Here is a 114,081-nt window from a genome sequence, read left to right as displayed (position 1 = left end):
GGGGCAGGCCAGGTTCTCGGAGAACGGCCGGCGCAGCTCCAGCGGGTGGGCGATCTCCTCGTCGGAGCGGGGCACGAGCTCGACGACGACGCGGCCCTCGGCGAGGCCCAGCGCCGTCTCGACGGAGTCGGTCAGGCGCTGGCGGATGCCCTCCTTGACCACGAGGCGGTCGACGACGACCTCGATGGTGTGCTTGTACTGCTTCTTGAGCTTGGGCGGGTCCGAGAGCTGGACGGTCTCCCCGTCCACGGTGGCGCGCGAGAAGCCCTTGGTGGAGAGCTCCTGGAACAGGTCGGCGAACTCGCCCTTGCGCTCCCGCACCACCGGGGCGAGGACCTGGAAGCGGGTCTTCTCCGGCATCTCCAGCAGCTGGTCCACGATCTGCTGCGGGGTCTGCTTCTCGATCCGCTCCCCGCACACGGGGCAGTGCGGCCGGCCGATGCGGGCCCACAGCAGGCGCATGTAGTCGTAGATCTCGGTGATCGTCCCGACCGTGGAGCGCGGGTTGCGGGAGGTGGACTTCTGGTCGATGGACACCGCCGGGGACAGCCCCTCGATGAAGTCGACGTCCGGCTTGTCCACCCGGCCCAGGAACATCCGGGCGTAGGAGGACAGGGACTCCACGTACCGGCGCTGGCCCTCGGCGAAGATCGTGTCGAACGCCAGGGAGGACTTCCCCGACCCGGACAGCCCGGTGAACACGACCATCGCGTCCCGCGGCACGGTCAGGGAGACGTTGTCGAGGTTGTGCTCGCGCGCCCCCTGGACCACGATCTCGGTGAGATCGGACTTGTGGGTGGCCCGGGTCACGGCCGCGGAGGCGGCGCCCGCGCCGGGCTCGGAGGGCTCGTCGGCGGGGTTCAGGACCAGGGTGGACGTGGGGATCGGCTCAGACACGCCCTCCACTCTAGTACCGGCCCCGGACATGACCACGGGGTCCGTGGGGCGCTTCACACCCGGTCCACGGGGCCGGTGGGGGTGTCCTCGCGCAGGCGCTCGGGGGCGGCGCTCCCCCCGGCGTCCGGAGCCGCGGGGCGCCCGTCCCCGGCGGAGCGGGCCTCGCGCTGCCGGCGCCGGACCTCCCGGGCGTCGAGGGTGCGGGTGACGACCTTGAGCTGGCCGGTCGCCGGGTCCACCTCGACGATGTCCACGGTGCGGCGCAGCGGGACCTCCTTGATCAGGAGCACCGCCAGCAGCGTCACGAGGGAGGCCAGGGCGGCGACCAGGAAGACCAGCCCGGTGCCCGTGCCGTAGGCCTCCCGCACGATGCCCTCCACGGCGGCGGGCAGCGCCTCCAGGTCCATCGTGGAGGAGTCCACGGCGGCGGGGTCCCCGCCCTGGGCCCGGGTGCGGGCGGCGAGCTCCGCGGCCAGGTGCGAGCTCATCAGCGCGCCGAAGACCGCGACCGCCACGGCCCCGCCCATGGTGCGGAAGAACGCGACCGAGGAGGAGGCCGCTCCCATGTCCTTGAGCCCCACCGTGTTCTGCACGGCCAGCACGAGGTTCTGGTTCAGCGCGCCGATGCCCAGGCCCACGAGCAGGATGAACGCGCTCACGGCCCACAGCGGGGTGTCGTGCGTGAGGGTCGAGGCCAGGAACAGGCCCGTGGACATCAGCACCGCGGCGACCACCAGGATGATCTTCCACCGCCCGTAGCGGGTGATCAGCTGCCCGGCGACCGTGGCCCCCACGAGCGAGCCGAAGACCTGCGGGAGCATGAGCACCCCGGCCATGGTGGGGCTGTAGCCCTGGCCGAGCTGGAAGTACTGGCCCAGGTAGGTGGTCGAGGCGAACATCGCCCCGCCGGTGGCGATCGCCGCGAGGATCGCGAGCGCCGTGGTGCGCTCCGTGACCACCCGGATGGGCACGACCGGCTCCGCGGCGCGCCGCTCGACGAGCACGAACAGCACGGTGCCCACGAGCGCGGTCGCCGCGAGGGCCGCGGAGGTCCCGGACACCCACGCGAACATGCCCGGCTGCCCGGCCAGGGAGACCCACAGCAGCAGCGCGGAGGCCGAGACGATCAGCAGGGCGATGCCCAGCCAGTCGATGCTCACCCGCCGCGGGGCCTGCGGCGGGATCCGCAGCGTGCGGTGGACCAGCACCGCGGCGAGAACCGCGAGCGGGGCCGGGATCAGGAACACCCAGCGCCAGCCGAAGAGGTCGACGATCAGGCCGCCCAGCAGCGGGCCGGCGGAGGTGGCCACGGCCATGACGGCGCCCATGTACCCGGCGTAGCGGCCGCGCTCGCGGGGCGGGATGATCGTGCCCATGATGGTCATGGCCAGGGCCATGATGCCGCCCATGGCGATGCCCTGGACCACGCGGGCCAGGATGAGGAACTCGATGGTCGGGGACAGCCCGGCCATGGCGGAGCCGAGGACGAAGATCACGATGGACAGCTGCAGCAGCTTCTTCTTGTCGAAGAGGTCGGCGAGCTTGCCCCACACGGGGGTGGTCGCGGCGTTGGCCAGGAGGGTACCCGTGACCGTCCAGGAGAGGGAGGTCTGGTCCCCGCCGAGGTCGGCCATGATCACCGGCAGGGCCGTGCCGATGATGGTGAGGGTGACCATCGCCATGAAGAAGACGGACAGGATGCCGGTGAGGGCCCGGAGCACGTCCTGGTGGGACGCGCCGGTTCCTCCGCCCGGTGCGGCGGCTGGCTGGGGTGCGGTCATCTCGCGGTCTCCTCCTCGTGGTGTCGGTGCTGCGGGGGCCGTGGGCTCCCCGGGTGCTCTGCGTGCTCCCCGTCGGGGTCCCGGCCGTGCTCCGGGTCGGCGGTGGCCGGCGCGGCGCGCGGGGGTCTGCGGGCCTCCCGGCAGGAGGTGGTGCGCTCCGCGCCGAGGGAGTCGAGGAAGACGGTGGTGATCTCGTTGATGGCGCCGCGGCTGGTGCGGGCCTGGTCCTCGTCCCAGCCCACGAGCCGGGCCGCCAGGCGCTGGGCGTCCTGCTCCACGGCGGCGCGGACCTGCTCCCGCCCCCGCGCGGTGATGGCGACCAGGGCCGCCCGCCCGTCCTCGGGGTCCGGGGTGCGCTCGACCAGCCCCGCCTCCTCCAGGCCGGCCAGCTGGCGGCTCAGCCCCGACGGGCCGAGCCCGGTGTCCGAGGCCATGACGGTGGCCCGGCGCGGGCCGGTGCTGTCGAGGTAGTAGAGCAGGGCGATCGCCGTGGGGTTGAGCTGGCGCTGACCGGCGTCGGTCTTGGTCACGCGCTTCATGACGCGCTGCAGCTCCAGCAGGTCGCGCACCAGTTCCACGGCGGTGTCGTGGGAGACGGGCAACGGGGGCTCCTCCGCGATCTCGGTGAAGGGTGGGGGCAACGACGACGGCGGGCGGCGCGCCGGCCCCGCCGCTCGCGGGGTCCGTGCCGGCGGCGCGGACGCGGAGCGCCCACCGCCCGGAATGATTTGTTGCCGCACGCAACTATACGCGGGATGCTCGGCCGCCCACAAGGCCCGGCGGGGTGGCTCCGGTCACGCCCCGCCCCCGCCCGGGCCCGGCACGGGCCCGACTGGCGAGTCGCTGGACTCCGGCGTACCTTCGTCCTCATGATCGCAACGAAGACGGAGGTCACCGACCTCGCCGAGGTCACGATTCGCCGGATCTCCGTGAGCGAGATGGACAACAACGTCTACCTCCTCACCTCGAAGGACGAGGGCACCCAGGTGCTCATCGACGCCGCCGACGACCCCCGCGCCATCGCCGGCCTCGTGGGCGCCGGCAACAGCGACTGCTCGCAGGCCTTCGGCAACCTCCAGCTCATCATCACCACGCACTCGCACTGGGACCACGTGCGCGCCCTGGACGAGGTCCGCTCCCGCTCCGAGGCGATGACCGCCTGCGGCGCCGACGACGAGGCCGACATCGCGGTCCCGATGGACCTCACCTTCGAGGACGGGGACACCGCGGAGTTCGACGGCTTCGACCTGGAGGTCATCGGCCTGCGCGGGCACACGCCCGGCTCGATCGCCCTGGTGTACCGGGACCCGCAGGGACCGGCGCACATCTTCTCCGGCGACTCCCTCTTCCCCGGCGGCGTCGGCAAGACGAACAGCCCGGAGGACTTCCGGCAGCTCCTCGACGACGTGAGCGAGCGGATCTTCGACCGCTTCGACGACGACACGGTCGTCCACCCGGGCCACGGCCGGCCGACCACGCTGGGGGCCGAGCGGCCGCAGTTGGACGAGTGGCGCGCCCGGGGATGGTGACGGCAGGGCCCGCCGTCGACGCGCACACCCCCTCGACGGACCGCGGCGCGTACGCCGCGGTCCTGCTGTTCCCCCTGCTGGTCCTGGCCGGCGGGCTGGTCGGCTCCCTGGCCCCCGGCGCGGTGGGCGGGCTGTCCGGGTGGGTCAACCCCCTGCTCGGGCTGGTCATGTTCGGCATGGGCCTGACCCTGCGGCCGGTCGACTTCGCCCTCGTGGCCCGGCGCCCGCTGCCGGTGCTGCTGGGCGTGGCCGCCCAGTACGTGCTGATGCCGCTCCTCGCGCTGCTCGTCGTGCTCCTGCTGCGCCTGCCCCCGGAGCTGGCGGCCGGCGTGATCCTCGTCGGCTGCGCCCCGGGCGGCACCGCGTCGAACGTGGTGTCCTACCTCGCCCGGGGGGACGTGGCCCTGTCGGTGGCGATGACCTCGATCTCCACCCTGCTGGCTCCCCTGCTCACGCCCCTGCTGACCCTCTGGCTGGCCGGCCAGTACCTCCCGGTGGACGGCGGGTCCATGGCGTGGTCGATCACCCGGATCGTGCTCCTGCCCGTGGTCCTGGGCCTGGCCGTGCGGCTGCTGCTGCCCGGGGTGGTCCGGCGCGCGCTGCCCGTCCTGCCCTGGGTCTCCGTCGCGGCCGTCGCGCTCATCGTGGCGATCGTCGTCTCGGCCAGCGCGGACCGGATCGTGGAGGCGGGACTGCTCGTGCTCGCGGCCGTCGCCCTGCACAACGTGCTCGGCCTGCTCCTGGGCCACCTGGTGGGCGCGTTGACGGGCCTGCCGCCCGCGGCGCGGCGCACCATCGCGGTGGAGGTGGGCATGCAGAACTCCGGCCTGGCCGCCGGCCTCGCCGCCCAGTACCTGAACCCGCTGGCGGCCCTGCCCGGGGCGGTCTTCTCCGTCTGGCACAACCTCTCCGGGGCCGTGTTCGCCCTGGCCTGCCGCCGGGCCGACGCCCGGGCCGCCCGCCGGCTCCCAGAATCCTGAGAATCGCCGCCCCGGCTCGGGCCGCCCGCCGCCGTCGGCTAGCGTGAGTCCATGACCTTCGTCGCGCCCTGCGCACCGGACACCACCGCGGGGCGCACGAGCGGGCGCCGGCATGCCGCCCCGGCCGCCGTGCGGTCCGTCCCCACGATCCTCGAGGGCGTCCGCCGCGCCGACGCCCTCGTCGCCGTATGCGCGCGGGCGGGCGGAGCCCTGAGCCCGGTCACCCCGCCGACCGGTGCAGGCCACGTCCTCGGCGCCGTGCCGTTCCGGAGCGCCCCGGTGCGCGTGGCCGAGCGGCCCGGTTCCCGGCCCCGGGGCCGCCGGCTGCTCGAGGAGCTGTGGCGGGCGCCCGTCCACTGTCCCGGCCCCCCACGAGCGGGCGCTGCCCGTGCCGGGTGATCAGGCCGTGCCGGCCGCCCGGACGGAGGTGGCCCCGGAGGGACGTGCACCGGGGACCGGGCTGCGGCTGACCGTCCTGCCGCCCGACCGCCGGGTGGCCGAGGCCGCCGGGGGACAGCCGCCCGCCTTCGGGCGCACCCTCCGGATCGCCCTGGCCATGCGCGGCGGCGTGAGCCTGGCGGTGTGGATCGGCGGGGCGGTCGCGGAGCTGGACCTGCTGCGCCGGATCCGGCTCCACCGGGACCCGGCGGGCGGGCTGCACGCCCTGCTGCTGCAGCCGTCCGCGGCGCCCGACCCGCACACGGCCGAGCGCGCCCGGGTGTACGCCGGGCTGCTCGCGGACGCGGGCTACGACCGGGTGGAGTTCGACCTCCTCGCCGGGGCCAGTGCCGGCGGACTGAACGCCGTGGTGCACGCCGTGGCCCAGCGCGCCGGCACCGGGCTGGGCGCCCTGGGCCTGCTGTGGCAGGAGCACGCGGCGCTGGGCCGGCTCCTGCGCCCCCTGGGGCGGGCGCCGGTCGACTCGCTGCTCCAGGGCGACGCCTACCTGTGGCCGCGCGTGCAGGAGCTGCTCGCCACCGTGCACGGGGACCCGCGGCACCACCCGGACCTGGTGGCCGAGCACGTGTCCGTGGACCTGTCCGCCACCGTGCTGGACGGCGGCCCCTCCGTCCACGGGGGCACGGCGGAGGGCCGCGGCGGGTTCCACTTCTCCTCCCCGGAGCCGGGCCGCCCCGCTCCCCCGCCGGGCAACGACGTCCCCGCCCGCCCCGGGGCCCCCGGGGACGGCCCCCCGGAGACGTCCGAGCAGGCCGGCCACCGCGCCGCCTCCCTGGCCCGTCTGGCCTACGCGGCCCGGGCGACGTCGTCCTTCCCCGGCGCGTTCGAGCCCGCCGCCGTGTGGTCGGCACCGACCGCGGGCCGGCTCGGCGGGTTTCCCCGCCCGGACCTCAGCCACGCCTTCTCGGCCCACCGCGACCCGGAGGAGCTGCCCTTCCGGGTGGTCGACGGCGGGGTCTTCGACAACATCCCCATCGACCGGGCCGTCGCCGCCGCCGGCACCCGGACCTCGCTGCGGCACGCCGACCGCTGCCTGCTCTACCTCGACCCGGACCCGCCCGCCCCGCCGGAGGTCCGCGCCGGCGACCCGGACCTGCCGCGCCTGGCCCGCACGCTCGGGGCCACGCTCGCCCGGCTGCGCCGGCGGGAGACCGGCGAGGACGAGGTCCTGGCCCTCGCCGACCTCCGGGACGTCCGGCTGGTCGCGGACGGGCGGCTGCACCCCCTCGCCGCCCTGCCCGTCGCCTGGGACGCCGCCGCGCGGGAGGACCGGCGCCGGGCGTACGTGCGCTACCGGGCCCGGGCGGACGCCGCGCTGCTGGCCCGGCTGCTGACCCGGCCCGCGCAGTGGCAGCTGGCCTCCACACTCCCGCGGCGCCGTCAGGTGCACGCCCGCGGCGCCGCCGAGCTCGAGCCGCTGCGGCAGCAGCTCGCCGGGCGCTACGACGCCCTGTCCCGCGGCCCGCTGACGGCCCCGGGGGCCACGGCCGTGCTGCGCGGCCCGCAGGCGCTGGCCGACGCCGCGTCCTGCGTGCTCGCGTGGGTGCGCTTCCTCGAGTCCCTGCTGCTCGGCCCGGGAGTCGGCCCCGTCCCGCCGGGCGGTGTCGACCCGGCGCTCGCCCGGGCGGTCGCGTACCGGGTGCTGGCCGCGGCCGGACACGCCCGGGACGGCGTGCTCGCGGCGGTCCTGGAGGCCTGCGCGGACCCGGGCACCGCGGTCACGGCCGCGGTGCCCGTCTGGCTGGACGGCTCCTCCCCGGCGCCCGGCGCCGGGGAGGAGGCCTGGCGGGAGCTCGACGCCGCGGTGGCCGCCCTGCGCGGCGCCCACGCCGCCGTCCGGGCGCAGCTGGAGGCCAGCCCCGGCGCACCGCCCGGGGACACGCCGGACCCGGCCACCCTGTGGCGCGAGTCCCCCTGGTCCGCCGTCCCCGTCTCCGGGCCGGTGCCGGCCGCCGCGGACCTGCCCCCGCTGCTGGCGGCGGCCGGGATCCCCACGCCGGTCTCCGGGATCCGCTACGGGGAGATCCGCGGGGACGGCGCGCCCGCCCGTCCCCGGACGCTCGGCCCGCTGCCGCACGCGTGGGCGCGGCAGCGGCTGCAGCGTGCCCTCGACGCCTCGGGGCGCCCCGGCGCCACCGACGACGATCTGCGCCGGCTCCTGGCTCCCGACGCCCGGCGGCTGCCCGCCCGGGACAAGCTCGCCGGCGCCGGGCTGTTCAACTTCCGCGGCTTCCTCGCCGCCGACTGGCGCGCCAACGACTGGTGGTGGGGCCGCCTCGACGCCGCGGCCGGTGCAGCGGACTTCCTCCGCACGCTGCCCGCACGCCCCGGGCCCACCACGGGCCCCCGCGCCACCACGGACCCCCGCGCCGGCACCGCGGTCCCGGCCGCGCCGGAACCGGCACCGCACCGGCCGGCGCGGGAGGCCGCCGCCGCGCTGCAGGAGAGCCTGCTGGACGAGCTCGGCGGCGGGGACCGGCAGCACGCCCTCACCACCGTGGGCGCCGGGGCGGACGGGTCGGCCCGGCTCGCCCCGGGCTACCGGATCGGTCTGGCCTCCCGCGGGCTGCGGGTGCTCGGCCGGGCCCTGGCCGGGACCCCGGGTCTGCCCCGCGGGGTGTGGGAGCTGCTGCTGTTCCTGGGGCAGCCCGTCCTCGTCCTGCTCCCCCTGCTGCTCGCCCCGGTCCGCGCCGCGCTCGCGTTCGTGGCCGCCGCCGGGGCCTTCGGACTGCTCGGGACCCCGGATCCGGCCGGCCGCGCCGGGGAGTTCGTCCTCGCCGGCGCCGGGGCCGTGCTGCTGGCCGCGTCCCTGCTGCGCACGGCGCACCGGGCGCACCGGGGGTGGTCCCGCGTCCTCGCGGCCGCCGGTGGGGCGCCGCCGACCGTCGCCGTCCGGGACGCCGCCCTGCGCCGGGCGGGGTGCTGCGGCGTCGCCGCGGCCGCGCTGCTCCTCCCGGCGGGGGCCGCCGCGACCGCCGGCCGGACCGCGCTGGTGCTGCTGCTGCTGGCGGGGGTGCTGGCGCTCGAGCGCTGCGCCGCCGCCGTGGCGCGGCGGGTGCCGGGGCGGGAGCCCGGGGACGAGGTGGTGCGCGCGGCCGGCGTCGTGCTGGTCGCCGTGGCCGGGTGGGCGCTCGCCGGCGCGGTCGGGGCGGGGCCGGTGGCCCTCCGCCCCGCCGGCGGGGCGGCGCCGCTCGTGGCGGCCGCCGCGGGCGCCGTGCTCGGGGCCCTGCTCCTCGCCGGGTTCCTGCGCCCGGGGTGGGCCGCGCTGGTGGCCGCCGCCGCCGCGGGCACCGCGGCCGCGGCGCTGGGGGCCGTCGGGGCGCTGAGCGACCGGCCCGGGGCGGGGTGCGCCGCGGCCCTGGTCGGCTGGGCCGCGGTGCTGTGGTGGGCCCCGCGGGAGCCGATGCTGCGCCCGTGGGCGCGCTCGGAGGAGCTGCGCCCGCCCAGCGGCCGGGGGGAGCGCGGATAAGCTGGGGGCGATGAAACTCCTCGAAGCCCTCTCCCCCGAGCTCGGCACCCCGGGCCACCCTTACTACCGCGGCGACTTCGCCTCCAACCCGCTGTCCGGGGACGAGGTGTACGAGGGGTTCCTCGGCTGGATCGCCTCCCGGGGCATGGAGCTCTACCCCGCCCAGGACGAGGCCGTCCTGGAGGTCGCGAGCGGGTCCAACGTGATCCTCGCGACCCCGACCGGGTCCGGGAAGTCGACCGTGGCGGTCGCGGCGCACTTCGCCGGGCTCGCCGCCGGGCAGCGCTCCTACTACACCGCCCCGATCAAGGCCCTGGTCTCCGAGAAGTTCTTCTCCCTGGTGGAGATCTTCGGCGCCGAGAACGTCGGGATGGTCACCGGGGACTCCGCCGTCAACGCGGACGCGCCCATCGTGTGCTGCACCGCCGAGATCCTCGCCAACGTGGCCCTGCGCGAGGGCCGGGACGCGGACGTGGGACCCGTGGTGATGGACGAGTTCCACTTCTACTCGGACCCGCAGCGCGGCTGGGCGTGGCAGGTGCCGCTGCTGGAGCTGCCGCAGGCGCAGTTCCTGCTCATGAGCGCCACCCTGGGGGACGTGTCCCGCTTCGAGGAGGGGATCACGGAGCTCACCGGGCGGCCGACGACGACGGTCTCCTCCGCCGAGCGGCCGATCCCGCTGCACCACTACTGGTCCGAGGACCCCATCCACGAGGCCCTCGAGGAGCTGCTGGGCACCAACCAGGCGCCCGTCTACGTGGTGCACTTCTCCCAGCTGCAGGCCATGGACCAGGCCCAGAACCTGATGTCCGTGAACGTGCTGTCCAAGGAGGAGAAGGAGCGGATCGGGGAGCTCATCGGCGGGTTCCGCTTCTCGGCCGGCTTCGGGAAGACGCTCAACCGCCTGGTGCGCCACGGCATCGGCGTCCACCACGCCGGGATGCTGCCCAAGTACCGCCGGCTCGTGGAGCAGCTCGCCCAGACCGGTCTGCTCAAGGTCATCTGCGGCACGGACACCCTGGGCGTGGGCATCAACGTGCCCATCCGCACCGTGGTCATCACGGCCCTGTCCAAGTTCGACGGCGAGCGCACCCGGCGGCTCAACGCCCGCGAGTTCCACCAGATCGCCGGGCGGGCCGGGCGGGCCGGCTACGACACCGCGGGCACCGTGGTGGTCCAGGCGCCCGAGCACGTCATCGAGAACAACAGGGCCATGAAGAAGGCCCACGCCAAGTTCGGCGACGACCAGAAGAAGCTGCGGCAGGTCGTGCGGAAGAAGCCGCCCCAGGGCTTCGTCTCGTGGGGGAAGCCGACGTTCGAGACCCTCGTGGCCTCGGAGCCCGAGCCCCTGGGCTCCTCCTTCACCGTGACCCACTCGATGCTGCTCAACCTGCTGCAGCGGCCCGGGAACCCGGTGCTGGCCGCGTGGCACCTGCTCACGCACAACCACGAGACGCGCCAGCGCCAGCGCGCCCTCCTCAGGCAGGCGATCGGGATCCTCAAGGAGCTGCGGGCCGCCGGCGTCGTCGAGAAGCTGGACACCCCGGACGAGGAGGGCCGCACCTGGCGGCTGACCGTGGAGCTGCAGGAGAACTTCGCCCTGAACCAGCCGCTGTCCCCCTTCGCCCTGGCCGCCCTGACCCTGCTCGACCGGGACGCCCCCGGTTACGCGCTCGACGTCGTCTCCGTCGTGGAGGCCACCCTGGAGAAGCCGCGCCAGGTGCTCAACATGCAGGAGAAGAAGGCCCGCGGGGAGGCCGTGGCCGCGATGAAGGCCGAGGGCCTGGACTACGAGGAGCGGATGAAGGAGCTCGAGGAGGTCAGCTACGCCAAGCCCCTCGAGGAGCTGCTGACGCAGGCCTTCGAGACCTACCGCACCGGGGCCCCGTGGGTGGCCCAGTTCGAGCTCACCCCGAAGTCGGTGGTCCGGGACATGTACGAGCGGGCGATGACCTTCGGCGACTACGTGCAGTTCTACGGCCTGGCCCGCTCCGAGGGCATCCTGCTGCGCTACCTCTCCGACGCCTACAAGGCGCTGCGCCAGACGGTGCCGCTGGACATGCTGCGCGAGGACCTCGAGGACCTGGTCGAGTGGCTGGGCGAGCTCATCCGGCAGACCGACAACTCGCTGCTGGACGAGTGGGAGAAGCTCGCCGCCGGCGAGGAGTCCCCCATGGGCACCTCCGCGGACTCCCTCGAGGAGCTCATCGACGAGCAGCCCCCGGTGCTCACGGCCAACCCGCGGGCGTTCCGGGTCATGGTCCGCAACGCCCTGTTCCAGCGGGTGGAGCTGTTCGCCGACGAGAAGGACAAGGTGCTCGGGGCGCTGGACGGCGCGCACGGCTGGGACCGGGACCGGTGGGCGGACGCCATGGACGCCTACTTCGACGAGCACGACGACCTCTACACGGACCCCCAGTCCCGCGGGCCCGGCCTGGTGCGCATCGACGAGCGGCCCGAGGGCCTGGACGGGTACTGGACCGTGGTGCAGGTCTTCGACGACCCCGACGGCCACCACGACTGGGGCATCAACGCCCGCATCGACCTGCGCGCCTCCGACGAGGACGGCTTCCCCGCCGTGATCGTGGACAACGTGGGGCCGGTGACCGAGACGGGGCGCTGAGCGTCCGACCCGGGGACCGGCCCCGGGACCGCAGGAGGCCCCCGTCCGCGCGAGCGGGCGGGGGCCTCCGTCGTCGGGCGCCGGGTCAGGCGGAGCGGCCGGTGCTGCCGCCCCGCGGGGCGTCGGGGGTGGTGGTGCCGGCGGCGTCCTGCGTCGGCGCGTGGGCGCCGTGGACGGCCTCGGCCTCCGGGGTCGGGACCACGTCGGGCTCCGGGGCCACCCCGGTGCGCTCGAACTCGCGGTGCTTGCCGCGGGCCCGGTCCAGCAGGTCGTGGAAGTACTTCTCGGACTCGACCAGCTCCTCGCGGTGCTTCTCGGAGATCTTCGGCATCTGCTGCTGGAACCTGGCGGCCTTGTCGGCGAGCTTGCGCCGCTCCTCCGGGGAGGCGTCCTGGGGCAGGGTGACGTACTGCTCGGCCGTGGTCTGCAGGCCGCCGATGATGCGCAGGGCCCGCCCCTTGGGGCTGAACAGCGAGGCCAGGACGGTGACGACCAGCACGCCGATGATCACGGACAGGGACAGCCCGATGCTGATCTCCACGACCTCCACGTGCTCGCCGTTGTTGATGAAGGGCAGGTTGTTCTCGTGCAGGGCGTGGATGATGAGCTTGACGCCGATGAAGCCCAGGATGATGGCCAGGCCCCAGGAGAGGTAGATGAGCCGGTCCAGCAGGCCGTCGATGAGGAAGTACAGCTGGCGCAGGCCCATGAGCGAGAACGCCACGGCGGTGAACACCAGGTAGGTCTCCTGGGTGAGGCCGAAGATCGCCGGGATCGAGTCGAGGGCGAAGAGCACGTCCGTGCCGCCGATGGCGACCATGACCAGCAGCATCGGCGTCATGGCGCGCTTGCCGTTGTGGATGGTGAAGAGCTTGTCGCCGTCGTAGTGGTCGGTGGTGTGGATGAACCGCTTGGCCAGGCGCACCACGAAGTTGTCGGCCTCGTCGTGGCCCGACTCCGAGAGCTCACCCTTGATGAGCGAGCCCGCGGTGAGCAGCAGGATGAGCCCGAAGGCGTAGAACACCCACGCGAACTGGTTGATCAGCCCGGCGCCCACGAAGATCAGGGCGGTGCGGGCCACCAGGGCGAACGTGATGCCGAACAGCAGCACCTTCTGCTGGTCCGCGCGCGGGACCTTGAAGGAGGCCATGATGATGAGGAACACGAAGAGGTTGTCCACGGACAGCGCCTTCTCCGTGATGTACCCGGCGTAGTACTCCCCGGCGTAGCGACCACCCCACTCCACCAGGACGAACAGGCCGAACAGGAGGGCGAGGCCCACGTAGATCGCCGACCAGATCGCGGCTTCCTTCAGCTGGGGCTCGTGCGCCTTGCGCACGTGGAACACGTAGTCGAAGAGGAGCAGGCCGAGGATGGCCGCGATCGTGATGATCCAGACGGTGGATGAGACTTCCATGATTCTGCTTTCGGGGTCGAGTACGGGACAGCCGTAAGTCTCTCCGCCGCGCGTGCCGCACCGTTCCGGTGCGCCGTGCTGGTCCGGCCACTGTGTCCGGTCGGGTCCGGGGACCCGACGTGCTGACGTCCACAGCGCTGAGGGATACTCCCCTAGGCTCGGCCCAGTCTATACGGAGGTCGCGGCGGACACGGCGAAGGCCCGGTCCGACGTGTGCCGGACCGGGCCTGCGGCCGTGCGGGCCGTCGACGACGGCCCCGGGCGCTCAGCCCGCGGGGGCGCTCAGCGACCGCCCTCCCGGTGCTCCGTGCCCTGCACGTCCCGGCTGTCGTCGTGGTGCTCCTCGACGGTCTTGCCCGTGTGCTCGTGGACGTCGGGCAGCTCCACGCGGGACCGCTCGGCGGCGCCGCGGGCCGCGTGGTGCTTCTTCACGAGCTCGGCCTGCACGATGCGGATCTCCTGGGTGGGCGTGCCCTCCGGGATGCCCCGGTAGACCTCGATGGCCCGGTGCAGCTCGGCCACGGCGTGGGCGGAGCGGCCCTTCGGGCTGAGCACGGACGCGATCGTGGCGACCGCGATGATGGACACGATCACGCCCAGGGACACGAAGGTGGGGATCTCCGGGGCCCAGGCGATGTGCTCGCCGCCGTTGATGAAGGGCACCTCGTTCTCGTGCATGGCGTGCAGGATGAGCTTGACCCCGATGAACGCCAGGATCAGCGACAGGCCGTGCTTGAGGTAGATGAGCCGCTCCATCAGCCCGCCGAGCAGGAAGTAGAGCTGGCGGAGGCCCATGAGGGCGAAGATGTTGGCGGTGAAGACGATGAACGGGCTCTGGGTGAGCCCGAAGATCGCCGGGATGGAGTCGAAGGCGAACATCAGGTCGGTCACGCCGATGGTCACGAACACCACGAGCATCGGCGTGAAGAGCTTCTTGCCGTTCACCGTGGTGCGCAGCTTGTTGCCGTCGTACTGGTCCGTCATGGGGACCACGGTGCGCAGCTTGCGGATGAGGGCGTTCTCCTCCGACTCGTCCTCGCCGTCGTCCTTGGCCTGGTGGTAGGCGGTCCAGAGCAGGAAGACGCCGAAGATGTAGAAGACCCAGGAGAAGTTGGCGATGATCGTGGCGCCCAGCAGGATGAAGATCCCGCGCAGGACGAGGGCGATGATGATGCCCACCATCAGCACCTCCTGCTGGTACTTCCGCGGCACCGCGAACCGGGTCATGATCACGATGAACACGAACAGGTTGTCGATGCTGAGGCTGTACTCGGTGATCCAGCCCGCCACGAACTGGGTGCCCTGCTCGGCGCCGGCGAACGCGAACATCAGGCCGCCGAACACGAGCGCGAGGGCCACGTAGATGCCCACCCAGATGCCGGCCTCCTTCATGGAGGGCTCGTGGGGGCGCTTGGCGACCATGATCAGGTCGAAGAGGAGGATGGCGCCGAGAACGACGAAGGAGCCGATCTCGAACCACGCGGGTAGCTGTGTGTGCACGCGAGTTCTTTCGCTTGGAGATGGGTGAGTCCCCGGCCGGCGTCGTCCGTGGAGCGGGGCGGGCCGGGGCATCACGATGAGCCGCAAGTCTCTCCGCCGTTCCCGGCGGGCCCGGGCGCGGCCGCTGCGACCGGCCGGGCTCCGTTGCCCGGCGTGCTGACGACCGCAGCGCTGAGGGATACTCCCCTACGCGGGGTGCACTCTACCCCAACCTGGGAGAACGCCGGGAACCGGTGTCGCCGCGGGTCACGGTCGCGGGCGGGGACGGGTGCGGCCCGGGGCTCAGGCGTGCCCGGCCTGCTGCATCTGCCGCAGCTCCTTCTTCAGGTCCGCGAGCTCGTCGCGGATCCGCCCGGCGAGCTCGAACTGCAGCTCGGCGGCGGCGGCCTGCATCTGCTCGGTCATCTGCGCGATGAGGTCCACCAGGTCCTCCGCCGGGGCGGCGGCGACCCCGTCCCGGCGCAGCTTCTGCTCCGCGGCCGCCGCCGCGTCCCGCCCGCCCGCGCCCGCGGTCGGGGCCGTCTTCTTCCCGGCGGCCGCGCGCCGGGCGAGCAGCTCGCGGGTGTCCTCCTCCTCGCGCTGGAGCTGGTCGGTGATGTCGGCGATCCGCTTCCGCAGCGGCTGCGGGTCGATCCCGTGCTCGGTGTTGTAGGCGACCTGGATCTCCCGACGGCGGTTGGTCTCCTCGATGGCCGTGGCCATGGAGTCGGTGATCCGGTCGGCGTACATGTGCACCTGGCCGGAGACGTTGCGCGCGGCGCGGCCGATGGTCTGGATCAGGGAGGTCGTCGAGCGCAGGAACCCCTCCTTGTCCGCGTCGAGGATGGCGACCAGGGAGACCTCGGGCAGGTCCAGGCCCTCGCGTAGCAGGTTGATGCCCACGAGGACGTCGAAGGTGCCCATCCGCAGCTCCCGCAGCAGCTCCACGCGGCGGAGGGTGTCGACGTCGGAGTGCAGGTACTGGACCTTCACGCCGTGCTCCATGAGGTACTCGGTGAGGTCCTCGGCCATCCGCTTGGTCAGCGTGGTGACGAGCACCCGCTCGTCGCGCTCCACCCGCACGGTGATCTCGTCGAGCAGGTCGTCGATCTGGCCCTTGGTGGGCTTGACGATGACCTCGGGGTCGACGAGGCCGGTGGGCCGGATGATCTGCTCCACGTAGCCGTCCGCCTGGGACAGCTCGTACTTGCCCGGGGTGGCGGAGAGGTAGACGGTCTGGCCGATCCGCTCCAGGAACTCGTCCCACTTCAGCGGCCGGTTGTCCATCGCGGAGGGCAGCCGGAAGCCGTGCTCCACGAGGGTGCGCTTGCGGGACATGTCGCCCTCGTACATGCCGCCGATCTGGGGGATCGTCACGTGGGACTCGTCGACCACCAGCAGGAAGTCGTCCGGGAAGTAGTCGATCAGGCAGTGCGGCGCCGAGCCGCGCGGGCGGCCGTCGATGTGCAGCGAGTAGTTCTCGATGCCGTTGCAGTAGCCCATCTGCTCCATCATCTCGAGGTCGTACGTGGTGCGCATGCGCAGCCGCTGGGCCTCGACGAGCTTGTTCTGGGACTCCAGCTCCTTCAGCCGGGCGGCGAGCTCCTCCTCCACGGACTTCACGGCCCGCGCCATCCGGTCCGCCCCGGCCACGTAGTGGGAGGCGGGGAAGACGTACATCTCGGTCTCCTCCCGGATGATCTCCCCGGTCAGCGGGTGGAGGGTGTAGATGGACTCGATCTCGTCGCCGAAGAACTCCACGCGGATGGCGTGCTCCTCGTACATCGGGATGATCTCCACGGTGTCCCCGCGGACGCGGAAGGTGCCGCGGTGGAAGTCGACGTCGTTGCGCGCGTACTGCATGTTCACGAACCGGCGCAGCAGCTCGTCCCGGTCCATCTCCTCGCCCCGGCGCATGGTGACCATCTGCGCCACGTACTCCTCCGGGGTGCCCAGGCCGTAGATGCAGGAGACGGTGGCGACCACCACGACGTCCCGGCGGGTCAGCAGCGCGTTCGTCGCGGAGTGCCGCAGCCGCTCGACCTCCTCGTTGATGGAGGAGTCCTTCTCGATGAAGGTGTCCGTCTGCGGGACGTAGGCCTCCGGCTGGTAGTAGTCGTAGTAGGAGACGAAGTACTCGACCGCGTTGTTCGGCAGCAGCTCGCGCAGCTCGTTGGCCAGCTGCGCGGCGAGCGTCTTGTTCTGCACCATGACCAGCGTGGGCCGCTGGACCCGTTCGATCAGCCACGCGGCGGTCGCCGACTTGCCGGTGCCCGTGGCGCCGAGCAGGACCACGTCCTTCTCCCCCGCCTCGACGCGCGTGGCGAGCTCCTCGATGGCCCGGGGCTGGTCGCCGGCGGGGACGTAGTCGGAGATGACCTCGAAGGGGGCGACCACACGGTTGATCTTCTGCGCCAGGCTCATGGATCCAGGCTACGCCCCGCCCCGGACACGCGGACCGGGTTCCTCCGGAGGCGATCAGCGGCCGCCGGGCCACCCGCCCGGGGCCCGGGCGGACCGGTGCGGGGGCGCCGTCACATGCGCTGGTACCGGGCGCGGACCACCAGGAACAGCCCGTAGCAGATCAGTCCCACGGCCACAGCCCCGAGCAGCCACGTGCCGAAGGGCTGCTCCTGCAGGGACTTCAGGGCGCCGTCCAGGCCGGTCGCCTCCTCGGGGTCGTGCTGCACGGTGGCCACCACGAAGAGCACGCCCAGCACCGCCAGGGCGATCCCCTTCGCGACGTAGCCGGCCACCCCGAGGGCGACCACCGCCGAGCCGGCCCGGCCGGGGGGCAGGCCCTCGAGGGTCCGGGTGAAGCTGCGGGTCACGCCCCGGTGGACGAAGTAGCCGCCGGCGACGACCAGCCCCAGGCCCACGGCCACGAGCAGCACGGTGCCGGCCGGGTGGGCCATCAGCCGGGCGCTGATCGACTGCGTGGACCGGCTGCTGTCGCTCGAGCCGCCCAGGGCGTAGGTGCCGAAGACCGCGCCGATCGCCCCGTAGGCCACGGCCTGACCGCCGGACTTGAGCCGGCGCGTGAGCTGCTCCCGGCCGGAGCGCCGCGCCGCGCCGACGACGGTCTCGCTGAGCAGGAACAGGGCCAGGGCCGCGCAGCCGAGGAAGCACGCCCACAGCAGCACGGTGCCGCCCGGGGTGCCGGCGAGCGCGGCCACGGCACCGGACTGGTCCGCCGAGCCGGACCCGCCGCGGGCCACCCGCAGGGCGATCACCCCGATCATGGCGTGCAGCAGGCCCGCGGCCACGAAGCCGGCCCGGGCCGCGAGGACGAATCCGCGCGAGTCCGTGGCCTCGTCGGCGGCGTCGGCCGCCCTGGTCGCCCGGCGTCCGAGCTCGCCCATGGGTCCTCCTGGGGATAGGGCTCCATGGTGCGCGCCGCGGCGGCTGCTGTCCACGCCGCCGTTCGACGGACACCGGGCGGGGTGAGGCGCCGGGCCCGGGCGCGGGCTACTGCTGGAAGGCGGCGTCGAAGGCGGCGCCAGCGGGGCCGAAGTCGAAGCGCTTCAGGAAGGCGAGCGCCTCGGGCGCGCCCTGCAGGCGGTCCATCCCGGCGTCCTCCCACTCCACGGAGACGGGGCCGTCGTAGCCGATCGCGGTCAGGGCCCGGAAGCTGTCCTCCCAGGGCACGTCACCGCGGCCGGTCGAGACGAAGTCCCAGCCCCGGCGGGGATCGCCCCAGGGCAGGTGCGAGGACAGGATGCCGTTGCGCCCGCCGCCCATCCGCATCTTGGTGTCCTTGCAGTCCACGTGGTAGATCCGCTCGGCGAAGTCGGAGATGAACGCGACCGGGTCGATCTGCTGCCACAGGAAGTGGCTGGGGTCCCAGTTCAGCCCGAAGGCCTCGCGGTGCCCGATGGCCTCCAGCGCCCGGTGGGTGGACCAGTAGTCGTAGGCGATCTCGGACGGGTGCACCTCGTGGGCGAAGCGCACCCCGCACTCGTCGAAGACGTCCAGGACGGGGTTCCAGCGGTCGGCGAAGTCCCGGTAGCCGGCGTCGATCACCTCCGCGGGGACCGGGGGGAACATCGCGACGTACTGCCAGATCGCGGAGCCGGTGAAGCCGACCACGGTGTCCACGCCGAGCCGCTGCGCCAGGCGCGCCGTGTGCTTCATCTCCTCCGCGGCCCGGGTGCGCACGCCCTCGGGGTCGCCGTCGCCCCAGACCCGGGGTCCCACGATGGCCCGGTGCCGGAAGTCGATCGGGTCGTCGCAGACGGCCTGGCCCTTGAGGTGGTTGGAGATGGCCCAGACCCCCAGCCCGTGGCGCTCCAGGATCTCGAGCCGCTCCTGGACGTAGGCGTCGTCGTCCCACCGCCAGGCGTCGAGGTGCTCCCCGGACACGGCGATCTCCAGGCCGTCGTAGCCCCAGCCGGCGGCGAGCTCGGCGACCTGCTCGAGCGGGAGGTCGGCCCACTGGCCGGTGAACAGGGTGTAGCGGTGTCCCATGGTGGTCCTCGGTGTTCGTGGAGAGGCGCTCTCCGGTCGGTCGGGCGTCGGCGGTGCGGTCGGTGGTGCGGTCGGGGGTCACAGCCGGACGGTGGCGCCGTCCCGCGCCGCGCTGTCCGTCACGGCCTCCAGCACCCGCTGGACGGCCAGCCCGTCCGCGAAGTCGGGCGCGGCCGGCACCCCGGTGTCGATGGCGTGCAGGAAGTCGGCGGCCTGGCTGGTGAAGGTGTGGTCCCAGCCGAGGATGTGCCCGGGCGGCCACCACGCCCCGGCGTAGGGGTGGGAGTCCTCGGTGACGAGGATCCGGGCGTAGCCCCGGGCGTCCCCCGGGGCGGCGGTGTCGAAGACCTGCAGCTCGTTGAGCCGTTCCAGGTCGAAGCGCAGGCCGCCGCGCGAGCCGTAGACCTCGATCTCGAGGGCGTTCTTGCGCCCGGTGGCGCAGCGGGAGACCTCCAGGCTGACCACCGCCCCGGAGGCGGTGCGCAGGGTCGCCCAGGCGGCGTCGTCGACCGTGACGCGCTCGGTCCCGTCGGGGCCCTCGCGGGTCCGGACGAAGGTCTCGGTGGTCCCGGCGACGGACACGACCGGTGAGCCGAGCAGGAAGCGCACCTGGTCGACGGCGTGCGAGGCGAGGTCCCCGAGCGCCCCTGACCCCGCGGTCTCCCGGCGGAGGCGCCACGTCATGGGCGCGTGCTCGTCGGCGAGCCAGTCCTGGAGGTAGCTGGCCCGCACCTGCCGGACCTCGCCCACCCGGCCCTCGGCGATCATCGTGCGCGCCAGCGCCAGCGCCGGGACCCGGCGGTAGTTGAAGCCGACCATGGCGTGCACCCCGTGCGCCCGGGCGGCGGCCGCGGCGGCCGCCATGCGCTCGGCCTCGGCCACCGTGTTGGCCAGCGGCTTCTCCACGAGCACGTGCTTGCCGGCCTCGAGGGCCGCGATCGCCATGTCGGCGTGCAGGTGGCCGGGGGTGCAGATGTCGACGACGTCGACGTCGGGCCGCTCCAGCACCGAGCGCCAGTCCGTGCCGCTCTCCGCCCACCCGTACCGCTGCGCGGCCGCGTCCACGGGGCCGGCCTCCCGGCCGACCAGCACCCGCTGGGCGACGCGCGGCGCGGGGTAGAACGCGTTGACGTTGCGCCAGGCGTTGGAGTGGGCCTTGCCCATGAAGGAGTAGCCGAGCACGGCCACGCCCAGGACGCCCGGCGCGGGCCCCCGGTCGGTGCGCGCGGCCGGCTCGGGTGCGGGGCTGGTCATGGCTCTCCTCCTCGGCTCCGGTCACGGGCGGCGCGCAGGAACGCCAGACCGTGCTCCGCGAGCTGGTCCTGGGTCGGGGCCAGGGCCCGCCAGACCGCGGCGGCGGTGGCGATGCTGGCGTTGTGGGCGGTGAAGCTCTCGATGTTCAGGGCGCCGGTGTAGCCGACGTCGTCCAGGGCCTCGAAGATGCCCGTCCAGTCCGTCTGGTCCCCGCCCGGGGCCCCGCGGTCGTTGCCGCAGACCTGCAGGTGCACCAGGTGCTCCCCGGCCGCGCGGACCGCCCCGGCGGAGGACCGCTCCTCGAGGTGCAGGTGGTAGGTGTCCAGGGCCAGGCCCACGCCGTGCCCCAGCAGCGGGCCCAGGGCCTCGAGGGCCTGGGCGGTGGTGTTGATCAGCGAGGTCTCGTAGCGGTTGAGCGGTTCAACGCCCAGCACCACACCGGCGGCCTCGGCCTCGGCCGCGAGGGGGGCCAGGTTCCGGCGCAGCTGCGCGTACGCCTGCTCCCGCTCCGCGGCGTCCATCCGCCACAGCCGCCCCGTGTGCGCGTAGAAGGGGCCGCACACCGCGGGGGCGCCGACGTCGTGGGCCAGCTCGATGCAGGCGCTGAGGTAGCGCTGGGTCCGCAGCACCACGTCGTCGTCGGCCAGCACCAGCTCCCGGCCGGGGGCCATGGCGCCCACGATCCACGGCCGCAGCCCGGCGAGCGCCTCCCGCACCGTCGCGGCGGAGAAGTCGCCCTCCTGCTCCAGGGGCAGCTCGACGGCCTCGAAGCCCAGCTCCGCGATCCTCGCCAGCAGCGGGGGCAGGTTCGCGTCCGTGAGCGGGGACTCCCAGACCCAGGTGTTGACGCCGATCGGGCGGTGCATGGGCGGCTCTCCTTCCGGTGCGGTGGACGGGGTGGGCGCCCCGCCCGCCGCCGGGGACCGGTCCGGTGGCGGGCGGGACGGGTGCCGCGGGCATCAGGGGATGGTCCGCTCCCGCCACACGTCGGGGTAGCCCGGCAGGTCCTCGCCGCCGAACTTCGCGTAGTGGCCGTCCGGCATCCCCTCGTTGTCGGCCAGGAACCCGGCCCGCTGCTCCTCCGTGATGGGCTCCTGCGGCAGGACCCACTCGGTGGGCACCTCCTCGCCGGCGAAGATCTGCTCCAGGGCCAGCAGCGGGGTGCGCCACTGGAAGTTGGAGTACACCGGGGCGATGCCGGTCAGGCCGGTCTCCTCCCACTTGCGCAGGAAGCTCATCTCGTCCTCCCCGGTCATCACGGGGTAGTCCGCGCCGGCGTCCTCGAACGCCTCGATGGCGGCGACGGCGCCGTCCCCGGCGTCCATCCACACGCCCTGCACCTCGCCGGTGGCGAGCTCGTCGGAGATGATCTTCTTGATCTCGGTGGGGTCGGCCCCGGTGAAGTAGTCCGTGGCCTCGATCCCGTTCTCCTCGAAGATCCTCTCGGCGGCCGCCCAGCGCTGCTCCAGCACGTCGACGCCGGGCAGGATGCGCAGCGCCACCACCTTGTCGCCCTCCTGGAGGTTGTCCACCAGGAAGTTCGCCGAGTCGATGCCCCAGGCGAAGCCGCCGATCGGGTGGATGAACGTCGTGGCGCAGTCGGTCTCCACCCCGCGGTCGAAGACCACCACCGGTTTGCCGGTCTCGCAGGCGCGCTCGACCGCCGGGGTGAGGGCGGCGGTCGAGTTGGGCGAGATGATGAACGCGTCGCACCCGCCCTCGGCGATGAAGTAGTCGATGTCCGCGATCTGCGTGTTGTCGTCGTCCTGCGCGTCGCGGGTCTCCATCTCGGAGATCACCCCGGACTCCTGGAGCACCTTCAGCTGCTCGTTCATGGTGATCCAGCCGGTCTGCCGCCACGGGTTGGAGATGGAGGCGTTGGAGAAGCAGACCTTCTGCGGCCCGTCGGCGGCGAACTGCGCGGTCGCGGTCGTCTCCCCCTCGATGAACTGCCGCCACGGCTGCTCGGGGTCGCCCTGGAAGGAGGCCGAGCGCTGCTCGAACTGCTCGTCGTACTCCGCCTGGTCGAACCACTCGTCCCCGCCCTCGGGGGCCGGGGTGGCGGCCGCCTCCCCGGCGCTCTCCGTGGCCGGCGGGTTCTCGATCGATGAATCGGTGGTGCAGGCGGTCAGTCCCAGCAGCGCTGCCGCTGCCACCACCGTGGCCTGTGACTGGATGCTTCGGCGCATCATGTTCCTTCCTCGTCGGAGCCCGGGGCGGGCTGTGCTGCGATGGCACGCTGCGGGTCGTGGGCCGCGGCGGCGCGGCCGCGGCGGCGCCGCTGCCACGTCCGGGTGCCGGCGGCGACCGCGACGATGATGATCACGCCCTGCACGGTGTCCCGCCAGGTCGACTGGACGCCCAGGAAGTTCAGGAGCGCGAAGAGGGTCTCGAGGGCGAACGCCCCGGCGGCCGCGGACAGCACCCAGCCGCGCCCGCCGCCCAGGACGACCCCGCCGAGGACCACGGCGGTGATGGCCGTGAACTCGTAGCCCCGGCCCACGGAGGGGTGCACGCCGGCGTAGCCCACCAGGATGATCCCGGCCACGGTCGCGGCCAGGGAGGAGAGCATGAACGCCCGGGTGCGCACCCACCAGACCCGGGCCCCGGTCAGCGCCGCGGCCCGCGGGTTGTCGCCCACGGCGACGAGGGTCCGGCCGTAGGGCCGGCGCATGAGCCAGACGGCGGCGGCGGCGAGCACCGTCAGCAGCACGACCGGGTAGGGCAGGACCTCCAGGACCGGGACGTCCTCGACGCCTCCGCGGCCGATCTGCCGGAAGCTGTCCGCCGGGTTGCCCGTGGCGGCACCGCCCGTCCAGTAGAGCACCAGCCCCAGCAGGGCGAGCATGGTGCCGAGGGTCACGATGAAGCTCGGGACCTTCAGGAGCGTGGTGACCAGGCCGTTGACCAGCCCCACGAGGGCGCCCAGGAGGAGCATGAGCAGCAGGACCGGCACCACGCGGCTGTCGTCCTGGCCGATGAGGTTGCCGGCCACGAAGACCTGGGCGGTGACCACCGAGCCCATGGACAGGTCGAACTCCCCGGAGACGATCACGAAGTACTGGCCGATGGCGGCGATGGCGATCGGTGCCGTGCGCCCGACGAACCGGATCAGCGAGCCCGGCTCCCCGAAGGACGGGTTGACGGCGACCGCCGCGGCCAGCAGGAGCAGCAGGAGCACGAAGACCGCTCCCCCGGGCGTCCGCAGGGCGCGCAGCACGCGCTCGTGCCGCGGCGCACGGTGCTGCTGCAGGACGGCGGTCCGGTCGGTGACGGTGGCGCTCATGCCGGGACCTCCTGCTCCCCGCGCGCGGGCTGGTGCTGGTCGAAGCGGGCGGTCCGGCGGACCACCCGGCGCCGGGCGTACACGGCCACGGCCACCACGATGACGATCCCGCGGACGACGTCCTTGAGGAACGGGTTGATCTGCATGACGCTCATGATGTTGTCGATCATCGCGAAGATCAGCACGCCGCCCAGCGTCCCGACCAGCGAGCCCTTGCCGCCGGACAGGAGCGTCCCGCCGAGGACGACGGCGGCGATCGAGAGCAGGTCGTAGCCGCCCTGGGACCCGATGGTGGGGCTGCCCACCCCGAGCCGCGCCGCCAGGAGCAGGCCCGCGAGCCCGGCCATCGTGGAGCAGATGACGTGGGCGGCGACGATCGGGGTGCCGGTCTGGATCCCGGACATCCGGGCGACCCGGATGTCCCCGCCGACGGCGTACATGTGGTGGCCCAGGCGGGTGCGCGTGAGCATCAGCAGCACCGCCGCGGCGCAGGCCAGCATGATCAGCGTGGAGACGGGGACGGGGCCGATGCCCGTGGCCCCCACCAGCCGGAAGGCCACGGGGGCCTGCCCGGAGCTGCCCTTGTAGTTGGTGGCGAGGTAGCCGCTGACGATCAGCCCGGTGCCCAGCGTGGCGACGAACCCGTGGACCTTCAGCCCGGACACGACCAGCCCGTTGACCAGGCCGATGCCCGCCGAGACGACCAGCGCCACGGCCACGCCGGGCAGGACGTTGCCGGGCTGTCCGGCCATGATCCCGGCCGAGAGCAGGCTGGCGAGGCTGATGACGTAGGGCACGGACAGGTCTAGGCTGCCCACGAGGATCACGAGCGTCTGGCCGATCGCGATGAACCCCAGGACGCTGGTCCCGGTGAGGATGGCCGAGACGTTGCCCGCGCTCACGAAGCTGCGCCCGGCGGCGCCGACCAGCACCGTGCCGGCGAGGAAGGTCAGCAGCACCACCAGGTAGACGATGTGGGTGGACGTGAGGCGGGAGAACGCGCTCATGCGCGCACCCCCTCGGTGCGGGCGCCGGTCGCCAGCTGCAGCACCTGTTCCTCCGTGGCGTCGGGCGGGAGCTCGCCGGCGATCCGGCCGTCCCGCATGACGAGGATGCGCCCGGACATGCCCAGCACCTCCGGCAGCTCGCTGGAGACCATGAGGATGGCCCGGCCCTCGGCGGCGAGCCGGCGCATGAGCCGGTAGACGGCGATCTTGGCGCCCACGTCGATCCCGCGCGTGGGCTCGTCGAGGAGCACGACGCGGGGGTCCACGGCCAGCCACTTGGCCAGCACCACCTTCTGCTGGTTGCCGCCCGAGAGGTACTGGACCTCCTGGTCCAGGTCCCGGGCCACGACCTCCAGGGAGGACAGCACCCCGGGGGCGGCCCTCCTGGCCTCGGGGGTCCGGCGCGGGAAGACGGAGCGGATGACGCCCAGCACGTTGTCCAGGACGGACTGGTCGAGGCTCAGCCCCTGGGACTTGCGGTCCTCCGTGATCAGCGCGACGCGCTGCCGGACGGCCTGGCGGGGCGAGGAGGCTGCGTAGGGCCGCCCGTCCAGCTCCATCCGCCCCCGGGTGAACGGGTGGACGCCGAAGACCGCCTCCACCAGCTCCGTGCGCCCGGACCCCTGCAGCCCGGCGACCCCCACGATCTCCCCCGCCCGCAGCGTCAGGTCGACGGCGTCGAGCTGGTCGTTGCCGGCGTCCTCGACCCTGAGGAGCACCCGCCCCAGCTCTGTGCCCGGCTCCTCGGCCGGGAAGTAGGAGGAGATCGGCCGGCCCACCATCATGCGGACCAGGGAGGCGTCGTCCATGGCGGAGGCCGGCTCGGTGCCGACCACGCGGCCGTCCTTGAGGACCGTGATGGTGTCGCAGAGGTCGAAGATCTCCCGCAGCCGGTGGGACACGTAGAGGATGGCGGTGCCGCGCTCCCGCAGCCGGCGGATGATCGCGTACAGGAGCTCCACCTCCGGGCCCGCGAGCGCCGCGGTTGGCTCGTCCATCGAGATGATGCGGGCGTCGTAGCTGATGGCCTTGGCGATCTCCACGATCTGCTGCTGCGCCACGGACAGCGAGCTCACCGTGGTGGTGGGCCGGATGCTGGTGACGCCGAGGTCCTCGAGCAGCTCGCCGGTCCGCGCGTTCATGGCCCGCCGGTCGACGAGCGGGCCGCGGCGCGGCTCCCGGCCGAGGAAGACGTTCTCCGCGACCGTGCGGTCGGGCAGCAGGTTGAACTCCTGGAACACCGTCGACAGCCCGGCCGCGTGGGCCTGGGTGGGGTGGTGGAACTCCACGGGGGTGCCGTCGATCTCCACCGTGCCCGCGTCGCGCTCGTGCACCCCGGCGAGCACCTTCATCAGGGTCGACTTCCCCGCGCCGTTCTCGCCGACGAGCCCGTGCACCTCGCCGGCGTGCAGCTGCAGCGCCGCGTCCTGGAGCACCGGCACCCCGAAGAAGGACTTCGACAGGCCGGTGACCCGCAGGACCGGGGAGCTCGCACGCTCATTCATGCGGTCACTGTGACACGCGCCACTTACTTCTGTCGATGGTCAGGCAAAAGTAAACCAGTGGATATGCAATTGTGACGTGCTTGACTCCCCCAAGGGGGCGTGCTCCACTGACAAAGTGCTGAAGAGTCAACAGCAGGCGTCGTCGTCGCGGCTCCCGGCCTCGCCCGCTCCCGGAGCGAGCGAGGTCTTCCAGCTGCTGCGCGACGGCCGCCCGAGGACACGGGCGGAGCTGGCCCGGCTGACCGGGCTGGCCCGCTCGACCGTGGCCTCGCGCGTGGACACCCTCATGGCCCTGGGCCTCGTGGCCCCCGACGGCGGGGCCGCCTCGACCGGCGGCCGCCCGCCCTCGCTGTTCGCCCTCAACCCCGGCGCCCGGGTGGTGGTCGGCGCGGACATCGGCGCCACGCACGCCCGGGTGATCCTGGCCGACCTCTCCGGCCGGGAGCTCGCCGAGCAGCGCCAGGCGCTGGCGATCGGCGAGGGACCCGACGCGGTCCTGGGGTGGCTCGTGCGCACGGTCGCCCAGCTGCTCGAACGCGCGAACCGCTCCGTCGCGGAGCTCGCCGCCATCGGCATCGGGCTGCCCGGACCCGTGGAGCACCGCACGGGACGGCCGATCAATCCCCCGATCATGCCCGGCTGGGATCGCGTCGACGTCCCCGCCCTCGTGCAGACCCGCTTCGACGTGCCCGTGCTGGTGGACAACGACGTCAACATCATGGCCCTGGGTGAGCGGAGCTTCTTCTGGCCGGAGACCGCCGAGCTGATGTTCGTCAAGGTGGCCACGGGCATCGGCGCGGGGATTATCTCCGGCGGCGCGCTCCAGCGCGGCGCCCAGGGCACCGCCGGGGACCTGGGGCACGTCCGGGTGCCGCGCGGCGGCGAGGTCCCCTGCCGGTGCGGCAACACCGGCTGCCTCGAGGCGCTGGCCGGGGCGCCTGCGCTCGTGGCCGCGCTCAACGCGCAGTCGGCCGGCGAGCTCGCCACCAGCCAGGACGTGGTCGACCTCGTCCGCTCCGGCGACGCCCGGGCCGTCCAGGCGGTCCGCCAGGCCGGCCGGGACATCGGGGACGTCCTGGCGACCTGCGTCAACCTCATCAACCCGTCCGTGATCGTGATCGGCGGCAGCCTCGCCCAGGCCGGCGAGCACCTGCTGGCCGGGATCCGCGAGGTCGTCTACCGGCGCTCCCTGCCGCTGGCCACGGAGCACCTGCGGGTCGCGCCCTCGGTCGCCGGGGACCGGGCCGGGGTGATGGGGGCGACCGTGATGGCCGTCGACCACGTCCTGTCCCCGGAGTCCATCGAGGCCGCCTGCGCCGCCCTCACCGCGGGCTGAGGACCACCGCGGCGCACCGTCACGGAGCCCGGACCCCGGCCGCCGACGCCGCCCCGGTCCGGCCGGCACCCCCTCGACCGCCTGGCGGGACGGGTGCCCGCACTGGTTTCCCGTCGTGTGTGCAAAAGCCCCTGAACGCGCTCGGACACGCGAACGGGCGGAGCCCCTGCGACAGGTGCCCCGCCCGTGTCCCGGTGCGTGCGGGAGTCAGTTGCGCGCGCTGCCGGTGCTCGTGCCCTCACCCGAGTCGTCGCGGTGGTAGAGGTACTCGTTGCCGTGCTGGTCCTTCTCCACGTAGAAGTGCTCCTGCACCTCCTGATACCACCGCTCGGCGGCCTCGCTCATGTGCTGGCCCTCCTGCGTCTGGGCGAGGCGGTCCCCCGGCCCGTAGACCCGCATCGCGATGGCGTTGAGCCGGTCGAGGATGCGGTGCGGCTGCTCCCTGTCCCGCGTGGCGGTCTGCTTCTTCTTCACCATGGCGTCCCCCGATGCCGATGTGATGGTGCTCACCATTCTATCGCCAGGACCCGCCGGGAGGGACGGCCCCGGTGGACCGGCCGGTCCCGCCGCTCCGCGTGACGCACCCGGTGATGGTGCGGGGCGCCCGGTGGCCCGGGGCGGAAGCGTGGGCCGGGCCCGGCGGTGCTGCCGGGAGGAATGCCGATCTACTGGCGACGGGGGTCTGCCGGGGCCTGCAGGCGGGGCGCGACGTGCGACTCCCACCAGGCGTCCACCCGGTCGAGCAGCTGCTGCACGGGGCCGTCGTTGACCAGCACGGTGTCCGAGACCGCGGACCGTTCCTCGTCCGTGGCCTGCGCCGCGATCCTCGCCCGGGCGTCCGTCTCCGTCATGCCGCGGTCCTCGACCATCCGCCGCACCCGCTCGTCCACGGGGGCCTGCACGGTGAGCACGTGGTTGAAGCGCCCGTGCTGGCCGGTCTCCACCAGCAGGGGGATGTCCTCCACGAGCACCGCGTCCTCGCCGGCGGCGGCCGCGAGCCGTTCGGCCTCGGCCCGCACCAGCGGGTGGACGATCGCGTTGAGCCGCTGCCGGGCCTGCGGGTCGCCGAACACCAGCGTCCCCAGCGCGGCGCGGTCCAGCCGCCCGTCGGGCGTCAGGACCGCGGGCCCGAACTCCTCGGCGATCCCCGCCAGGCCGGGCTGCCCGGGCTCCTGCAGGGCGCGGGCGATGGCGTCGGCGTCGATCACCGTGGCACCGAGCCCCGCCAGCCGCCGGGAGACCGTCGACTTGCCCGAGGCGATCCCGCCCGTGAGTCCGATGGTCAGCATGCGGCCATGGTAGCCGCCGGGCGCGGACGGGGGCTCACGCCTCCCCGTCGAGGGAATGTCCGGCCGCCCTAGAGTGGGGAGCATGGACCCGGACCCCCTGCTCAGCCGCGCCACCGCCTACACCACGCTCGCCGCGGGCACGGAGGCGGTGGCCGAGCTGGAGATCAAGCGGTCCCGGTTCCTGGCCGTGCTCCGCCGGGCCGGCACCGAGGCGGAGGCGCGGGCGCTGGTGGAGGAGCTGCGCCGGGGCTTCCACGACGCCCGCCACCACTGCTCCGCGTTCGTGCTGGGCCCGGACCGGGACGTCCAGCGCTCCTCGGACGACGGGGAGCCGGCCGGCACCGCGGGTCTGCCCATGCTCGAGGCGCTGGTGCTGCGCCGCACGGGCTCGACCCCGGACGGGGCCGACGTCACCGACCTCTCCGACGTCAGCGCCGTGGTGGTGCGCTGGTTCGGCGGCACCCTGCTCGGGGCCGGCGGGCTGGTGCGCGCCTACTCCGACGCGGTGTCCCAGGCCCTCGACGGCGCCCGGCTGGTCCGCCGCCGCCGGCTGCGCCTCTACCGCCTCCCGGCCTCGCACGCGCAGGCCGGCCGGATCGAGAACGAGCTGCGGGCCGCCGGCCCCACCGTGCTGGGCGCCTCCTACGGGGCCGCCGGGGCCGAGCTCGGCCTCGCCCTGCCCGACGACGACGCCGCCCTCGCCGCCGCGCACTCCCGGGTGGCCGCCCTCACCGGCGGCGCCGGGGTCCTGCACCCGGACGGGGTGGACTGGGTCGACTCCGCCGCCGCTCCCCCGGCCTGAGCGCACCGCGCCCCGCCGCCCGGGGCGGGCGGCCGCGTCCGGCGCCGGACGGGTCCCCGCGGCGGTCACCGCCGGGACCGGGCCGGACCGAGACCACCGCACGGCAACGGTCGCGTCCGGGGCCGGACACGGGGACGGCCCCCGCCCTGGGAAGGGCGGGGGCCGTCGGAGTGCAGTGCAGGACTGCCTGCCGGTGCCGTTCGGCTCAGGCGCCGGTGAGCTTCTCGCGCAGCGCGGCCAGGGCCTCGTCGGAGGCCAGGGTGCCGGAGTCGGCGGGAGCCTCGGAGGAGTAGCTGGTCGGAGCCGGTGCGGACGAGGAGGACGAGGACGAGGAGCTGCTCGTCGTGCCGCCGGCGGCCGCCTCGGCGTCCTCGGCGATCGACTTGCGGACCTGCTCCTTGTGGGCCTCCCAGCGGGCCTGGGCGTCGGCGTACTGCTGCTCCCAGGCGGTGCGCTGCTCCTCGTAGCCCTCGATCCACTCGTTGGTCTCGGGATCGAAGCCCTCGGGGTACTTGTAGTTGCCCTGCTCGTCGTACTCGGCGGCCATGCCGTACTGGGCCGGGTCGAACTCGGTGGAGTCCGGGTCCACGCCCTCGTTGGCCTGCTTGAGCGACAGCGAGATGCGGCGGCGGTCCAGGTCGATGTCGATGACCTTGACGAACAGCTCGTCGCCCACGGAGACGACCTGCTCGGCCATGTCCACGTGGCGCTGGGCCAGCTCGGAGATGTGCACCAGGCCCTCGATGCCGTCCTCGACACGCACGAACGCACCGAAGGGAACGAGCTTGGTGACCTTGCCCGGCACGACCTGCCCGAGGGCGTGGGTGCGGGCGAACAGCTGCCACGGATCCTCCTGGGTCGCCTTCAGCGACAGGGAGACGCGCTCGCGGTCCATGTCCACGTCGAGGACCTCGACGGTGACCTCCTGGCCGACCTCGACGACCTCGGACGGGTGGTCGATGTGCTTCCAGGACAGCTCGGAGACGTGCACCAGGCCGTCGACGCCGCCCAGGTCCACGAAGGCGCCGAAGTTGACGATCGAGGAGACCGTGCCCGTGCGGACCTGGCCCTTCTCGAGCTTGTGCAGGAAGTTGGAGCGGACCTCGGACTGGGTCTGCTCGAGCCAGGCACGGCGGGACAGGACCACGTTGTTGCGGTTCTTGTCCAGCTCGATGATCTTCGCCTCGATCTGCTGGCCGATGTACGGCGCGAGGTCGCGCACGCGGCGCATCTCGACGAGGGAGGCGGGCAGGAAGCCGCGCAGGCCGATGTCCAGGATGAGGCCGCCCTTGACGACCTCGATGACGGTGCCGGTGACGACGCCGTCCTCCTCCTTGACCTTCTCGATGTCGCCCCAGGCGCGCTCGTACTGAGCCCGCTTCTTGGACAGGATCAGGCGGCCTTCCTTGTCCTCCTTGGTGAGGACCAGAGCCTCGACCTCATCCCCCACGGTCACGACCTCGTCCGGGTCGACATCGTGCTTGATGGACAGCTCGCGGGACGGGATGACGCCCTCGGTCTTGTAGCCGATGTCGAGGAGGACCTCGTCGCGGTCGACCTTGACGACGGTGCCCTCGACGAGGTCGCCGTCGTTGAAGTACTTGATGGTCGCGTCGACAGCGGCGAGGAAGTCCTCCGCGGACCCGATGTCGTTGACGGCAACCTGCGGGGTGGTGGTGGTCATGTAGTAGGGGCTCCGATGTGGATAGGTTCTGATCAGTCGGAACGGCACCTGCCGGCCGGCCGCGGCCGCTCCGAAGGACTGTTGGACAGGGTGCGTGCACAGCACGCACCGGCTCAGTCTACGGATGCGCCGAAAAGGAAGCAACACGCGCCCGCGCGGGCGGCGCCGCTCAGAACTGCGTGATCCCGTAGGGGGCGGTCGGCGTCTCCATGAAGTCCTGCAGGTCCCGCAGCGCGTCCTCGTCGCGGGCGACGATCAGCCCGGCCTGGGCCAGGGTGCTGGCCTTGACCGCCCCGAGGTACAGGGAGCCCAGCACGTCCACCCGCATCGCCACGTCGGCCCCGTCCGGCAGCTCCACCGCGGGCACGGACCGGCCGGCGTCGTCGTCGGCGGTGCGGGGCCGGTCGGCGACGCGCTCGACCACGGGGCGCCCGCTCGTGGTGTCCAGCGCCCACAGGCCGTCGGCGTAGCCCATCGCGTCCACCAGGGAGATCACGATCCGCCCGCGCACCGTGTACGGGCGGGCCTCCAGGGCGGCGGCCGGGTCCAGGACCCGGACCCAGACCTTGTCCGACTCCGAGGTGACCCGGTACTTCGCGCGGTCGGTCATGGCCCACACCAGCGGGTCCTCCACGGGGGCCCGGCCGAAGCGGACCTGGTCCACGAGGTCCAGGGAGGTCACGAACTCCCACAGGGCGATCGACACGTCCGGGGAGGCGCCCACGAGGTCGAGCACGGTCAGGGTCAGCGGGTAGGAGGTGTTGGGCTCGAACCGGTAGGTGACGTAGCCGTCCGGGCGCATCGCGTCGTCGTAGTGGACGGCGCAGCGCACCTCGGGGTCGGCCCGCTGCGGATTGATCGCGTACTCGCCCGTGTACTCCGGCCAGTGGTAGGCCACCCGGCTCACCGACCCGTGCGAGCTCTCGTGGAAGCGCTGGAAGAGCACGGGGGCGAGCCGGCGCACGTCCTCGCCGTCGGCCATCTCCACGGTGCCCACCGTGGGCGCCTTCAGCTGCAGCCGGGTGGTGGCGTCGACGCCGACCTCGCGGTTGAACGTGGCGGCGCCGAAGCCGAACCGCCCGTAGATGGTCGCCTCCGTGGCGGTGAGCAGCGCCACCGGGTAGCCGTCCCGCTGCGCGCGGTCGAGGGCGCCGGTCATCAGCCGGCGCAGCAGGCCCCGGCGGCTGTGGGTGGGGCGCACCGTGACCTCGGAGATCAGCCGGGCGCGCAGCAGCCGGCCGCGGCCCACGTTGAGGGAGCCCTCCCAGGAGGCGAACGTGGCCACGGGCCGCCGGGTGGGCAGCGCCGCCTCCGGCACCGCGTGCGGATACGCCGCCCGCAGCCGGACCCGCTCGGCGCGCATCCAGGACAGGGTGCGCTCGAGGGTCTCGTCGGTGGGCTCGGCCTGGTGGAAGCCCTGGCGGATCGCCCGCACCCACTCCGCGGCGGCGGGGTTGTCCGCCGCGCCGCCGGGGCCCACCCCGAACTCCGCGAAGGTGTAGTCGTGCCCGGCGGCCGAGTAGGACTCGGTCACGGTGCCCGGGGTGGTCGGCGGCGTCGGAGCGCCGTGGGTCAGGTCCATGTCGTGTCCCTCGTTCGCGGTGCGGGCGGTCGGGTGCGGGCCGGGCGGAGCGGTCAGTGGGCCGCCTCGTGCCAGGACCGCCCGGCGCCCACGTTGACCTCCAGCGGCACCGCCAGCTCGGCGGCCCCGCCCATCTCCTCGCGCAGCACCCGTTCCACGGTGTCCCCCTCCCCGCGCACGACCTCCACCACGAGCTCGTCGTGCACCTGCAGCAGCACCCGGGAGGACAGGCCCTCGGCGGTGAAGCGGCGGTCCACGCCGAGCATCGCCTTCTTGATGATGTCCGCCGCCGAGCCCTGGATCGGGGCGTTGAGGGCGGCGCGCTCGGCCACGGCGCGCAGCTGCCGGTTGTCGCTGGAGAGGTCCGGGAGGTAGCGGCGGCGGCCGTCGATCGTGGCGGTGTACCCGTCGGCGCGGGCCTGCTCCACGACCCCGCGCAGGTAGTCCCGCACGGCCCCGAACCGGGTGAAGTAGTCGCTCATCAGCGTGCGGGCCTCGTCCACCGGGATGCGCAGCTGCTTGGAGAGCCCGAAGGAGCTCAGCCCGTAGACCAGCCCGTAGCTCATGGCCTTGACCTTGGAGCGCATCGCCGCGGTGACCTCCTCCGGGGCCACGCCGAAGATCTTCGACCCGACGAAGCGGTGCAGGTCCTCCCCGCTGCGGAACGCCTCGATGAGCGCCTCGTCCCCGGACAGGTGCGCCATGATGCGCATCTCGATCTGGGAGTAGTCGGCGGTGAGCAGCTGCTCGTACTCCCGGCCCGCGTCGGGGCGCCCGACCACGAACAGGGCGCGGATGCGCCGGCCCTCCTCGGTGCGCACCGGGATGTTCTGCAGGTTCGGGTTGGTGGAGGACAGCCGGCCGGTGGCGGCGACGTTCTGCGTGTAGGTGGTGTGCACCCGCCCGTCCTCGGCGATGGCCTTCTGCAGGCCCTCGACGGTCTGGCGCAGCTTGTTGGCGTCCCGGTAGGCCAGCAGGCTCGCCAGGAAGCGGTGGCCCTGGGAGTCGGGGTCGGTGCGGGTGAGCAGCTCCGCCACGGCGTCGGCGTCGGTGGTGAAGCCGGACTTGATCTTCTTGGTCCTCGGCAGGCCCAGCTCCTCGAACATCACCTGCTGCAGCTGCTTGGTGGAGCCCAGGTTGACGGGCTCGGCGATCTGGGCGTGGGCCTCCTGCTTGGCCTGCTCGATCACCCGGGCGAAGTCGTCGAGCAGGACCTGCACGCCGTCGGGGTCCACCGCGATCCCGGCCAGCTCCATCCGCCCGAGCACGACTGCCAGCGGCAGCTCCAGGTCGGTGAGCAGGCCGGTCTGGTGGGTCTGCGCGAGCTGGTCCAGCAGGTGCGCGGAGAGCTGGGCGGTGGCCACGGCCAGCTCCGCCTCCCGGCGCAGCCCGGCCGGGTCGGGCCAGGGCTGCTCGTCCAGGGCGAGCTCCTGCTGGCCCTGGGCCGCGGCGCCGGCGTCCTCCGCGGCGGCCACCGTCAGGCCCAGTCGCTCCTCCAGCAGGGCCGTCAGCTCGTAGCTGCGCCGCGCCGGCTGCAGGAGGTAGGCGGAGAGCTGCGGGTCGTCCACGACGCCCTCCAGCACCAGCCCGCGCACGGACAGGGACTTCCAGACGTCCTTGACCCCGTCCACGACCTTCGCCCGGCCCGCGTCGGCGAGCCACCCGGCCAGGGCGGACTCCACTCCCGCGTCCGCGGCGGAGAGGTCCAGGAACACGGCGGCGGGCGCGTCCCCGCCCCGGGCCAGGACCACCCCGGACAGCTCGCGGGCCCCGGGCAGCTCGGGGTCGTCCTCGCGGTGCAGGGCGCGCAGCACCACGGGCCCGTCCTGCGCGGCCAGCCAGTCCTGCAGCTCCTGCGCGGTGCCGGGCCGGGCCACCTCCCCGAGGCCGAGGTCGGCGGGAGGCGCGGTCTCCTCCTGCGGGCGGCCGAACGCGTCGAAGAGGCGGTTGCGCAGCCCCTCGCCGAACTCGAGGTCGTCGAAGACCTCCCCCACGGCCCCGGCGTCGGGCACCGGCAGCGCGGCGTCGGCCAGGTCCACGTCGAGGCCGAGGTCGGTGACGAGCCGGTTGAGCCGGCGGTTGCGCTCCACGGCGGCCCGGTGCTCGCGCAGCGCCTCCCCCTTCTTGCCCTTGATCCGGTCCGCGTGCTCGAGCAGGGAGGCCACGTCCCCGTAGGCGAGGATCCACTTGGCCGCGAAGCCGGCCCCCACCCCGGGCACGCCGGGGAGGTTGTCGGCCTGCTCGCCGGTGAGCGCGGCGAGGTCGGGGTAGTGCTGCGGCGGGACCTTGTACTTCTCCACCACCGCGGCGGCGTCCATGTGCTTGAGGTCGGAGGGGGTGCGCCTGGGATAGACCACCGTGACGTGCTCGTCGATCATCTGGAAGGCGTCCCGGTCCCCCGAGAAGACCAGCACCTCGTAGTCCTGCTCCGCGCCGCGGCGGGCCAGGGTCGCCAGGACGTCGTCGGCCTCGTGGCCCTCCGCGGTGACCACGGGCACCCCGAGGGCGTCGAGGATCCGGCGGATCTGCGGGACCTGGCCGTGGAACTCCTGGGGCGTCTCGTCCCGCCCGCCCTTGTACTCCTCGTACTCCTGGGAGCGCAGCGTGGGGCCCTCGAGGTCGAAGGAGACCACCAGGTGCGTGGGCTGCTGCTCCCGGACCAGCTTCACCAGCGTGTTCACGAAGCCGTACACGGCCTCGGTGTGACGCCCGTCGGAGGTCACGAACGCGGGCCCGCCCCCGTACTCGGCGGCGCGGGAGAGCGCGAAGAACGCCCGGAAGGCCAGGGAGTGGCCGTCCACCAGCAGCAGCTTCCGGTCCGGCCGGGACACCGGCCGGGGGATCTCGACCTCGACCGGGTGGTCGGTCTCCGCCCCCACGGTCACCGTGGGCACACCGGCCTCGGAGCTGCTGTCGGTCAGGATCTGCTGCGTCGTTTCACTCACGGACCCATCCTAGGGCCCGCGCCCGACGCGGGTCCGTGCGCCGCCGCCGGGCGGGTCAGGCCACCTGGTTGATGATCGCCTCGGCGACCTCGCGCATGGACAGCCGGCGGTCCATGGAGGTCTTCTGGATCCAGCGGAAGGCCTCGGGCTCGCTCAGCCCCATCTTGGTGGTCAGCAGGGACTTCGCGCGCTCCACGAGCTTGCGGGTGGCGAACTGCTCCTTCATGTCGGAGACCTCGCGCTCCAGCGCCGCGATCTCCTCGAAGCGCGAGATCGCGATCTCGATCGCGGGCACCACGTCGTCGACGGTGAACGGCTTGACCACATAGGCCATCGCGCCGGCCTCGCGGGCCCGCTCGACGAGCTCGCGCTGGCTGAAGGCCGTGAGCAGCACCACCGGGGCGATCCGCTCCGAGGCGATCTGCTCGGCGGCCGTGATCCCGTCCAGCACCGGCATCTTCACGTCCATCAGCACCAGGTCCGGGCGGTGCTCGCGCGCCAGCTCCACGGCGCGCTGGCCGTTGTCGGCCTCGGCCACCACGTCGTAGCCGGCCTCCCCGAGCATCTCCACGATGTCGAGGCGGATGAGGGTCTCGTCCTCGGCGACCACCACCCGGCGGCGCGGGCGCAGGGACGTCCCGGCGTCCTCGCCGGGAAGGGCGCGGTCCCGGTCTTCGGGCTCCTCCGCCGGGGCGGGTTTCGGCTGCTCCGTCACGCTGACTCCTTGCCTGCTGGTGGGGCGGTCCCGCGGCGGGCGGAACCGTGGACTCCGGGTGCCCGGGCGGTCCGGGCCCGCCCGGCACGGCACGTGCCGTCCGATCGGTCCCAGCCTATAACTGTTGTACGCTGGTCGAGCGCAGGAGCCGCCCCCCGCCGGGGCCGCGCGGACTGCGATCACGGGCCCAAGTGGCGGAATTGGCAGACGCGCCGCACTCAAAATGCGGTTCCACGGAGTGTGGGTTCGAGTCCCACCTTGGGCACGAGCACCCCGGACCGGCGGTCCGGGGTTTTTTCGCGCCCCGGGCCGCCGGCCGGCCGGCCCCGCGTCCGCTCCCCGCTCAGTTCCCGGCGGGACGCTCGCGCAGCAGGTTGGTGACCCGGGCCGTGGACAGCCGCCGCCCCTGCTCGTCGGTCATCACGACCTCGTGCACGGTCATCGTGGCGCCCAGGTGCAGCGCCGTGCAGATCCCGGTGACCGTCCCGGCGGCGATCCCGCGCTGGTGCGTCGCGTTGATGTCGACCCCCACCGCGAACCGCTGCGGGCCGGCGTGCACGCTCGCGGCCGAGGAGGCCAGGGTCTCGGCCAGGACGCAGTGCGCCCCGCCGTGCAGGATCCCGCCGGGCTGGGTGTTCGGCTCCACCGGCATGGTGGCGACCGCGCGCCCGGGCGTGAGCTCCGTGAACCGGATGCCCATCGCCCGGGCGAGACCGCCGATACCGTGCCCGGGGAAGCCCGCGTGCAGCTCCTCCGGCACGCCGTGCTCGCGGAGGTCTCGGGCGTGCTCCTCCGGGTCGAGGCGCCCGATCAGCCCTCCCGCCACGGTCCCACGCGCTCCCGCTTGCGCTGCCCGCCCAGCAGCTCCCCGGCGTCGGCGACGTCGCCCACCCGGTGGACCTTGACGAGGTTGGTGGTGCCGGCGACCCCGGGGGGCGAGCCGGCGCAGATCACCACGAGGTCGTCCTCCCCGGCCAGGCCCTGCTCCTGCAGGTGCAGGTCCACCTGGCGGGTCATGTCGTCGGTGTGGTCGACCTTCGCCACCTGGATCGGCTGCACCCCCCACAGCAGGGACATCAGGGCGGTGACCAGCGGCTCGGGGGTGAAGGCCAGGATCGGGTGGGCCGGGCGCAGCCGGGAGAGCCGGCGGGCGGAGTCCCCGGACTGGGTGAAGGTGCAGATGTAGCTCACGTCGAGCTGGCGGGCGATGGTCACGGCCGCCCGGGTCACCGCGCCCCCGCGGGTGCGCGGCTCGGTGCCCAGCGCCGGGACGCGCTCCAGGGCCTGGGACTCGGTGGCCTCGATGATCCTCGCCATGGTCTCGATGGTCTCGATCGGGTACTTGCCCACCGAGGTCTCCCCGGAGAGCATCACGGCGTCGGCGCCGTCGAGCACGGCGTTGGCGCAGTCGGAGGCCTCCGCACGGGTGGGGCGCGGGCTGTCGATCATCGACTCCAGCACCTGGGTGGCCACGATCACCGGCTTGGCCCAGCGCCGCGCCAGCTCGATGGCGCGCTTCTGCACGATCGGCACCTGCTCCAGCGGCAGCTCCACGCCGAGGTCGCCGCGGGCGACCATGATGCCGTCGAAGGCGTCGATGATCTCGTGCAGGGAGTCCACCGCCTGGGGCTTCTCGATCTTGGCGATCACGGGCAGCCGGCGGCCCTCCTCGTCCATGATCTCGTGCACCCGCACGATGTCCTTGGCGTCGCGCACGAAGGACAGCGCGATCAGGTCCACGCCGCGGCGCAGCGCCCAGCGCAGGTCCTCCTCGTCCTTGTCCGACAGCGCCGGGACGTTCACGGCCACCCCGGGCAGGTTGATGCCCTTGTTGTTGGACACCGGCCCGCCCACGACCACCTCGGTGGTCACGGTGGTGTCCGTGACGGCGGTGGCGCGCAGGGCGACCCGGCCGTCGTCGATGAGCAGCGGGTCCCCGACGTTCACGTCACCGGGCAGGCCCTTGTGGGTGGTGGAGCACAGGTCCGCGGTGCCCTCGACATCCTCGACGGTGATGGAGAACACGTCGCCGGGCAGCAGCTCGTGGGGCCCGTCCGCGAAGCGGCCGAGCCGGATCTTGGGTCCCTGCAGGTCGGCGAGGATCGCGACGGTCTGCCCGGCATCCGTCGAGGCCCGGCGGAGGTTCTCGTAGGACGCGTCGTGGACCGAGTGGTCGCCGTGGCTCATGTTCAGCCGGGCCACGTTCATCCCCGACCGGATCGCCTGGGAGAGGTTCTCGTAGGAGGAGATGGCCGGACCGATCGTGGCCACGATCTTTGCTCGTCGCATGTGTGCCGCCTTGGGTTGTGGGGTGCCACCGCGGGTGGACGCACAGAAAAGAACGACCGGGACGCCGCGCGGGCGCGGCGCAGCTCCCGGCCGCTCTGCCTGCTTGTCCTGCCCCGGAGCGGGGAGGTCGTTCCCAGCCTACCAACGCGGCCCGTGGTGTCGAGGCCGAGACTCCCCGGGGCCCCTCCCCCGACGACGGCGCGGCCCGCCCCCCGGATGCAGGGGTGCGGGCCGCGCCGTGGGCGGTGCCGTGGATGGTGCCGTGGACCGCGCTGCGGTCCGCGGCCCTACAGGCTGAGGTCGATGGCCCGGTCCGTGGGGGCCACCGGGGCCGGCAGGCGGGTGGAGCCCAGGAGGAACCGCTCGACGGCGGACGCGCAGGCCCTCCCCTCCGCGATCGCCCACACGACCAGGGACTGGCCCCGGCCCGCGTCGCCGCAGGAGAACACCCCGTCCACGTTGGTCATGTACCGGTCGTCGCGGGCCACGTTGGTCCGCCCGTCCAGCTCGGCGCCGATCTGCTCGGTGATGTCCTCGGACTCGTTGCCGGTGAAGCCCAGCGCCAGGAACACCAGGTCGGCGGGGAGGACCTTCTCCGTGCCCTGCTTCGGGGCGCGGCGGCCGTCGGGCAGGTACTCGGTCTCGGCGACCTTCAGCCCCGTCAGCTTCCCGTTCTCGCCCACGAACTCCACGGTCGAGGCCATGTAGGTGCGGTCGCCGCCCTCCTCGTGGGAGGTGGAGACCTCGAAGACCCTCGGCATCATCGGCCACGGGTCGGCGTCGGAGCGGTCCGCGGCGGGCTTGCGCCCGATCGCCAGGGACGTGATCGACGCGGCGCCCTGGCGGTTGGCGGTGCCGATGCAGTCTGAGCCGGTGTCGCCGCCGCCGAGCACGATGACGTGCTTGCCCTCGGCCGAGATCTGCCCCTCGACCTCGTCGCCGGCCACCAGGCGGTTGGCCTGCACCAGGTAGTCCATCGCGAAGTGGACGCCCTCGAGGTCGCGGCCCGGGATCGTCAGGTCGCGCGGGCGCGTGGCCCCGGTGGCGACCACGACGGCGTCGTAGCGGCGCTTGAGCTGGTCCCAGGTGATGTCCTTGCCGATCTCCACGCCGGGGCGGAAGCGGGTGCCCTCGGCGCGCATGACGTCCAGGCGGCGGTCGAGCACCTCCTTCTCCATCTTGAAGTCGGGGATGCCGTAGCGCAGCAGCCCGCCGATCCGGTCGTCGCGCTCGTAGACCGCGACCGTGAAGCCCGCCTGGGTGAGCTGCTGGGCCGCGGCGAGGCCGCCGGGCCCGGAGCCCACGACCGCCACGGTCTTGCCGACCAGCCGCTGCGGGACGAAGGGCTTGATGATGCCCTCGTCGAAGCCCATCTCCCCGATCGAGTACTCGATCTGCTTGATGGTCACCGCCGGCTGGTTGATCCCGAGCACGCACGAGGACTCGCACGGGGCCGGGCAGACCCGCCCGGTGAACTCCGGGAAGTTGTTGGTGGCGTGCATGCGCTCGACCGCCTCGGCGTCGAGGCCGCGCCACACGAGGTCGTTCCACTCCGGGATCAGGTTGCCCAGGGGGCAGCCCTCGTGGCAGAAGGGGATGCCGCAGTCCATGCACCGGCCGGCCTGCTTCTGCAGCACCCCCCGGTCCTGGGCCTCCTGGACCTCCTTCCAGTCCATGATCCGGACCGGCACGGGCCGCTTGGGGCGGTCGACGCGCTCGGTCACCTTCAGAAAACCGCGCGGATCAGCCACGGGTCGTCACCTCCAGGATCTTGTGCCAGGCCTCGTCGCCGTCGGGGTCCTGCCCCCGGGTCGCGGCCTCTTCGCGGATGCCCTGCACCGCGGCGTACTCCCGCGGCAGGACCTTGGTGAACCGGCCCAGCGTGGCCACCGGATCGGCCAGCAGCCGGTCCGAGAGCTCGGAGCCGGTCTCCTCGCCGTGCTTCGTGATGAGCGCGAGCACCGCCTCGGCGTCGGCCTCGTCCAGCGGCAGCAGCTGGAGCTCCCCGCTGTCCCGGGCCTGCTTGTTGACGGAGGTCTCGGCCAGGTCGATGACGTAGGCGACGCCGCCGGACATCCCGGCGCCGAAGTTGCGCCCCGTCCGGCCCAGCACCAGGGCGGTGCCGCCGGTCATGTACTCGCAGCCGTGGTCCCCGATGCCCTCGACCACCGCGGTGGCCCCGGAGTTGCGCACCAGGAAGCGCTCGCCCACGGTGCCGCGCAGGAAGATCTCCCCGCTCGTGGCGCCGTAGCCGATCACGTTGCCGGCGATCACGTTCTCGGAGGCCTCGAACACGGCGTCCCGCTCGGGGCGCACGATGATCCGCCCGCCGGAGAGGCCCTTGCCGGTGTAGTCGTTGGCGTCGCCCTCCAGGCGCAGGGTGACGCCCTGCGGCAGGAACGCGCCCAGCGACTGACCGGCCTGGCCGGTGAGGGTCACGTCGATGGTGTCGTGGGCGAGCAGGTCGGTGCTGAACGTGCGGGTCACCATGTGGCCGAGCATCGTGCCGACCGCCCGGTCGGTGTTGATGACGTGCTGCTGGATCCGCACGGGCTCGCGCTTCTCCAGGGCGGGCCGGGAGAGGCGGATGAGCTCGTTGTCGAAGTGCTTCTCCAGCTCGTGGTCCTGACCGCGCATGTTGCGCACGGCGGCGCCGCGGTGCTCGAGCACCGTGGAGTGCAGCACCGGGGAGAGGTCCAGCCCGTGGGCCTTCCAGTGGTCGATGGCGGCCTTGGTCTCCAGGACCTCGGCGTGCCCGACGGCCTCCTCGATCGAGCGGAACCCGAGCTGGGCCAGGTACTCCCGGACCTCCTCGGCGATGAACTCGAAGAAGTTCACCACGTGCTCGGCCTTGCCGGTGAAGCGCTTGCGCAGCTCGGGGTTCTGCGTGGCCACGCCCACGGGGCAGGTGTCCAGGTGGCACTTGCGCATCATGATGCAGCCCTCGACGATCAGCGGCGCCGTGGCGAAGCCGAACTCCTCCGCCCCCAGCAGCGCCGCGATGATCACGTCGCGGCCGGTCTTCATCTGCCCGTCGGCCTGGACGACCACCCGGTCCCGCAGCCCGTTGAGCATCAGCGTCTGCTGGGTCTCGGCGAGGCCGAGCTCCCAGGGGGCGCCGGCGTGCTTGAGCGAGTTCAGCGGGGCCGCGCCGGTGCCGCCGTCGTGCCCGGAGACGAGCACCACGTCGGCCTTGGCCTTGGTGACGCCGGAGGCCACCGTGCCGATGCCGATCTCCGAGACCAGCTTCACGTGCACGCGGGCCCGCGGGTTGGAGCGCTTGAGGTCGTAGATCAGCTGCGCCAGGTCCTCGATCGAGTAGATGTCGTGGTGCGGCGGCGGGGAGATCAGCGACACCCCCGGGGTGGAGTGGCGGGTCCGGGCGATCCAGGGGTAGAGCTTCTGGGCCATCAGCTGGCCGCCCTCGCCGGGCTTGGCGCCCTGGGCCATCTTGATCTGGATGTCGTCGGCGTTCGTGAGGTACAGGCTCGTGACGCCGAAGCGCCCGGAGGCCACCTGCTTGATCGCCGAGCGGCGCTGCGGGTCGAGCAGCCGCTCGACGTCCTCGCCGCCCTCGCCGGTGTTGGACTTGGCGCCGAGCCGGTTCATGGCGATGGCCAGCGTCTCGTGCGCCTCCTGGGAGATGGAGCCGTAGCTCATCGCACCGGTCTGGAAGCGCTTGACGATCGAGCTGACGGGCTCGACCTCCTCCAGCGGCACCGGCCGGCGGTCGGCGGAGAAGCCGAGCAGCCCGCGCAGGGTCAGCAGCTTCTTCGTCTGGTCGTCCACGAGCTTGGTGTAGGACTTGAAGATGTCGTAGCGGCCGCTGCGGGTGGCGTGCTGCAGCCGGAAGACGGTCTGCGGGTTGAACAGGTGCGGCGGGCCGTCGCGGCGCCAGTCGTACTCCCCGCCGGTCTCGAGGTCGCGGTAGGGCTCGGTCACGCCGTCCGCGGGGTAGGCCCGGCGGTGGCGGGAGGCGGTCTCCTCGGCGATGACGGCCAGGCCGATGCCGCCGATCTGGGTGTGGGTGCCGGTGAAGTAGTCGTCCACCAGCTCCCGGGACAGGCCCAGGGCCTCGAAGACCTGGGCGCCGCAGTAGGACGACACCGTGGAGATGCCCATCTTGGACATGATCTTCTGCACGCCCTTGCCCAGGGCCTTGATCAGGTTCTGCACGGCGTGCTCGGTGGTGATCCCGGTCAGGTCGCCCGCGCGCACGAGCTCCTCGGCGGACTCCATCGCCAGGTACGGGTTCACCGCGGAGGCGCCGTAGCCGATGAGCAGCGCCACGTGGTGGACCTCGCGGACGTCGCCGGCCTCCACGATCAGCGCCGCCTTGGTGCGGGTGGCCGAGCGCAGCAGGTGGTGGTGCACCGCGGAGGTGAGCAGCAGCGAGGGGATGGGCGCCCACGCCCCGTTGGAGTCGCGGTCCGAGACGATCACGTACTCCACGCCGCGGGACACGGCCGCGGAGACCTTCTCGCAGATCTCGGCGATCCGGGCGCGCAGGGACTCGGCCCCGCCGTCGGGCCGGTACAGCCCGCGCACCCGGAGCGCGGCGGGCATCCCGTCCTCGCCCTCGATGTGCAGGAACTGGTCCAGCTGGTCGTTGTCGATGACCGGGAAGTCCAGGGCGATCTGGCGGGTGCGCACCCGCTCGGTGGTCAGCAGGTTCCCGGTCGGCCCCACGGTGCCGCGCAGGCTGGTGACCAGCTCCTCCCGGATCGCGTCCAGCGGCGGGTTGGTGACCTGCGCGAAGGACTGCACGAAGTAGTCGAACAGCGTGCGGGACCGCTCCGAGAGCACGGCGATCGGGGTGTCGGTGCCCATGGCGTAGATGGGCTCGGCGCCCTTGGCCGCCATCGGCCCCACGATCATCTTGAGCTCCTCCTGCGTGTACCCGAAGGTCTTCTGGCGCAGGGTGATGGAGGAGCGCGGGTGGACCATGTGCTCGCGCTCGGGCAGGTCGGCGATGTCGACGATGTTGGCGTCGGCCCACTCCTCCCAGGGCGCGGCGGAGGCGATCTCGGCCTTGATCTCGGCGTCCTCCACGATGCGCCCGCGGGCGGTGTCGACGAGGAACATCGTGCCCGGGGACACCCGGCCCTTGCGCACGACCTTGCGGTCGCCGATGTCGACGACGCCGACCTCGGAGGCCAGCACGACGAGCCCGTCCTCGGTCACCCAGAACCGGCCCGGGCGCAGGCCGTTGCGGTCCAGCAGCGAACCGACCTGCACGCCGTCGGTGAAGGCGACCGCGGCGGGGCCGTCCCACGGCTCCATGAAGGAGGCGTGGTAGCGGTAGAACGCCTTGCGGGCCGGGTCCATGGTCTCGTGGTTCTCCCAGGCCTCCGGGATCATCATCATCATGGCCTGGGTGACGGGCCGGCCGGAGAGCACGAGCAGCTCGGCCACCTCGTCGAGGGACTGCGAGTCGGAGGCGCCCGGGGAGCAGATGGGGAAGAGCTCCTCGGGATTGCGGCCCAGCAGCGGGGACTTCAGCTGCGACTGGCGGGCGCGCATCCAGTTGCGGTTGCCCTTCACGGTGTTGATCTCGCCGTTGTGCGCCAGGGTGCGCATGGGCTGGGCCAGCGGCCAGGAGGGGAACGTGTTGGTGGAGAAGCGCGAGTGCACGATCGCCAGCTCGGTGGCGAACCGCTCGTCGGCCAGGTCCGGGTAGAAGGGCTCCAGCTGCTGGGTGGTGAGCATGCCCTTGTAGACGATGGTCCGCGAGGACAGGGAGGGGAAGTACACGCCGGCCTTGTTCTGGGCGCGCTTGCGCAGCCGGAAGGCCTTCTGGTCCAGGCGGCGGCGGGCGGCCTCGTCCTCGGGGGCGGGGGCCGGCTCGGCCACGAAGAGCTGCACGAACCAGGGCATGACCTCGCGCGCGGAGCGGCCCACCACGGACTCGGCGACCGGGACCGGGCGCCAGCCCAGGACCCGCAGCTCCTCCGAGGCGGCGATCTCCTCGAGCGCCGCCTGGATCTGCTCCGCGTTCACCCCGCCGTGCGGCAGGAACGCGGTGCCCACGGCGTAGCCACCCAGGGGCGGCAGCTCGAAGTCCACGACCGCCCGGAAGAACGCGTCGGGCAGCTGGGTGAGCAGCCCGGCGCCGTCCCCGGTGCCCTCGTCCCCGCCCACGGCCCCGCGGTGCTCCAGGTTGCGCAGGGCGGTCAGCGCGGCATCGACGATCTCGTGGGTGGGGGCGCCGTTGAGGGTCGCGACCACGGCGAGCCCGCACGCGTCCTTCTCCTCGTCCGGGTGGTAGAGGCCCTGCTCCTCGGGCGCGTTCGAGAACTGCTCGAACGGCGACGGCGCCTGGTCCTCGGCGATCTCGGCCGGGTCGGCCGGACGCGGGTCCGTGCCGTGCTGGTCGGAAGTGTCACCGGGGGTGCCGGCGGGGGTAGAAGTCATGACAGACGTCTCCTCACCATGAGATGTGGTCAGCAGGAGCGGCCCCCGCGGCAGAGCTCCGGTCGGGAGGTGCCGCCGGTTCGTGAGCTGCCGCCGGCGTCCTCGCACGGTGGTCGAGGGGGTGCCGGACGGCGGAAGGGCCCCGTTCCAGGAAGGTCCGACGTTGGACGCTCTGGCGTGCGCAGGAGCGGGGAACGTGGTTCGCCCGTCCCCGGTCGTGCGCCAGTGAAATCTAGCACCCCGATGTTACAAGTCTGAAAACTCCCGGACCCGCCGCGGTATCACGGGGCCGTGGCGCGGTATCAGGTCCGCGCGGGCTGCGCGGCGCCGTCCCGGACCCGCCGGCGGCGCACGGTGAGCGCCGCGAACAGCGCCAGGCCCAGCAGCACCACGCCCAGCGAGGTCCACACGTGCACCCGCAGCCCCAGCACCATCAGGGAGGGGTCGATCCGCAGGAACAGCTCGATCAGCAGCCGCCCCAGCCCGTAGTGCACCAGGTACAGGGCGAACAGCCGGCCGCCGTCCGGGCGGAACCGCCGGTCCAGGGCCAGCAGCAGCACCACGCCGGCCAGGTTCCACAGCGACTCGTAGAGGAACGTGGGGTGGAAGAGGGTGTCGGCGGGCAGCCCGGCGGGGAAGTTCGCGCTCGCCGGGTCGATCTCCAGCCCCCACGGCAGGGTCGTGGGGCGGCCGAAGAGCTCCTGGTTGAACCAGTTGCCCCAGCGCCCGATCGCCTGCGCCAGGAGCAGTCCCGGGGCGGCGGCGTCGGCGAACACGGCCAGGGACACCCCGTGCCGACGGCACACCCACCAGGCGGCCGCCGCGCCGAAGGCCACCGCACCCATGATGCCGAGCCCGCCCTCCCAGATCCGCAGCGCGTCCACGGGATCCGCGCCCGGGCCGAAGTAGCCGGCCGGGTCGGTGATCAGCACGTGGTAGGCCCGGGCGCCGACGATCCCGGCGGGCACCGCCCACATCACGACGTCCCAGACGATCTCCGGGTCCAGGCCCAGCGCCTTCCAGCGCCGCAGGGTCAGCCACAGCGCCGCGGCGATCCCGGCGAGGATGCACAGGGCGTAGGCGTGCACGGTCAGCGGCCCCACCGACAGGCCCGACCAGTCCGGGGAGGGGATGCCGGCCCGGACGGGGACGCTCAGCAGGACGGGGGAAGCGGCGCTCAGCAGCATGGGGTGGGGCCTCGGCTCGTCGGGACGTGGGGTGGGGCGGGGGCCCGGTCCGGGCCGCTCCGCCCCGCTGTCAGGCCAGGCCGGCCAGTTCGCGGGCCAGGGCGCCCACGGCCTCGGGGCCGCCGTCGGCCAGGGCCTTCACGAGGGCGGTGCCCACGATCACCCCGTCCGCGTAGGCGCCGATCTCCTCGACGTGGGCCCGGCGGGAGACGCCCAGCCCCACGCACACGTGCTGCGCGCCGGCCGCGCGGGTGTCGGCCACCAGCTGCTCGGCCACGTCGGAGACGGCGTCCCGGGCCCCGGTCACGCCCATCACGGAGACGGCGTAGACGAAGCCGGTGGCGGCCTTGGCCACCAGGTCCAGGCGCTCGCGCGAGGAGGAGGGGGCGGCCAGGAAGATCCGGTCCAGGTGGTGGGCCTGGGAGGCGGCGAACCACTCGGCGGCCTCGTCGGGGATGAGGTCCGGGGTGATGATCCCCGCTCCCCCGGCCTCGGCCAGCCGCTCGGCGAAGGTGTCCACGCCCATCTGCAGGACGGGGTTCCAGTAGGTCATCACCACGGGCACGGCGTCGGTGCGCTCGGCGACCGCCCGGACCACGCGGAAGACGTCGGCCACCCGGAAGCCGTTGGCCAGGGCCGTCGTCGTCGCGTGCTGGATGACGGGACCGTCCATGACCGGGTCCGAGTAGGGGATGCCGATCTCGATGACGTCCGCGCCGTTGCGGCCCAGGGCCACCGCCGCCTCCACGGACTCCTCGACCGTGGGGAAGCCCGCGGGGAGGTAGCCCACGAGCGCGGGCCGGCCCTGCTCCCGGCAGGCGGCGATGCGGGCGGCGAGCCGCGAGTCGGGGTTGCCGCCCAGCTCGGCGGGCAGGACGCGGGAGGCCAGGTCGGTGCCGGCGTCGGGGTGGGTGGTGCTCACAGTCGCTCGCCCTTCTCGCCGAGCTCCGCCTCGGCGCTGTCGTCCGGGAGCATCCCGAACCACTCCGCGGCCGTGGCCACGTCCTTGTCGCCGCGCCCGGAGAGGGAGACGACGATGATCTTCTCGGCGGCGGTCTCCGCCCCGAGCTCCTCGACCCAGCGCCGGCCGACCTTCAGCGCCCCGGCCAGGGCGTGGGACGTCTCGATCGCGGGGATGATGCCCTCGGTGCGGCACAGCAGCCGGAACGCCTCCATCGCCTCGGTGTCGGTGATCGCCTCGTAGCGGGCCCGTCCGATGTCGTGCAGGTAGGAGTGCTCCGGGCCGACGGCCGGGTAGTCGAGGCCAGCGGAGATGGAGTGGGACTCCAGGGTCTGGCCGTCCTCGTCCTGCATCAGGTAGGTCCGGGCGCCGTGCAGCACCCCGGGCCGGCCCAGGGAGATGGTGGCGGCGTGCCGGCCGGTCTCCACGCCGTCCCCGCCGGCCTCGAGGCCGTAGAGCTCCACCGAGGGGTCGTCCAGGAAGCCGTGGAAGATGCCGATGGCGTTGGAGCCGCCGCCCACGCAGGCCGCCACCGCGTCCGGCAGGCGCCCGGCCTGGTCCAGGACCTGGGCGCGGGCCTCCTCCCCGATCTGCTCGTGGAAGTAGCGCACCATCGCGGGGAAGGGGTAGGGGCCGGCCGCGGTGCCGAGCAGGTAGTGGGTGTGCTCCACGGAGGCGACCCAGTCCCGCAGGGCCTCGTTGATGGCGTCCTTGAGCGTGCGGGAGCCGTTGGTCACGGGGACCACGGTGGCGCCCAGCAGCTCCATGCGGGCCACGTTGAGGGCCTGCCGGCGGGTGTCCTCCTCCCCCATGTAGACCACGCACTCCATGCCGAACAGCGCGGCCGCGGTCGCGGAGGCGACCCCGTGCTGGCCGGCACCGGTCTCGGCGATCAGCCGGGTCTTGCCCATCCGGCGGGCGAGCAGGGCCTGGCCGAGCACGTTGTTGATCTTGTGCGAGCCCGTGTGGTTGAGGTCCTCGCGCTTGAGGAAGACCCGGCACCCGGCCTCGGCGCCGAAGCGGTGGGCCTCGGTGAGCAGGGAGGGGCGCCCGGAGTAGTCGCGGGAGAGCCGCTGGAACTCCGCGGTGAACTCGGGGTCCGCCTTGGCCTTGTCGAAGGTGTCCGTCAGCTCGTCCAGGGCGGCGACCAGGGACTCGGGCATCCAGCGCCCGCCGAAGTCCCCGAAGTAGGGGCCCGGGGCCTCGCGCAGCGACGCGGCCCGCGCGGCGACGGACTCCGCCTCGCCGTCCGGGACGTGCCGGCGGGCCCGGGCCGCGGCACCGGAGGTGCGGAAGCCCGCGATGGTGGCCGCGGCGTCGGCGCTGCGCACGAGCGCCTCGCCGACCAGCACGGCCTTCGCCCCGTGGGAGGCGTACAGCTCGATCTGCTCCTCGCCCACCACGCCGGACTCGGCCACGAGCACCGCGTCCTGCGGCAGCAGGCCGGCCAGCCGGCCGAAGGTCTCCACGTCGGTGTCGAGGGTCTTGAGGTCGCGCACGTTGACGCCCACGATGCGGGCGCCCACCGCCACGGCGCGCTCGATCTCCTCGGGGGTGTGCGTCTCCACGAGGGCGTGCATGCCCAGCTCGTGGGTGAGGTCGAGGAAGCGGCGCAGCTGCTCGTCGGTGAGGGCGGCCACGATCAGCAGCACCAGGTCGGCGCCGTGCGCCCGCGCCTCCCAGATCTGGTACTCGTCGACCGTGAAGTCCTTGCGCAGCACCGGCACCCCCACGGCCGCGCGCACGGCGTCGAGGTCGGCCAGGGAGCCGTTGAAGCGGCGCTGCTCGGTGAGCACGGAGATCACGGAGGCCCCGCCGCGCTCGTAGCCGGCGGCGAGCAGGGCGGGGTCGGCGATCGGGGCCAGGGCGCCCTTGGACGGGCTGGCGCGCTTGACCTCGGCGATGATCTGCACGGCGTCCGGGCCGGGTCCGCGCAGCGCGGACTCGGCGTCCAACGCCGGCGGGCGCTGGGCGGCGGCGGCGCGGAGCTCGTCGAGCCCGACCCGCTCCCGGCGCTCGGCCAGGTCGGCGCGGACGCCCTCGATGATGGCGTCCAGGACCGTCCCGGTGCTCTGTTGCGACATGGATTCCTGTCCTCTCGGCGGCGGCGGCCGCCTCTCTGCGTGCTGCGGGGACCGGGCCGGGGACCCGGCCGTGCCGGGACGACCGGGCGCGGGCCCCGGGGGTCCGCCCGGCCGTGACCGGTGCTGCGCGGTGCCGGGCCGTGCCGGCGCGCGCTCAGCCGTGGTGGTTGCGGGCCTCGTGCTTGCGCTGCTCGGAGCCGGCCCCGTGGCCCATGGAGCGGAGCACGGCACCGGCGATCAGGCCGACGACGACGAGGCCGATGCCGACGATCAGCACGGGGGTGTTGCCCACGGTGAAGCCCGTGACGCCGACGATGACGCCCACGGACATGATGCCGATGGTCACCCAGGCGGCCAGCGTGTTGCCGTGCCCCACGAAGCCCGTGTGGTCGAGGACGATCTGGTTCTCGTTTGCCATGTTGCTGCACTCCCGATTTCCCTGCCGGGGCCGTCCGGCCCCGCTCGCCGGGCCCCGGCGGGGCGCGGCGGTTGCTGACAGTCTGTCTCGCTCCATTGTGCCACCCCGGGGCCGGGGACGCGCACCGGCCGCGGGGCCGGGCGCGGTGCCCGCCCCCGGCCGCGGACAGGAGCTCAGGCGGTGGGGTCGCGCCCCTCCGTGAGGGCGTCCCAGGAGTCGATCTCGTCCCCGCGGCCGGCGCTCGCGCCCGGGGCCGTTCCCGTGCCGGTGCGCTCGTAGCGCCGGGCCGGGGTCCAGGAGCGCCCCGCCACGAGGGACCACGCGCCGCACAGGGTGACCAGCACGGCCGCGACCGCGGCGAGCCACGGCCAGAGGGTCAGGGCGAACTCGCCGCCGGCGTTGACCATGCCCGTGGACTCCCCCACGGCGGTCTGCGCGGCGCCGGCCGGGTCGGCCAGCACGGCCACGGACGCGGCCAGGGCGCCCAGACCGGCCAGGACCACCACCGCGGACACCACGGAGCGCAGCACGCGCCCGGAGATGGCCGTGGTGAGGGCACCGGCGGCGGCGACCAGCCCCAGGGCGGTGACCGCCGGGGCGGCGTCGGAGCCGGCGACGTCCACGGTGACGGGTTCCAGCGTGGTCCGCACCGTCGCGGCGACCCAGGTGGCCGCCGAGCAGGCGAAGACCGCGAGCGCGGCGACCAGCGTGGCCAGCACCACCGTGGAGCGGCGGGAGAGCCGCGCCCGCCGGGACGCCGTGGCCTCAGGCACGTCCGGCACCGGCGCCCGGCACGGCCGTGCGCTCGAGGTCGAGCTCGTGCAGCCGCTCGGCGAGCAGGACCGCCCGCAGCGGGGCGGTGGCCTTGTTGAGGGACTCGAGGGCCTCGGTCTCGGGGTCGGAGTCCGCCACGATGCCGCCGCCGGCCTGGACGTAGGCCTTGCCGTCGACGAGCAGGGCGGTGCGGATGGCGATGGCCATGTCCATGTCGCCGGCGAAGTCCAGGTAGCCGACCACCCCGCCGTAGACGGCCCGGCGCAGCGGCTCGTACTCGTCGAGCAGGCGCAGGGCGCGCGGCTTGGGGGCGCCGGAGAGGGTCCCGGCGGGGAAGGTCGCGGCGAGGACGTCGTAGGCGGTGGCGTCCGGGCGCATCCGCCCGACGACGTTGGAGCACAGGTGCATGATGTGGCTGAAGCGCTCGACCTCCATGAACTCGGTGACCTCCACGGAGCCCGGGACGGCGATCTTGGAGATGTCGTTGCGGGCGAGGTCCACGAGCATGAGGTGCTCGGAGCGCTCCTTCTCGTCCTGGAGGAGGTCCCGCTCGAGGGCGAGGTCCTCGTCCACGGTGCGCCCGCGGGGGCGGGACCCGGCGATGGGGTGGGTGACGGCCTGGTCCCCGGTCACGGTCACGAGCGCCTCCGGCGAGGAGCCCACGATGGAGAAGGGGCGCCCGTCCGCGTCCTCGAAGCTGTACAGGTACATGTAGGGGCTGGGGTTGATGGCCCGCAGCATGCGGTAGACGTCGAGGGAGTCGGCCGTGCACTCCGTCTCGAAGCGGCGGGAGACCACGACCTGGAAGATGTCCCCGTCCACGATCGCCTTCTTGCCCTCCACGATGGAGTTCATGAACAGCGTGCGGTCCCAGCTCTGGGCGACCTTGGCCTCGAGGTCGCCGCGGATCTCGTCGGTGCCGGTGAGCGTCGAGGCGGTGACGTGGTCCAGGGGCCGGGCGAGCTTCTCGAGCATCGCGTGCACCCGGTCCACGGCGTCCGCCCAGGCCTCGTCGACGCGCTCGTCGGTGCCGTCGAAGTTCACGGCGTTGGCCACGAGCAGGACGGTGCCGTCGGTGTTGTCGTGGACGGCGATGTCGGAGACGAGGTTCATGGCCAGCTCGGGCAGGTGCAGGTCGTCCTCGGGCGGGTGCGGCAGCTTCTCCCAGCGGCGCACGGCCTCCCAGCCCACGAAGCCGACGAGACCGGAGGTCAGCGGGGGGACGTCCTCGAAGCGCTCTGTGTGCAGCAGCGCCATGGTGTCCCGCAGCGCCTCGACCGGGCTGCCCCCGGTGGGGGCGCCGGCGGGTGCCCGGCCGATCCAGTGGGCCTGCCCGTCCTTGGCGGTCAGGGTGGCCCGGGAGTTGGCGCCGACGAACGAGTAGCGGGACCAGACCCCGCCCTCGGCCGCGGACTCCATGAGGAACGTGCCGGGACGGGCGGCGCCGTCCTCGAGCGCGAGGGCGCGGTAGAGACCGATCGGGGTCATGGCGTCCGCGAGGATCTTGACGCGCACGGGGATCACGCGCCGCTGCGCGGCGAGGGCGCGGAACTCGTCGAGGGTGGGGCTGATGGTGCCCAGGTCCTGCATGGGTGTCGACCTGACTTCCTGGTGGCGGACGGGGAGAGCGGGGGGGGGTGGCTCAGACGGCGGCGGCGGCGCCGAGGTCGCGGCCGTCGAAGCAGCTGCGGGTGCCGGTGTGGCAGGCGGCGCCGGTCTGGTCGACCTGCACGAGCAGGGCGTCGCCGTCGCAGTCCAGGCTCACGCGGTGCACGCGCTGGACGTGCCCGGAGGTGTCGCCCTTGCGCCAGTACTCCTGGCGGGACCGGGACCAGAACGTCACGCGGCCCTCCGTGAGGGTGCGGCGCAGGGCCTCGTCGTCCATCCAGCCCAGCATGAGCACCTCCTTGGTGTCGTGCTGCTGGACCACGGCGGCCACGAGACCGGCCGGGTCCCTCTTGAGGCGCGCCGCCACGGCGGGGTCGAGGACGTCGGTTCCGGGTGCGGGGCTCTGCTCGTTCATCGCCCCCATCCTATCGACCCGTGCCGGGGGGCGGCTCCCCGGCACCGGCGCGGGGTGGGGCCGGCCCGCCGGGACCGGTCGGGGCGTGCGCGGAGCCGGGCACCCCTGCGGGTGCCCGGCTCGGTCGGCGCGGCGGTCGGCGGTGACCGGGCCGCGCCCCACTGCGGTCGGCGGCGGTCAGCGGCGGTTGAGCAGCCCCCGCAGCCGGCCCCCGAGGCTGCGCCCGGTGTTCCGGCCGGCGCCGGCCTGCCCCGCGGCGTTGACGCCGCGGGTGGCCCGGCGGCCTCCGGTGCCCCGGCCGGCGGTGCCCCCGGCGCCCCGTCCGGTGAAGCTCCTGATGATGCTGTTCAGTCCCACGGTGGACTCCTTCGCGGTCGGCCTGTCGAGCGACTGTCGTCAGCTCACTGCCGACTGTACGCCCGGCACCGGCCCACGGCTACGGTCTCCCCCACCCCTCCGCACGGTGGCGGACGACGGCGTCGGACGACGGTCGCCGACGACGGCGGCGGCCGCCCCGGCGCGGGAGGAGCCGGGCCGCGGCCCCCGGGTCAGCGGACCTCGTGGCCCGCGGCGCGCAGGGCGTCCTTGACCTCGGCGATGGCGTGCACCGGCCCGAAGTGGAAGACGGAGGCCGCCAGCACGGCGTCGGCCCCGGCCTCCACGGCGGGCGGGAAGTGCTCGGGCGCCCCGGCCCCGCCCGAGGCGATGAGCGGCACGTGCACCCGGGCGCGCACGGCCCGGATCATCTCCAGGTCGAAGCCCTCCCGGGTGCCGTCCGCGTCCATGGAGTTGAGCAGGATCTCCCCCACCCCGCGGTCCTCGGCCTCCCGCGCCCACTCCAGGGCGTCGAGGCCCGTGAGGGTGCGTCCGCCGTGGGTGGTGACCTCGAAGCCGGAGGGGGTGTTGCCCGTGCGGCGGGCGTCGAGGGAGAGGACCAGCACCTGGCTGCCGAAGTGCCCGGTGATCTCGTCGATCACCCCGGGCCGGGCGACCGCCGCGGTGTTGATCGAGGCCTTGTCCGCCCCGCAGCGCAGCAGCCGGTCGACGTCGGCGACCGCGCGCACGCCGCCGCCCACCGTGAGCGGGATGAAGACCTCCTCGGCGGTGCGGGAGACCACGTCGAAGGTCGTGGCGCGGGCGGCCGAGGAGGCGGTGACGTCGAGGAACGTCAGCTCGTCGGCGCCGGCCTGGTTGTAGCGCTTGGCCAGCTCCACCGGGTCCCCGGCGTCGCGCAGGTTCTCGAAGTTCACGCCCTTGACGACGCGCCCGGCGTCGACGTCCAGGCACGGGATGACACGTACGGCAACGCCCACGGGCGGGACCTCCTCGGCTGCGGTGGGAGAGGGTGGGAAGGGGTGGGGAGCGCGCTCAGATGCGGGCGGCCTGGATCGGGGAGACCAGGATGGCGCGCGCGCCGACGTCGTAGAGGGCGTCCATCACCTTGTTGGTCTCCGTCTTCGGGACCATGGCGCGCACGGCCCACGCGTTGCCGCGCCCGAGCCGGGAGATGGTGGGGCCCTCCATGCCGGGGGTGATCCGGGTGGCGGCCTCGACGAGGTCCTCGGCGACGTCGTAGTCCATCATCACGTACTGCCGGGCCACGAGCACGCCCTGCAGGCGGCGGCGCAGCACGGAGAGCCCCTCGGGCTCCTCCGCCCGGCGGCTGCGGATCAGGAGGGCCTCGGAGGTCATGATGGGCTCGCCGAACACCTGCAGGCCCGCGGCGCGCAGCGTGTTGCCGGTCTCCACCACGTCGGCGATCGCGTCGGCCACGCCCAGCCGGATGGAGGACTCCACCGCCCCGTCCAGGCGCACCACCGAGGCGTCCACGCCGCGCGCGGCCAGGTAGTCCCGCAGCAGCCCGTCGTAGCTGGTGGCGATGCGCCGGCCGGCCAGCTCGGCGATCGAGGAGTAGCGGCCGGCGGGGCCGGCGAAGCGGAAGGTGGAGCGGGCGAAGTCCAGGGCCAGGTCCTCGTCGGCGTGCGCGCCGGAGTCCAGCAGCAGGTCGCGGCCGGTGATCCCGACGTCGAGGGTGCCCCCGCCCACGTACACCGCGATGTCGCGGGGGCGCAGGTAGAAGAACTCGATGTTGGCCTCGGGGTCCACGAGCACCAGCTCGCGGGAGTCCCGGCGCTGCCGGTACCCGGCCTCCTTGAGCATGGTGACGGCGGCTTCGGACAGGGCGCCCTTGTTGGGCACTGCGACACGCAGCATGGGGGATCCTTCTCGGCTTCGGTGGGGCGGGGGCGGGGCGCTCAGAGGTGGCGGTAGACGTCCTCGAGCGTCAGGCCCTTGGCGACCATCATGACCTGCAGGTGGTAGAGCAGCTGGGAGATCTCCTCCGCGGCCTGCTCGGAGGTCTCGTACTCGCACGCCATCCAGACCTCGGCGGCCTCCTCGACGACCTTCTTGCCGATCCCGTGCACCCCGGTGTCCAGCTCCCGGACCGTGCCGGAGCCTTCCGGTCGGGTCACGGCTTTGTCGCTGATCTCGGCGAAGAGGGTCTCGAAGGTTTTCACGACTACCAGCGTAATGGGTCCGCGGGCTCCCCCGGACCGGCCGGCGCACGGCCGGCCCGAGGGGGCACGGGGGCTCAGACGCCCAGGGAGCGCAGCAGCAGGGCGGTCTGCACGGCGGCGGCCGTCGCCTCGTAGCCCTTGTCCTCCTGGGAGCCCTCCAGGCCGGCGCGGTCGAGGCCCTGCTGCTCGGTGTCGCAGGTCAGCACGCCGAAGCCGACGGGCACCCCGGTGCGCACGGAGACGTCCGTGAGGCCCTGGGTGGCGGCGGAGCAGACGTAGTCGAAGTGCGGGGTGCCCCCGCGCACGACCACGCCCAGGGCCACCACGGCGTCCAGTCCGGGCGCGAGACGGGCGGCGGCGACCGGCAGCTCGAAGCTGCCCGGCACGCGCACGACCGCCGCGTCGCTCACGCCGGCGTCGGCGAGCGCGCGGCGGGCGCCGTCGAGCAGCCCGTCCATGATCACCGTGTGCCAGCTCGAGGCGACGACGGCGACGCGCAGCCCGCTCGCGTCGGCGGTCGTCAGGTCGATGTCGGGGGCTCCGTGTCCGCTCATGGGGTGAGGTCTCCTGTGCTGTTCGTGCGGTCGCCGGCGGGCGCCGGGCCGTCGGGGTGTGCGGTGGTGTCGTCGACGTGGCGCAGGCGGTGGCGCATGCGGTCCCGCTTGGTCGCGAGGTAGTCGTGGTTCTCGGGCCGGGCCGGGACCTCGTTGGGCACCATCGCGACGACGTCGATGCCCAGCTCGGTCAGCCGCTCGGCCTTGGCGGGGTTGTTGCTGAGCAGCCGGATCCGGGTCAGGCCCAGCCGGTGCAGGATGGCCGCGGCGGCGGTGTAGTCGCGCGCGTCGGCGGGCAGGCCGAGCAGCTCGTTGGCCTCCACGGTGTCCGCCCCGCCGTCCTGGAGCTTGTAGGCCCGCAGCTTGTTCACCAGGCCGATCCCGCGGCCCTCGTGGTTGCGCAGGTACAGCAGGGTGCCGCCGTCGTCGGCGATCCGGCGCAGGGCCAGGTGCAGCTGCGGGCCGCAGTCGCACCGGTAGGAGCCGAAGACGTCCCCGGTGAGGCACTCGGAGTGCAGCCGCACGAGCGGGGGCTGGCCCACGGGCACCCGCTCGGAGGACGGGGCGGTGAGGCTCAGGTGCTCGGCGGCCGGCTCCCCGGGCCGTCCGGGCACCTGCCAGCCCACGACCTCGAACCGCCCCTCGGGGGTGGGCACGACCACGGGCGCGGAGCTCACCAGCAGGGACTCCGGCGTCATCGGCGGTCCCCGCGCAGCTGCTCCGCCAGGTCCTCGATGCTCACCAGCGGGATGCCGTGCCGGTCGGCGAAGGCCCGCAGGGCCGGCAGCCGCATCATCTCCCCCTCGTCGTGGACGAGCTCCGCGATGACCCCCACCGGCTCCAGGCCGGCGAGGACGCACAGCTCGACGGCGGCCTCGGTGTGCCCGCGGCGGACCGCGACGCCGCCGCCGGCGGCGCGCAGGGGCAGGACGTGGCCGGGCCGGGTCAGGTCCTCCGCGCCGGCGGACGGGTCGGCGAGGACCCGGGCGGTGAGCGCCCGGTCCGCCGCGCTGATGCCGGTGCTCACGCCGTGGCAGGCGTCGCAGGTGACCGTGTAGGCGGTGCCCTTGGAGTCCTCGTTGACGGCGACCATCGGCGGGAGGTTCAGCGCGTCCGCCCGCTCACCGGTCATCGGCACGCACACGACGCCGGAGGTGTGCCGGACGGTGAAGCCCATCAGCTCGGCGGTGGCGTGCTGGGCCGCGAAGACAATGTCGCCCTCGTTCTCCCGGTCGGCGTCGTCCACGACGACCACCGGCCGGCCCTGCGCCATCGCCTCGACCGCCGAGCGCACGGGGTCCAGGCGGATCTGCTGGTCGTCCCCGCCCGTGCCGGGGCCCGTGTCCGTCCGGGTGCTGCTGGTGCGCATCATGCTCCTTCTCCTGCGGTGGGCCCGGCCTCCGGCGCCGGGGTGCTGTCGGTCCGGGCGAAGGCCAGCAGCCGCTGGGCGTACTTCGCGAGGACGTCGACCTCGAGGTTGACGGACGCGCCGACGGGGCGCCGTCCCAGGGTGGTCTCGGCCAGGGTGGCCGGGATGAGCCCGATCTCGAACCAGGGCTCGGCGGCGCCGGGGACGCTGACCGCCGTGACGGTCAGGGACACCCCGTCCACGGCCACCGAGCCCTTCTCCGCGACGAAGGGGGCGAGCTCCCCGGGCACCGCGATCCGCACCCGCTCCCACTCCCCCAGGTCCTCCCGGGCGACGACGGTGCCGGTGCCGTCGACGTGGCCCTGGACCACGTGGCCGTCCAGGCGCCCGCCGGCGGGCACGCACCGCTCCAGGTTCACGGTGTCGCCGGGAGCCAGCGCCCCGAGGGTGGTGCGCGCCAGCGTCTCGCCGATGACATCGGCGAGGAACTGCCCGGCACCGATGTCCTCGGTGCGCGTGGCCGTCAGGCACACGCCGTTCACGGCCAGGGAGCCGCCGTGCGGCAGGTCGGCGACCAGCGGGCCCGCGTCCACCAGGAGGCGGGCGCTCCTGCCGTCCGGGCGGGACTCGACGGAACGCACGGTGCCCTGCCCGGCGACGATTCCTGTGAACATGCGGCGTGTCCTCTTTCTCTGTCGGTGCGGTCCGGCGGTGCGGTCCGGCGCTGGAGTCTGTCGGTGCGGTCGGTCGGTGCGGTCGGTCGGTGCGCTCAGCCGGCGGGGGCGGGCCGCAGGTGGATCCACAGGTCCGGGCCCAGCTGCTGCACCGGTCCCCCGCCCACGGGGTCCAGCCGCCAGCGGGACGCGTCGGCGAGGGTGCCGATGCCCTGCTCGGCGAACGCCGCGCGGCCGGCGCCCAGCAGCAGCGGCGCCTGGTAGAGGCTGATCTCGTCGACGAGGCCGGCGCGCAGGAAGCCCGCGGCGACCGTGGCCCCGCCCTCGATCAGGACGTGCCGGGCCCCGGCGTCGTAGAGCTCGGCCAGGGCGGCGTGGGGGTCGTGGGTGACCAGGTGGCGGAACCGGCCGTCGTTGCCGCGCATAGCCGCGGCGGCCGGGACGGCGCGCAGCCCCATGGCCGCGCGCAGCGGCTGCCGCGGGACGGCGGCGCCGTCCCCGGCCCGGGCGGTGAGCCGCGGGTCGTCGGCCAGGACCGTCCCGGTGCCCACGAGCACGGCGTCGGCGCGGGCCCGGAGGTCGTGGCCGTGCTCGCGCGCCGGGGCGGAGGTGATCCACTGGCTGGTGCCGTCCGCCGCGGCGATCCGGGCGTCGAGGGTCTGGGCGACCTTGAGGGTGATGAAGGGCCGCTGGGCGCGCATCGTCTCGCCCCAGCGGTCGTTGAGCCGTTCGGCCTCCTCGGCGAGCACGCCGGAGCGCACCTCCACCCCGGCCGCGCGCAGGGTGGCGGCGCCGCCGGCGGCGGCGGCGGTCCGGTCGGGGGCCCCGAAGACCACGCGGGGCACCCCCGCCTCCACGATGGCCTCGGCGCACGGGCCGGTGCGGCCCCAGTGGTTGCAGGGCTCGAGGGTGACGTACATGGTGGCGTCGCGCAGGTCCGTGCCCGCGGAGGCGGCGCGCTGCAGGACGTCGACCTCGGCGTGGGCGGTGCCCGCCCCGCGGTGGTGGCCGACGTGCAGGATCCGGCCCGCGGCGTCGGCGAGTACGGCGCCCACCAGGGGGTTGGCCCCGCGCGGGCCGCGCGCGGCCGCGTGCAGGGCGGTCCGCATGATCGACCGTTCGGCGTCTCCGCCGGGCCGGTGCTGCGGGTCCATTCGCGTCGTCCTTTCCCGGGTCGGTTCCGGGGACAGGACGACGGCGCCGACGGCCGGGCCCGTGGGGCCGCGACCGGCGCCGCGGCGGCCCGGCAGGGCGCGCCGCGAGGGCCGTCGAACGTGTTGCCTTCCATCCAGACTGTGACTGTCGGTACCGGAGTTCCACCGGTTCGGCCGTGCCCGCCCCGCCGGGGCGCCGCACGGTTCGCGGACTGTGACCGCCGGTTCGGACTTGCACCGACCCCGGAACACGTTGTGCTTGAGCCCGATTATGGCACAGGCCCGCGGGTCCGGCGGCACCGGCGGCGGGCTCCGGTCAGGACCGGGAGTCGTGGGCGGCCCGCCGCAGCGCCGTGATGGCCGCCCCGGGGTCCCCCGCCCCGTAGACGGCGGACCCGGCCACGAAGGTGTCGGCCCCCGCCTCGGCCGCGCGCACGATCGTCTCCTCCGTGATCCCGCCGTCCACCTGCAGGGCCACCCGTCCGCCGCCGGCGCGGATCGCCTCGGCCGCCCGGCGGATCTTCGGCAGCGTGACGTCCAGGAAGGCCTGCCCGCCGAAGCCGGGCTCCACCGTCATGACCAGGAGCATGTCCAGCTCCGGGAGCAGGTCGAGGTAGGGCTCCACGGGGGTCGCCGGGCGCAGGGCCATGCCGGCCCGCGCCCCGTGGGCGCGCAGCTCGCGCGCCAGCTTCAGCGGGGCGCGCGCGGCCTCCGCGTGGAAGGTGACCGACGCGCAGCCGAGCTCGGCGTAGCCGGTGGCCCAGCGGTCGGCGTCCTCGATCATCAGGTGCACGTCCAGCGGGACCGGGCTGACTGCCAGCAGCCGCTCCACCACGGGCAGCCCGAGGGTGAGGTTGGGGACAAAGTGGTTGTCCATGACGTCCACGTGCACGGCGTCGGCGTCGGCGATCCGGGCCAGCTCGGCCTCGAGGTTGACGAAGTCGGCGGAGAGGATCGAGGGGTGGATGCAGGGCTGGGGCACGGAGGACTCCTGGGTGGTCGGGGGCGGGGGCTCAGCGCTTGCGCAGCAGGGCCAGGAACATGGCGTCGGTGCCGTGCACGTGCGGCCACAGCTGGACGGTCGCGGGTCCGGCGCCGCCCTCCCAGGGACGGGACGGGTCCCGGTCCCCCTCGAGGGCCCCGGGCAGGGCGGCCTCGCGGGCCGGGCCGAGGGCGTCGAGGAGCTCCACGTCCTCCCGGCGGCCCAGCACGTCCTGGACCACGGCGAGGGTCTCGGCCGCGTGCGGGGAGCACGTGGCGTAGGCGACCGTGCCGCCGGGGCGGGCGACGTCGAGGGCGGCGTCCAGCAGCTCCCGCTGCAGCGGCCCCAGCTCGGCCAGATCCCGCGGGGTGCGGCGCCAGCGCGACTCCGGACGCCGGCGCAGCGCCCCGAGCCCGGTGCACGGGGCGTCGACGAGCACCCGGTCGTAGCCGGCCTCCTCCGCGGGGCGGCCCCCGAGCAGCTCGCCGGTGGCGCGGCCGTCGCCGGTGCGCACCGACCACGCGTGCCCGGGCACCGGCCGCAGGGCCTGGCGGACCAGCTCGGCCCGGTGCGGGGCCACCTCGTTGGCCGTCAGGTGCGCCCCGCGCCGGGCGGCCAGGGCGGCCAGCAGCGCGGCCTTGCCGCCGGGGCCCGCGCACAGGTCCAGCCAGCGCTCGCCCGGGGCGTCCCCGCCCTCGGCCGTCCCGCCGCCGGCCGCCGCCAGGGCGCGGGCCACCAGCTGGGAGCCGGCGTCCTGGACCCGGACCCCGCCGCCGCGCACGGAGGCGAGCCGGTGCAGGTCGCCGCCGCTGCTGAGGGCGGAGCCGGGCACGAGGGCGCCCTCCTCCGCGCCGGCGGCGAAGGCCTCGGTCAGCTCGCCGAGGCCGGGCAGGGCCACGAGGTTGACCACGGGGGCCTCGTTGTCCGCCGCGAGCAGGGCCTCGAGCTCGGTGCCGGGCCGGCCGTGGGCCACCAGGGCCTGGCGCAGGGCGCGGACCTGCCACGCCGGGTGGGCGTGGGCCAGGCCGAGCCGCGCGGTCTCGTCGGCCGCGTCCTCGCCCAGCGCGGCGATCCACGCGGCGAGGTCGCGGGCGGCGACCTTGCGCAGCACCGCGTTGACGAGGGACCCGGGCCCGGCGCCCACCACGGCCCGCACCAGGCCGACCGTCTGGTCAAGGGCGGCGTGGTCGGGCACCCGCATCGCCAGCAGCTGGTGCACGCCCAGGCGCAGGGCGTCGAGCACCGCGCCGTCGAGATCGGCCAGCGGCCGGTCCACGCACCGGCTCAGCACCGCGTCCCAGGTCCCCTGCCAGCGCAGCGCCCCGTAGGCCAGCTCGGTGGCGAAGCCGGCGTCGCGCCGGTCCAGCCGGTGGGCCCGCACGGCCTTCGGGAGCACCAGGTTGCCGTAGGCGCCCTCCTCGGAGACCGCGCGCAGCGTCTCGAAGGCGGCCAGCCGGGCCGGGTCGGCCCGCCGCGTCCGGGCCGAGGGCGCGGCGGAGGAGAAGGTCCGATCGGCCCGGGCCCGCCGGTTGCGCTCGTGGCCCCGGGCGTTGCGCCGCTCGCCCCCGGGGCGCCGGTCCCGGCCGCCCCGGCGGTCGTCCTGGCGGTCGTCGCGCCCCCGGTTCTCGCGCTCGCTCACTCGAACACCACCCTGTCTCCCGTGTTGTGGCCCCGCGCCCAGGCGGCGGCGTCCATGGTCTTCTTCCCGGCGGGCTGCACCGCGCCCAGCTGCACCGCGCCCGAGCCGGTGCCCACGAGCACGGCCCCGCCCCGCAGCGCGCACTCCCCCGGCGCGAGGTCCCGGACGTCGGGGCGGGCGGTGACGCCCTCGAGCTTGATCCTGCGGCCGTCGAGCTGGGTCCAGGCCCCGGGCTCCGGCGTGGTCCCGCGCACCCGGCGCACCACGGCCAGGGCGGGGTCCGCCCAGCGCACCCGCCCGTCCTGCGCGGTGAGCTTGGGGGCCAGCGTGACGTCGCCCCGCTGGGCGGCGGGCCGGGCCGTGCCGTCGACCACCGCGCGCAGCGAGTCGGCCAGCAGGGGCGCCGCCGTGCGGGAGAGCCGCTCCAGGACCGTGCCGGCGGTGTCCTCGGGGCGCACCTCGTCGGTCATCGTCCCGACGACGGGGCCGGTGTCCAGCCCGGCCTCCAGCAGGAAGGTGCTGGCGCCCACCAGCGTGTCCCCGGCCATCAGCGCCCGCTGCACGGGGGCGGCGCCCCGCCACTGCGGGAGCAGGGAGAAGTGCAGGTTGATCCAGCCGTGCGGCACGGCGTCCAGGGCCGCCTGGGGCACCAGCGCGCCGTAGGCGACGACCGCGGCCACGTCCGCGCCCAGCTCCCGGATCCGCTCGGTCAGCTCCGCGTCGATCCGGTTGGCCTTGAGCACGGGCAGGCCCCGCTCGTGCGCCTCCTGCGCCACGGGCGAGGGCGTGAGCACCTTCTTGCGGCCCACGGGGGCGTCGGTGCGGGTCAGGACGGCGAGGATCTCGACGTCGGGCCGGTCGGCCAGGTGGGCCAGGGGCGGCACGGCGACGGACGGCGTGCCGGCGTAGAGGATCTTCACTGCTCTCCAGAGGGGTGGGGACGGGGGGCTCAGCCGCGGGAGGAGCCGAAAGCGGTGCCGGAACCGAAGGCGGTGCCGGTGCCGAAGGAGGAGCCCACGGTCGCGGCCCGCTGCCCGGCCACGCCGTGGACGACCCCGTCGTAGTCGGCGGCGCGGATCGCCCGCAGCGCCTCCTTCCGGGCGGCGCCCACGAGGCGGTCGACGTACAGCCGCCCGTCCAGGTGGTCGGTCTCGTGCTGCAGGCAGCGCGCGAGCAGCCCGGTGCCCTCGACGGCGACGGGCCGGCCGTCCTGGTCGGTGCCGGTGACCCGGGCCCAGTCGCGGCGCGGGGTGTCGAAGCCGAGGCCGGGCACGGAGAGGCAGCCCTCGCCGCCCTCCTGGGGTTCGTCGCCCACCTCCAGGACGGGGTTGACCACGTGTCCCGCGCTGCCCTCGACCGCCCAGGTGAACAGGCGCAGCCCGATCCCGACCTGGGGGGCGGCGAGGCCGACGCCGCCGACGTCGAGCATCGTCTCGGTCATGTCGGCGACGAGCCGGCGCAGGGCGTCGTCGTACTGCGTGACCTCCGACGCGCGGGTGCGCAGGACGGGGTCGCCGATGGTGCGGATGGGCAGGATGGGCATGGGGCAACCTCGCTCTCGACCCGACAAGTCTACGGGCCGGGCGCCGGGCGCGGGACGCGGGCCCGCCCCACGGGGTCCTAGGCCTGCTCGCGCGGCGGGGGCGGCGGCACGGGGCGCAGGGCGGGGCCGGCCGCGGCGAGGGCGGTCTCCTGGGTCCACAGCCGGTGCAGGGCGCAGAACTTGTACCAGTGCTGCTCGAGCACCGCCGGCACGGCCTGCACGGGCACGACCTCCGTCTCGCCGACCGCGACCCCCAGCAGCAGGTCCGCCCCGCCGTAGGCCCACGGCTCCCAGGTGCCGGCCTCGGCGTCCACCAGGGACTCCTCGGCCTTGAGCCCGGCCACGAGCTGGGTGACGACCTTGGTGTCCAGGGACTTCACGCGCCCGTCCCGGTCCGTGCCCTTCGTCTTGTAGTCGATCAGGCAGACCTTGCCCGCGATCCGGGCGACGAGGTCGAGGGTGCCGGCGTAGCCGACGGTCGAGTTCCAGACGGTGACCTCCACGGCGAGGGGCTCGGGGGCGTAGAGGTCCCACCACTCGTCGAAGCGGGAGGCGAAACGCTCCTCGCCGTGCTCGGCCAGGGCGGCCCGCGCCTCCACGGCCCGGTGGGGCTTCCCGAGGGCGCGCAGCGCGATCTGCTCGGCGTAGGTGTGCACCCGGTCCCCGCGGGCCGCGGCGTCGTCCCGGTGCCGCTGCGCGGCCCGGGCGGCGTCCCGCACCACGGCGCGCAGCTGGGCGGGCGAGCCCAGGGCCGCGCGCAGCCGGTCGTCCTGCACCGCCGCCTGCGCGGCGGAGTAGCCGTACCAGCCGTCGAGGTCGGTGGCGGCGCGGGAGAGCACGGTGGTGATGGAGGGGACGGTGGCCTGCTCCGAGGTAGACCTCGCGTACATCCGTCCGTACTCGGTCTGTTCGGCCAGCCTGGGCTGTGTCACGCTGCTCGTCGCCTCTCCGTCGCGTCCCGGGCTCCCCCGGGAGTCCCCGGTGCTCCGGGTCCTGGGCCGCAGGCTACCCACCGCCTCGGACACGGGACGCCCGGGCCCCGCCGGGCACGACGAAGGCCCCGGCTCGGGGAGCCGGGGCCTTCGGGTGGTGCGCGATACTGGGATCGAACCAGTGACCTCTTCCGTGTCAGGGAAGCGCGCTACCGCTGCGCCAATCGCGCTTGACCGGCGGCCTCCGGAGAGGCCGTCAAGCATGGTGGGTCGTGCACCGAGGTGGAGACGGGATTCGAACCCGCGTAGACGGCTTTGCAGGCCGCTGCCTAACCACTCGGCCACCCCACCGGGGCCTCGTCCTCGCGGACAGGGCCGTCGGTCACGGCATGGGACATGCCGATTCCTGCGAGCGGACGACGGGAGTCGAACCCGCGACATCCACCATGGCAAGGTGGTGCTCTACCAGCTGAGCTACGTCCGCATGTCTTTCCGGGGGATCTCTCGATCTTCCGGTGTGGAACTCTATCACAGCCCCTGCGCCCGGCGTTCCCGCCGACCGGGTCCTGCGACATCCGCCGGGGTCCTGGAGCGTTCCGGCCTCGCGGCCGGTCCGTTCGCCGGAACCCGTCGGTGTTCCCGACAGGCAGAGACTGTACGGGACGGATTTCCGGAACGCCAAATCGGCGGCGGGCGCCGCGGCCGGGCGGCCGAATTGGTCCACGGCGCGGTTGTGGGTTATGGTTTTCGAGCAGTGAGCGCGATTGGCGCAGTGGTAGCGCGCTTCGTTCACACCGAAGAGGTCACTGGTTCGAACCCAGTATCGCGCACGAGCACCGACGAGGGCCCCGGCTGAGATCATCTCAGCCGGGGCCCTCGTCGTCGTACCGTCCCCCGACGGGTACGCTCCGGGTCGGCGACGGCGGCGTCCGCCCGCGTCCGCCCCCGGGAGGGCGGCGCGGGCGGACGCGGGAGCCGGGTGCCGGCGGGGCGCCCGGGCGGCGGCCTCAGGCCGTGCGGACGTCCCCCAGGATCCCCTCCCGGGCCAGGGCGGTGAGCCGCGAGACCGCCCGGTGGTACTTCTTCTGGTAGCCGCCGGCCATCATCTCGGCCGTGAAGACCTCGTCGAAGGGCCGGCCGGAGGCGATGATCGGCAGGTTCTTGTCGTAGAGCCGGTCGGCGAGCACCACGAAGCGCAGGGCCACGGCCTGCTGCTCGATCGTGTGCACGTCCTGCCACACGATCGCGTCGATCCCTTCCAGGAGCTTGCGGTACCGGGAGGGGTGCACCCCGGAGAGGTGCTCGATCAGGTCGGCGAACGCGTCCGCGGCCACCACCCGGCCCGGGAACCGCTCCTCGACGGCGCGCTCGAGCTCGTCGCCGGACAGCGGCGCCGGCGCCTGCGGCAGGCCGCGGTGGCGGAAGTCCTCGCCGTCGATGCGCACGACCTCGAACTGGTCGGCCAGCACCTGGATCTCCCGCTGGAAGTCCTGGGCGGCGAAGCGGCCCTCGCCGAGGGAGCCGGGCAGGGTGTTGGACGTCGCGGCGATCCGGACCCCGGCGTCGGCGAGCTCGCGCATCAGGCGGGACATGAGCACGGTGTCCCCGGGGTCGTCGAGCTCGAACTCGTCGATGCACACCAGCTGGTAGGTGCTCAGGGCGTCGACGGCCTTGCGGAACGTCAGCGCGCCCACCAGGTTGGTGTACTCCACGAAGGTGCCGAAGGCCTTCGGCCCGGGCACGGCGTGCCACAGGGAGGCGAGCAGGTGGGTCTTGCCCACGCCGAAGCCGCCGTCGAGGTAGATCCCCGTGCGGACGCCGGCCGAGCGGGGGGCGCCGCCGAAGAGCTTGGCGAAGAAGCCGCCGCCGGAGCCGGCCCGTCCCACGGAGTCCGCGAAGGCGCGCAGCTCCCGCACGGCCCCGGCCTGGGACGGCTGCTGGGGATCGGGGCGGTAGGTGTCGAACGAGACCTCGCCGAAGCGCTCGGACGGGCGGAAGCCCGCCAGCAGCTCGTCGGCCGACACGTGCGGCCGGCGGTCGGTGAGGTGTTCGATGCGGATGCTCACGGGGAGACCTCTCTGTCCGCCGGGCACGACGGCTCGCTGTGTCGGCACGCCGGAGGGACGCGCGGGTGGTCCGGCGATCTTAGCCCGCGGCCCGCGGCCGACGGTGCGCCGACCGCGAAATCCCGGCCGACCCGCCCCCCACGGCTCCCGTGCGGGGGCGGCGCCCGGCCGGGAGCACTACGCTGGAGGGGAATCCGATCCCCACCCCGGAAGGAGCTCCCATGGGCGTTGCCGTGGAGAACAACGAAGAGTTCGCGCAGTACGCGCACCCCGAGCGGCTGGTGTCCACGCAGTGGGTCGCCGAGCACCTGGACGACCCGGGCGTGGTGGTCGTGGAGTCCGACGAGGACGTGCTGCTCTACGAGACCGGGCACGTCCCCGGCGCCGTGAAGGTGGACTGGCACACCGACCTCAACCGCCCCGACACCCGCGACTACGTCGACGGGGCGCAGTTCGCGGAGCTGATGTCCCGCAAGGGCATCTCCCGCGACACCACCGTGGTCCTCTACGGGGACAAGTCGAACTGGTGGGCCGCCTATGCCCTGTGGGTGTTCGAGCTGTTCGGCCACCCGGACGTGCGGCTCATGAACGGCGGGCGGGACAAGTGGATCGCCGAGGGCCGCGAGCTGTCCACCGACAAGGTCGCGCCGGGGCGCGCCGAATACCCGGTCGTCGAGCGCGACGACTCCCGGGCGCGGGCGTACCGGGAGGACGTGCTCGGCCACCTGGGCCGGCAGCCGCTGATCGACGTCCGGTCCCTGCCGGAGTACACCGGTGAGCGCACCCACATGGCCGAGTACCCCCAGGAGGGCACGCTGCGCGGCGGGCACATCCCCACCGCGGCCTCCGTGCCGTGGGCCCGGGCCGCCGCCGAGGACGGCCGGTTCCGCTCCCGCGAGGAGCTCGAGGCGGTCTACCGCGACGAGGTCGGCCTGGCCGAGGGCGACGACATCATCGCCTACTGCCGCATCGGCGAGCGCTCCAGCCACACGTGGTTCGTGCTGAAGTACCTGCTCGGCTTCGAGAAGGTGCGCAACTACGACGGCTCGTGGACCGAGTGGGGCAACTCCGTGCGGGTGCCGATCGTCGTCGGCGAGGAGCGCGGCGAGGCCCCGGGGTCGGCGCGATGAGCGCCCCGCTGCCCGCCCAGCTCGAGGAGCTCGTCGAGGACTTCACGGCCGTCCCGGAGGAGGACAAGCTCCAGCTGCTGCTGGAGTTCTCCCGCTCCCTGCCGGCCCTGCCCGCCCGGCTCGGCGAGCACCCGGAGGAGCTGGAGCAGGTCGTGGAGTGCCAGTCGCCGCTGTTCCTGGCCGTGGAGTGGGACGAGGGCGCCGCACCCGGCCCCGAGACCCCGGTGCGGCTGTTCTTCTCCGCCCCGGCGGAGGCGCCCACCACCCGCGGCTTCGCGTCGATCCTGCACGAGGGGCTCGACGGCCTGCCCGCCCGGCAGGTCCTCGCGGTCCCGGACGACCTGCCGGAGCGCTTCGGCCTGACCCAGCTCGTCTCCCCGCTGCGGATGCGCGGGATGTCGGCGATGCTCGGGCGGGTCAAGCGGCGCGTGCGCGAGCTCCAGGGCGCCTGAGCGCCCACCCCATGGCCAGGACCGCCCGCCGCCCCGCGCCCACGGCCGCCGTCGCCCTCCTGGAGCGGGAGCGGGTGGCCTACACCCGGCACGAGTACGAGCACGACCCCGCGGCGGCGTCCTTCGGACTGGAGGCCGCCGCCGCGCTGGGCCGCGACCCCGGGCAGGTCTTCAAGACCCTCGTGCTCGTCCACGAGCGCGACTGGGCGGTGGCGGTGCTGCCCGTCTCGTCCCGGCTGTCCGTGCGCGCGGCCGCGGCCGCACTGGGCTGGAAGCGGGCGGCCCTGGCCGAGCCCGGCCCGGCGGAGCGGCGCACCGGCTACGTGGTCGGAGGCATCTCCCCGCTGGGCCAGAAGACCCCCTCCCCCACCGTGCTGGACGAGTCCGCGCTCGCGTGGCCCACGGTGCTCGTCTCCGGCGGGCGCCGGGGCCTGGACGTGGAGCTGGCCCCGGCCGAGCTGCTGCGGCTCACGAACGGGCGCACGGCGGCGCTGCGGGCCTGACCGGGTCAGCGCCGCACGGACGCGGCTCCCCCGCAGGACCGGGCGTCCTGCGCCAGCCGCTCCGGCAGCCAGCGCCGCACCGCGTCCTCCCACCGCCGGGGGTCCACGTTCCACTCCTTGGTGTGCCGGGCGCGGGTGAACGGCACGAACTCCACGAGCCGGTTCAGCTCCGCGAGCCGGCGGGAGCTGGCGGCGGGGACGAACTCGTCGTCCACCGAGTGGAGCACCAGCGTGGGCGTGCGCAGCTGCTCGCTGCGGGAGAGCCAGTCGAGGGCCTTGAGGTCCACCGGCGCGGCGAGACCGGTCAGCATCCGCCCCGCCCGGTGGGAGATGAGGCTCGTGGCCAGCCGCCCGATCCCCGAGGGGATGCGCCGGGTGCGGGAGTGGTGGGCGATCAGCTCGAACCAGTCCACCACCGGGCCGGTCAGCACCAGGGCCGCGATGTCGTCGCGGTAGAAGGAGAGGTCGGCCGTCTGCAGGGAGATGGCCCCGCCCATGGACCAGCCGAAGAGCACGATCTGGGTGGCGCCGCGGGACTTGGCGTAGCTGATCGCGGTCTGCACGTCCTTCCACTCCGTGAACCCCAGCCCGTACCGGAAGTCGTGGGTGGGCGGCGCCTCGCGGTCGTTGCGGTAGGAGATCAGCAGGGAGGTCAGCCCGAGCTCCCGGGCCACCGGCACCGCGCGCACCGTCTCCATCCGGTTGGCCCCGCGCCCGTGCACCATGATCGCCCACGGCCCCGGCAGCTCCCGCGGCCGCTCGCCCTCCGGGGTGGGCCCGCCCTCGGCGGGCACGACCCAGCACGGCGCGGGACCCACCTCGATGGGGATCTCGACCTCCTCGAACGGCACCCCGGCGGCGCCGGGGTCCGGGAACACGGTCCCGGACCAGAAGCCGCGGGAGGCCTTCGCGAGGTCCCCCGCGTAGACCTCCTCCACCACCCGGGTCACGGTGCCCTCCTGGGGGGAGTAGGAGCGGATCGCGCCGATCCGGGCGTGGCCGCGGCCGGCGTCGAAGCGCAGGCTGTAGGTGCCGGACACGGTCGTGTCCACCGTGGCCGGCAGCTTCACGAGGGTCGTCGCCGCCGGGTCCCCGTCCTCGCCGCTGCGGCTCAGCCCGAGGATGGGCAGATCCTCGGAGCGGTACTTCGGCGGCACCACGACCTGCCGGGCGAAGTAGGCCGCGGCGGCGCTGGAGAGCCCGAAGGACAGGGAGGCGGCACCCACGGTGGCGGCGGCGCCGACCACGGCGCCGCGCGCCCACGCCGTCGCCGGGGCGGGCGGCGTCGCGGGGGCCGCGGCGGGGGCCGGGAGGAAGCGTCGAGGCATGCCACCAGTCTTCCACGGGGCCGCGGGCATAACCCGGAGGGGCACGTGGTTGTCCCTGCCGGGTGCTCCGGGCCCGGAGCATGCACCAGACCACCCGCCCGACCCCGGAGGACGACACCATGAGCGAGACCACCAGGCACGACGACCGCCACGAGCCCGCCGACCGCCCCGCGCCGGCCGAGCGGACCGAGCAGGACTGGCGCTCGATCCTGTCCCCCGAGGAGTACCACGTGCTGCGGGAGGCCGGGACGGAGCGGCCCTTCACGGGGGAGTACTGGAACTCCGAGACCGAGGGCGTGTACACCTGCCGGGCATGCGGGGCGGAGTTGTTCCGCTCGGAGACGAAGTTCGACGCCCACTGCGGGTGGCCCTCCTTCTACGCGCCGCTCGCGGAGGACCGGGTGCGCTACATCAAGGACACCGCCCTGGGCATGGAGCGCGTGGAGGTCCGGTGCGCGGCCTGCGACTCCCACATGGGCCACGTCTTCGGCGGCGAGGGCTTCCCCACCCCGACCGACCTGCGGTACTGCATCAACTCCGTCTCCGTCCGGCTGGTGCCCGCCTCCTCGTGACCGGGGGCCCGCGCGCGGCGTGGCACCGGCCACACCGGCGCCCGGACGGCCTACCCTTCCAGTGTGAGCACGGTGAGCGACCTGTCAGGGGTGTCCCAGGACTTCCAGGAGGCCCTGGAGCACCTGCTCCGCACCCCGTACCGGGACGGCATCGAGCTCACCGAGATCCCCGCGCCCACGCACCTGGCACCCTTCGCCGCCGCGGTGCGCGCGGAGGTGCGACAGCCGCCGGCCCCGCCCGCCGGCCCTGGCGCGCAGCCCGGCACGGCGCTCCCGGCGCTGCCGCGGGCGGCGTCCCGGACCGACGAGCTCGGGGTCCCGGGACCGGCGGACGAGCTGGCCGCGGGCCGCTTCGTGCTCCTGTTCGACCCCTCCGAGCCCGAGGCCTGGGGCGGGCCGCTGCGGATCGTGACCTGGGCGCGGGCGGCCGTGGGCCGGGAGGTCGGATGTGACGACACCGCCGGGCGGCTCGCCTGGACCCGGCTGCTCGAGTCCCTCCGGCGCCACCGGGCCGGATATTCTCGGGAGGGCGGCACGGCGTCCCGGGTCCTCACCGAGGGCTTCGGGACCCTCGAGGAGCAGGTCGAGGGGGCCGACGTCGAGCTGCGGGCGTCCTGGACGCCCGCCGGGCCCGACGTGGAGCCGCACCTCGCCGCCTGGGCGGACACGGTCTGCGCCTTCGCGGGCCTGCCGCCCTATCCGCGCGGGGTGACCGTGCTGCACCCGCGCCGCTGACCACCGAACCGACCGCGCCCCGACGGGGCCGACACAGAATCGAAGACGCTCCTTGACCAGCCCAGCCGACCGCCGATCCGCGCCCGACGAGCCCTCGACCCCCGTGGTCGCCGGCTTCGAGGACTACGAGATCCCCGACAGCGTCCACCTCGCGGCCCCGTTCGACGGCGTCCCGCCCGTCATCGGGACGGTGGCCGGGCTCGAGCGGGCCGCCGCCGCCGTCGCCGGGGGGACGGGCCCGGCCGCGATCGACACCGAGCGCGCCTCCGGCTTCCGCTACGGCCAGCGCGCCTTCCTCGTCCAGCTGCGCCGCGAGGGAGTGGGCACCGTGCTCATCGACCCCGAGGCCACGGGGTCCCTGGCCGTGCTCAACGAGGCGCTCGCCGGCGTGGAGTGGGTGCTGCACGCGGCCACGCAGGACCTGCCGTCGCTGCGGGCGCTGGACATGGAGCCGGACCGGCTCTTCGACACCGAGCTGGGCGGGCGCATCGCCGGGCTGCGGAGGGTCGGCCTGGCCGCCGAGACGGAGGAGCTGCTCGGCTACACGCTGGCGAAGGAGCACTCCGCCGTCGACTGGTCCCGGCGGCCCCTGCCGCAGGACTGGCTCAACTACGCCGCCCTCGACGTGGAGATGCTCATCCCGCTGCGCTGGGCGATGGAGGACCTGCTCCGGGAGCAGGGCAAGCTTGAGTGGGCCCTGGAGGAGTTCGAGGCCGTGCGCACGGCCCCGCCCGCCCCGCCGCGTCAGGATCCGTGGCGCAGGACCTCCGGGATCAACAAGGTCAAGGGCCGCCGCCAGCTCACCGCGCTGCGCCTGCTGTGGGAGGAGCGCGAGCGGCTGGCCCAGCACAAGGACCTCTCCCCCAGCCGGCTGCTGCCCGACGCCGCCCTCGTGGCGGCCGCCTCGGCCATGCCCCGGACCGTGCCCCAGCTGCTGGCCACGCCCGGCTTCCACGGCCGGCAGGCCGCACGCGAGGCCCCGCGCTGGCTGCGGGCGATTGCCGAGGCCCGCAACGCCGCCGACCTCGTGCCCGTCACCGTGAAGTCCGACGCCCTGCCGCCCGTGAAGGCCTGGGAGGTCAAGCGTCCCGAGGCCGCCGCCCGGCTGAAGGTCCTCAAGCCGGTCGTGACCGAGCTGGCGGAGGAGCACGGGCTGCCGACCGAGAACCTGCTCACCCCGGAGCACCTGCGCCGCTTCTGCTGGCAGCCGCCCAAGAGCACCGGCGACCAGGCGGTCGCCGACCGGCTGCGCGACCTCGGCGCCCGCCGCTGGCAGGTGGAGCTCACGGCGCCCGTCATCGGCGCGACGTGGCGGGAGCTGCGGGCCCGCAAGCGCGCCGCCCGCCACGCCGAACAGCCCTCCGCCGAGCAGTTCCCCACCGAGGTCTCCTCCACCGAGCTCTCCCCCGCCGAGCAGGCCCCGGCCGCTCCGTCCCCGGCGAAGCAGCCCGGGACCGGGCTCCCGGCGGCCGGCGGCGAGGGGGCACCGGCCGCCTGAGCCGCCGGTCCCCCGGCGGCCGGCCGTGCGGTGCCGCCCCTGCCGGGCCGCGCCCGGGACGGCACGACGACGGGCCCCGGCCGTCGGCCGGGGCCCGTCACGGGGCTGCTGGGGTCAGCGCTGGGTGTCGCCGGGGGCCGGACGCGGCTCGGCCGGCTCCAGCGGGGACTCCGGGGTGACCGGCTTCGCCGTCTGCAGGTCCGCGTAGCCGGGGGTGGACGTGCCGGTCGTCGCGCCGGTGTCGCCCGAGGAGCCGGAGACCTTGTCCTTGACCGTCGCGGACGCGTCCGAGGCCTTGGTGCCGACCGTGTCGGCGGCCTTCTTGGCGGAGTCGGCGAGCTTGCCGCCGACCACGGGCACCTCCGACTTGACCCAGTCGGTCCCCTCGGAGACCTTCGCCTGTACCTTGGGGTCCTGCCAGGTCTTCACGGCGTTCTGCTTCAGGGTCTCATAGCTCTTGCGGCCCGAGGCCGAGCCGACCACGAAGCCGACGCCGAAACCGGTCACGAAGATGAGTCGCTTGATCATGGTGCTGTCCTTCCGTCCGTCCCGGCGCTGCCGCCGGGAACGGGTCGGAGCCACTCGTGCACGGCTCGTCCCCGGTGTCTGTTGTCATCATCATCCTACTGATGACATGCTGCGGCCGACACCGCCTCCCGCCGCGCTCCGCTGAGAGCGATCACCCGCCGCGCCCGGGCGCACGTCCCGGGCGCACGACCCGGCCGCCGGCCGTCCGCACGGGTGGGGCCCGCCGGGCCCCGGCGGCGGCGCCTAGACTGGCGGGGCACCCGCCGGACTGCCGACGACAGGACCCCCATGGCCGCGCCCGACTTCCCCGCCGTCTCCTCTTCCGCGCTGCCCCGGCGCACGGTCCTGGGGGTGGCCTGCGCGGGTCTGGGCGCCGCCGCGGCGCTGAGCGCGTGCGGCGGCCAGGACGGGCCGCCGGAGGGACCCGTGGAGCCCGTGGACGCGGGCGCCGTCGAGGACGTGCCCGTGGGCTCCGGCGTCAAGGTGGACCGGGACGGGGTGCAGGCGGTGGTGGCCCGGCCGGCGGAGGACACGGTCGTGGCGTTCTCCCCCGTGTGCCCGCACCAGGGCTGCATGGTCGTGCCCGAGGAGCAGCTCTACGTCTGCCCCTGTCACGCGTCGCAGTTCGACCTCGCGACCGGGGAGGTCCGGGGCGGACCCGCCCGGACGGGCCTCACCCCGTACCCGGTGGCCGTCCGGGAGGGCCGGATCGTCCTCGGCTGAGCCGCTCAGCCGCGGCCCGGCCGCGGCAGGGAGGTGCCGTTGCGGGCGGTGTCCGGGAGGATCCCGTCGTCCTGCGCCTCGACCGGGCGGGCGTAGGGCACCCGGGTGCCGAGCACGGAGGCCAGGGTGTCCTGGGCGACGCGCTGGGCGGTGAGCCCCACCCGCTCCAGGACCTGCGCGCGCGAGCCGTGCGCGAGGAACCGGGTCGGCAGCCCGACCTCGTTCAGGGCGGTGTCGACGCCGGCGGCGCGCATCTCCTGCCGGATCCGCGAGCCGATCCCGCCGGCGCGCACCCCGTCCTCCACCACGACCACGATCCGGTGCTGGGCGGCGAGCTCGATGACCGATCCGGGCACCGGCAGGACCCACCGGGGGTCGACCACGGTGGAGGACACCCCGTGGGCCTCCAGCCGGTCGGCGACGTCCAGGCACAGCCCGCTCATGGCGCCGACGGAGACGATCAGGACGTCGCGGCGGGCCCCCTCGGTGCCGCTCTCCCCGCCGCGGCGGGCGAGGACGTCCACGCCGTCGGTGAGCCGCTCGACCGCCGGGACGGGCGTGCCCACCGATCCCTTGGGGTAGCGGATGACCGTGGGGGCGTCGGCGACGGCCACCGCCTCGCGCAGCTCCTCGACCAGGGTCGGCTCGTCGCGGGGGGCGGCGAGGTGCAGTCCGGGGACGATCTGGAGCAGCGCCAGGTCCCACATGCCGTGGTGGCTGGGCCCGTCCGGCCCGGTGACCCCGGCCCGGTCCAGGACCAGGGTGACCCCGGCCCGGTGCAGGGCCACGTCCATGAGCAGCTGGTCGAAGCCGCGGTTGAGGAACGTGGCGTACAGGGCGACCACCGGGTGGAGCCCGCCGTAGGCCATGCCCGCGGCCATCGCCACGGCGTGCTGCTCGGCGATCCCCACGTCCACGACGCGGTCGGGGTGGGCGGCCTGCATCTTCTGCAGGCCCACCGGGATGAGCATGGCCCCGGTGATGCCCACGACGTCCTCGCGCTCGTCGGCGATCCGTGCGATCTCGTCGCGGAACACGGCCGTCCAGCTGCGCTCGGAGCTCGTCGCGGTGGAGCGTCCCGTGACCGGGTCGATGACGCCCACGGCGTGGAACTGGTCGTCCTCGTGGGCGATCGCGGGGGCGTACCCGTGGCCCTTCTCCGTGATGGCGTGCACGATGACGGGCCCGCCGTAGTTCTTGGCGTTGCTCAGCGCCTGCTCGACCGCCTCGAGGTCGTGCCCGTCCACCGGGCCCAGGTACTTCATGCCGAGGTCCTCGAAGATACCCTGCGGGACCACGACGTCCTTGAGGCCCTGCTTCATCCCGTGCAGGCCCCGGTAGAGCATCTCCCCCACCGGTCCGGAGTGCTTGAGCAGGTTCTTCACCGACTCGAGGGTCTGCTCGTAGCGCCGGTCGGTGCGCACGGCGTCCACGCCCTGCTGCACGCTCGCCTGCAGCTCGGCCAGGTGGTTGGCGAACCCGCCCACCGTGGGGGCGTAGGAGCGGCCGTTGTCGTTGACCACGATCACGACCTTACGGTCGCGGTCGGAGGCGATGTTGTTGACGGCCTCCCACGCCATGCCGCCGGTCAGCGCACCGTCCCCGACGAGCACCACGGTGTGCCGGTCGGTCTGCCCCGTCAGGGCGTAGCCGCGGGAGATGCCGTCCGCCCAGGACAGGGACGAGGACGCGTGCGAGGACTCGACGATGTCGTGCGCCGACTCCGCCCGGTCCGGGTAGCCGGCGAGGCCGCCCTCCTGGCGCAGCGTGCGGAAGTCCTGGCGGCCGGTGAGCAGCTTGTGCACGTAGGATTGGTGCCCGGTGTCGAAGACCACGGAGTCCCGGGGCGAGTCGAAGACGCGGTGGACCGCCATGGTCAGCTCCACGACCCCCAGGTTGGGGCCCAAGTGGCCCCCCGTCGCGGAGACGTGGGTAACGAGGAACTCGCGGATCTCGGCGGCCAGCTCGGTCAGCTCCGCGCGGGTCAGCCCCGCGAGGTCCTCGGGCCCGGACACCCGTTCCAGCACGCTCATGCTTCCTCCCGCACTCCTCGGCGTCGTGGTCGGCCGTTCCGGGGTCGCCGGGGCGGCACGTTCCCCGATCCTACTCGCTCGCCCCGACACCCCCGGGCAGCACGAGGGGCCCGGTCCGTCGCCGGACCGGGCCCCTCGTGCGTCCTGGATCAGGACCGGGCGGGCGCCCGTGCTCCCCCGGCGCGCCGTGGCGCGCCCGGGGACCTACTGGGCGATCTGCCGCAGCACGTACTGCAGGATGCCGCCGTTGCGGTAGTAGTCCGCCTCGCCCGGCGTGTCGATGCGCAGGACCGCGTCGAACTCGACCGTGGAGCCGTCCTCCTTCGTGGCGGCGACCTTCAGCGTCTTCGGGGTGGTCCCCTCGTTGAGCGCCGTCACCCCCTGGATGGCGAAGGTCTCGGTGCCGTCCAGGCCGAGGGACCCGGCGGACTCCCCGGCCGGGAACTGCAGCGGCAGCACGCCCATGCCGATGAGGTTCGAGCGGTGGATGCGCTCGTAGCTCTCGGCGATGACGGCCTTGACGCCCAGCAGCGAGGTGCCCTTGGCCGCCCAGTCGCGCGAGGACCCGGAGCCGTACTCCTTGCCGCCCAGCACGACCAGCGGGACGCCGGCCTGCTGGTAGTTCATCGCGGCGTCGTACACGGCGGCCTGGGGGCCGCCCTCCTGGGTGAAGTCGCGGGTGAAGCCGCCCTCCACGCCGTCCAGCAGCTGGTTCTTGATCCGGATGTTGGCGAAGGTGCCGCGGATCATGACCTCGTGGTTGCCGCGCCGGGAGCCGTAGGAGTTGAAGTCCTTGCGCTCCACGCCGTTGGCGATGAGGTACTTGCCGGCCGGGGTGTCGGACTTGAAGGAGCCCGCCGGGGAGATGTGGTCGGTGGTGACCGAGTCGCCCAGCTTGAGCAGCACCCGGGCGCCGGCGATGTCCTCGACCGGGGTCGTCTCCATCGTCATGCCCTCGAAGTACGGGGGCTTGCGCACGTAGGTGGACTGCGGATCCCACTCGAAGGTCTTGCCGGTGGGGGTGTCCAGGTTCTGCCAGCGCTCGTCGCCGTCGAAGATGGTGCCGTACTCGCGGGTGAACATCTCCGTGTCGATGGACGCGTCGATGATCCTCTGCACCTCGGCCGGCTCCGGCCAGATGTCCTTGAGGAAGACGTCGTTGCCGTCCGCGTCCTGGCCCAGGGGCTCGCTCTCGAAGTCGAAGTCCATGTTGCCGGCCAGGGCGTAGGCGATCACCAGCGGCGGGGACGCCAGGTAGTTCATCTTCACGTCCGGGTTGATCCGGCCCTCGAAGTTGCGGTTGCCGGAGAGCACCGAGGTCACGGCCAGGTCGTTGTCCTGGATGGCCTGGGAGATCTCCTCCTCCAGCGGCCCCGAGTTGCCGATGCAGGTGGCGCAGCCGTAGCCCACGACGTAGAAGCCGAGCTCCTCCAGCGCCGGCACCAGACCGGACTTCTCGTAGTAGTCGGTGACCACCTTGGAGCCCGGGGCGATCGAGGTCTTGACCCACGGCTTCGCCTTGAGGCCCTTCTCGACGGCGTTGCGCGCCAGCACCGCCGCGGCCATCATGACCGACGGGTTCGAGGTGTTGGTGCAGGAGGTGATCGAGGCGATCGACACCGCGCCGTGGTCGAGCTCGAACTCCCGGCCGTCGGGCATGGTCACGGGGACCAGCTTCGTCGGCCGGTCGGACTCCTCGTGGGCGTGGTGCTCGCGCGGCTCCTCGTTCTTCGTGTGGCTGTGCTCCGGCATGTAGGCCGGGGCGTCCGAGGCCGGGAAGGACTGGGCCGACTGGTCGTCCGCGGTGTTGCCGGAGGCGCTGTCGTCCACGTGCGTGGCGTAGTTCTGCAGGTCCTCGTGGAACTGCGCCTTCGCGTCGGTGAGGGAGATGCGGTCCTGGGGGCGCTTCGGCCCGGAGATCGAGGGGACCACGGTGGAGAGGTCCAGCTCGAGGTACTCCGAGAAGGCGATCTCCTCGGCCGGGTCGTGCCACATGCCCTGTTCCTTGACGTACGCCTCGACGAGCGCGACCTGCTCCTCGGAGCGGCCGGTCAGGCGCAGGTAGTCCAGGGTGACGTCGTCGATCGGGAAGATCGCGGCGGTCGAGCCGAACTCGGGGCTCATGTTGCCGATGGTGGCGCGGTTGGCCAGCGGCACCGCGCCCACGCCCTCGCCGTAGAACTCCACGAACTTGCCGACCACGCCGTGCTTGCGCAGCATCTCGGTGATGGTCAGCACCACGTCGGTGGCGGTGGCGCCGGCCGGGATCTGGCCGGTCAGCTTGAAGCCGACCACGCGCGGGATCAGCATCGAGATGGGCTGGCCGAGCATCGCGGCCTCGGCCTCGATGCCGCCCACGCCCCAGCCGAGCACGCCCAGGCCGTTCTCCATGGTCGTGTGCGAGTCGGTGCCCACGCAGGTGTCCGGGTAGGCGCGCAGGACGCCGTCGACCTCGCGGGTCATGACGACGCGGGCCAGGTTCTCGATGTTGACCTGGTGGACGATGCCCATGCCCGGGGGGACGACCTTGAAGTCGTCGAAGGCGGTCTGGCCCCAGCGCAGGAACTGGTAGCGCTCGCCGTTGCGCTGGTACTCGATGTCCATGTTGCGCTCGATCGACTCCGGGCTGCCGAACGAGTCGATCTGCACGGAGTGGTCGATCACGAGCTCGGCCGGGGCCAGCGGGTTGACCCGGGCAGGGTCGCCGCCGAGGTCCGCGACGGCCTCGCGCATCGTGGCGAGGTCGACGATGCAGGGCACGCCGGTGAAGTCCTGCATGATCACGCGGCCCGGGGTGAACTGGATCTCGATGCTGGGCTCGGCCTCCGGGTCCCAGCCGGCCAGGGCCTGGATGTGCTCGGCCGTGATGTTGGCGCCGTCCTCGGTGCGCAACAGGTTCTCGAGCAGAACCTTGAGGCTGTAGGGGAGCTTCTGCGCCCCCTCCAGCGTGTTCAGTCGGAAAATCTCGTATTCGGTGCCGTCGACGTCGAGAACGCCCTTGGCTCCGAAGCTGTCCACCGTGCTCATATGCGTGGAACTCCTCTCGCCACCGTCATGGAAACGCCCGCGGGAGGACCCCGGCGAAGTGCCGGGTGTTCTCCCGTGAACAGTCACCTGTCAGTGTAGCCCGAGTGCGCGCGGTGGCTCCCGGGCCGCCGTGGCGGCGCGGACACAACCGGGCCCGGCTCAGGGCTCCAGGACGGCCAGGGTCTCGACGTGGTGGGTGTTGGGGTACATGTCGAAGGCCCGCACCGACCGCACCCGCCACCCGGCCCGGCGGAACCGGCCGAGGTCCCGCGCCAGGGTGGCCGGGTCGCAGGCGAGGTAGGCGATCCGGCGCGGGGCCAGGGCCACGAGCTGGTCCACGACCACCCGCCCGGCCCCCGCCCGGGGCGGGTCCAGGACCACGACGTCCGGCCGGGCCGCCGCCCGGGCCCGTCCGGGGGACCTGCGTCCCCGGGGGCGGGCGGTGCCCGGCCAGAGCCGGGCGGCGACCTTGTCGACGCTGCCGCGCTCCACCCGGACCTGCGGGCGGTCGGCGAAGGTGCGCCGCGCGTCGGCGCTCGTGACCGGCGAGCCCTCGACGGCGAGCACGGACCCGGCGGGGCCGACCGCGTCCGCGAGCGCGGCCGTGAACAGGCCCGCGCCGGCGTACAGGTCCAGGGCGTGCTCCCCCGGGCGCGCCCCGGCCGCTGTCGGCACCGCCTCGAGCAGCAGGCCGGGGGCGCTGCGGTGGATCTGCCAGAACCCCTCGGCCGAGACCTCCCAGCGGTGGGCGCCGGCGTGCTCGACGACGGCCGCCCGCCCGGACCACGTCTCGAGCTCGCGGGAGTCCTCGGCGCGGGCGGTGACGGAGACCTCCCGGCCGGCGGCGAGGCGGTCCAGCTCCCGGCGCAGCCGCTGCCGGTCGGCCCCGGCGGCCAGGGCCAGGTGGACCAGCGGCGTCCCGCCGCCGGCCGGGGCCGCGACGTCCACGCGCGCCACGCCCCGCAGGTCCAGCGCGGCCAGCCGCAGGTCGTCGATCGCGGGGACGACGAGCGGGAAGCCGTCGACCGGGACGACGGCGGCGCTGCGGTGGGGGTGCATCCCGATCCGCCCGGCGGCGTCCACGGCGAAGTGCGCCCGGGTGCGCCAGCCCAGGCCCAGGACGTCCTCGCCGGGCATGGCCTCGACCTCCACCGCGGTCTCGAGACCGGCCAGGCGGGAGAGCTGCTCGGCGACCACCGCCGCCTTCAGCCGGCGCTGGGCCGGGAGCTCGGCGTGGCCGAACTCCGCCCCGCCCACGGGCGGCTGCCCGCGCCGCCAGCTCAGCAGCGCGTCGGCCGGGGCCCAGACGTGCCGGTCGCGGCGGCCGGGGCCGGCCTCCAGGACCGCGACCACGTCGCCGCGCCAGAAGCGCTCCTCGGGCCCGGCCTCCGTGAGCCGGACCCGGACCAGCTCCCCGGGCAGGCCGTGGCGGACGAAGACCACCCGGCCCTCGCCGGTGCGGGCCACGGTGTGGCCGCCGTGGGCGATCGGGCCGAGGCGCAGCTCGAGCTCGTCGTGCGCGTCGGGGGTGGCCGGGAGGTGCGGGGAGGTCACGGTCGGGCGGCTCTCTGCTGGGGGGCGGGTGCGGACTCGGGGCCCACGTCCTGGCCGGCGGCCGAGGACAGGTGCCAGGGTACCGAGGCGGTCATGACCCCGCGCTCCTGGTGCAGGCGGGCGCGCAGCGGGCGGATCGCCTGGTTGTGCAGCAGCCGCTCCCAGCGGTGGCGCACCACGTACTCGGGCAGGTAGACCACGACCAGGTCCCGCGGGGACTTCCGGCGGACCCCGCGCACGTGGTCGATCACGGGGCCGATGGTGTCGCGGTAGGGGGCGTCGAGCACGGTGACGGGCACCGGGATCTCGAGCCGCTGCCACTCGGCCAGGATCCGCCGGGTGGCGGCGGCGTTGGTGTCCACGACCACCGCCTCGAGGGTCGAGGGCCGGGACGCCCGGGCGTAGGCGAGGGCGCGCATGAGGGGCTTGCGCACGGAGGAGACGTAGATGATGGCGTGCACCCGGGAGGGCAGGGCCCGCACCGGGGAGTCCGGCTGCAGGGCGAGCTCGGCGTCCACGGCGTCGTAGTGCCGGCGGACCCCGGCCATCACGGCGCTGAGGAGCGCGATGGCCACGAGGGTGATCCACGCGCCCTGGGTCAGCTTGGTCACGAGCACGACCACGAGCACGGCCGCGCACAGCACGAAGGCGACCAGGGCCACCGCCCGGCGGCCGAACAGCTCCCGCCGCGCCCCGGGGTGGGGCCGCATCCGCCGGACCCGCCCCCAGTGCCTGACCATGCCCGCCTGGGTGAGGGTGAAGGAGACGAACACGCCCACGATGTAGAGCTGGATGAGGCGGTTGACGTTGGCCCCGAACGCCACGGTGAGGACCACGGCCACGAGCAGCAGCAGCAGGATGCCGTTGGTGAAGGCGAACCGGTCCCCGCGCGCCTGCAGCTGCCGGGGCAGGAAGGCGTCGCGCGACAGGCGGGACGCCAGCGTGGGGAATCCGGAGAAGGCCGTGTTGGCGGCCAGCACCAGCACCCCCACGGTGGCGGCCACGAGCACGTAGAACCACAGCGACTCGGTGCCGAAGACCGTCTTGGCGAGCTGGCCCAGGACGGGGTCCTGGAAGAAGCCGGGGGCCGGGAGGCGGCCGTCCACGAGCAGCTGCTCCTCGGGGTTGCCGACGACGACGACGTCCGTGCGGTCCGCGAGGTACATGACCCCGGCGAGCATGGCCGCCGAGAGCGCGCCCAGCAGGCCGAGGGTGGCCGCCGCGTTGGCGGCGCGCGGCTTGCGGAAGTAGGGCACGGAGTTGGTGATGGTCTCCACGCCGGTCAGGGCCACGGCCCCGGAGGAGAAGGCCCGGAGCACCAGCAGCGCCCCGGCCAGGCCGGTCAGCCCGGCGTCGAAGCCGGCGGCGGGGAGGACCTCCCGGCCCGCGCTCGGGGCCTGCCCCAGGGACCCGGCGAGGTCCTGGCCCAGGCCCACGAGCAGCAGCGCGGCGAGCACGGCCAGGAAGAAGTAGGTGGGCACGGCGGCGGCCCGGCCGATGAAGGCCAGTCCGCGCAGGTTGAGCAGCCCGACGAGCAGCACCCCCGCCACCGCGAGCTCCACCCGCCGTTCCGCCAGCCCGGGCAGGGCCGCCGTGACGTACTGCGCGGCGGTGGCCATGGACACCGCCACGACCAGCGCGTAGTCGGCCATCAGGGCCGCCCCGACCCCGACGCCGGCGGTGCGCCCGAGGTTGCGGGAGACGATCTCGTAGTCGCCGCCGCCGGAGGGATAGGCGCGCACGTTCTGCCGGTAGGCGGCGATGACCACCGCGAGCACCACGAGCACGGCCAGCCCCACCCACGGGGAGATCGCGACCGCGGTGGTCCCCGCCAGGGCGAGCGTGAGGATGATTTCGTCGGGCGCGTACGCCACCGAGGACAGCGCGTCCGCGGAGAACACCGGCAGGGCCGTGCGCTTGGGCAGCACGGCGTCGCGTAACCGCTCGTTGTGGATGGGCTTGCCGACGAGTGCGCGGCGCAGCGTCCGGGGAATGCTCTGCACGGCTCCCCACGGTAGTCCGTCCGGCACCGATTGTCCGCCGGGGCGGGCGCGGGTGCGCCGCCCCGCGTGGCCTAGGCTGAGGGCATGGCGCATTTCGTGATCATGGGAGTGGGGCGCGTCGGCGTCATGGTCGCGCACACCCTGGAGGACTCCGGGCACACCGTGGCGGTGATCGACCAGGACGACCGCGCCTTCCGCCGGCTGCGCAAGTCCTTCGAGGGCCGGAAGGTCACCGGGCTGGGCTTCGACCGCGAGGTGCTGCGCCGGGCCGGGATCGAGGAGGCCTACGCGTTCGCGGCCGTCTCCAGCGGGGACAACTCCAACATCATCGCCGCGCGGGTGGCGCGCGAGACCTTCAAGGTCCGCCACGTGGTCGCCCGCATCTACGACCCCTCCCGCGCGGAGTTCTACCAGCGCCTGGGCATCCCCACGGTCGCCGCCGTGCGCTGGAGCGCGGACCAGGCGCTGCGCCGGATCCTGCCCGAGCAGTCCATCACCGCCGACTTCCGGGAGGCCTCGGGACGGCTGCAGCTGGGCGAGCTGTCCCTCGACGACTCGTGGTCGGGTCTGCACCTGGAGGCGATCGAGGAGGCCGCCGGCGTGCGCGTGGCCTTCGTGACCCGCTTCGGGGAGGGCGTCCTGCCCGGCCCGGACACCAGCTACCAGCAGGGGGACGTGGTGCACGCCATGATGCGCACGGGCGAGGTGGAGGCGGTCGCGCGCATCCTCTCGCGCCCGCCGGACCCGGACGTCCTGGACCTCGCCGACTCCCTGCGCCGCGACGCCGAGGACGCGTCCGGCTCCGACCGCGCCTACCCGGGGGGCAGCTGATGCGCGTGGTCGTGGTGGGCGCGGGCGCCGTGGGGGCCTCGATCGCCCGGGAGCTGCTCTCCCACCACCACGAGGTGGTGATCTTCGACGAGAAGCCCGAGGTGATCGGGCGCTCCGACCTGCGCGGCGCCCAGTGGATCATCGGGGACGCCTGCGAGCTCTCCACGCTGCGTGAGGGCGGGCTGGAGGAGACCGACGTCGTCGTCGCGGCCACGGGCGACGACAAGGCGAACCTGGTGGTGTCCCTGCTGGCGCGCAGCGAGTTCGGGGTGCCCCGCACGGTGGGCCGGGTGAACAACCCCAAGAACGAATGGCTCTTCGACGACGCGTGGGGCGTGGACGTGGCCGTCTCCACGCCGCGGCTGATGACCGCGCTCGTGGAGGAGGCCGTGGAGGTGGGCGACGTGGTGCGGCTGCTGACCCTCCAGACGGGCGGGGCGACCCTCTCCGCCTACACCGTCCCGCACGAGCACCCGGTCATCGCCTCGATGGTCTCCCAGGTGCCGTGGCCCCCGGACGTGACGCTGGTGGCGATCCTGCGCGACGGCGTGCCCATCACCCCCTCCGGCGACGACGTCCTGGAGGGCGCCGACCAGCTGTTCTTCGTCTCCACCGCCGCGGGCGAGGGTCAGCTGCGCGCGATGTTCACGACCGCCGACCGGCACGAGCCGCCGGAGGGCTGAGCCGGGCCGGGCGGCTCGGCCGGCGCCGTCCCGCCCGGTGTCCTACGCCGTGCCGTCCCGCCCGGTGTCCTGCTCCGTGCCGTCCCGCCCGGTGCCGTCCTGCCCGGCGTCCTGCTCGGCGGCGATCTCCTCCGGCGGCCGGGAAACCAGCCACGCCAGCCAGAGGGTCAGCGCGTACAGGGGCACGCCCATGACCAGCCGGGCCACGCCCAGCCCGGTGAGGTTCTCCGCGAGGTACAGCGGCACCTGCACCAGGAGCCGGGCCGCGAACATGGCCATGAGCATGACCGTGGCCACCCGGTAGGCGCGCCGGCGCACCGGGACGGCACGCCACTCGGTGCCCTCCCCCCGGATGTAGCCGTAGAACACCCCGAGCAGCGGCCAGCCCGCGAGCAGCGAGACGCCCAGGCCCGCGAAGGAGACCGTGTTGATCCAGAACCCGGGGACGTAGTAGTCCAGGGCCTCGCCGGTGGCCCGGGCGAACAGCGCGCACACGCCCACGCCCACCACGCCGGAGACCGCCTGGACCAGGCTCTGGCGCCGGACCAGGCGCAGCACCGTGAACGCGGCCGCGGTGCCGAGGGACGCGAGCAGGGCCACGCCCAGGGCGTCGCCCACCAGGAGCACGGCCAGGAAGACGAAGCCCGGCAGGATCGTCTCGGCCAGGCCCCGCCAGCCCCCGACGGCGTGCAGCACGTCGAGCTGCCCGTTGTCCTTGCGCCGCATCCCGGAGCGGGCCGCGTAGGCGGCCATCGAGTCCTCCACCCCGGCGCGGCGCGGGGCGGGACCCGCCGTCCCGTCCGGCTCCCCGGGACGCGTCATCGGTCGACCTGCCACATGTGCTGTTCCGTCCTATCTGCTGACCTGCTTGGCGACGATCTCGTAGCGCGGGTTGAACATGGTGGGGCGGCCGTCGCGGAAGCTCACGACCCCCACGCAGCGCAGCCGCGTCCCGGCGGTCACGCCCGGCACGCTGCGCTGGCCCTGCCACACGAGCAGCAGCGGCCCCGGCTCCGCGGCGCCCGGCTCCGGCGCGCACTCCGGCGCCAGCAGCGCCGTGTAGTTCTGCACCCCGGTCACCGGAGGCACGGTCACCTCGAGCACCTGGCCGGTGGCCATCACGCGGTGCCGGCCGCCGGCGGCCGCCGGGTCGAGGTCCCCGGCGCATACGGGGGCCTCGGTCACCACGTCGATCGCCCCGGTCGCCGATCCCGCCCGGAGCGAGCCGAGCTGCACGTGCCCCACGGCTCAGCCGATCTCGGTGATCTCGGGGCCGCGCCGCGGCGGGGCCACGGGCCCGGGCTCCGGCGTCGGGGCCGGCGCCCGGACGGCGCCCTCCGGCACGGTCAGCGGCAGCAGCTCCCGCGGGGGCATGGGACGGTCGCCGCGCACCACGACGAGCTCGCGCACGACCTCCTCGAGGGCGGCGGACTCGGCCGCCACCGCGGCGGTGCCGGTGAACACCGCGCGCACGAACCAGCGGGGCCCGTCGATGCCGACAAAGCGCGCGAGGCGGAACCCGCGGGTCCCGTCCGAGGCCGTGGCGGGGAAGCGGGTGAGCACCTGGAGCCCGAAGGGCCCCTCCTCCACCGTGGGCTCCCCGCTGCCTTCGCGCAGGGACTGGACGAGCTCGCGGCGGACCTCCTCCCACAGCCCCTCGGAGCGGGGCGCGGCGAAGGCCTGGACCTGCACGGAACCGCCGGCGAGGTCGAGCGCCACCGCACGCGGGCGCTGGGTCCGCTCGTCGACCTCCAGGCGCACTCCCAGCCCCTGCCGGGGGCGCACGAGCAGCGCCCCCAGGTCGAGGTAGCCGTCCCGGTCCTCGAGCTGGGACACGTCCAGCGGCCCCTGCGGCTCCCGGGACGGTGCCGGCTGCTCCTCGGGGGCGTCCAGCGGCTGCTCCGGGGCGTCCTGCGCCGCCGGCTTCTTCTTCTTGCGACCGAACATGTTCTCGTTCTCCTCCGCCGGCACGCGTGCCGGCTCGTGGCGTCAGCTCTGGGGTCGGCTCGGGGTCAGGCGGTGCCGCTGGAGCCGAAGCCCGTCCCGCCGCGTTCGGACCCCGGCAGGGCGTCGACGACCTCGAAGACGGCCTGCTCCACGCGCTGCACCACGAGCTGGGCGATGCGGTCCCCGCGGCTGACCCGGAAGGGCTCGTCCCGGTCCGTGTTGAGCAGCGTCACCATGATCTCCCCGCGGTAGCCGGCGTCCACCGTGCCGGGGGCGTTGACCACCGTGATGCCGTGGCGGGCGGCGAGACCCGAGCGCGGGTGGACGAACCCGGCGTAGCCCTCGGGCAGCGCGATCGCCACGCCCGTGGGCACCAGGGCGCGCTCACCGGGGCCGAGGGTCACGTCGGCGCGCGAGCGCAGGTCCGCGCCGGCGTCGCCGGCCTTCGCGTACACGGGCAGGGGGAGCTCCGGGTCGAGGGCCTGCAGCGCGATGCTGAGCGGGCGCCCGGGGCCCGGGGAAGGCCGGTGGCCTGTCGACTGGTCGTTCACAGTGCCCCACTCTAACGCGCCGCACCGTGCCCGCGGTCGTGAGAACCTTGACCCATGTCCCACCCTGCTTCCTCCAGCGCGTCCCCGTCCGACGACCCCCGCGCCGCCCGCCCGTCCCCCGCCGGCGCCCCCGGGGCGCGGGTCCTCTACGAGGAGAAGCTCACCGCCGCGTGGTGGATGTGGCTCCTCGTCCTCTTCACCGGGCTGGTCGCCCTCGTGTCGCTCGCGCCCATCAACCTCTGGGTGGCCGGGCTCGCCGCCCTCGTGGTCGCGGGCGGCACCGCCGCGGCGATGGTCGCCTCCACGAGCTCCATCGTGATCACCGACGAGTTCCTCCAGGTGGGCCGGGCCCGGATCGAGCGCCGCTTCGTCGGTGCCGCCGAGGCCTTCCGCGGGGACGAGGTGCGTCGCGTGCGCGGGCCCGAGCTCGACGGCCGCGCGTTCATGAACTTCCGGGCGTCCGTGGGCCCGGTGGTGCGGATCCGCATCACCGACCCCGTGGATCCCACCCCGTACTGGCTGACGTCGACGCGGCACCCCGAGCGGATCGTGGAGGTGCTGTCCCAGCCGGTGTGAGCCCCGCGCCCCGAACGAGAGGAGCCCCGCCGCGACGTGCGTCGCGGCGGGGCTCCTGCGGTTCTCGGGCGGTCGGGCGGGTGCGGGGCTCAGCCCACGCACTCGATGCAGTACTTCACGCCGTTCTTCTCCTCGGCGACCTGGGACCGGTGGCGCACCAGGAAGCACGAGCCGCAGGTGAACTCGTCCTCCTGGGCCGGCAGCACCACCACGGAGAGCTCCTCGTTGGAGAGGTCCGCACCCGGCAGCTCGAAGCTCTCGGCTGCCGCCGCCTCGTCCTCGTCGACGCTGCCCGACTGCGGGTCGCTGCGACGCGTCTGCAGCTCCTCGATCGAGTCCTCCTTGAGCTCGTCGTCCTGCTTGCGCGGCGCGTCGTAATCAGTGGCCATAGTCGGTCTTCGCTCCAAGATGGGTCCGGGGCGAGCTCCGGGACGGCTGCCGCGCCGCCCGCCGGGCTCTGTATCGCGTAGATTGTTCACCATGTGAGGGCAAAAATCCAACCGTCCTCCTGCCCGGGAACACGCGCTCGGAACGGTTCCCGGACGGCGTCCGGCGACCGCCGTGCGGCGGCCAGTAGGATGGGGCGGCAGGGCCGCACCCGCAGCACGGCCGCGGCCGCCGGCCCCGCCGCGCAGTCCCCGCTCGACGACCGCGAGCGCACCCGAGAACCACCCGGAGGAATGACAGCATGGAGCAGTTGCGCCTGGCAGGTGTGCACGACGACGGTGAGCACCTGGTCGTCGAGGACGAGACGGGCACCCGCCGCCTGCTGCGGATCGACCAGGAGCTGCGCCTGGCCGTCCAGCGCGCCCGGCGCCTCGCCGGCACGCGCTCCCGGGGCACGGGCCAGTTCGGTCCGCGCGAGATCCAGGCCCGGTTCCGTGCCGGGGCCACGGTCGAGGAGATCGTGGCCGAGAGCGGCTGGGAGGCCGCCCGCGTCCGCCGCTACGAGTGGCCGATCCTCGCCGAGCGCGCCCACGTCGCCGCCGAGGCGCAGAAGGTCGAGATCGAGGACCGCTCCGCCCACCGGGGCTACCACTCCGTCTTCGAGGGCGAGCCGCTGACCCTGGGCCGCGCCGTGGCCCACCGGGCCGGGGACCTGGGCGTGGACCCCTCGTCGCTCGAGTGGGACTCCTGGCAGCGCGAGGACCACCTGTGGACCGTGGTCGCCCGCTTCTCCGTGTCCGATCCCGGGGCCGCCCCCACCCATGACGAGCCGCAGGCCGAGTGGCTCTACAACCCGGCGAACCAGAGCGTGCGCCCGGCCAACCCCTGGGCGGAGGCCCTCACCGAGGCCGGCGCCCCCGACACGCCGCTCGGGACCGGCCTGGGCGTCCTCGACGGCGGGCTCGACCCGGAGCTGACGCAGCTGCGCCGCTCGGCCGTGGAGGCCGACGACCTGCTGGACGTGCTGCAGGCCCGGCGCGGTCAGCGCATCGGCGAGGACGTGGAGGGCGACGATGCCCTGGCCGAGCTGCTGGGCCGCGGCATGGGACACGTCGAGCGGCGTCCCCGCCCGCTGGCCGCGCCGGAGGACACCCCGGTCTTCGACCGGCCCTTCCAGCCCGCCACCCGGTTCCCCGACGCTCCCCCGGCTCCGCAGGACACGGACCCCCAGGACACGGCCGCGGACGGCGGCGCACCGGCGGCCGGTCCCGGCACGGCACCGGCCGCCCTCGAGGGCACCGCCGCCCCCCGCACCGCGGAGCCGGACACGGCCGTCCAGAACCCCGCCGTCCAGGACGCGCCCGCGCAGGGCCCGGCGGCGCACCGGCCCGCGCACCAGGACTCCCCGGAACAGGGCTCCCCGGAGCAGGCCGTCCCGGCGCAGGACGTCCCCGGCCCGGTCGCCGCGCCCCGGCCGTCCGACCCCGCCCCGGAGGCACCGGCCGGCGGCCCCGCGTCCGACGGCGCCGAGGACGCGGGCACCGAGTCCTCCGGCGGCGAGGACGCCGCGCCCGAGCGGCCCCGGCCGCGCAACCGCACGGCCAAGGCGCGCCGCTCCGCGCGCTCCTCCGTGCCCAGCTGGGACGAGATCGTCTTCGGCAGCTCCGCCGACTGAGTTCCCCGCCCCGGCGCGCGCCGGCCTGCGGCGCACCGGGACGGCCACGGGATAGAGTGCACGCAGCAGGGGCCGGTCCGCGCCGTTCCCGCGGGCCCGCGCGCTCCCCCGTCCTGCGTGCGTCCCGCCCCGAGCGCGGCCCGGACGCACGCAACCACGTCAGGGGCAGCAGGTCATGGGCAATTCGATCGAGGACGATCTGTTCGGCGAGGACGAGCGCGACGGCGCCGCCGGGGCGTCGGCGCCCGCCGACCGGAGCGGGACCGAGGCGCCGGCCGGACCGGCCCGGGGCTCCGGGCCCGGCCGGGTCGTGGCCGGGCTCGTGCTCGGCGCGGTGGTCCTGGTGGTGCTGGCCGGCGTCGGCGCCCTCTATCTCGGTGGCGTGGGACGCGACCTGTTCGGGGCCGGCCGGGAGGCGCAGTTCGTCCCGGCTCCCTCCGTGAGCCGCACGCCCACCGCCACGCCCACGCCGTCGCGCACGCCCTCCCCGACGCCCACCCGGTCCCGGACCCGCACGCCCGCGCCCAGCCCGTCCGGGGAGCCGGCGCCGCAGCCCGTCGAGCCAGTGGCCCCGGTCGCCCCCGTCGAGCCGCAGCCGGCGGCCCCCGCGCCCGTCGCCCCGGCCCCGGTGGCACCGGCCCCGGTGGTCCCCGCTCCGGTGGCTCCCGCCCCGGTGGTCCCCGCGCAGGCCGACCCCGCCCCGGTCGTGCCCGCCCCCGTCCCCCCGACCCCGAGCCCGGCCGGGACCCCGGCGCCGAGCACCGGCAGCCCCGTGCCCGACGGCGAGGAGGAGACCGGCGAGGAGGCCGACGCGGAACCGTTGGCGGGGCCGGCCACCGCGGGCGAGGACGGGACCGCCGCCGGCGAGGAGGAGGCCGCGGAGGCCACCCCGGAGATCTCCGAGGAGGAGCCCGCGGCCACCCCCTGACCGGGCGGCCGCGTCCCCGTTCAGCTCAGCCGCAGCAGCGGCACCTCCCGCTCGGCCCGGGTGAGCGAGCCGTGCTGGCCCACCATGGAGAGGACGCTGGGACGGCTCCGGCGCAGGTCGAACAGCGCCAGGGGGTCCTTGGCCGCAACCAGGACGTCGCCGATGCGGGCGCGCACGGCATCGCGCACCAGACCGGGGGGCCCGAAGTAGCCGGCCTCGAGGGCCGCCTCGCGGGAGAACAGCCACACCCGGGAGCCGAAGCGCTCCCGCCAGGCCGCCACGAGCGCCCGCACGTCGTCCGCCGTCGCGTCCGGCTCGAGGTGCAGCTGCACCGTCCGCGGCTCCCCGGCCGTGTGCCGGACGCCGTGGAGCAGCCCGGGCACCCCGGAGACGTCGACCCGGGCGTCCGGCGGCACGTCGACCATGCCGTGGTCGCCGGTCACCAGGACGGTGGTCCCGGCCGGCACCCGGGCGACGAACCGGCGCAGGGACGCGTCGAGCTCCTCCAGCTGGGCCGTCCACTCCCAGGACTCCCAGCCCCGGGCGTGCCCGGTCCGGTCGAGGTCGTCCCAGTAGAAGTACATGAGGGCGTCCCGCCCGGCGGCCAGCTGGTCCAGCGCGGCGCTCACGCGCGCCGCGGGACCCTCGGCGGCCACGAACCGGCCCCCGCGCAGCGCGGCGTTGGTGAGCCCCGAGTCGGCGAACTTGTGCCGGCTGACGGTCACCACGTCGACGTGCTCGGCGGCGCGCTCCAGCACCGTGGGCAACGGCTGCCAGGCGCGCGGGTCCACGGCGGCGTCCCAGCCGCCGAGCTGGTTGACGACCGTGTCCCGGTCCGGGTCCAGCACGTCGTAGCCCACGAGCCCGTGCGCCCCCGGTGCGGCGCCGGTGCCCAGGGACGCGAGGGAGGACGCGGTGGTCGTGGGGAACGCGGCGTCCAGGGTGGCCAGGCTCCTGGCCCCGGCGAGCGTGGGGGCGTGCCCCGCACGGGCCCGCAGCTGGGCGCGCCCGAGCCCGTCCGCGAGGACGACGACGACGCGACGGGCGGTGGGCAGCCCCAGCACGTCCTCGAAGCCCGGCACGCCCAGGGACGCGGCGGCCGAGGACATGACCTCCGCGATCGTGCGCCGCCCGTAGCGCGGCGGCTGCGGCAGGTCCCCGGGCAGTCCGGGCAGGATCTCCTCGACCGCCCTCATCGGGCGGGGCCGCCGTCCCGGCCGGTGAACCGGTCGGTGAAGCGCGGGCGCGGGATCGCGGTGGGACCACGCCGCGGGGCGGGCACGCGCCCGTGCGCGGGCTGGGCGATCTGGGCGCCGTCGGTGAGCGGGGAGAGGTTGGCCCGGCGCAGCGTGCGCGCGAACTCCCGGGCCCCCTCGACGGCGGCGGGGCCGTCCGCCTCGGCGCTGATCCGCAGCACGATGTCCTCGCGCGCGGCCGTGCCGGTGTAGCCGTGGTCGGCCTGGCACTGCGGGTCGTCGCACAGGGCCGGGGCCAGGTCCACGTGCAGGGTCCCGGTCCACGCGATCGCGAGGGTCACCTCGGAGATGGGGCTGTCCGGGCGGTAGTTGGCCGGCTGGTAGTACGAATAGCTGAGCGTGACGGAGCGGATCTGGGAGATCCCCACCGTCTCGGTCGAGACCCGGGCCACCACGTCGCGGCCGCCCTCGTCGAACTCCTCGTCGTCCACGTGCGTGACGTGCAGGACGTCCTCGGCCAGGACCAGCACGGTGATGTGCCGGTGCACCTCGGTCCGGTCGATGTGCGTCTCGAGCTGCACGAGGTGGGAGACCGGGGACCGGCCGTCCAGCGAGTCCTGGACCACGTCGATCACCAGCTGCGGGTAGAAGCCGGCCTTGTTGATGTCCTCGACCAGCCGCTGGCCGCGCTCACCTGAATACGTCATGGGGGCCATTTTCCCCCACGCCCGCGCCCGCGCCCAACACGGCCGCTCAGGGCACCCGGAAGTAGCACTCCTGCTGGCCCCCGCCGATGTCCTCGCAGACCTGTTCGAGCTGCACGGGGCCCGACGGCGTCGGCGCCGGGCTCGAGGGCGGCGCCGGGCTGGGAGTCGGCGAGGTGGTGGCCCCGGGCCCGGGTGCCTGCCGGGCGGAGCCCAGGGGGTCCAGCAGCAGGAACCCGACGAGCAGCGCCGTCAGGCCCGCGAGGCCCAGGAGCAGGCCGGCGAGCGCCCCGCCCCGCCGGCGCCTGGGCGGGGCGGGGTCCGGCGGGGCCGGCGGGGCGGCCAGGGTCTCCGTCGTCGGCACGGCGGCACCGGCCGGCCTGGCGGACCGTGCGCCGCCGCCCCGGCCGGTCCCCGCGCCGGAGCCGCCGGGGGTGGGGCCGTCCGGGGTCGCGGCGCCCGAGGCGACGGTGTCGGGCCCCTCGTCCCCGGCCCCGCCCGCGGCACCCCACGCCTCGTCGCCGGTGGCGGGGGCGCCGCCCGACGATCCCTCCGGGCCCGCCCAGCCCTCGCGCACGCGGGTGGCCCAGGGCTCCGGCAGCGGGTCGAGGACGTCGAAGATCTCGAAGGGCTCGCCGTCGCGGGTGAGCGCCGGGTCGAACGTGCGGGTGGCGGCACGCGCGGTGAGGGTGTCCAGCACGGCCACCGCGGCGTCCCGGCGCAGCGCCGGGTCGGGGGTGAGCAGGGCCGCGAGGTGCTCGGCCAGGTCGCCCTGCTCCCCCACGACCGCGCGGGCGTCGGCGGGCCCGAGGCTGCCCTCCGGCTCGAGGGACGGGTCCAGCATCCGCAGCGCGGTGATCCCCGCCGCGTAGAGGTCCTGGGCGGGGGCCGGGTCGGCGAGCCCGTAGGCCTCCGGCGGCAGGTAGCCGGGCGTGCCCACCACGGTGCCCGTCCGGGTGAGGCGGGCGTCCTGCACGCGCACGGCGATGCCGAAGTCGGAGAGGAACACGTGGGGCCGTCCGGTGCCGCTGCTCTCCAGCATGAGGTTGCCCGGCTTCACGTCCCGGTGCACCCAGCCCTGGGCGTGCACGAACTGCAGGGCCCGCAGCAGCTGGGCGAGGACCTCCTCGGTGAGCTCCGCCGAGGCGGCGCCGTTGTCCTGCAGGGCGGACTCCAGGGTCCCGCCGTGGACCAGGGGCATGGCGATGACCACGTGCTCGTCCTCCGCGGCCCAGCCGTACGGGGCGAGCACGTGCGGGTGGTCCAGTTTCACGGACTGCTCCCGGGCGAAGCGCAGCAGGTCCGCGGAGTCCCGCTGGCGCAGCACCTTGGCGGCGCACAGCTGCTGGAGCCGGCCGTCCCACGCCCGCCACACGGAGCCGCTGCCGCCGCGCGCGATGGGGTCGATGAGGGTGTACCGACCGGCTATGGTGTCCGCCACGAGGTCCGGGACCGCCTAGCCGCGCATCGCCCGGCGAGCGCTGTCCGTCCGCTGCCGCGGGTTGCCGATCCCCACCGACGCGCCCAGCACCGTGAGGGAGCCGCTGGAGACCAGCACCGGGTTGAGCTCCACGCGGGCGATCTCCGGGTGCCGGTCCTTGAGCAGCGCGACCCGGGCCACGAGGTCCTCGAGCCGGTCCACGTCGGCGGCCGGGACCCCTTGGTGGCCGAAGAGCTTGCGGGAGGCCTTGGGCTCCCGGACCATCCGCCGCACGTCCATGTCGGTGAGCGGCGGCACCCGGTGGGCCCAGTCCTCCAGGAGGTTCACCGCGTCCCCGGCCATCCCGAAGGAGACCACGGGGCCGATGAGCGGGTCCTCGATGGCGCGCAGCACCACGGCCTGGCCCGTGGGGGCCATGGACTGGACCTCGAGGTCGAAGGACCCGAAGGGGGCCAGGGCCCGGTGCATGGTCGCGATCGCCGCCCGCAGCTGCTCGCCGTCCTGGATGTTGAGCTGCACCCCGCCGAGGTCCAGGCGGTGGCGGAGGTTCGGGTCGGTGGTCTTCAGCGCCACCGGGTAGCCCAGCCGCTCGGCGGCGGCGGGCGCGTCCGCCGGATCGGTGAACCGGGCGCTGGGCAGCAGCCCGATGCCGTAGGTCGCCAGCAGCGTGCGCGCCCGGTCCGCGTCCAGCTCCAGCAGGCCGTCGCCGGGGACGCGGGGCAGCACCGTCTCCACGAACGTCTCGGCGGCCTCGGCGTCGATTCCCTGCGGCTCGGCGAACCGGCCCTGGTCCTGGGCGCGCCACCGGGTGTAGTCCACGACCTTGGCCAGCGCCCGCAGGGCGGCCCCGGGCGAGTCGAAGCACGGCACGTCCAGGCCGTCCTCGGCGTGGTGCAGCACGGACGCGGCGCCGGGCTCGGTGCTGCCGGTGAAGGCGACGACCACCGGCTTGCCGTGCTCCCGGCCGACCCGGCCCACGGTCTCGGCGATCTGCTGCGGCAGGGTGCCGGGGACCGGCATGAGCGTGACCACGGCGGCGTCGACGCCCTCGGCGCCGAGGCTGCGCCCCACGGCGGCCCGCAGCGCCTCCAGCGCCCGGTCCCCGCCCTCGGCGGTGGGCACCGACGCCTGGGTCACGGCGGGCTCCAGGCCCAGCTGGGTGCAGCGGTCCTCCATGAGCTGGCCCAGGGCGAGCGCGTTGGACACCAGCGCCGTGCGGGGTCCCGCGGGCAGCGGCTGGCCGGCCAGGATGCCGGCCACGTCCATGAGGTGCTCGCTGGTGTCGGCGCGGATCACCCCGGCCTGGCGGAACATCGCGTCGAGGGCGCCGGGCGGGGCCTGGGTGGTGCGCCCGGTGTGGCCCGGCGGCAGGCGCAGGCCCGTGACCTCGCTCTTGGCCACGATGACGGGCTTGTTCAGCGACAGCCGGCGGGCGATGCGGGAGAACTTGCGGGGGTTGCCCACGGACTGCAGGTAGAGCCCGCAGGCGCGGGTCGCGGTGTCGTCCTCCCAGTACTGCATCATGTCGTTGCCGGAGACGTCCGCGCGGTTGCCGGCCGAGAGGTAGGTGGACACGCCCACGTTGTGCCGCAGCGCCGCCGCGTTGAGCATCATCCCGATCGCCCCGGACTGGCTGAACAGTCCCAGCGGTCCCTGCCGGGGGGCCGTGGGCAGCACGGAGGCGTTGAAGCGGCACTCCGGGTCCGTGCGGTAGAGCCCCAGGCTCGCCGGCCCGACCAGGCGCATGCCGTAGGAGCGGGCGCGGCGCACGAGCTCGGTCTGCCGGGCCCGGCCCTCCGCCCCCGCCTCGGCGTAGCCCCCGGTGACCACGACCACGGCGCGCACCCCCGCCGCGCCGCACTGGTCCACGACGTCGGCCACCTGGTCCACCGGCACCGCGATCAGGGCCAGGTCCACGCGCTCCGGGACCTCCCCGATCGAGGTCGCGTGGGCCATGCCCTCCCGCTCGAACGGCGTGGGGCCCACCCCGCTCAGCCGGCCCGCGAACCCGGAGGCGAGCAGGTGCTCCACCAGGGCGTGCCCGGCGTGGCCGGGGTCCCGCGACGCGCCGATGACCGCGATCGAGGAGGGGGTGACCAGATCGGCGATCGAGCGGGCCTCCGCCCGGTGCTCGCGGGCGGCCATCACGGCCAGCGACTTCTCCGTGGGGTCGATGTCGAAGCCCACCACGACCACGCCGTCGTCGAAGCGACGGGTCAGCTCGTAGCCGGCCTCCGCGAACACGCGCAGCATCTTCCGGTTCTCGGGCAGCACCTCGGCGGAGAAGTGGTCGATCCCGTTCTCCCGCGCCGCGGCGGCGAGGTGCTCCAGGAGGATCGAGCCGATCCCCCGCCCCTGGTGGGCGTCGGAGATCATGAACGCGACCTCGGCGTCGTGCGGGTCCTCCGTGCGGTCGTAGCGGCCCACCCCGACGATCTGCTCCGCCAGCAGCAGCACGAAGCAGACGCGGTCCGTGTGGTCCACCCGGGTGAACCGGTCCAGCTCGCGGGCCGAGAGGGTGGGCTTGTAGGAGAAGAACCGCAGGTAGATGGTGTCCTCGGACTGCGCCTGGTGGAACGCCAGCAGGGCGTCGCGGTCCTGCGGGGAGATGGGGCGCAGATGCGCCGTCGCGCCGTCGCGCAGCATCACGTCGGCCTCCCAGTACTCGGGGTACCGGGCGGCCTCTTCCGTGTCTGCGGTCTCTGGAACCATAGACTTCAGGCTAGTAGACAAACCCGCACCGTCAACGGTGCGTCCCGGTGCGTCCCCGCACGATCTCGCCCGCCGAGTCGCCGGGACCGCCCGGGCCCGACCCCGACCGAAGGACCCCCGCTTTGATGGCTCGCCGCCGCGCGTCCTCCCGCCCGTCCGCCGAGGACGAGCTGCCCGCCGACTTCCGGGAGAACATCGTCGACATCGACGTGACCTCCGAGATGGAGACGAGCTTCCTCGAGTACTCGTACTCCGTGATCTACTCCCGCGCTCTCCCCGACGCCCGCGACGGGCTCAAGCCCGTCCAGCGCCGGATCCTGTTCATGATGAACCAGATGGGCCTGCGCCCGGACCGCGGCCACGTCAAGAGCGCCCGCGTGGTGGGCGAGGTCATGGGCAAGCTGCACCCGCACGGCGACTCCGCGATCTACGACGCGATGGTGCGCCTCGCCCAGCCCTTCGCGATGCGCCTGCCGCTGGTGGACGGGCACGGCAACTTCGGCTCCCTCGACGACGGCCCGGCCGCCTCCCGCTACACCGAGGCCCGCATGGCCCCCGCGGCGCTGGCCCTGACGGCCGACCTCGACGAGGACGTCGTGGACTTCGTGCCCAACTACGACAACCAGTTCTCCCAGCCCGGCGTGCTGCCCGCCGCGTTCCCCAACCTGCTGGTCAACGGGTCCTCGGGCATCGCGGTGGGCATGGCCACGAACATGGCCCCGCACAACCTGCGCGAGGTCGTGGCCGGGGCCCGGCACCTCGTGGAGCACCCCGAGGCCACCCTCGAGGAGCTGATGCGCTTCGTCCCCGGACCGGACCTGCCCTCCGGTGGGCGGATCGTGGGCCTGGACGGGATCCGGGACGCGTACCGGACCGGGCGGGGGTCCTTCAAGACCCGGGCGAAGGTCTCGATCGAGCAGATCTCCCCGCGCAAGCAGGGCATCGTGGTCACCGAGCTGCCCTACATGGTGGGGCCGGAGAAGGTCACCGAGAAGATCAAGGAGGCCGCGCAGGCGAAGAAGCTGCAGGGCGTCTCCGACGTCGTGGACCTCACCGACCGCAAGAACGGCATGCGCCTGGTGATCGAGGTCAAGAACGGATTCAACCCGCAGGCGGTGCTCCAGCAGCTGTACAAGTACACGCCGATGGAGGACTCCTTCGGGATCAACAACGTGGCCCTGGTGGACGGGCGGCCGCGGACCATGGGCCTGCTCGAGCTGCTGCGGGTCTACGTGGAGCACCGGCTCTCCGTGGTGCGCCGGCGCACGGGCTTCCGCCTGTCCAGGCGGCGCGACCGGCTGCACCTGGTCGAGGGGCTGCTCGTGGCGATCGTCGACATCGACGAGGTCATCCAGATCATCCGGTCCTCCGACGAGACCGCCGCGGCCCGGGAGCGGCTGATGGGCGTCTACGACCTCACCCGCGTCCAGGCCGACCACATCCTCGAGCTGCGCCTGCGCCAGCTCACGAAGTACTCCCGGATCGAGCTGGAGAAGGAGCAGGAGGAGCTGCGCGGGGAGATCGCCGAGCTGGAGGAGATCCTCGCCTCGGACGCCCGCCTGCGAGCCCTGGTCTCCGCCGAGCTCGCCGAGGTCGCCGCCGTGCACGGCGACGACCGGCGCACCGAGCTGCTCGAGTCCGAGGCGCTGCCCGGTCCGGCCGCCGCCGCGGCCGCCCCCGCCCCGGGCCGCGGCGGCGGCGCGGGGCTCGCCCTGGAGATCGCCGACGACCCGTGCTGGGTGTTCCTGTCCACCTCCGGCCAGCTCGCCCGCACCTCCTCCCAGGACCCGCTGGTGGACCCGCCGCGGCGGCTCAAGCACGACGCCCTGGCCTCCGTGGTGCGCGCCACCGCGCGCGCGGAGATCGGGGCCGTCACCTCGGCCGGGCGGATGGTGCGCGTGCAGGTGATGGACGTGCCCGTGCTCACCGCCTTCGAGGGCACCCCCAAGCTGGGCGACGGCGTGCCGGTCAAGGAGTTCCTCACGCTGGGCCGCGGCGAGCGGCTCGTGGGTCTCGCCCCGCTGGGGTCGGTGCTCGCCCTGGGCACCCGCAACGGCGTGGTGAAGCGGGTGAACCCGGAGTACCCGCTCAACCGCGAGGAGTGGGAGGTCGTCACGCTCAAGGACGGCGACGAGGTCGTCGGCCTCGCCGAGTCCGCGGCCGAGGACGACGAGCTGGTGTTCGTGACCCGGGAGGGCAAGCTGCTGCACTTCGAGGCGGGCGCGGTGCGCCCCCAGGGCCGCACCGCCGGCGGCGTGGCGGGGATCAAGCTGACCCCCGGCGACGCCGTGCTGTTCTTCGGGGCGGTGCGCGCCGCCGACGAGACGCCGGTGGTCGTGACGCTGGCCCGGGCGGAGGAGGTGCTGCCGGGGATGTCCCGGTACTCCGTGAAGGTCACGCCCTTCGCGGAGTACCCGCCCAAGGGCCGCGCCACGGGCGGGGTGCGGGCCCACCGGTTCCTCAAGGGCGAGACCGGCCTGCTCCTGGCCTGGGCGGGGCACGGTCCGGCCAAGGCCGTCTCGGCCACGGGCGTGGCCCGGGCCCTGCCCACCGAGCACGGGCGCCGCGACGGCACCGGGGTGCCCACCGACCAGGTGATCGACGCGGTGGGTCCGGCCTACTCCTGAGGCCCGGCGGGGCGGTCAGTGCCGGGGGCCGAGCAGCCCGAGCCGCTGCACGGCCTCCCGCTCCTCCTCAAGCTCCCGCACGGAGCGCTCGAGCCGGGTCCGCGAGAACTCGTCGAGCGCCAGGTCCGGGACGATCCCGGCCAGCCCGTCCCGGCAGACCACGGGGAAGGAGCTCACGAGGCCCTCCGGCACGCCGTAGGAGCCGTCGGAGGGCACCGCCATGGACGTCCAGGTGTCCGCCGGGGTGCCGAGCACCCAGTCGCGCACGTGGCACAGGGCGGCGTGGGCGGCCGAGGCCACGGAGGACCCGCCGCGCACGTCGATGATCTCCGCGCCGCGGCCGGCCACGCGCGGGATGAAGGTGCCGTCCACCCAGTCCAGGCCGTGGCCCCGCTCGGCCAGCACTTCGAGGGCCGGCCGGCCGGCGACCGTGGCGTGCGTCAGGTCCGGGTACTGGCTGGCGGAGTGGTTGCCCCAGATCGCCACGCCCCGGACCTGCGGCACCCGGGCGCCCGTGGCCTCGGCCAGCTGCGCGACCGCCCGGTGGTGGTCCAGGCGGGTGAGGGCGGTGAAGCGCTCCCGGGGCACGTCCGGGGCGTGCGAGGCGGCGATGTAGGCGTTGGTGTTCGCGGGGTTGCCGACCACGACCGCCCGGAAGTCGTCCGCCGCGCCCCGGTTGACGGCCCGGCCCTGCACCGAGAAGATCCCGGCGTTGGCCTCCAGCAGGTCCGCCCGCTCCATGCCCTGGGAGCGGGGACGGGCCCCGATGAGCAGCCCGACCGAGGACCCGTCGAAGGCCGCGTCGGCGTCGTCGAACACCTCCACGCCCTCGAGCAGCGGGAACGCGCCGTCCTGGAGCTCCAGGGCCGTGCCCTCCGCCGCCCGCCGCGCCTGCGGCAGCTCGAGCAGGTGCAGGCGGATCGGCGTGTCGGGACCAAGGAGGTCGCCCGCCGCGGCCCGGAAGACCGTGGCGTAGCCGATCTGCCCGGCGGCCCCGGTGACGGTGACCGTCGCGGGGCGGGAGCGGGGGGCGTCGGGACGGGAGTGCGGGCCGGAGGCGGTCATGCGGGGATCCTTCCTCGGGGACGGTCGGTCGTCCCTGCCCAGCGTAGTGCTCCGGCCCGCGCCGTGCCCGGGAGGCCGCCGGGGGCTCAGGCGTCGATGCGGTCCTGGTCCAGCTGCGTGGCGCCCTCGATGATGAAGTCCTTGCGCGGGGCCACCTCGGAGCCCATGAGCAGCGAGAACGCGTGCTCGGCCGCCTCGGCGTCCTCGACCCGGATCCGGCGCAGCATCCGGTGCCGGACGTCCATGGTGGTCTCCGCGAGCTGGTCGGCGTCCATCTCGCCCAGGCCCTTGTAGCGCTGGATGGGCTCCTTGTACCGGCGGCCCTCCGTCTCGAGCCGCCCGAGCAGGTCCGCGAGCTCCCGCTCGGAGTAGGTGTAGACCATCTCGTTGGGCCTGCCGCCGGCGTTGACCACCTCCACCCGGTGCAGCGGGGGCACGGCCGCGTAGACCCGGCCGGCCTCCACGAGCGGGCGCATGTAGCGGTAGAACAGGGTGAGCAGCAGCGTGCGGATGTGCGCGCCGTCGACGTCGGCGTCCGTCATCATGATGACCTTGCCGTAGCGGGCCGCGGAGAGGTCGAAGGTCCGGCCCGATCCCGCGCCGATCACCTGGATCAGGGCCGCGCATTCCGCGTTGGCCAGCATGTCCGTGATGGACGCCTTCTGCACGTTGAGGATCTTGCCCCGGATCGGCAGCAGGGCCTGGTGGTTCGAGGACCGGGCCAGCCGGGCGGTGCCCAGGGCGGAATCGCCCTCCACGATGAACAGCTCCGAGCGCTCGACGTCGTTGGAGCGGCACTCCACGAGCTTGGCCGGCATGGAGGAGGTCTCCAGGGCGTTCTTGCGCCGCTGCGTCTCCTTGTGCACCCGGGCGGAGATGCGCGACTTCATCTCGGCCACGACCTTCTCCAGCAGCTGCCCGGCCTGCTGCTTGTCGTGGCGGGCGGTCGCGGTCAGTTTCGCCGTGAGCTCCTTCTCCACCACGCGGGTCACGATCTGGCGCACGGCCGGGGTGCCGAGGACCTCCTTGGTCTGGCCCTCGAACTGCGGCTCGGCCAGCCGCACGGTGAGCACCGCGGTGAGCCCGGCCAGGACGTCGTCCTTCTCGACCTTGTCGCTGCCGGCCTTGAGCTTGCGGGCGTTGGCCTCGATCTGCTTGCGGAAGGTCTTGAGCAGGGCGGCCTCGAACCCGGCCTGGTGCGTGCCGCCCTTGGGGGTGGCGATGATGTTGACGAAGGAGCGCAGGGAGGTGTCGTAGCCGATCCCCCAGCGCAGGGCGACGTCGACCTCGCACGTGCGGTCGACCTCGGTGAGCTTGGAGCGGCCGCTCTCGTCCAGGACGGGGACCGTCTCCTTGAATCGGCCCTCGCCGTGGAAGCGCCACACGTCGGTGACGGAGCTGTCGGCGGCCAGGTACTCCACGAACTCGGAGATCCCGCCGTCGTGCTGGAACACCTCCTCGTGGGCGCCGAACTCCCCGGGGGTGCCGGGCAGGCCCCGCTGGTCGCGCACGGTGATGCGCAGGCCCGGGATCAGGAAGGACGTCTGGCGGGCGCGCTTGGCCAGCTCCTCGTAGCTGAACCGGGCGTCGGTGGTGAAGATCTGCTCGTCCGCCCAGTAGCGGATCCGGGTGCCGGTCACCCCGCGCTTGGCCCGGCCCACGACGTCGAGCACCGAGCCCTCCACGAACGGCTCGAAGGGCGCGTGCGGGGAGGGCCTGCCCTTGTCGAGGAAGCGGCCCGGCTCGCCGTGGCGGAAGGACATCTGGTAGGTCTTCCCGCCCCGGTCCACCTGGACGTCCAGGCGCGCGGAGAGGGCGTTGACCACCGAGGCGCCGACGCCGTGCAGGCCGCCGGAGGCGCTGTAGGAGCCGCCGCCGAACTTCCCGCCCGCGTGCAGCTTCGTGAACACGACCTCCACGCCGGTCAGCCCGGTGCGGGGCTCGATGTCGATGGGAATGCCGCGGCCGTCGTCGTGGACCTCCACAGCGCCGTCGGCGTGCAGGATCACCGTGATCCGGTGGCCGAACCCGGCCAGCGCCTCGTCCACGGAGTTGTCGATGATCTCCCACACGCAGTGCATCAGGCCGCGGGAGTCGGTGGAGCCGATGTACATGCCGGGCCGCTTCCGGACGGCTTCGAGGCCCTCGAGGACGGAGAGGTGGCGGGCGTTGTACTCGGAACGGGACGGTGTCACGGGGTTACGGCTCCTGGGGGACGGCGGGATTCCCCACCACTGTAGTCGGGGCGTCGGACACCTCCGGCGTCGCGGGAGGGCCGTCGCGGGAGGGCGGACCTACGCCGGGGGCGAAAAAGCGCCCCGGGCGGGATCCGATGTCCGACCGTCGTGGTTGTATGTACCAGTACCCCTCAGCGTCCACGAGACCTCGGGTATCTGCACCGGCGGGTCTGCGGCCCCCGTGCACCGCGTACGACACAGGAGGAGGATCCCGTGAACGCAACATTGGAAAGCCGAGAACTGAATGCGACCGACCGCTGCGACGCGTGCGGCGCCCAGGCCTACGTCCGAGTGGTCCTCGAGTCGACGGGCGGTGAGCTCCTCTTCTGCGCCCACCACGCGCGCAAGAACGAGCAGAAGCTGCGGCCCCTGGCGGCCACCTGGCAGGACGAGACGGAGCGGATCGGTTCCTGACCCGGGCGCTCCCCGGCGAGCGCCGAACGCGAGGAGGGCCCCGACACCTGGTGTCGGGGCCCTCCTGCACGTCCGGGCCCGGCCCTCACGGGCCGCCCCGTCCCGTCCCCGGACTGCTCCGGGGACGGGGGCGGGCGGTCAGTCGAGGTAGTCGCGCAGCACCTGCGAGCGGGACGGGTGGCGCAGCTTGGACATCGTCTTGGACTCTATCTGCCGGATGCGCTCCCGGGTCACGCCGTAGACCTTGCCGATCTCGTCGAGGGTCTTCGGCTGGCCGTCCGTGAGGCCGAAGCGCATGGCGACGACGCCGGCCTCCCGCTCGGAGAGGGTGTCCAGGACGGAGTGCAGCTGCTCCTGCAGCAGCGTGAAGCTCACCGCGTCGGCCGGGACCACGGCCTCCGAGTCCTCGATCAGGTCGCCGAACTCGGAGTCGCCGTCCTCGCCCAGCGGGGTATGCAGGGAGATCGGCTCCCGGCCGTACTTCTGCACCTCCACGACCTTCTCGGGGGTCATGTCCAGCTCGTTGGCCAGCTCCTCCGGGGTCGGCTCCCGGCCCAGGTCCTGCAGCATCTGCCGCTGCACGCGGGCCAGCTTGTTGATGACCTCCACCATGTGCACCGGGATGCGGATGGTGCGGGCCTGGTCGGCCATGGCGCGGGTGATCGCCTGGCGGATCCACCACGTGGCGTAGGTGGAGAACTTGAAGCCCTTGGTGTAGTCGAACTTCTCCACCGCGCGGATCAGCCCGAGGTTGCCCTCCTGGATGAGGTCCAGGAAGAGCATGCCGCGCCCGGTGTAGCGCTTGGCCAGTGACACGACCAGGCGCAGGTTGGCCTCGAGCAGGTGGTTCTTGGCGCGCTTGCCGTCGTGGATCACCCAGCGCAGCTCCTTGCGCGTCTGGGGGTCCAGGCTCTCCTTCTCGTCGGCGAGCTTGTGCTCGGCGTACAGGCCCGCCTCGATCCGCAGGGCCAGGTCGACCTCCTGCTCGGCGTTCAGCAGGGCGACCTTGCCGATCTGCTTCAGGTAGTCCTTGACGGGGTCGGCGGTCGCCCCGGCGGAGACGACCTGCTGGGCCGGGGCGTCGTCGTCGTCGTTGGCGGTGATGACGAAGCCGGAGGTCTTTTCGTCCTTGCGCACGGGCGCCGCGGCCTCCTCCTCCGCCGGCGCCTCCTCCGCGACGTCCTCGTCCTCGTCCACGTCGGGGTCGACGACGCCGGCCTCGTCGGTCAGGTCCGGCTCCAGGTCCGCGTCGTCGGCGACCTCGACGTCCGTGTCCAGCTCCCCGGCGAGCTCCGGCTCCGCCTTCTTCGGGGCGGCCTTCTTGCGGGTCGCGGGCTTCGGGGCGGGGGCGGCGGTGGGCGCCGCCGCGGTCGGCCGGGCCGCCGTGGACTTCGCGGCCGTGCTCTTGGCGGCCGTGGACTTGGTGGCCGTGCTCTTGGCGGCCGTGGACTTCGCGGCCGTGGTCTTGGTGGCCGTGGTCTTCTTCGCGGCCACGGTCTTCTTGGCCGCGGTGGACTTCGCGGCGGCGGTCTTCGCCCGCGGCGACGTGCCCGCGGACCCGGACGGCGACCGAACGTCCCCGGCGACCGGAGCCTCGGCGGCGGTGTCCGTCGTCTTCTTGCTGGCGGAAGGTGACACTGAGAGCCTTTCGTTGAACGGTCACGGCGCCCGCACTGCGGGCAACACGCCTATGACCCTGTCAAGTCCTCGCTCCGGGCGTCGTCCGGTGCTGCAGGCTTGAAGGGTCCTGACAGCCGGAACCACCGCCGGCCGGAATTTGTTCCCACCCGGCCGGCGGATCCGGAAAAAGCTCGCGGAGCCCGCCTCAGGAGTGCCAGGCGGTGGCCCGGTCCCGGGCCCACAGCGGCACCGGACGGGCGTCCGCGAGGCGCAGCACGCGCAGCGCTGCCGGGTGGTGCGGCACCAGCGCCGTGGCGCGGCGCACGAAGTGCGCGGTGTGCGAACCCCGGGCGCGGAAGCGGTTGAGCTGCGCCAGCTCCACGAGCACCCCCGCGAGCACGGTCCGCACCGCCGCGGGGTCGACCCCGGCAGCCTCCTCCGCTGTCGTCTCCTCCGCTGCCGTCTCCGCTGCTCGCTCCGCTCCTCGTTCCGCCGTCTCCGGCGCCGGGGCCGCGCCGGGCTCCAGCAGCCAGAGCAGAGCCTGGAGCACCCGGTACAGGGCGTCCAGCCGCGGCCAGGCCGGCGTTCCTCCCCACTCCCCGGACAGCACCCGCGAGAGCCGGATGAGCTCCCCGGCGTCGGGGGCCGGCAGCCGCGCGGCGCCGGGGGGCGCCGCGGGACGGTCACCGCCCGGGCCTGCCCCACCGGGCCGCCGGGGAACGGCCGCGACCCCGGCCGGTGCCGCGTCGCGGGTCGGTCCGGTCGGCTCGTCCCCGGCGCTCACGGCGCCGGGCTCGCCGTCGCACAGCTCGGCCCACATGGCGGCCGCGGCGAGCACACCGGTGGGGTCGTCCGTGGCGCAGAGGGCCAGGAGGAGGTCGGCGAGCACCGGATCGGACAGACCCGCGGCCAGGAACCCCAGGAGGTCGTCGTCGTGGGCCAGGACCGCGGGCAGCCAGTCGCCGTCGGCGTCCCGGACCCCCGTCAGGACGTCCTCCCACACGGCCAGCGCGCCCGCCAGGCGGTCCAGGCGGTGCCAGCCGTCCCGGCCCGCCCGGGCCCAGCGCCCTGCCTCCCTCACCACCCCGCGGCGGGTGCCCGCCGGCAGCGCACCGTACTCGTGGTCCATGGCCTGCCGCGGTGCCGTCGCGTAGGAGCTGCCGGCGGCCACCAGGGCGGCGTTGACGGCGCTGTCCTGGATGCGGGCCACGTCCCGGACGTCCCCGGGGTCCTCCACGGGCCACCAGCGCTCCCCGGCCACGACCCACCGCGCCGCCACGGCCCGGTCCGCCCGGCGCGCGGCCTCGTCCACGAGGGCCAGCACGGCGGGCACCGCTCCGGGCCCGTGCACCGGCGGGGGCGTGCCCGGTGGCGTGCAGCGGGACGTGTAGACGATGACGAAGACCCGGTCGCTGAGGGCGTCGTGGCCCACGAGCTCGGCGAGCTCCGCGACGAAGCCCTCGGCGAAGCGCTCGTCGCCGGGATCGGCCGGCAGGTCCACCCGCACGCAGGCCCCGGCCGTCCCGCCGCCGGCGGCGAACAGGACGAGCGAGTCGGCGGGCCAGTAGCCGAGGGTGTGCGGGACCACGGCGAGCAGGTCGGCGGCGCAGCGCACGACGGGGACGAAGGGGTCGCGGCTGGGGTGCTGTCTCATGGGCCCAGGGTGGGCGGTGGCGGACCGGCGGCGGCGGGCCCGGTGACGTCCTGTGGAGCGCGGCGGACGGGATCCTGCCCGGCGCGCCCGGTGCAGTGCGGGTGCCCACGGACGCCCGGGGAGTCCCCTCAGACGGCGTCGGGCCCGTGCCGGCGCCGCACCCGCGCGGCGGTGGCCAGCACCCCGACGGCCCCGGCCCCGGCGATGAGGAACTGGGCCGCGACGGCGATCCGGAACGCGTCGGGCGCGTAGAGCTCGTCCCGGAAGCCGCCCGTGTGCAGGAGGTCCAGGACGAACCCGGTGACGAAGATGGCGAGGACCGAGGCGGTGAACCCGCCCACGTTGGCGATGCTCAGGGCCGTGCCCGCGCGGCGGGGCGGGTTGAAGCTACGGGTGACGTCGAAGGCGATCATCGACGCGGGCATGCTGACGGCGATGACGCACACGGCCGCCAGCACCACCGCCGGCGGGGCCGTGCCCGGCCACACCAGCAGCAGGGCCCAGGCCGCGAAGATGCCGGCGGTGACCGTCAGGGACAGCCGCACGCGGCGCTCGGGGCGGCGCGCGGTCAGTCCGCCGAGCGCGAGGCCGACGGCCAGGTTGGAGAGCACGAAGGAGGTCATCACCACGGAGATCGTGGTGTCGGGCAGCCCCTGGGCGTACTCGAGGTAGGGGTAGCCCCACATGAGGACGAAGGTGTTGCCGGCGAACTGGGTGGTGAAGTGCACCCAGAAGCCCAGCCGTGTGCCCGGCTCGGCCAGGCACTCGCGGAGCACCTGCCCGATGCGCCGCAGCCCCAGCTGCCGGTGGAGCACCTCCGCCCCGGGCGGCGCGTTGCGCAGCAGCGCCGCGGCGAGCGCCCCGGCGAGCAGCGCGAGGGCGGCCAGGCCGAGGAAGGACGGGAACCACCCCGTGCGCTCGAGCACCCAGGCGAAGGGGATCACGGAGACGAGCTGGCCGAGGTTGCCGACGACCCCGACCACCTGGGTGAGCAGGGGGACCCGCAGGGCGGAGAACCATGCGGGGATCAGCCGCATCACGCAGACGAAGGTGGCCGCGTCCCCGGCCCCCACGAGCACGCGGGCCGCCACGCCCTCGCCGACCGTGTCCGCCAGGGCCAGCTGCACCTGGCCCGCGGTCATGAGCAGCGCCCCGGCGGAGACCATGGCCCGGGCGCCGAAGCGGTCCAGGAGCAGGCCCACGGGGATCTGCAGGGCGGCGTAGACCAGGACCTGCATGAGGGAGAACAGGGAGAGCGCGGAGGCCGCCGTGCCGAACCGGTCGGCCGCGTCGACCGTGGCGACCCCGAAGCTCGTGCGCTGGGCCACGGCGCTGAAGTAGGCCAGGACGCCGATCCCGAACACCAGGTACGCACGGCGGGAGTCCCTGCCGGGCTGCGGGGGACGGGACCGGTCGGACGTCATGCACTTCGCTCTCGCAGGGCCGGGGCCGCGGACGGCGGCGCCGTCCCGGGTCGGCCCCGTCCTCCCGGGCGGGCTCAGTCCTGCTCGTCCTCCCGGGCGGCCAGGAAGGCCTCGGCCGCCGCGCCGATCTCGTCGGCGTCGGGGAGCTCGGACTCGTCCCCCACGAGCAGGGAGCGGGGGGCCGAGGCGTCGACGACGTCATCGTAGCGCTGTTCCAGGCCCGCCACGACCGCCTGCACCTCCGGCGAGGCGCCCACCTGCTGGTCGATCTGCCGCTCGATCTCGCGGGCCGCCTCGCGCAGCTCGTCCGAGGGCAGGGTGAGCGAGGTCACGGCGTTGATGTGCTCCAGGGCGGCCACCGCGGCGTGCGGCAGGTGCGCCTCCGCCAGGTACTGCGGGACGTGGACCGTGAAGCCGATGTTGTCGATCCCCGCCTCCGTCAGCCGGATCTCGAGCAGCTGCGCGGCCGAGGAGCTCATCTCCACCACCGGACGCCAGGCGTGCTTGACGGGCAGCAGGTCCGTCCGGCTGCCGTGCACGGACACGATGAACGGGCGGGTGTGCGGGACGGGCATGGGGATGCCCGAGACGATCGCGACCAGCGAGACGTCCATCCGCCGGGCCAGGCCCACGACGGCCTCCGTGAACCGGTTCCACTGCAGGTCCGGCTCCGGGCCGGTGAGCAGCGCGAAGCTGCGCCCCAGTGGGTCCGTCACCAGCCGCAGGGACAGCTCGGGGTCCTGGAAGTCCTCGAAGTGGTCCTCCGCGAAGCGCACGTGCGGGCGGCGGGCCCGGTAGTCGTAGAGCTGGTCCAGGTCGAACCGGGCCACGACCTCGTGCGGCAGGGCGTCGGTGATGGCGTGCTCGATCTGCACGGCCACGTGCCCGGCCTCCGCGTAGCCGGACAGGGCGACGATCAGCGGCAGGCCACGGACCCGGGCGTCCTCGAGCAGCGCGGGGTTGCTCAGGTACAGCGAGGTGGGATCCAGCACGGCAACTTCCTCCTGGGGGTGGGTCGGGGCTCCGGGTGTGCTTCACGGGACCGGCGGGAACGCCTCCGGCGGGGTTCCCTGGATCATGTCAACCGCCCGCGGGGCCGCCCTTATTCCCCGCCCGGTCCCGGCGGCCCCGGCCGTCGCCAGGGCCGGGGATAGGATCGACAGCACGCCTGCCCGGCGGGCCGGGAACGCCACGAGCGCCCCGCCCGGCCCGGCCGGTCCGGACCTCAGCGAAAGGACGACACATGCCCGACGTACAGGAACTGCTCGAGCCCCGGGGGATCGAGCTCACCGCCACGCAGAAGCCCCTGGGCCGGACCCCGGCGCACGCCCTCGTGCTCGCCGTGCAGAAGGGGGCCGACGGCGCCGGCCGCGTCGTGCTGCCCGCCGGCGAGCAGCGCAGGCTCTCCCCCGTGCTGGAGGCCGCCGCGGCCCTGCGCGTGGGCGGCGGCGCCGACGAGGTCACCCTCGTGCCCGCGCCGTCCGGGCTGCCCTTCACCGTGGTCGCGCTCACGGGCGTCGGCGACCTGCCCGACAGCGGGCCGGAGCGGGCCGAGGCCCTGCGCCGCGCCGCCGGCGCCGCGGTGCGCCGCCTCGCCGGCACGGACTCCGCGGTCCTGGCCCTGCCCGCGGCCTCGGCGGAGGACGCCGCTGCGGTCGCGGAGGGCGCGGCCCTCGGCGCGTTCGCCTTCTCCCACCAGCGCTCCGTGACGGCCGGCTCGGTGAAGGCCCCGCTGGCCTCCGCCGTCGTGCACGCGCCCGACGTCGCGCGCGCCGCGCTGAGCCGCGCCCTGGACCGCGCCACCGTCCTCGGCCGCGGCGTGCGGGCCGCCCGCACCCTCGTGGACCTCTCCCCCAACGTCGTCTACCCGGAGGTCGTCGCGGACTACGCCCGGCAGGCCGCCAAGGGCACCAAGGTCTCCGTGACCGTGCTGGCCGAGAAGGACCTCGCCAAGGGCGGTTACGGCGGCCTGCTGGGCGTGGGACAGGGCTCGGTGCACGGTCCCCGCCTGGTCAAGCTCGAGTACTCCCCGGCGCGCGCCTCCCGCCACTACGCCCTCGTGGGCAAGGGCATCACCTTCGACTCGGGCGGGCTCTCCCTGAAGCCCCCGGCCTCGATGATGACCATGAAGTCGGACATGGCCGGGGCCGCCGCCGTCCTGGCCACCGTCCTGACCGCCGCCGAGCTCGGCCTGCCGGTCCGGGTCACCGGCTGGCTGTGCCTGGCCGAGAACCTGCCCTCCTCCACGGCCACCCGCCCCGGCGACGTCATCAGCATCCGCGGCGGACGCACCGTGGAGGTGCTCAACACCGACGCCGAGGGGCGCCTGGTGCTCGCCGACGGCCTGGTGGCCGCCTGCGAGGAGGCCCCCGACGCCGTCGTCGACATCGCCACCCTCACGGGCGCCCAGATGGTGGCCCTGGGATCGCGGACCTTCGGGATCATGGGCGACGACGCCCTGCGCGCGGCCGTGGCCGACGCCGCCCGCGCCGCCGGCGAGGACGGCTGGCCGATGCCCCTGCCGGAGCACCTGCGACCGTCCCTGGACTCCAAGGTCGCCGACCTCAAGAACATCGGCGACAAGAACGGCGGGATGCTCGTGGCCGGGCTCTTCCTGCGCGAGTTCGTCGGCGGCCCGGACGGCTCCCGGGTCCCGTGGGCGCACGTCGACATCGCCGGGCCCTCCTTCAACGAGGGCTCCCCCTACGGCTACACCCCCGCGGAGGGCACCGGGGCGGGCGTGCGCACGCTCGTCCGGCTGCTCGAGGACTCCGCCGCCGCCCGCGGCTGAGCACCCGCGACACCCCCTCCGGGGGAGGGAGCGCCCGCCTGGGTGCTCCCTCCGCCGGGGGGCTAAGGTATGTACGAAACGAACCCGTCGCCGTACGGGTGCGCCCCACTCGGAACGACGTCAACGCGCAAGGGAGCCAAACACGTGGCCGACAACGAATTCGACATCCTCGTCCTCGGCGGAGGCAGCGCCGGCTACGCCGCCGCGCTGCGGGCCGTCCAGCTCGGCTTCACGGTGGGCCTGGTCGAGAAGAACAAGCTCGGGGGCACCTGCCTCCACTGGGGCTGCATCCCGACGAAGGCCTACCTGCACTCCGCCGAACTGGCCGAGGACGCCCGGGAGAGCTCCAAGTACGGGGTGCACACCACGCTGGAGTCCATCGACATGGCGGCCGTGAGGGACTACAAGGACAAGATCGTGGCCGGGAAGTTCAAGGGCCTCAGCGGGCTGATGAAGATGCGCAAGGTCACGGTCATCGAGGGCGTGGGCCGGCTCACCGGGCAGAACACCGTCGACGTCGACGGCACCAGCTACACCGGCAAGCACATCGTGCTCGCCTCCGGCTCCGTCTCCAAGACCCTCGGCGTCGAGATCGGCGGCCGGATCATGACCTCCACGGAGGCGCTGGAGATCGACTTCGTGCCCCGGAGCGCGATCGTGCTGGGCGGCGGCGTGATCGGCTGCGAGTTCGCCTCCATGTGGAAGTCCTTCGGCGTGGACGTCACCGTGATCGAGGGCCTCCCCCACCTGGTCGCCAACGAGGACCCCGCGCTGATCAAGATCCTCGAGCGCGAGTTCAAGAAGCGCGGCATCAAGTCCAACCTCGGGACCTTCTTCGAGAAGGTCGAGCAGGACGACAACGGCGCGAAGGTCACCCTGGCCGACGGCAAGGTCTTCGAGGCGGACATCGTGCTCGTCGCCGTGGGCCGCGGGCCGAACACCGCCGACATGGGCTACGAGGAGCAGGGCATCCCCATGGACCGCGGCTTCGTCACCCCGAACGAGCGCCTGCACACCGGGGTGGGCAACATCTACGCGATCGGCGACATCGTCCCCGGCGTCCAGCTCGCCCACCGCGGCTACCAGCAGGGCCGCTTCGTGGCCGAGGAGATCGCCGGCCTCAACCCGGCCGTGGTCGACGACGTGAACATCCCCAAGGTCACGTTCACGGAGCCCGAGATCGCCTCCGTCGGCTACACCGAGCCCAAGGCCAAGGAGAAGTTCGGCGCGGACAACGTCGAGGTCGCCGAGTACAACCTCGCCGGCAACGGCAAGAGCTCCATCCTGGGCACCGGTGGGATCATCAAGCTGGTGCGCGAGAAGGACGGGCCCATCATCGGCTTCCACGCCATCGGCAAGCGCATCAGCGAGCAGATCGGCGAGGGCCAGCTCATCGTCAACTGGGAGGCCTACCCCGAGGACGTCGCCGCGTTCGTGCACGCGCACCCGACCCAGAACGAGGCCATCGGCGAGGCCGCCATGGCGCTCGCGGGCGCGCCGCTGCACGGCTGACCGCACCGAGGCCCCGCCCCTCCCGGGCGGGGCCTCCCCCACCACCCCGGCACCGGGCCCGGCGCCCGGACCGCACCATCGAAGGCACCGAAAGAGAGACGGTCGGACCATGTCAGAAACCGTAAACCTGCCCGCACTGGGCGAATCCGTGACCGAGGGCACCGTGACCCGGTGGCTCAAGCAGGTCGGTGACGAGGTCGCCGTCGACGAGCCCCTGGTCGAGGTGTCCACCGACAAGGTCGACACCGAGATCCCCTCCCCCGTGGCGGGCGTCATCGAGGAGATCCTCGTCGAGGAGGACGAGGACGTCGAGGTCGGCGCCCCCCTGGTCGTCATCGGCTCCGGCTCCGGCGGCTCCGCCCCGGCCCAGGAGCAGCCCTCCGCCGAGCAGGCCGAGGACGCCGCGACCCAGGCCGAGACCCCCGAGGCCACCGACGAGGCCGCCGAGCAGCAGGCCCCGAAGCAGCAGGACTCCGCCCCGCAGGCGGACTCCCAGCAGGGCGGCGAGGGCACCGAGATCACCCTGCCCGCCCTGGGCGAGTCCGTGACCGAGGGCACCGTGACCCGGTGGCTCAAGCAGGTCGGTGACGAGGTCGCCCTCGACGAGCCGCTGCTGGAGGTCTCCACCGACAAGGTCGACACCGAGGTGCCCTCCCCGGTGGCCGGCACCCTGCTGGAGATCCGCGTGCAGGAGGACGAGGACGCCGAGGTCGGCCAGGTCCTGGCGGTCATCGGCTCCGGCTCCGCCCCCTCCGCCCCGGCCCAGGAGCAGCCCTCCGCCGAGCAGAAGCCCGCCGAGCAGAAGGCCGCCGCCCCGGCGTCCGACGCCTCCGGTGAGGGCTACGAGGGCTCGACGACCGGCGCCCGGGAGAAGGCGCCGTCCCGCGACGAGGCCCTCGTGAAGACCGAGGACCCCGTCATGGCGGACACCTCCGGGGGGACGCAGCAGGACGCCGCCGAGCGTGACGGTGCCCGCACCGCGAACGCCGGCGCGGCGCCCGAGTCCCCGGCCGGGGACAACGCCGCCTACGTCACCCCGCTCGTGCGCAAGCTCGCCAAGAAGGAGGGCGTGGACCTGTCCACCCTCACCGGCACCGGCGTGGGCGGACGCATCCGCAAGCAGGACGTGCTGGCCGCCGCGGAGCAGCAGAAGAGCGCCGCGGCCCCGGCCGCCCCGGCCCCGGCCGAGCAGCCCGCCGCCGCGGAGCCGCGGAAGGCCCCCGAGGCCGTGCCGGCCCCGGACGCCAAGCGCGGCACCACGGAGAAGGCCCCGCGCATCCGGATGACGATCGCCCAGCGCATGCGGGAGTCGCTCCAGGAGTCGGCGCAGCTGACCCAGGTGACCGAGGTCGACATGACCCGTGTGGCCGTGCTGCGCAACAAGGCCAAGACGAAGTTCCAGGAGCGGGAGGGCGCCAAGCTCACCTTCCTGCCCTTCTTCGCCAAGGCCGTGGCCGAGGCGCTCCAGGCGCACCCGAAGCTCAACGCCACGTTCCGGGAGGCCGAGAAGGAGATCGTCTACAACGGCTCCGAGAACATCGCCATCGCGGTGGACACCCCCCGGGGTCTGCTGGTCCCGGTCATCAAGGACGCCGGCGACCTCAACCTGGGCGGGCTGGCCAAGCAGATCGCCGACCTCGGCTCCCGGGCCAAGGACGGCCGGATCGCGCCGGACGACCTCACCGGCGGTACGTTCACGATCACGAACATCGGCTCCTTCGGGGCGCTGTTCGACACCCCGATCATCAACCAGCCGCAGGTGGCCATCCTCGGCACGGGGTCGATCGTCAAGCGCCCGATGGTCGTCGCCGACGCCGACGGCAACGACACCATCGCGATCCGGCAGATGTGCTACCTGTCGCTGACCTACGACCACCGTCTGGTCGACGGCGCGGACGCCGGCCGGTTCCTGCAGGCGCTGAAGGCGCGCCTGCAGGAGGGCCGCTTCGAGTCCGAGGTCGGTCTCTGACCGGCCCCACGGGCCGTCCCGGCGCGGTCTGAGCACCCGCCGGGGACGTCCCGGCACCGAGGGGGCGTGTTCCCGAGCACAGGGGGCACGCCCCTTCGGCGTGCCCCGGCCCACGCGGCGGGGCGGTCCGGCCCCGGTCGGCACGGCGGTCGCGCCCCTCCCGTGGGAGCCGCCCCGCACGACCCCGCCCCGGTGCCGCCGGTCAGCGCCGATGGTCGGGCGTGGCCGGCCCCGTCTCCGTGGGGCGCTCCCGGCGCGGCTCCACGGCGGCCAGCCGCCATCCCTCCTCGCCGCGGACCAGGACCACGACGACGGTCTGCACCCACCCCTCGCCCGCCGGCAGCACCGACAGGTCCGGGCCGGGCTCGCCCCGGTAGCCCTCGACCCGCACCTCGGCCTCGAGCGTGACGCCGCCCGCCACCGTGGGTCCCGGCCGCGGCGCGGCGCCCCGGATCCGCCCGGTCTCCAGGGCGAGATCGGCGAACACCCGGTCCCTGCCGGCGGCGGCCCGCGCGATGGTGGCCCGGTCCTCCGCCGCGGCGGCCGCCCCGGGGACGTAGACCCGGTCGAGCAGCCGGGCGTCCCCCGTCCGCAGGGCCTCGCCGCGCCGGGCGACGAGCCGGCGCAGCGCCTCCTGCGGCTCCCCCTGCTCCATCCGGTCCCCGGCGGCGGGGTCGGCCGCGCCCGGGACGTGCGCGGCCGAGGCCGCCGGGTCCGGGAGCTCCGGACCCGGGAGGGTGGTCCCGGACGCCCCGGCCGACCCGGTCGAGGCGGCGGGCGGGTGCGGTGCCGCCGCGTCCGGCGCCCGCGACTCCGGGCGGGGCCACAGCAGCGCCGTCCCGGTGGCCCGGACCAGCGCGGCGGCCGTGGCGGAGATCGCCGTGCGCCGGGACGGCGGGGCACCCGCGGGACCGCGGGCCGTCCGACGCGACGACCGGGCCGCCGCGGGGCCGGGCCCCGCCC

At 74.2% G+C, this 114,081-nt stretch carries 90 protein-coding genes, 5 tRNA genes, 2 pseudogenes and 1 riboswitch (1 of these 98 only partly in view); of the genes and pseudogenes, 26 read left to right on the top strand and 71 right to left on the bottom strand.

Features of this window, described 5'->3' with window-relative positions; genetic code table 11:
• The 3 genes in view from uvrA to ACWCOM_RS08325 are tightly spaced (at most 44 nt apart) and all read right to left on the bottom strand, a layout consistent with a single transcriptional unit that may run on beyond the window.
• Window positions 1-906, bottom strand: partial view of an excinuclease ABC subunit UvrA gene (gene uvrA / locus ACWCOM_RS08335; protein ID WP_454548300.1) — the beginning only. 2,094 nt of this gene lie to the left of the window's left edge; 906 of the gene's 3,000 nt are visible here — the first part of the coding sequence; it begins with the start codon at window positions 904-906; its stop codon lies beyond the left edge, outside the window.
• 44 nt (window positions 907-950) lie between these two features.
• Window positions 951-2,678 (bottom strand): MDR family MFS transporter, encoded by a 1,728-nt coding sequence (locus ACWCOM_RS08330; RefSeq protein ID WP_454548267.1) that lies wholly within the window; start codon window positions 2,676-2,678, stop codon window positions 951-953.
• Entirely contained in the window at window positions 2,675-3,280 is a 606-nt protein-coding gene (locus ACWCOM_RS08325) for a MarR family winged helix-turn-helix transcriptional regulator (protein ID WP_454548266.1), read from the bottom strand. Before ACWCOM_RS08325 ends, ACWCOM_RS08330 begins: the two co-directional genes overlap by 4 nt.
• Window positions 3,281-3,547: 267 nt before the next feature.
• Here ACWCOM_RS08325 and ACWCOM_RS08320 point away from each other — a divergent pair, with 267 nt between their 5' ends.
• From ACWCOM_RS08320 to ACWCOM_RS08300, 5 genes are read left to right on the top strand one after another with little or no spacing between them, the layout of a single operon-like run.
• Complete coding sequence (locus ACWCOM_RS08320) at window positions 3,548-4,207, top strand: MBL fold metallo-hydrolase (RefSeq protein WP_454548265.1); 660 nt, start codon at window positions 3,548-3,550, stop codon at window positions 4,205-4,207.
• A complete protein-coding gene (locus tag ACWCOM_RS08315; protein WP_454548264.1) occupies window positions 4,201-5,187 on the top strand; it encodes a bile acid:sodium symporter family protein in 987 nt (328 codons plus the stop codon). Before ACWCOM_RS08320 ends, ACWCOM_RS08315 begins: the two co-directional genes overlap by 7 nt.
• Before the next feature lie 51 nt (window positions 5,188-5,238).
• Entirely contained in the window at window positions 5,239-5,586 is a 348-nt protein-coding gene (locus ACWCOM_RS08310) for a hypothetical protein (RefSeq protein WP_454548263.1), read from the top strand.
• 7 nt (window positions 5,587-5,593) lie between these two features.
• Window positions 5,594-9,115, top strand: coding sequence for a DUF3376 domain-containing protein (locus ACWCOM_RS08305; RefSeq protein ID WP_454548262.1), 3,522 nt, complete (start codon window positions 5,594-5,596; stop codon window positions 9,113-9,115).
• A gap of 10 nt (window positions 9,116-9,125) precedes the next feature.
• On the top strand, window positions 9,126-11,738 hold the full coding sequence (locus tag ACWCOM_RS08300) for a DEAD/DEAH box helicase (protein WP_454548261.1): 2,613 nt from the start codon (window positions 9,126-9,128) through the stop codon (window positions 11,736-11,738).
• Between the two features lie 85 nt (window positions 11,739-11,823).
• Here ACWCOM_RS08300 and ACWCOM_RS08295 read toward each other — a convergent pair whose 3' ends face one another.
• The 11 genes and pseudogenes from ACWCOM_RS08295 to ACWCOM_RS08245 all read right to left on the bottom strand — a co-directional run bounded on the left by ACWCOM_RS08295 (window position 11,824) and on the right by ACWCOM_RS08245 (window position 26,153).
• A complete protein-coding gene (locus ACWCOM_RS08295; RefSeq protein WP_454548260.1) occupies window positions 11,824-13,155 on the bottom strand; it encodes a TerC family protein in 1,332 nt (443 codons plus the stop codon).
• Window positions 13,156-13,665: 510 nt separating this feature from the next.
• A pseudogene (locus tag ACWCOM_RS08290) lies at window positions 13,666-14,655 on the bottom strand (TerC family protein); the annotation flags it as partial.
• 282 nt (window positions 14,656-14,937) lie between these two features.
• Entirely contained in the window at window positions 14,938-17,058 is a 2,121-nt protein-coding gene (uvrB, locus tag ACWCOM_RS08285) for an excinuclease ABC subunit UvrB (RefSeq protein WP_454548259.1), read from the bottom strand.
• A gap of 110 nt (window positions 17,059-17,168) precedes the next feature.
• Window positions 17,169-17,996 carry a DUF1206 domain-containing protein gene (locus ACWCOM_RS08280; RefSeq protein WP_454548258.1) on the bottom strand — a complete coding sequence of 276 codons (828 nt, stop codon included), beginning with the start codon at window positions 17,994-17,996 and terminating at the stop codon, window positions 17,169-17,171.
• A 106-nt stretch (window positions 17,997-18,102) separates the two neighbouring features.
• Window positions 18,103-19,101, bottom strand: a complete 999-nt coding sequence (locus ACWCOM_RS08275) for a sugar phosphate isomerase/epimerase family protein (protein ID WP_454548257.1) — start codon at window positions 19,099-19,101, stop codon at window positions 18,103-18,105.
• 78 nt (window positions 19,102-19,179) lie between these two features.
• On the bottom strand, window positions 19,180-20,355 hold the full coding sequence (locus ACWCOM_RS08270) for a Gfo/Idh/MocA family protein (protein ID WP_454548256.1): 1,176 nt from the start codon (window positions 20,353-20,355) through the stop codon (window positions 19,180-19,182).
• Window positions 20,352-21,221 (bottom strand): sugar phosphate isomerase/epimerase family protein, encoded by an 870-nt coding sequence (locus ACWCOM_RS08265; RefSeq protein WP_454548255.1) that lies wholly within the window; start codon window positions 21,219-21,221, stop codon window positions 20,352-20,354. Before ACWCOM_RS08265 ends, ACWCOM_RS08270 begins: the two co-directional genes overlap by 4 nt.
• A 93-nt stretch (window positions 21,222-21,314) precedes the next feature.
• Window positions 21,315-22,544 (bottom strand): substrate-binding domain-containing protein, encoded by a 1,230-nt coding sequence (locus tag ACWCOM_RS08260; protein WP_454548299.1) that lies wholly within the window; start codon window positions 22,542-22,544, stop codon window positions 21,315-21,317.
• Window positions 22,544-23,641 (bottom strand): ABC transporter permease, encoded by a 1,098-nt coding sequence (locus ACWCOM_RS08255; protein WP_454548254.1) that lies wholly within the window; start codon window positions 23,639-23,641, stop codon window positions 22,544-22,546. The genes ACWCOM_RS08260 and ACWCOM_RS08255 overlap by 1 nt, the downstream gene beginning before the upstream one ends.
• Window positions 23,638-24,648 carry an ABC transporter permease gene (locus ACWCOM_RS08250; RefSeq protein WP_454548253.1) on the bottom strand — a complete coding sequence of 337 codons (1,011 nt, stop codon included), beginning with the start codon at window positions 24,646-24,648 and terminating at the stop codon, window positions 23,638-23,640. The genes ACWCOM_RS08255 and ACWCOM_RS08250 overlap by 4 nt, the downstream gene beginning before the upstream one ends.
• The gene (locus ACWCOM_RS08245) at window positions 24,645-26,153 is read right to left on the bottom strand and encodes a sugar ABC transporter ATP-binding protein (RefSeq protein WP_454548252.1); all 1,509 of its coding nucleotides are present in this window, start codon (window positions 26,151-26,153) and stop codon (window positions 24,645-24,647) included. The genes ACWCOM_RS08250 and ACWCOM_RS08245 overlap by 4 nt, the downstream gene beginning before the upstream one ends.
• Before the next feature lie 118 nt (window positions 26,154-26,271).
• On the opposite strand from ACWCOM_RS08245, the gene ACWCOM_RS08240 reads away from it, so the two are divergent.
• Window positions 26,272-27,489 (top strand): ROK family protein, encoded by a 1,218-nt coding sequence (locus ACWCOM_RS08240; protein WP_454548298.1) that lies wholly within the window; start codon window positions 26,272-26,274, stop codon window positions 27,487-27,489.
• A gap of 207 nt (window positions 27,490-27,696) precedes the next feature.
• Here the strand turns inward: ACWCOM_RS08240 and ACWCOM_RS08235 are convergent, their stop codons facing one another.
• Both ACWCOM_RS08235 and coaE read right to left on the bottom strand, forming a co-directional pair.
• The gene (locus ACWCOM_RS08235) at window positions 27,697-27,966 is read right to left on the bottom strand and encodes a hypothetical protein (protein ID WP_454548251.1); all 270 of its coding nucleotides are present in this window, start codon (window positions 27,964-27,966) and stop codon (window positions 27,697-27,699) included.
• A 188-nt stretch (window positions 27,967-28,154) separates the two neighbouring features.
• A complete protein-coding gene (gene coaE, locus ACWCOM_RS08230; RefSeq protein WP_454548250.1) occupies window positions 28,155-28,778 on the bottom strand; it encodes a dephospho-CoA kinase in 624 nt (207 codons plus the stop codon).
• A gap of 82 nt (window positions 28,779-28,860) precedes the next feature.
• On the opposite strand from coaE, the gene ACWCOM_RS08225 reads away from it, so the two are divergent.
• Window positions 28,861-29,580: an IMPACT family protein gene (locus ACWCOM_RS08225; RefSeq protein ID WP_454548249.1), complete on the top strand. Its 720-nt coding sequence runs from the start codon at window positions 28,861-28,863 to the stop codon at window positions 29,578-29,580.
• 205 nt (window positions 29,581-29,785) lie between these two features.
• Here the strand turns inward: ACWCOM_RS08225 and rpsA are convergent, their stop codons facing one another.
• The 4 genes from rpsA to ACWCOM_RS08205 form a co-directional block, all read right to left on the bottom strand.
• On the bottom strand, window positions 29,786-31,264 hold the full coding sequence (rpsA, locus tag ACWCOM_RS08220) for a 30S ribosomal protein S1 (RefSeq protein WP_454548248.1): 1,479 nt from the start codon (window positions 31,262-31,264) through the stop codon (window positions 29,786-29,788).
• Between the two features lie 169 nt (window positions 31,265-31,433).
• Complete coding sequence (locus ACWCOM_RS08215) at window positions 31,434-32,846, bottom strand: GNAT family N-acetyltransferase (protein ID WP_454548247.1); 1,413 nt, start codon at window positions 32,844-32,846, stop codon at window positions 31,434-31,436.
• A gap of 53 nt (window positions 32,847-32,899) precedes the next feature.
• Window positions 32,900-35,791 carry a DNA polymerase I gene (gene polA, locus ACWCOM_RS08210; RefSeq protein ID WP_454548246.1) on the bottom strand — a complete coding sequence of 964 codons (2,892 nt, stop codon included), beginning with the start codon at window positions 35,789-35,791 and terminating at the stop codon, window positions 32,900-32,902.
• Window positions 35,792-35,846: 55 nt separating this feature from the next.
• Window positions 35,847-36,422: an ANTAR domain-containing response regulator gene (locus ACWCOM_RS08205; protein ID WP_454548297.1), complete on the bottom strand. Its 576-nt coding sequence runs from the start codon at window positions 36,420-36,422 to the stop codon at window positions 35,847-35,849.
• A gap of 269 nt (window positions 36,423-36,691) precedes the next feature.
• Here ACWCOM_RS08205 and ACWCOM_RS08200 point away from each other — a divergent pair.
• Window positions 36,692-36,771 (top strand) — tRNA-Leu (locus ACWCOM_RS08200).
• A gap of 78 nt (window positions 36,772-36,849) precedes the next feature.
• On the opposite strand, the gene ACWCOM_RS08195 is transcribed toward ACWCOM_RS08200, so the two are convergent.
• From ACWCOM_RS08195 to ACWCOM_RS08060, 28 genes are all read right to left on the bottom strand, one after another.
• A complete protein-coding gene (locus ACWCOM_RS08195) occupies window positions 36,850-37,332 on the bottom strand; it encodes a PaaI family thioesterase (protein WP_454548245.1) in 483 nt (160 codons plus the stop codon).
• A complete protein-coding gene (gene pyk, locus ACWCOM_RS08190; RefSeq protein WP_454548244.1) occupies window positions 37,317-38,795 on the bottom strand; it encodes a pyruvate kinase in 1,479 nt (492 codons plus the stop codon). The genes ACWCOM_RS08195 and pyk overlap by 16 nt, the downstream gene beginning before the upstream one ends.
• Before the next feature lie 287 nt (window positions 38,796-39,082).
• A complete protein-coding gene (locus ACWCOM_RS08185; RefSeq protein ID WP_454548243.1) occupies window positions 39,083-40,546 on the bottom strand; it encodes a glutamate synthase subunit beta in 1,464 nt (487 codons plus the stop codon).
• Window positions 40,539-45,209, bottom strand: a complete 4,671-nt coding sequence (gene gltB / locus ACWCOM_RS08180; protein ID WP_454548242.1) for a glutamate synthase large subunit — start codon at window positions 45,207-45,209, stop codon at window positions 40,539-40,541. The genes ACWCOM_RS08185 and gltB overlap by 8 nt, the downstream gene beginning before the upstream one ends.
• A 302-nt stretch (window positions 45,210-45,511) precedes the next feature.
• Entirely contained in the window at window positions 45,512-46,396 is an 885-nt protein-coding gene (gene lgt / locus ACWCOM_RS08175; RefSeq protein ID WP_454548241.1) for a prolipoprotein diacylglyceryl transferase, read from the bottom strand.
• 70 nt (window positions 46,397-46,466) lie between these two features.
• The gene (trpA, locus tag ACWCOM_RS08170) at window positions 46,467-47,285 is read right to left on the bottom strand and encodes a tryptophan synthase subunit alpha (RefSeq protein ID WP_454548296.1); all 819 of its coding nucleotides are present in this window, start codon (window positions 47,283-47,285) and stop codon (window positions 46,467-46,469) included.
• Window positions 47,286-47,314: 29 nt separating this feature from the next.
• Window positions 47,315-49,441 carry a tryptophan synthase subunit beta gene (gene trpB, locus ACWCOM_RS08165; protein ID WP_454548240.1) on the bottom strand — a complete coding sequence of 709 codons (2,127 nt, stop codon included), beginning with the start codon at window positions 49,439-49,441 and terminating at the stop codon, window positions 47,315-47,317.
• Between the two features lie 154 nt (window positions 49,442-49,595).
• Window positions 49,596-49,859 (bottom strand): HGxxPAAW family protein, encoded by a 264-nt coding sequence (locus ACWCOM_RS08160; RefSeq protein ID WP_454548239.1) that lies wholly within the window; start codon window positions 49,857-49,859, stop codon window positions 49,596-49,598.
• A gap of 173 nt (window positions 49,860-50,032) precedes the next feature.
• Complete coding sequence (locus ACWCOM_RS08155; protein ID WP_454548238.1) at window positions 50,033-50,632, bottom strand: Trp biosynthesis-associated membrane protein; 600 nt, start codon at window positions 50,630-50,632, stop codon at window positions 50,033-50,035.
• A complete protein-coding gene (locus ACWCOM_RS08150; protein WP_454548237.1) occupies window positions 50,625-52,223 on the bottom strand; it encodes an anthranilate synthase component I in 1,599 nt (532 codons plus the stop codon). The genes ACWCOM_RS08155 and ACWCOM_RS08150 overlap by 8 nt, the downstream gene beginning before the upstream one ends.
• 52 nt (window positions 52,224-52,275) lie before the next feature.
• The gene (hisI, locus tag ACWCOM_RS08145) at window positions 52,276-52,656 is read right to left on the bottom strand and encodes a phosphoribosyl-AMP cyclohydrolase (RefSeq protein WP_454548236.1); all 381 of its coding nucleotides are present in this window, start codon (window positions 52,654-52,656) and stop codon (window positions 52,276-52,278) included.
• Window positions 52,657-52,833: 177 nt separating this feature from the next.
• Window positions 52,834-53,013 (bottom strand): hypothetical protein, encoded by a 180-nt coding sequence (locus ACWCOM_RS08140; protein WP_454548235.1) that lies wholly within the window; start codon window positions 53,011-53,013, stop codon window positions 52,834-52,836.
• Window positions 53,014-53,204: 191 nt separating this feature from the next.
• Window positions 53,205-53,969, bottom strand: a complete 765-nt coding sequence (hisF, locus tag ACWCOM_RS08135) for an imidazole glycerol phosphate synthase subunit HisF (RefSeq protein ID WP_454548234.1) — start codon at window positions 53,967-53,969, stop codon at window positions 53,205-53,207.
• Window positions 53,970-54,024: 55 nt separating this feature from the next.
• Window positions 54,025-54,870, bottom strand: coding sequence for an ATP phosphoribosyltransferase (gene hisG / locus ACWCOM_RS08130; protein ID WP_454548233.1), 846 nt, complete (start codon window positions 54,868-54,870; stop codon window positions 54,025-54,027).
• 41 nt (window positions 54,871-54,911) lie between these two features.
• On the bottom strand, window positions 54,912-55,175 hold the full coding sequence (locus ACWCOM_RS08125; protein WP_047801456.1) for a phosphoribosyl-ATP diphosphatase: 264 nt from the start codon (window positions 55,173-55,175) through the stop codon (window positions 54,912-54,914).
• Window positions 55,176-55,249: 74 nt separating this feature from the next.
• The gene (gene ribH / locus ACWCOM_RS08120) at window positions 55,250-55,729 is read right to left on the bottom strand and encodes a 6,7-dimethyl-8-ribityllumazine synthase (protein WP_454548232.1); all 480 of its coding nucleotides are present in this window, start codon (window positions 55,727-55,729) and stop codon (window positions 55,250-55,252) included.
• Window positions 55,726-56,427, bottom strand: a complete 702-nt coding sequence (locus tag ACWCOM_RS08115; protein ID WP_454548231.1) for a GTP cyclohydrolase II — start codon at window positions 56,425-56,427, stop codon at window positions 55,726-55,728. Before ACWCOM_RS08115 ends, ribH begins: the two co-directional genes overlap by 4 nt.
• Window positions 56,424-57,098 carry a 3,4-dihydroxy-2-butanone-4-phosphate synthase gene (ribB, locus tag ACWCOM_RS08110; protein WP_454548295.1) on the bottom strand — a complete coding sequence of 225 codons (675 nt, stop codon included), beginning with the start codon at window positions 57,096-57,098 and terminating at the stop codon, window positions 56,424-56,426. The genes ACWCOM_RS08115 and ribB overlap by 4 nt, the downstream gene beginning before the upstream one ends.
• On the bottom strand, window positions 57,098-57,772 hold the full coding sequence (locus tag ACWCOM_RS08105; protein ID WP_454548230.1) for a riboflavin synthase: 675 nt from the start codon (window positions 57,770-57,772) through the stop codon (window positions 57,098-57,100). Before ACWCOM_RS08105 ends, ribB begins: the two co-directional genes overlap by 1 nt.
• Before the next feature lie 95 nt (window positions 57,773-57,867).
• The gene (gene ribD / locus ACWCOM_RS08100; RefSeq protein WP_454548229.1) at window positions 57,868-58,926 is read right to left on the bottom strand and encodes a bifunctional diaminohydroxyphosphoribosylaminopyrimidine deaminase/5-amino-6-(5-phosphoribosylamino)uracil reductase RibD; all 1,059 of its coding nucleotides are present in this window, start codon (window positions 58,924-58,926) and stop codon (window positions 57,868-57,870) included.
• 116 nt (window positions 58,927-59,042) lie between these two features.
• A riboswitch (FMN riboswitch) is annotated at window positions 59,043-59,182 on the bottom strand.
• A 60-nt stretch (window positions 59,183-59,242) separates the two neighbouring features.
• Window positions 59,243-59,908 carry a ribulose-phosphate 3-epimerase gene (gene rpe, locus ACWCOM_RS08095; RefSeq protein WP_454548228.1) on the bottom strand — a complete coding sequence of 222 codons (666 nt, stop codon included), beginning with the start codon at window positions 59,906-59,908 and terminating at the stop codon, window positions 59,243-59,245.
• 31 nt (window positions 59,909-59,939) lie between these two features.
• Window positions 59,940-61,547 (bottom strand): RsmB/NOP family class I SAM-dependent RNA methyltransferase, encoded by a 1,608-nt coding sequence (locus ACWCOM_RS08090; protein ID WP_454548227.1) that lies wholly within the window; start codon window positions 61,545-61,547, stop codon window positions 59,940-59,942.
• Complete coding sequence (gene fmt / locus ACWCOM_RS08085) at window positions 61,544-62,467, bottom strand: methionyl-tRNA formyltransferase (RefSeq protein WP_454548226.1); 924 nt, start codon at window positions 62,465-62,467, stop codon at window positions 61,544-61,546. Before fmt ends, ACWCOM_RS08090 begins: the two co-directional genes overlap by 4 nt.
• Before the next feature lie 29 nt (window positions 62,468-62,496).
• On the bottom strand, window positions 62,497-63,090 hold the full coding sequence (def, locus tag ACWCOM_RS08080) for a peptide deformylase (protein WP_454548225.1): 594 nt from the start codon (window positions 63,088-63,090) through the stop codon (window positions 62,497-62,499).
• Window positions 63,091-63,167: 77 nt separating this feature from the next.
• Window positions 63,168-64,022, bottom strand: coding sequence for a cytochrome (locus ACWCOM_RS08075; RefSeq protein ID WP_454548224.1), 855 nt, complete (start codon window positions 64,020-64,022; stop codon window positions 63,168-63,170).
• 155 nt (window positions 64,023-64,177) lie between these two features.
• Window positions 64,178-64,252, bottom strand: a tRNA-Val gene (locus ACWCOM_RS08070).
• A 50-nt stretch (window positions 64,253-64,302) separates the two neighbouring features.
• Window positions 64,303-64,373, bottom strand: a tRNA-Cys gene (locus ACWCOM_RS08065).
• A gap of 60 nt (window positions 64,374-64,433) precedes the next feature.
• Window positions 64,434-64,506: transfer RNA gene (locus tag ACWCOM_RS08060), tRNA-Gly, on the bottom strand.
• Window positions 64,507-64,780: 274 nt separating this feature from the next.
• Between ACWCOM_RS08060 and ACWCOM_RS08055 the strand changes: the two genes are divergently transcribed.
• A tRNA-Val gene (locus ACWCOM_RS08055) sits at window positions 64,781-64,852 on the top strand.
• 177 nt (window positions 64,853-65,029) lie between these two features.
• On the opposite strand, the gene zapE is transcribed toward ACWCOM_RS08055, so the two are convergent.
• Complete coding sequence (zapE, locus tag ACWCOM_RS08050) at window positions 65,030-66,088, bottom strand: cell division protein ZapE (RefSeq protein ID WP_454548223.1); 1,059 nt, start codon at window positions 66,086-66,088, stop codon at window positions 65,030-65,032.
• Window positions 66,089-66,309: 221 nt separating this feature from the next.
• Here zapE and ACWCOM_RS08045 point away from each other — a divergent pair, with 221 nt between their 5' ends.
• Genes ACWCOM_RS08045 through ybaK form a run of 3 tightly spaced genes read left to right on the top strand, consistent with a single transcriptional unit; the run spans window position 66,310 to window position 68,173 of the window.
• The gene (locus ACWCOM_RS08045; RefSeq protein WP_454548222.1) at window positions 66,310-67,218 is read left to right on the top strand and encodes a sulfurtransferase; all 909 of its coding nucleotides are present in this window, start codon (window positions 66,310-66,312) and stop codon (window positions 67,216-67,218) included.
• Complete coding sequence (locus tag ACWCOM_RS08040) at window positions 67,215-67,670, top strand: SufE family protein (protein ID WP_454548221.1); 456 nt, start codon at window positions 67,215-67,217, stop codon at window positions 67,668-67,670. The genes ACWCOM_RS08045 and ACWCOM_RS08040 overlap by 4 nt, the downstream gene beginning before the upstream one ends.
• An 11-nt stretch (window positions 67,671-67,681) precedes the next feature.
• A complete protein-coding gene (gene ybaK / locus ACWCOM_RS08035) occupies window positions 67,682-68,173 on the top strand; it encodes a Cys-tRNA(Pro) deacylase (protein ID WP_454548220.1) in 492 nt (163 codons plus the stop codon).
• Window positions 68,174-68,178: 5 nt separating this feature from the next.
• On the opposite strand, the gene ACWCOM_RS08030 is transcribed toward ybaK, so the two are convergent.
• Window positions 68,179-69,501: an alpha/beta hydrolase family protein gene (locus ACWCOM_RS08030; protein WP_454548219.1), complete on the bottom strand. Its 1,323-nt coding sequence runs from the start codon at window positions 69,499-69,501 to the stop codon at window positions 68,179-68,181.
• Window positions 69,502-69,620: 119 nt separating this feature from the next.
• On the opposite strand from ACWCOM_RS08030, the gene msrB reads away from it, so the two are divergent.
• From msrB to ACWCOM_RS08015, 3 genes are all read left to right on the top strand, one after another.
• On the top strand, window positions 69,621-70,073 hold the full coding sequence (gene msrB / locus ACWCOM_RS08025; protein ID WP_454548218.1) for a peptide-methionine (R)-S-oxide reductase MsrB: 453 nt from the start codon (window positions 69,621-69,623) through the stop codon (window positions 70,071-70,073).
• A 72-nt stretch (window positions 70,074-70,145) separates the two neighbouring features.
• Window positions 70,146-70,808, top strand: a complete 663-nt coding sequence (locus ACWCOM_RS08020; RefSeq protein WP_454548294.1) for a DUF3000 family protein — start codon at window positions 70,146-70,148, stop codon at window positions 70,806-70,808.
• A gap of 52 nt (window positions 70,809-70,860) precedes the next feature.
• Window positions 70,861-72,306, top strand: coding sequence for an HRDC domain-containing protein (locus ACWCOM_RS08015; protein ID WP_454548217.1), 1,446 nt, complete (start codon window positions 70,861-70,863; stop codon window positions 72,304-72,306).
• A 114-nt stretch (window positions 72,307-72,420) separates the two neighbouring features.
• On the opposite strand, the gene ACWCOM_RS08010 is transcribed toward ACWCOM_RS08015, so the two are convergent.
• Window positions 72,421-72,834: a hypothetical protein gene (locus ACWCOM_RS08010; RefSeq protein WP_454548216.1), complete on the bottom strand. Its 414-nt coding sequence runs from the start codon at window positions 72,832-72,834 to the stop codon at window positions 72,421-72,423.
• Window positions 72,835-73,122: 288 nt separating this feature from the next.
• On the opposite strand from ACWCOM_RS08010, the gene ACWCOM_RS08005 reads away from it, so the two are divergent.
• Window positions 73,123-73,557: a Rieske (2Fe-2S) protein gene (locus ACWCOM_RS08005; protein ID WP_454548215.1), complete on the top strand. Its 435-nt coding sequence runs from the start codon at window positions 73,123-73,125 to the stop codon at window positions 73,555-73,557.
• A gap of 5 nt (window positions 73,558-73,562) precedes the next feature.
• Here ACWCOM_RS08005 and dxs read toward each other — a convergent pair whose 3' ends face one another.
• The 4 genes from dxs to ACWCOM_RS07985 all read right to left on the bottom strand — a co-directional run bounded on the left by dxs (window position 73,563) and on the right by ACWCOM_RS07985 (window position 82,174).
• Window positions 73,563-75,590 carry a 1-deoxy-D-xylulose-5-phosphate synthase gene (gene dxs, locus ACWCOM_RS08000; RefSeq protein ID WP_454548214.1) on the bottom strand — a complete coding sequence of 676 codons (2,028 nt, stop codon included), beginning with the start codon at window positions 75,588-75,590 and terminating at the stop codon, window positions 73,563-73,565.
• A gap of 204 nt (window positions 75,591-75,794) precedes the next feature.
• A complete protein-coding gene (locus ACWCOM_RS07995) occupies window positions 75,795-78,617 on the bottom strand; it encodes an aconitate hydratase (protein WP_454548213.1) in 2,823 nt (940 codons plus the stop codon).
• A gap of 159 nt (window positions 78,618-78,776) precedes the next feature.
• Window positions 78,777-80,171 (bottom strand): class I SAM-dependent RNA methyltransferase, encoded by a 1,395-nt coding sequence (locus ACWCOM_RS07990; RefSeq protein ID WP_454548212.1) that lies wholly within the window; start codon window positions 80,169-80,171, stop codon window positions 78,777-78,779.
• A complete protein-coding gene (locus ACWCOM_RS07985; RefSeq protein WP_454548211.1) occupies window positions 80,168-82,174 on the bottom strand; it encodes an APC family permease in 2,007 nt (668 codons plus the stop codon). Before ACWCOM_RS07985 ends, ACWCOM_RS07990 begins: the two co-directional genes overlap by 4 nt.
• A gap of 84 nt (window positions 82,175-82,258) precedes the next feature.
• Between ACWCOM_RS07985 and ACWCOM_RS07980 the strand changes: the two genes are divergently transcribed.
• Window positions 82,259-83,005 (top strand): potassium channel family protein, encoded by a 747-nt coding sequence (locus ACWCOM_RS07980; protein ID WP_454548210.1) that lies wholly within the window; start codon window positions 82,259-82,261, stop codon window positions 83,003-83,005.
• Entirely contained in the window at window positions 83,005-83,688 is a 684-nt protein-coding gene (locus ACWCOM_RS07975; protein ID WP_454548209.1) for a potassium channel family protein, read from the top strand. The genes ACWCOM_RS07980 and ACWCOM_RS07975 overlap by 1 nt, the downstream gene beginning before the upstream one ends.
• 42 nt (window positions 83,689-83,730) lie before the next feature.
• On the opposite strand, the gene ACWCOM_RS07970 is transcribed toward ACWCOM_RS07975, so the two are convergent.
• The 4 genes from ACWCOM_RS07970 to dut all read right to left on the bottom strand — a co-directional run bounded on the left by ACWCOM_RS07970 (window position 83,731) and on the right by dut (window position 86,129).
• Complete coding sequence (locus ACWCOM_RS07970; RefSeq protein ID WP_454548208.1) at window positions 83,731-84,510, bottom strand: DUF3159 domain-containing protein; 780 nt, start codon at window positions 84,508-84,510, stop codon at window positions 83,731-83,733.
• 30 nt (window positions 84,511-84,540) lie between these two features.
• Entirely contained in the window at window positions 84,541-84,933 is a 393-nt protein-coding gene (locus ACWCOM_RS07965) for a hypothetical protein (protein WP_454548207.1), read from the bottom strand.
• Window positions 84,934-84,936: 3 nt separating this feature from the next.
• Window positions 84,937-85,635 carry a DUF3710 domain-containing protein gene (locus ACWCOM_RS07960; RefSeq protein WP_454548206.1) on the bottom strand — a complete coding sequence of 233 codons (699 nt, stop codon included), beginning with the start codon at window positions 85,633-85,635 and terminating at the stop codon, window positions 84,937-84,939.
• 65 nt (window positions 85,636-85,700) lie between these two features.
• Entirely contained in the window at window positions 85,701-86,129 is a 429-nt protein-coding gene (gene dut / locus ACWCOM_RS07955) for a dUTP diphosphatase (RefSeq protein ID WP_454548293.1), read from the bottom strand.
• Between the two features lie 111 nt (window positions 86,130-86,240).
• Between dut and ACWCOM_RS07950 the strand changes: the two genes are divergently transcribed.
• Window positions 86,241-86,762, top strand: a complete 522-nt coding sequence (locus ACWCOM_RS07950; protein ID WP_454548205.1) for a DUF3093 domain-containing protein — start codon at window positions 86,241-86,243, stop codon at window positions 86,760-86,762.
• A gap of 89 nt (window positions 86,763-86,851) precedes the next feature.
• On the opposite strand, the gene ACWCOM_RS07945 is transcribed toward ACWCOM_RS07950, so the two are convergent.
• Window positions 86,852-87,151: a DUF4193 domain-containing protein gene (locus ACWCOM_RS07945; RefSeq protein WP_047802547.1), complete on the bottom strand. Its 300-nt coding sequence runs from the start codon at window positions 87,149-87,151 to the stop codon at window positions 86,852-86,854.
• Window positions 87,152-87,450: 299 nt separating this feature from the next.
• Between ACWCOM_RS07945 and sepH the strand changes: the two genes are divergently transcribed.
• Window positions 87,451-88,824, top strand: coding sequence for a septation protein SepH (gene sepH / locus ACWCOM_RS07940; protein WP_454548204.1), 1,374 nt, complete (start codon window positions 87,451-87,453; stop codon window positions 88,822-88,824).
• Between the two features lie 175 nt (window positions 88,825-88,999).
• A complete protein-coding gene (locus ACWCOM_RS07935; RefSeq protein ID WP_454548203.1) occupies window positions 89,000-89,752 on the top strand; it encodes a hypothetical protein in 753 nt (250 codons plus the stop codon).
• A gap of 20 nt (window positions 89,753-89,772) precedes the next feature.
• Here the strand turns inward: ACWCOM_RS07935 and ACWCOM_RS07930 are convergent, their stop codons facing one another.
• From ACWCOM_RS07930 to ACWCOM_RS07915, 4 genes are read right to left on the bottom strand one after another with little or no spacing between them, the layout of a single operon-like run.
• A complete protein-coding gene (locus ACWCOM_RS07930) occupies window positions 89,773-90,948 on the bottom strand; it encodes an alkaline phosphatase family protein (RefSeq protein ID WP_454548202.1) in 1,176 nt (391 codons plus the stop codon).
• Window positions 90,945-91,655: a DUF5998 family protein gene (locus ACWCOM_RS07925; RefSeq protein WP_454548201.1), complete on the bottom strand. Its 711-nt coding sequence runs from the start codon at window positions 91,653-91,655 to the stop codon at window positions 90,945-90,947. The genes ACWCOM_RS07930 and ACWCOM_RS07925 overlap by 4 nt, the downstream gene beginning before the upstream one ends.
• Window positions 91,656-91,701: 46 nt before the next feature.
• A complete protein-coding gene (locus ACWCOM_RS07920) occupies window positions 91,702-93,093 on the bottom strand; it encodes a serine/threonine-protein kinase (RefSeq protein WP_454548200.1) in 1,392 nt (463 codons plus the stop codon).
• A gap of 15 nt (window positions 93,094-93,108) precedes the next feature.
• On the bottom strand, window positions 93,109-95,805 hold the full coding sequence (locus ACWCOM_RS07915) for a bifunctional acetate--CoA ligase family protein/GNAT family N-acetyltransferase (protein ID WP_454548199.1): 2,697 nt from the start codon (window positions 95,803-95,805) through the stop codon (window positions 93,109-93,111).
• 125 nt (window positions 95,806-95,930) lie between these two features.
• Here ACWCOM_RS07915 and ACWCOM_RS07910 point away from each other — a divergent pair, with 125 nt between their 5' ends.
• Window positions 95,931-98,432 (top strand): DNA gyrase/topoisomerase IV subunit A, encoded by a 2,502-nt coding sequence (locus ACWCOM_RS07910; RefSeq protein ID WP_454548198.1) that lies wholly within the window; start codon window positions 95,931-95,933, stop codon window positions 98,430-98,432.
• A gap of 15 nt (window positions 98,433-98,447) precedes the next feature.
• Here the strand turns inward: ACWCOM_RS07910 and ACWCOM_RS07905 are convergent, their stop codons facing one another.
• Window positions 98,448-99,497, bottom strand: a complete 1,050-nt coding sequence (locus tag ACWCOM_RS07905; protein WP_454548197.1) for a malate dehydrogenase — start codon at window positions 99,495-99,497, stop codon at window positions 98,448-98,450.
• Window positions 99,498-99,583: 86 nt separating this feature from the next.
• Window positions 99,584-101,692 (bottom strand): DNA gyrase/topoisomerase IV subunit B, encoded by a 2,109-nt coding sequence (locus ACWCOM_RS07900; RefSeq protein WP_454548196.1) that lies wholly within the window; start codon window positions 101,690-101,692, stop codon window positions 99,584-99,586.
• A 255-nt stretch (window positions 101,693-101,947) separates the two neighbouring features.
• Here ACWCOM_RS07900 and ACWCOM_RS07895 point away from each other — a divergent pair, with 255 nt between their 5' ends.
• Window positions 101,948-102,148 carry a DUF7455 domain-containing protein gene (locus ACWCOM_RS07895; protein WP_344120181.1) on the top strand — a complete coding sequence of 67 codons (201 nt, stop codon included), beginning with the start codon at window positions 101,948-101,950 and terminating at the stop codon, window positions 102,146-102,148.
• Window positions 102,149-102,286: 138 nt separating this feature from the next.
• Here ACWCOM_RS07895 and ACWCOM_RS07890 read toward each other — a convergent pair whose 3' ends face one another.
• From ACWCOM_RS07890 to ACWCOM_RS07875, 4 genes are all read right to left on the bottom strand, one after another.
• Window positions 102,287-103,786, bottom strand: coding sequence for an RNA polymerase sigma factor (locus ACWCOM_RS07890; RefSeq protein ID WP_454548195.1), 1,500 nt, complete (start codon window positions 103,784-103,786; stop codon window positions 102,287-102,289).
• Between the two features lie 187 nt (window positions 103,787-103,973).
• Window positions 103,974-105,422 (bottom strand): DUF4192 family protein, encoded by a 1,449-nt coding sequence (locus ACWCOM_RS07885; protein WP_454548194.1) that lies wholly within the window; start codon window positions 105,420-105,422, stop codon window positions 103,974-103,976.
• A gap of 128 nt (window positions 105,423-105,550) precedes the next feature.
• Window positions 105,551-106,846 (bottom strand): MFS transporter, encoded by a 1,296-nt coding sequence (locus ACWCOM_RS07880; RefSeq protein WP_454548193.1) that lies wholly within the window; start codon window positions 106,844-106,846, stop codon window positions 105,551-105,553.
• Between the two features lie 74 nt (window positions 106,847-106,920).
• The gene (locus tag ACWCOM_RS07875; RefSeq protein WP_162459855.1) at window positions 106,921-107,838 is read right to left on the bottom strand and encodes a PAC2 family protein; all 918 of its coding nucleotides are present in this window, start codon (window positions 107,836-107,838) and stop codon (window positions 106,921-106,923) included.
• Between the two features lie 251 nt (window positions 107,839-108,089).
• Between ACWCOM_RS07875 and ACWCOM_RS07870 the strand changes: the two genes are divergently transcribed.
• The 3 genes from ACWCOM_RS07870 (at window position 108,090) to sucB (ending at window position 113,118) form a co-directional block, all read left to right on the top strand.
• Window positions 108,090-109,637 carry a leucyl aminopeptidase gene (locus ACWCOM_RS07870; RefSeq protein WP_454548192.1) on the top strand — a complete coding sequence of 516 codons (1,548 nt, stop codon included), beginning with the start codon at window positions 108,090-108,092 and terminating at the stop codon, window positions 109,635-109,637.
• A gap of 144 nt (window positions 109,638-109,781) precedes the next feature.
• Window positions 109,782-111,149, top strand: coding sequence for a dihydrolipoyl dehydrogenase (gene lpdA / locus ACWCOM_RS07865; protein WP_454548191.1), 1,368 nt, complete (start codon window positions 109,782-109,784; stop codon window positions 111,147-111,149).
• Between the two features lie 109 nt (window positions 111,150-111,258).
• Complete coding sequence (gene sucB, locus ACWCOM_RS07860; protein WP_454548190.1) at window positions 111,259-113,118, top strand: 2-oxoglutarate dehydrogenase, E2 component, dihydrolipoamide succinyltransferase; 1,860 nt, start codon at window positions 111,259-111,261, stop codon at window positions 113,116-113,118.
• A gap of 202 nt (window positions 113,119-113,320) precedes the next feature.
• Here sucB and ACWCOM_RS07855 read toward each other — a convergent pair.
• A pseudogene (locus ACWCOM_RS07855) lies at window positions 113,321-114,081 on the bottom strand (hypothetical protein); the annotation flags it as partial.

The organism is Kocuria sp. KH4, assembly GCF_053711175.1.
The sequence above is the reverse complement of the archived record's forward strand: the minus strand, read 5'-3'. Positions and strand labels throughout refer to the sequence as shown.

Excerpts from the sequence above, each read along its gene's own strand:
- ACWCOM_RS08330 (WP_454548267.1), bottom strand. The coding sequence starts at position 2,678 with ATGACCGCACCCCAGCCAGCCGCCGCACCGGGCGGAGGAACCGGCGCG.
- ACWCOM_RS08320 (WP_454548265.1), top strand. The coding sequence starts at position 3,548 with ATGATCGCAACGAAGACGGAGGTCACCGACCTCGCCGAGGTCACGATT.
- ACWCOM_RS08315 (WP_454548264.1), top strand. The coding sequence starts at position 4,201 with ATGGTGACGGCAGGGCCCGCCGTCGACGCGCACACCCCCTCGACGGAC.
- ACWCOM_RS08310 (WP_454548263.1), top strand. The coding sequence starts at position 5,239 with ATGACCTTCGTCGCGCCCTGCGCACCGGACACCACCGCGGGGCGCACG.
- ACWCOM_RS08300 (WP_454548261.1), top strand. The coding sequence starts at position 9,126 with ATGAAACTCCTCGAAGCCCTCTCCCCCGAGCTCGGCACCCCGGGCCAC.
- ACWCOM_RS08295 (WP_454548260.1), bottom strand. The coding sequence starts at position 13,155 with ATGGAAGTCTCATCCACCGTCTGGATCATCACGATCGCGGCCATCCTC.
- uvrB (WP_454548259.1), bottom strand. The coding sequence starts at position 17,058 with ATGAGCCTGGCGCAGAAGATCAACCGTGTGGTCGCCCCCTTCGAGGTC.
- ACWCOM_RS08280 (WP_454548258.1), bottom strand. The coding sequence starts at position 17,996 with ATGGGCGAGCTCGGACGCCGGGCGACCAGGGCGGCCGACGCCGCCGAC.
- ACWCOM_RS08275 (WP_454548257.1), bottom strand. The coding sequence starts at position 19,101 with ATGGGACACCGCTACACCCTGTTCACCGGCCAGTGGGCCGACCTCCCG.
- ACWCOM_RS08270 (WP_454548256.1), bottom strand. The coding sequence starts at position 20,355 with ATGACCAGCCCCGCACCCGAGCCGGCCGCGCGCACCGACCGGGGGCCC.
- ACWCOM_RS08265 (WP_454548255.1), bottom strand. The coding sequence starts at position 21,221 with ATGCACCGCCCGATCGGCGTCAACACCTGGGTCTGGGAGTCCCCGCTC.
- ACWCOM_RS08260 (WP_454548299.1), bottom strand. The coding sequence starts at position 22,544 with ATGCGCCGAAGCATCCAGTCACAGGCCACGGTGGTGGCAGCGGCAGCG.
- ACWCOM_RS08255 (WP_454548254.1), bottom strand. The coding sequence starts at position 23,641 with ATGAGCGCCACCGTCACCGACCGGACCGCCGTCCTGCAGCAGCACCGT.
- ACWCOM_RS08250 (WP_454548253.1), bottom strand. The coding sequence starts at position 24,648 with ATGAGCGCGTTCTCCCGCCTCACGTCCACCCACATCGTCTACCTGGTG.
- ACWCOM_RS08245 (WP_454548252.1), bottom strand. The coding sequence starts at position 26,153 with ATGAATGAGCGTGCGAGCTCCCCGGTCCTGCGGGTCACCGGCCTGTCG.
- ACWCOM_RS08235 (WP_454548251.1), bottom strand. The coding sequence starts at position 27,966 with ATGGTGAAGAAGAAGCAGACCGCCACGCGGGACAGGGAGCAGCCGCAC.
- coaE (WP_454548250.1), bottom strand. The coding sequence starts at position 28,778 with ATGCTGACCATCGGACTCACGGGCGGGATCGCCTCGGGCAAGTCGACG.
- ACWCOM_RS08225 (WP_454548249.1), top strand. The coding sequence starts at position 28,861 with ATGGACCCGGACCCCCTGCTCAGCCGCGCCACCGCCTACACCACGCTC.
- rpsA (WP_454548248.1), bottom strand. The coding sequence starts at position 31,264 with ATGACCACCACCACCCCGCAGGTTGCCGTCAACGACATCGGGTCCGCG.
- ACWCOM_RS08215 (WP_454548247.1), bottom strand. The coding sequence starts at position 32,846 with ATGGACCTGACCCACGGCGCTCCGACGCCGCCGACCACCCCGGGCACC.
- pyk (WP_454548244.1), bottom strand. The coding sequence starts at position 38,795 with ATGCGACGAGCAAAGATCGTGGCCACGATCGGTCCGGCCATCTCCTCC.
- gltB (WP_454548242.1), bottom strand. The coding sequence starts at position 45,209 with ATGACTTCTACCCCCGCCGGCACCCCCGGTGACACTTCCGACCAGCAC.
- lgt (WP_454548241.1), bottom strand. The coding sequence starts at position 46,396 with ATGCTGCTGAGCGCCGCTTCCCCCGTCCTGCTGAGCGTCCCCGTCCGG.
- trpB (WP_454548240.1), bottom strand. The coding sequence starts at position 49,441 with ATGTCGCAACAGAGCACCGGGACGGTCCTGGACGCCATCATCGAGGGC.
- ACWCOM_RS08160 (WP_454548239.1), bottom strand. The coding sequence starts at position 49,859 with ATGGCAAACGAGAACCAGATCGTCCTCGACCACACGGGCTTCGTGGGG.
- ACWCOM_RS08150 (WP_454548237.1), bottom strand. The coding sequence starts at position 52,223 with ATGCAGGACCTGGGCACCATCAGCCCCACCCTCGACGAGTTCCGCGCC.
- hisI (WP_454548236.1), bottom strand. The coding sequence starts at position 52,656 with ATGAACGAGCAGAGCCCCGCACCCGGAACCGACGTCCTCGACCCCGCC.
- hisG (WP_454548233.1), bottom strand. The coding sequence starts at position 54,870 with ATGCTGCGTGTCGCAGTGCCCAACAAGGGCGCCCTGTCCGAAGCCGCC.
- ribH (WP_454548232.1), bottom strand. The coding sequence starts at position 55,729 with ATGAGCGGACACGGAGCCCCCGACATCGACCTGACGACCGCCGACGCG.
- ACWCOM_RS08115 (WP_454548231.1), bottom strand. The coding sequence starts at position 56,427 with ATGACGCCGGAGTCCCTGCTGGTGAGCTCCGCGCCCGTGGTCGTGCCC.
- ribB (WP_454548295.1), bottom strand. The coding sequence starts at position 57,098 with ATGCGCACCAGCAGCACCCGGACGGACACGGGCCCCGGCACGGGCGGG.
- ACWCOM_RS08105 (WP_454548230.1), bottom strand. The coding sequence starts at position 57,772 with ATGTTCACAGGAATCGTCGCCGGGCAGGGCACCGTGCGTTCCGTCGAG.
- ribD (WP_454548229.1), bottom strand. The coding sequence starts at position 58,926 with ATGGACCCGCAGCACCGGCCCGGCGGAGACGCCGAACGGTCGATCATG.
- def (WP_454548225.1), bottom strand. The coding sequence starts at position 63,090 with ATGCCCATCCTGCCCATCCGCACCATCGGCGACCCCGTCCTGCGCACC.
- ACWCOM_RS08045 (WP_454548222.1), top strand. The coding sequence starts at position 66,310 with ATGGGCGTTGCCGTGGAGAACAACGAAGAGTTCGCGCAGTACGCGCAC.
- ACWCOM_RS08040 (WP_454548221.1), top strand. The coding sequence starts at position 67,215 with ATGAGCGCCCCGCTGCCCGCCCAGCTCGAGGAGCTCGTCGAGGACTTC.
- ybaK (WP_454548220.1), top strand. The coding sequence starts at position 67,682 with ATGGCCAGGACCGCCCGCCGCCCCGCGCCCACGGCCGCCGTCGCCCTC.
- ACWCOM_RS08030 (WP_454548219.1), bottom strand. The coding sequence starts at position 69,501 with ATGCCTCGACGCTTCCTCCCGGCCCCCGCCGCGGCCCCCGCGACGCCG.
- msrB (WP_454548218.1), top strand. The coding sequence starts at position 69,621 with ATGAGCGAGACCACCAGGCACGACGACCGCCACGAGCCCGCCGACCGC.
- ACWCOM_RS08010 (WP_454548216.1), bottom strand. The coding sequence starts at position 72,834 with ATGATCAAGCGACTCATCTTCGTGACCGGTTTCGGCGTCGGCTTCGTG.
- ACWCOM_RS08005 (WP_454548215.1), top strand. The coding sequence starts at position 73,123 with ATGGCCGCGCCCGACTTCCCCGCCGTCTCCTCTTCCGCGCTGCCCCGG.
- dxs (WP_454548214.1), bottom strand. The coding sequence starts at position 75,590 with ATGAGCGTGCTGGAACGGGTGTCCGGGCCCGAGGACCTCGCGGGGCTG.
- ACWCOM_RS07995 (WP_454548213.1), bottom strand. The coding sequence starts at position 78,617 with ATGAGCACGGTGGACAGCTTCGGAGCCAAGGGCGTTCTCGACGTCGAC.
- ACWCOM_RS07980 (WP_454548210.1), top strand. The coding sequence starts at position 82,259 with ATGGCGCATTTCGTGATCATGGGAGTGGGGCGCGTCGGCGTCATGGTC.
- ACWCOM_RS07975 (WP_454548209.1), top strand. The coding sequence starts at position 83,005 with ATGCGCGTGGTCGTGGTGGGCGCGGGCGCCGTGGGGGCCTCGATCGCC.
- ACWCOM_RS07970 (WP_454548208.1), bottom strand. The coding sequence starts at position 84,510 with ATGACGCGTCCCGGGGAGCCGGACGGGACGGCGGGTCCCGCCCCGCGC.
- ACWCOM_RS07960 (WP_454548206.1), bottom strand. The coding sequence starts at position 85,635 with ATGTTCGGTCGCAAGAAGAAGAAGCCGGCGGCGCAGGACGCCCCGGAG.
- ACWCOM_RS07950 (WP_454548205.1), top strand. The coding sequence starts at position 86,241 with ATGTCCCACCCTGCTTCCTCCAGCGCGTCCCCGTCCGACGACCCCCGC.
- ACWCOM_RS07945 (WP_047802547.1), bottom strand. The coding sequence starts at position 87,151 with ATGGCCACTGATTACGACGCGCCGCGCAAGCAGGACGACGAGCTCAAG.
- sepH (WP_454548204.1), top strand. The coding sequence starts at position 87,451 with ATGGAGCAGTTGCGCCTGGCAGGTGTGCACGACGACGGTGAGCACCTG.
- ACWCOM_RS07935 (WP_454548203.1), top strand. The coding sequence starts at position 89,000 with ATGGGCAATTCGATCGAGGACGATCTGTTCGGCGAGGACGAGCGCGAC.
- ACWCOM_RS07930 (WP_454548202.1), bottom strand. The coding sequence starts at position 90,948 with ATGAGGGCGGTCGAGGAGATCCTGCCCGGACTGCCCGGGGACCTGCCG.
- ACWCOM_RS07925 (WP_454548201.1), bottom strand. The coding sequence starts at position 91,655 with ATGACGTATTCAGGTGAGCGCGGCCAGCGGCTGGTCGAGGACATCAAC.
- ACWCOM_RS07915 (WP_454548199.1), bottom strand. The coding sequence starts at position 95,805 with ATGGTTCCAGAGACCGCAGACACGGAAGAGGCCGCCCGGTACCCCGAG.
- ACWCOM_RS07910 (WP_454548198.1), top strand. The coding sequence starts at position 95,931 with ATGGCTCGCCGCCGCGCGTCCTCCCGCCCGTCCGCCGAGGACGAGCTG.
- ACWCOM_RS07905 (WP_454548197.1), bottom strand. The coding sequence starts at position 99,497 with ATGACCGCCTCCGGCCCGCACTCCCGTCCCGACGCCCCCCGCTCCCGC.
- ACWCOM_RS07885 (WP_454548194.1), bottom strand. The coding sequence starts at position 105,422 with ATGAGACAGCACCCCAGCCGCGACCCCTTCGTCCCCGTCGTGCGCTGC.
- ACWCOM_RS07880 (WP_454548193.1), bottom strand. The coding sequence starts at position 106,846 with ATGACGTCCGACCGGTCCCGTCCCCCGCAGCCCGGCAGGGACTCCCGC.
- ACWCOM_RS07870 (WP_454548192.1), top strand. The coding sequence starts at position 108,090 with ATGCCCGACGTACAGGAACTGCTCGAGCCCCGGGGGATCGAGCTCACC.
- sucB (WP_454548190.1), top strand. The coding sequence starts at position 111,259 with ATGTCAGAAACCGTAAACCTGCCCGCACTGGGCGAATCCGTGACCGAG.